The 110,149-nt window shown below is 63.0% G+C and carries 117 protein-coding genes and 1 pseudogene (2 of these 118 running past the window's edge); 74 read left to right on the forward strand and 44 right to left on the reverse strand.

The window, feature by feature from the left end:
• A protein-coding gene (locus JQ574_RS07535) for an enoyl-CoA hydratase (protein WP_212207859.1) crosses the window boundary here: on the reverse strand, positions 1-365 show its 5' end (the start). Its footprint begins 406 nt before the window's first position; 365 of the gene's 771 nt are visible here — the first part of the coding sequence; its start codon is at positions 363-365; its stop codon lies off the left edge, out of view.
• A gap of 158 nt (positions 366-523) precedes the next feature.
• Between JQ574_RS07535 and JQ574_RS07540 the strand changes: the two genes are divergently transcribed.
• The gene (locus tag JQ574_RS07540) at positions 524-1,063 is read left to right on the forward strand and encodes a PaaI family thioesterase (protein WP_212207860.1); all 540 of its coding nucleotides are present in this window, start codon (positions 524-526) and stop codon (positions 1,061-1,063) included.
• Positions 1,064-1,129: 66 nt separating this feature from the next.
• Complete coding sequence (locus JQ574_RS07545) at positions 1,130-1,744, forward strand: TetR/AcrR family transcriptional regulator (RefSeq protein WP_212207861.1); 615 nt, start codon at positions 1,130-1,132, stop codon at positions 1,742-1,744.
• A 146-nt stretch (positions 1,745-1,890) separates the two neighbouring features.
• Here the strand turns inward: JQ574_RS07545 and JQ574_RS07550 are convergent, their stop codons facing one another.
• Entirely contained in the window at positions 1,891-2,805 is a 915-nt protein-coding gene (locus JQ574_RS07550) for a LysR family transcriptional regulator (RefSeq protein WP_212207862.1), read from the reverse strand.
• A gap of 98 nt (positions 2,806-2,903) precedes the next feature.
• Here JQ574_RS07550 and JQ574_RS07555 point away from each other — a divergent pair, with 98 nt between their 5' ends.
• The 8 genes from JQ574_RS07555 to JQ574_RS07590 all read left to right on the forward strand — a co-directional run bounded on the left by JQ574_RS07555 (position 2,904) and on the right by JQ574_RS07590 (position 12,166).
• Positions 2,904-4,400 carry a CoA-acylating methylmalonate-semialdehyde dehydrogenase gene (locus JQ574_RS07555; RefSeq protein WP_212207863.1) on the forward strand — a complete coding sequence of 499 codons (1,497 nt, stop codon included), beginning with the start codon at positions 2,904-2,906 and terminating at the stop codon, positions 4,398-4,400.
• 133 nt (positions 4,401-4,533) lie between these two features.
• Entirely contained in the window at positions 4,534-5,679 is a 1,146-nt protein-coding gene (locus JQ574_RS07560) for an isobutyryl-CoA dehydrogenase (protein ID WP_212208026.1), read from the forward strand.
• Positions 5,676-6,752: an enoyl-CoA hydratase/isomerase family protein gene (locus JQ574_RS07565; protein ID WP_212207864.1), complete on the forward strand. Its 1,077-nt coding sequence runs from the start codon at positions 5,676-5,678 to the stop codon at positions 6,750-6,752. The genes JQ574_RS07560 and JQ574_RS07565 overlap by 4 nt, the downstream gene beginning before the upstream one ends.
• 33 nt (positions 6,753-6,785) lie before the next feature.
• Complete coding sequence (gene mmsB, locus JQ574_RS07570) at positions 6,786-7,673, forward strand: 3-hydroxyisobutyrate dehydrogenase (RefSeq protein WP_212207865.1); 888 nt, start codon at positions 6,786-6,788, stop codon at positions 7,671-7,673.
• Positions 7,674-7,683: 10 nt separating this feature from the next.
• Positions 7,684-9,417: an AMP-binding protein gene (locus tag JQ574_RS07575; protein ID WP_212383434.1), complete on the forward strand. Its 1,734-nt coding sequence runs from the start codon at positions 7,684-7,686 to the stop codon at positions 9,415-9,417.
• A 3-nt stretch (positions 9,418-9,420) separates the two neighbouring features.
• Positions 9,421-9,900, forward strand: coding sequence for a MaoC family dehydratase (locus JQ574_RS07580; protein WP_212207867.1), 480 nt, complete (start codon positions 9,421-9,423; stop codon positions 9,898-9,900).
• Between the two features lie 116 nt (positions 9,901-10,016).
• The gene (locus JQ574_RS07585) at positions 10,017-10,934 is read left to right on the forward strand and encodes an SDR family NAD(P)-dependent oxidoreductase (RefSeq protein WP_212207868.1); all 918 of its coding nucleotides are present in this window, start codon (positions 10,017-10,019) and stop codon (positions 10,932-10,934) included.
• Positions 10,935-10,936: 2 nt separating this feature from the next.
• Positions 10,937-12,166 carry a TIGR03862 family flavoprotein gene (locus JQ574_RS07590; RefSeq protein WP_212207869.1) on the forward strand — a complete coding sequence of 410 codons (1,230 nt, stop codon included), beginning with the start codon at positions 10,937-10,939 and terminating at the stop codon, positions 12,164-12,166.
• A gap of 72 nt (positions 12,167-12,238) precedes the next feature.
• On the opposite strand, the gene JQ574_RS07595 is transcribed toward JQ574_RS07590, so the two are convergent.
• The 3 genes from JQ574_RS07595 to JQ574_RS07605 form a co-directional block, all read right to left on the reverse strand.
• Complete coding sequence (locus tag JQ574_RS07595) at positions 12,239-13,321, reverse strand: D-TA family PLP-dependent enzyme (protein WP_212207870.1); 1,083 nt, start codon at positions 13,319-13,321, stop codon at positions 12,239-12,241.
• A gap of 95 nt (positions 13,322-13,416) precedes the next feature.
• Positions 13,417-15,228, reverse strand: coding sequence for an ABC-F family ATP-binding cassette domain-containing protein (locus JQ574_RS07600; RefSeq protein WP_212294392.1), 1,812 nt, complete (start codon positions 15,226-15,228; stop codon positions 13,417-13,419).
• 8 nt (positions 15,229-15,236) lie between these two features.
• A complete protein-coding gene (locus tag JQ574_RS07605) occupies positions 15,237-15,722 on the reverse strand; it encodes a YaiI/YqxD family protein (RefSeq protein ID WP_212207872.1) in 486 nt (161 codons plus the stop codon).
• 175 nt (positions 15,723-15,897) lie between these two features.
• On the opposite strand from JQ574_RS07605, the gene JQ574_RS07610 reads away from it, so the two are divergent.
• Entirely contained in the window at positions 15,898-16,698 is an 801-nt protein-coding gene (locus tag JQ574_RS07610) for a hypothetical protein (RefSeq protein WP_212207873.1), read from the forward strand.
• A gap of 2 nt (positions 16,699-16,700) precedes the next feature.
• Entirely contained in the window at positions 16,701-17,309 is a 609-nt protein-coding gene (locus JQ574_RS07615; protein ID WP_212207874.1) for a 2-hydroxychromene-2-carboxylate isomerase, read from the forward strand.
• Positions 17,310-17,319: 10 nt separating this feature from the next.
• Here the strand turns inward: JQ574_RS07615 and JQ574_RS07620 are convergent, their stop codons facing one another.
• Both JQ574_RS07620 and JQ574_RS07625 read right to left on the reverse strand, forming a co-directional pair.
• Positions 17,320-18,708, reverse strand: a complete 1,389-nt coding sequence (locus tag JQ574_RS07620; RefSeq protein WP_212207875.1) for an FAD-binding oxidoreductase — start codon at positions 18,706-18,708, stop codon at positions 17,320-17,322.
• Between the two features lies 1 nt (position 18,709).
• Complete coding sequence (locus tag JQ574_RS07625) at positions 18,710-21,085, reverse strand: xanthine dehydrogenase family protein molybdopterin-binding subunit (protein ID WP_212207876.1); 2,376 nt, start codon at positions 21,083-21,085, stop codon at positions 18,710-18,712.
• Positions 21,086-21,281: 196 nt separating this feature from the next.
• Between JQ574_RS07625 and JQ574_RS07630 the strand changes: the two genes are divergently transcribed.
• Positions 21,282-22,322, forward strand: a complete 1,041-nt coding sequence (locus tag JQ574_RS07630) for a Ppx/GppA phosphatase family protein (protein ID WP_212207877.1) — start codon at positions 21,282-21,284, stop codon at positions 22,320-22,322.
• A gap of 114 nt (positions 22,323-22,436) precedes the next feature.
• Positions 22,437-23,123, forward strand: a complete 687-nt coding sequence (locus JQ574_RS07635; RefSeq protein ID WP_212207878.1) for an RlmE family RNA methyltransferase — start codon at positions 22,437-22,439, stop codon at positions 23,121-23,123.
• 180 nt (positions 23,124-23,303) lie between these two features.
• Here the strand turns inward: JQ574_RS07635 and JQ574_RS07640 are convergent, their stop codons facing one another.
• Together JQ574_RS07640 and JQ574_RS07645 are read right to left on the reverse strand one after the other, a co-directional pair.
• The gene (locus JQ574_RS07640) at positions 23,304-23,465 is read right to left on the reverse strand and encodes a hypothetical protein (protein WP_212207879.1); all 162 of its coding nucleotides are present in this window, start codon (positions 23,463-23,465) and stop codon (positions 23,304-23,306) included.
• Between the two features lie 30 nt (positions 23,466-23,495).
• The gene (locus JQ574_RS07645) at positions 23,496-23,675 is read right to left on the reverse strand and encodes a hypothetical protein (protein WP_212207880.1); all 180 of its coding nucleotides are present in this window, start codon (positions 23,673-23,675) and stop codon (positions 23,496-23,498) included.
• A gap of 281 nt (positions 23,676-23,956) precedes the next feature.
• Between JQ574_RS07645 and JQ574_RS07650 the strand changes: the two genes are divergently transcribed.
• Positions 23,957-24,256, forward strand: a complete 300-nt coding sequence (locus tag JQ574_RS07650) for a hypothetical protein (RefSeq protein ID WP_212294397.1) — start codon at positions 23,957-23,959, stop codon at positions 24,254-24,256.
• A gap of 5 nt (positions 24,257-24,261) precedes the next feature.
• On the opposite strand, the gene JQ574_RS07655 is transcribed toward JQ574_RS07650, so the two are convergent.
• Positions 24,262-25,737, reverse strand: coding sequence for a DHA2 family efflux MFS transporter permease subunit (locus JQ574_RS07655; protein ID WP_212207882.1), 1,476 nt, complete (start codon positions 25,735-25,737; stop codon positions 24,262-24,264).
• Between the two features lie 138 nt (positions 25,738-25,875).
• Between JQ574_RS07655 and JQ574_RS07660 the strand changes: the two genes are divergently transcribed.
• The 4 genes from JQ574_RS07660 to JQ574_RS07675 all read left to right on the forward strand — a co-directional run bounded on the left by JQ574_RS07660 (position 25,876) and on the right by JQ574_RS07675 (position 29,751).
• Positions 25,876-26,124: a hypothetical protein gene (locus tag JQ574_RS07660; protein ID WP_212207883.1), complete on the forward strand. Its 249-nt coding sequence runs from the start codon at positions 25,876-25,878 to the stop codon at positions 26,122-26,124.
• A gap of 196 nt (positions 26,125-26,320) precedes the next feature.
• Entirely contained in the window at positions 26,321-27,811 is a 1,491-nt protein-coding gene (guaB, locus tag JQ574_RS07665; RefSeq protein ID WP_212207884.1) for an IMP dehydrogenase, read from the forward strand.
• A 121-nt stretch (positions 27,812-27,932) separates the two neighbouring features.
• On the forward strand, positions 27,933-28,556 hold the full coding sequence (locus tag JQ574_RS07670; RefSeq protein WP_212207885.1) for a hypothetical protein: 624 nt from the start codon (positions 27,933-27,935) through the stop codon (positions 28,554-28,556).
• A gap of 169 nt (positions 28,557-28,725) precedes the next feature.
• Entirely contained in the window at positions 28,726-29,751 is a 1,026-nt protein-coding gene (locus tag JQ574_RS07675) for an NADP-dependent oxidoreductase (protein ID WP_212207886.1), read from the forward strand.
• Here JQ574_RS07675 and JQ574_RS07680 read toward each other — a convergent pair.
• Both JQ574_RS07680 and JQ574_RS07685 read right to left on the reverse strand, forming a co-directional pair.
• Complete coding sequence (locus JQ574_RS07680) at positions 29,748-30,596, reverse strand: metallophosphoesterase (RefSeq protein WP_212207887.1); 849 nt, start codon at positions 30,594-30,596, stop codon at positions 29,748-29,750. The two genes, JQ574_RS07675 and JQ574_RS07680, sit on opposite strands and share 4 nt — an antisense overlap.
• A 301-nt stretch (positions 30,597-30,897) precedes the next feature.
• Positions 30,898-31,605 (reverse strand): acriflavin resistance protein, encoded by a 708-nt coding sequence (locus JQ574_RS07685; protein ID WP_312014703.1) that lies wholly within the window; start codon positions 31,603-31,605, stop codon positions 30,898-30,900.
• A 177-nt stretch (positions 31,606-31,782) separates the two neighbouring features.
• Here JQ574_RS07685 and JQ574_RS07690 point away from each other — a divergent pair, with 177 nt between their 5' ends.
• Positions 31,783-32,205, forward strand: a complete 423-nt coding sequence (locus JQ574_RS07690; protein ID WP_212208028.1) for an MAPEG family protein — start codon at positions 31,783-31,785, stop codon at positions 32,203-32,205.
• 32 nt (positions 32,206-32,237) lie between these two features.
• Entirely contained in the window at positions 32,238-33,539 is a 1,302-nt protein-coding gene (locus tag JQ574_RS07695; RefSeq protein WP_212207888.1) for an RsmB/NOP family class I SAM-dependent RNA methyltransferase, read from the forward strand.
• A 75-nt stretch (positions 33,540-33,614) separates the two neighbouring features.
• Here the strand turns inward: JQ574_RS07695 and JQ574_RS07700 are convergent, their stop codons facing one another.
• Complete coding sequence (locus tag JQ574_RS07700; RefSeq protein WP_212207889.1) at positions 33,615-33,947, reverse strand: DHCW motif cupin fold protein; 333 nt, start codon at positions 33,945-33,947, stop codon at positions 33,615-33,617.
• Positions 33,948-34,286: 339 nt separating this feature from the next.
• On the opposite strand from JQ574_RS07700, the gene guaA reads away from it, so the two are divergent.
• Complete coding sequence (gene guaA / locus JQ574_RS07705) at positions 34,287-35,882, forward strand: glutamine-hydrolyzing GMP synthase (RefSeq protein ID WP_212383436.1); 1,596 nt, start codon at positions 34,287-34,289, stop codon at positions 35,880-35,882.
• A 13-nt stretch (positions 35,883-35,895) separates the two neighbouring features.
• Here guaA and JQ574_RS07710 read toward each other — a convergent pair whose 3' ends face one another.
• Entirely contained in the window at positions 35,896-36,945 is a 1,050-nt protein-coding gene (locus JQ574_RS07710; protein ID WP_212207891.1) for a hypothetical protein, read from the reverse strand.
• A gap of 2 nt (positions 36,946-36,947) precedes the next feature.
• A complete protein-coding gene (locus JQ574_RS07715) occupies positions 36,948-39,263 on the reverse strand; it encodes an AAA family ATPase (RefSeq protein ID WP_212207892.1) in 2,316 nt (771 codons plus the stop codon).
• 464 nt (positions 39,264-39,727) lie between these two features.
• On the opposite strand from JQ574_RS07715, the gene JQ574_RS07720 reads away from it, so the two are divergent.
• The 6 genes from JQ574_RS07720 to JQ574_RS07745 all read left to right on the forward strand — a co-directional run bounded on the left by JQ574_RS07720 (position 39,728) and on the right by JQ574_RS07745 (position 44,137).
• Entirely contained in the window at positions 39,728-39,970 is a 243-nt protein-coding gene (locus tag JQ574_RS07720; protein WP_212207893.1) for a type II toxin-antitoxin system Phd/YefM family antitoxin, read from the forward strand.
• 7 nt (positions 39,971-39,977) lie between these two features.
• Positions 39,978-40,415 carry a type II toxin-antitoxin system VapC family toxin gene (locus JQ574_RS07725; protein ID WP_212207894.1) on the forward strand — a complete coding sequence of 146 codons (438 nt, stop codon included), beginning with the start codon at positions 39,978-39,980 and terminating at the stop codon, positions 40,413-40,415.
• A gap of 721 nt (positions 40,416-41,136) precedes the next feature.
• Complete coding sequence (locus JQ574_RS07730) at positions 41,137-41,580, forward strand: SRPBCC family protein (RefSeq protein WP_212207895.1); 444 nt, start codon at positions 41,137-41,139, stop codon at positions 41,578-41,580.
• Between the two features lie 183 nt (positions 41,581-41,763).
• Positions 41,764-42,177, forward strand: coding sequence for a YciI family protein (locus tag JQ574_RS07735; RefSeq protein WP_212207896.1), 414 nt, complete (start codon positions 41,764-41,766; stop codon positions 42,175-42,177).
• 15 nt (positions 42,178-42,192) lie between these two features.
• The gene (locus tag JQ574_RS07740) at positions 42,193-42,723 is read left to right on the forward strand and encodes a dihydrofolate reductase family protein (protein ID WP_212207897.1); all 531 of its coding nucleotides are present in this window, start codon (positions 42,193-42,195) and stop codon (positions 42,721-42,723) included.
• A 154-nt stretch (positions 42,724-42,877) separates the two neighbouring features.
• Complete coding sequence (locus tag JQ574_RS07745) at positions 42,878-44,137, forward strand: serine hydrolase (RefSeq protein WP_212383437.1); 1,260 nt, start codon at positions 42,878-42,880, stop codon at positions 44,135-44,137.
• A gap of 89 nt (positions 44,138-44,226) precedes the next feature.
• On the opposite strand, the gene JQ574_RS07750 is transcribed toward JQ574_RS07745, so the two are convergent.
• From JQ574_RS07750 to JQ574_RS07765, 4 genes are all read right to left on the reverse strand, one after another.
• Positions 44,227-44,388, reverse strand: a complete 162-nt coding sequence (locus JQ574_RS07750; RefSeq protein WP_212207899.1) for a bacteriocin — start codon at positions 44,386-44,388, stop codon at positions 44,227-44,229.
• A 144-nt stretch (positions 44,389-44,532) separates the two neighbouring features.
• A complete protein-coding gene (locus tag JQ574_RS07755; RefSeq protein ID WP_212207900.1) occupies positions 44,533-45,180 on the reverse strand; it encodes a glutathione S-transferase family protein in 648 nt (215 codons plus the stop codon).
• Positions 45,177-45,617, reverse strand: coding sequence for an SRPBCC domain-containing protein (locus JQ574_RS07760; RefSeq protein WP_212207901.1), 441 nt, complete (start codon positions 45,615-45,617; stop codon positions 45,177-45,179). Before JQ574_RS07760 ends, JQ574_RS07755 begins: the two co-directional genes overlap by 4 nt.
• Positions 45,614-45,928 carry an ArsR/SmtB family transcription factor gene (locus tag JQ574_RS07765; RefSeq protein ID WP_249119179.1) on the reverse strand — a complete coding sequence of 105 codons (315 nt, stop codon included), beginning with the start codon at positions 45,926-45,928 and terminating at the stop codon, positions 45,614-45,616. The genes JQ574_RS07760 and JQ574_RS07765 overlap by 4 nt, the downstream gene beginning before the upstream one ends.
• 118 nt (positions 45,929-46,046) lie before the next feature.
• On the opposite strand from JQ574_RS07765, the gene JQ574_RS07770 reads away from it, so the two are divergent.
• A complete protein-coding gene (locus tag JQ574_RS07770) occupies positions 46,047-46,526 on the forward strand; it encodes a GNAT family N-acetyltransferase (protein WP_212207902.1) in 480 nt (159 codons plus the stop codon).
• A 22-nt stretch (positions 46,527-46,548) separates the two neighbouring features.
• Here JQ574_RS07770 and JQ574_RS07775 read toward each other — a convergent pair whose 3' ends face one another.
• The gene (locus JQ574_RS07775) at positions 46,549-47,145 is read right to left on the reverse strand and encodes a TetR/AcrR family transcriptional regulator (RefSeq protein WP_312014580.1); all 597 of its coding nucleotides are present in this window, start codon (positions 47,143-47,145) and stop codon (positions 46,549-46,551) included.
• Between the two features lie 148 nt (positions 47,146-47,293).
• Between JQ574_RS07775 and JQ574_RS07780 the strand changes: the two genes are divergently transcribed.
• Positions 47,294-47,686 (forward strand): RidA family protein, encoded by a 393-nt coding sequence (locus JQ574_RS07780; protein ID WP_212207903.1) that lies wholly within the window; start codon positions 47,294-47,296, stop codon positions 47,684-47,686.
• A gap of 33 nt (positions 47,687-47,719) precedes the next feature.
• Here JQ574_RS07780 and JQ574_RS07785 read toward each other — a convergent pair.
• From JQ574_RS07785 to JQ574_RS07795, 3 genes and pseudogenes are all read right to left on the reverse strand, one after another.
• Positions 47,720-48,216 (reverse strand): annotated as a pseudogene (locus JQ574_RS07785) (peptide deformylase).
• 15 nt (positions 48,217-48,231) lie between these two features.
• Positions 48,232-48,927: a class I SAM-dependent methyltransferase gene (locus tag JQ574_RS07790; RefSeq protein ID WP_212207904.1), complete on the reverse strand. Its 696-nt coding sequence runs from the start codon at positions 48,925-48,927 to the stop codon at positions 48,232-48,234.
• Positions 48,917-49,381, reverse strand: coding sequence for an Rrf2 family transcriptional regulator (locus JQ574_RS07795; RefSeq protein WP_212207905.1), 465 nt, complete (start codon positions 49,379-49,381; stop codon positions 48,917-48,919). Before JQ574_RS07795 ends, JQ574_RS07790 begins: the two co-directional genes overlap by 11 nt.
• A 170-nt stretch (positions 49,382-49,551) precedes the next feature.
• Here JQ574_RS07795 and JQ574_RS07800 point away from each other — a divergent pair, with 170 nt between their 5' ends.
• Entirely contained in the window at positions 49,552-50,103 is a 552-nt protein-coding gene (locus tag JQ574_RS07800; RefSeq protein WP_212207906.1) for a carboxymuconolactone decarboxylase family protein, read from the forward strand.
• Positions 50,104-50,111: 8 nt separating this feature from the next.
• On the forward strand, positions 50,112-51,503 hold the full coding sequence (locus tag JQ574_RS07805; protein ID WP_212383438.1) for an amidase: 1,392 nt from the start codon (positions 50,112-50,114) through the stop codon (positions 51,501-51,503).
• Positions 51,504-51,530: 27 nt separating this feature from the next.
• Here the strand turns inward: JQ574_RS07805 and JQ574_RS07810 are convergent, their stop codons facing one another.
• From JQ574_RS07810 to JQ574_RS07825, 4 genes are all read right to left on the reverse strand, one after another.
• Complete coding sequence (locus tag JQ574_RS07810; RefSeq protein ID WP_212207908.1) at positions 51,531-52,511, reverse strand: thioredoxin family protein; 981 nt, start codon at positions 52,509-52,511, stop codon at positions 51,531-51,533.
• Between the two features lie 2 nt (positions 52,512-52,513).
• Complete coding sequence (locus JQ574_RS07815) at positions 52,514-53,215, reverse strand: cytochrome c biogenesis CcdA family protein (protein ID WP_212207909.1); 702 nt, start codon at positions 53,213-53,215, stop codon at positions 52,514-52,516.
• A gap of 30 nt (positions 53,216-53,245) precedes the next feature.
• Entirely contained in the window at positions 53,246-53,662 is a 417-nt protein-coding gene (locus tag JQ574_RS07820) for a cupin domain-containing protein (protein WP_212207910.1), read from the reverse strand.
• A 93-nt stretch (positions 53,663-53,755) separates the two neighbouring features.
• The gene (locus JQ574_RS07825) at positions 53,756-54,415 is read right to left on the reverse strand and encodes a VOC family protein (protein ID WP_212207911.1); all 660 of its coding nucleotides are present in this window, start codon (positions 54,413-54,415) and stop codon (positions 53,756-53,758) included.
• 395 nt (positions 54,416-54,810) lie between these two features.
• Between JQ574_RS07825 and JQ574_RS07830 the strand changes: the two genes are divergently transcribed.
• A complete protein-coding gene (locus tag JQ574_RS07830; protein ID WP_212207912.1) occupies positions 54,811-55,407 on the forward strand; it encodes a YdeI family protein in 597 nt (198 codons plus the stop codon).
• A 58-nt stretch (positions 55,408-55,465) separates the two neighbouring features.
• Here the strand turns inward: JQ574_RS07830 and gcvA are convergent, their stop codons facing one another.
• The gene (gcvA, locus tag JQ574_RS07835; RefSeq protein ID WP_249119180.1) at positions 55,466-56,389 is read right to left on the reverse strand and encodes a transcriptional regulator GcvA; all 924 of its coding nucleotides are present in this window, start codon (positions 56,387-56,389) and stop codon (positions 55,466-55,468) included.
• Between the two features lie 132 nt (positions 56,390-56,521).
• Between gcvA and JQ574_RS07840 the strand changes: the two genes are divergently transcribed.
• Positions 56,522-56,917 (forward strand): RidA family protein, encoded by a 396-nt coding sequence (locus JQ574_RS07840; RefSeq protein WP_212208032.1) that lies wholly within the window; start codon positions 56,522-56,524, stop codon positions 56,915-56,917.
• Between the two features lies 1 nt (position 56,918).
• A complete protein-coding gene (locus JQ574_RS07845) occupies positions 56,919-58,109 on the forward strand; it encodes an NADH:flavin oxidoreductase (RefSeq protein WP_212207913.1) in 1,191 nt (396 codons plus the stop codon).
• A gap of 75 nt (positions 58,110-58,184) precedes the next feature.
• Here JQ574_RS07845 and JQ574_RS07850 read toward each other — a convergent pair whose 3' ends face one another.
• Genes JQ574_RS07850 through JQ574_RS07860 form a run of 3 tightly spaced genes read right to left on the reverse strand, consistent with a single transcriptional unit; the run spans position 58,185 to position 61,159 of the window.
• A complete protein-coding gene (locus JQ574_RS07850; protein WP_212207914.1) occupies positions 58,185-59,684 on the reverse strand; it encodes a tripartite tricarboxylate transporter permease in 1,500 nt (499 codons plus the stop codon).
• A 1-nt stretch (position 59,685) separates the two neighbouring features.
• Entirely contained in the window at positions 59,686-60,144 is a 459-nt protein-coding gene (locus tag JQ574_RS07855) for a tripartite tricarboxylate transporter TctB family protein (RefSeq protein WP_212207915.1), read from the reverse strand.
• Positions 60,145-60,175: 31 nt separating this feature from the next.
• Complete coding sequence (locus tag JQ574_RS07860; protein WP_211994527.1) at positions 60,176-61,159, reverse strand: tripartite tricarboxylate transporter substrate binding protein; 984 nt, start codon at positions 61,157-61,159, stop codon at positions 60,176-60,178.
• A gap of 206 nt (positions 61,160-61,365) precedes the next feature.
• On the opposite strand from JQ574_RS07860, the gene JQ574_RS07865 reads away from it, so the two are divergent.
• From JQ574_RS07865 to JQ574_RS07885, 5 genes are all read left to right on the forward strand, one after another.
• Positions 61,366-62,289 carry a LysR substrate-binding domain-containing protein gene (locus tag JQ574_RS07865; protein ID WP_212207916.1) on the forward strand — a complete coding sequence of 308 codons (924 nt, stop codon included), beginning with the start codon at positions 61,366-61,368 and terminating at the stop codon, positions 62,287-62,289.
• A 166-nt stretch (positions 62,290-62,455) separates the two neighbouring features.
• The gene (kdgD, locus tag JQ574_RS07870) at positions 62,456-63,418 is read left to right on the forward strand and encodes a 5-dehydro-4-deoxyglucarate dehydratase (protein ID WP_212207917.1); all 963 of its coding nucleotides are present in this window, start codon (positions 62,456-62,458) and stop codon (positions 63,416-63,418) included.
• A 159-nt stretch (positions 63,419-63,577) separates the two neighbouring features.
• Positions 63,578-64,924, forward strand: coding sequence for a hypothetical protein (locus JQ574_RS07875; protein WP_212383439.1), 1,347 nt, complete (start codon positions 63,578-63,580; stop codon positions 64,922-64,924).
• Positions 64,921-65,739 carry a hypothetical protein gene (locus JQ574_RS07880; protein WP_212207919.1) on the forward strand — a complete coding sequence of 273 codons (819 nt, stop codon included), beginning with the start codon at positions 64,921-64,923 and terminating at the stop codon, positions 65,737-65,739. The genes JQ574_RS07875 and JQ574_RS07880 overlap by 4 nt, the downstream gene beginning before the upstream one ends.
• A gap of 150 nt (positions 65,740-65,889) precedes the next feature.
• Entirely contained in the window at positions 65,890-67,047 is a 1,158-nt protein-coding gene (locus tag JQ574_RS07885; protein ID WP_212207920.1) for a substrate-binding protein, read from the forward strand.
• Between the two features lie 102 nt (positions 67,048-67,149).
• Here the strand turns inward: JQ574_RS07885 and JQ574_RS07890 are convergent, their stop codons facing one another.
• A complete protein-coding gene (locus JQ574_RS07890; protein WP_212207921.1) occupies positions 67,150-68,001 on the reverse strand; it encodes a TRAP transporter large permease in 852 nt (283 codons plus the stop codon).
• A 16-nt stretch (positions 68,002-68,017) separates the two neighbouring features.
• On the opposite strand from JQ574_RS07890, the gene JQ574_RS07895 reads away from it, so the two are divergent.
• Positions 68,018-68,677, forward strand: a complete 660-nt coding sequence (locus JQ574_RS07895) for a hypothetical protein (protein WP_212383440.1) — start codon at positions 68,018-68,020, stop codon at positions 68,675-68,677.
• A gap of 110 nt (positions 68,678-68,787) precedes the next feature.
• On the opposite strand, the gene JQ574_RS07900 is transcribed toward JQ574_RS07895, so the two are convergent.
• Positions 68,788-69,246, reverse strand: a complete 459-nt coding sequence (locus JQ574_RS07900) for an SRPBCC family protein (RefSeq protein ID WP_212207923.1) — start codon at positions 69,244-69,246, stop codon at positions 68,788-68,790.
• Positions 69,247-69,364: 118 nt separating this feature from the next.
• Here JQ574_RS07900 and JQ574_RS07905 point away from each other — a divergent pair, with 118 nt between their 5' ends.
• The 7 genes from JQ574_RS07905 (at position 69,365) to JQ574_RS07935 (ending at position 74,419) form a co-directional block, all read left to right on the forward strand.
• Positions 69,365-70,459, forward strand: coding sequence for an adenylate/guanylate cyclase domain-containing protein (locus JQ574_RS07905; protein ID WP_212207924.1), 1,095 nt, complete (start codon positions 69,365-69,367; stop codon positions 70,457-70,459).
• A 63-nt stretch (positions 70,460-70,522) separates the two neighbouring features.
• Positions 70,523-70,888, forward strand: a complete 366-nt coding sequence (locus tag JQ574_RS07910) for an ArsR/SmtB family transcription factor (protein WP_249119181.1) — start codon at positions 70,523-70,525, stop codon at positions 70,886-70,888.
• Between the two features lie 12 nt (positions 70,889-70,900).
• On the forward strand, positions 70,901-71,431 hold the full coding sequence (locus JQ574_RS07915) for an SRPBCC family protein (protein WP_212207925.1): 531 nt from the start codon (positions 70,901-70,903) through the stop codon (positions 71,429-71,431).
• A 54-nt stretch (positions 71,432-71,485) separates the two neighbouring features.
• Positions 71,486-72,232, forward strand: coding sequence for a DUF899 domain-containing protein (locus JQ574_RS07920; protein ID WP_212207926.1), 747 nt, complete (start codon positions 71,486-71,488; stop codon positions 72,230-72,232).
• Between the two features lie 77 nt (positions 72,233-72,309).
• Positions 72,310-72,576: a hypothetical protein gene (locus JQ574_RS07925; protein WP_212207927.1), complete on the forward strand. Its 267-nt coding sequence runs from the start codon at positions 72,310-72,312 to the stop codon at positions 72,574-72,576.
• A gap of 74 nt (positions 72,577-72,650) precedes the next feature.
• Positions 72,651-73,076, forward strand: coding sequence for a GFA family protein (locus JQ574_RS07930; RefSeq protein WP_212207928.1), 426 nt, complete (start codon positions 72,651-72,653; stop codon positions 73,074-73,076).
• A 110-nt stretch (positions 73,077-73,186) separates the two neighbouring features.
• Positions 73,187-74,419: an MFS transporter gene (locus JQ574_RS07935; RefSeq protein ID WP_212207929.1), complete on the forward strand. Its 1,233-nt coding sequence runs from the start codon at positions 73,187-73,189 to the stop codon at positions 74,417-74,419.
• A gap of 69 nt (positions 74,420-74,488) precedes the next feature.
• On the opposite strand, the gene JQ574_RS07940 is transcribed toward JQ574_RS07935, so the two are convergent.
• Entirely contained in the window at positions 74,489-74,926 is a 438-nt protein-coding gene (locus tag JQ574_RS07940; RefSeq protein WP_212383441.1) for a VOC family protein, read from the reverse strand.
• Between the two features lie 252 nt (positions 74,927-75,178).
• On the opposite strand from JQ574_RS07940, the gene JQ574_RS07945 reads away from it, so the two are divergent.
• The 5 genes from JQ574_RS07945 (at position 75,179) to JQ574_RS07965 (ending at position 80,681) form a co-directional block, all read left to right on the forward strand.
• Entirely contained in the window at positions 75,179-76,363 is a 1,185-nt protein-coding gene (locus JQ574_RS07945; protein ID WP_212208034.1) for an aminotransferase class V-fold PLP-dependent enzyme, read from the forward strand.
• A 138-nt stretch (positions 76,364-76,501) separates the two neighbouring features.
• Positions 76,502-76,852: a Lin0512 family protein gene (locus JQ574_RS07950; RefSeq protein ID WP_212207931.1), complete on the forward strand. Its 351-nt coding sequence runs from the start codon at positions 76,502-76,504 to the stop codon at positions 76,850-76,852.
• 69 nt (positions 76,853-76,921) lie between these two features.
• Entirely contained in the window at positions 76,922-78,256 is a 1,335-nt protein-coding gene (locus tag JQ574_RS07955; RefSeq protein ID WP_212207932.1) for an amidohydrolase, read from the forward strand.
• 6 nt (positions 78,257-78,262) lie between these two features.
• Positions 78,263-79,978 carry a dihydroxy-acid dehydratase gene (locus tag JQ574_RS07960; RefSeq protein ID WP_212207933.1) on the forward strand — a complete coding sequence of 572 codons (1,716 nt, stop codon included), beginning with the start codon at positions 78,263-78,265 and terminating at the stop codon, positions 79,976-79,978.
• Positions 79,979-80,000: 22 nt separating this feature from the next.
• Positions 80,001-80,681 carry a GNAT family N-acetyltransferase gene (locus tag JQ574_RS07965; protein ID WP_212207934.1) on the forward strand — a complete coding sequence of 227 codons (681 nt, stop codon included), beginning with the start codon at positions 80,001-80,003 and terminating at the stop codon, positions 80,679-80,681.
• A gap of 8 nt (positions 80,682-80,689) precedes the next feature.
• Here JQ574_RS07965 and JQ574_RS07970 read toward each other — a convergent pair whose 3' ends face one another.
• On the reverse strand, positions 80,690-81,322 hold the full coding sequence (locus JQ574_RS07970) for an HAD hydrolase-like protein (RefSeq protein ID WP_212207935.1): 633 nt from the start codon (positions 81,320-81,322) through the stop codon (positions 80,690-80,692).
• A gap of 21 nt (positions 81,323-81,343) precedes the next feature.
• Positions 81,344-82,177 (reverse strand): SDR family oxidoreductase, encoded by an 834-nt coding sequence (locus JQ574_RS07975; protein ID WP_249119182.1) that lies wholly within the window; start codon positions 82,175-82,177, stop codon positions 81,344-81,346.
• A 113-nt stretch (positions 82,178-82,290) separates the two neighbouring features.
• Here JQ574_RS07975 and JQ574_RS07980 point away from each other — a divergent pair, with 113 nt between their 5' ends.
• On the forward strand, positions 82,291-82,995 hold the full coding sequence (locus JQ574_RS07980) for a glutathione S-transferase N-terminal domain-containing protein (RefSeq protein ID WP_212207937.1): 705 nt from the start codon (positions 82,291-82,293) through the stop codon (positions 82,993-82,995).
• A gap of 77 nt (positions 82,996-83,072) precedes the next feature.
• On the opposite strand, the gene JQ574_RS07985 is transcribed toward JQ574_RS07980, so the two are convergent.
• Positions 83,073-83,690: a TetR/AcrR family transcriptional regulator gene (locus JQ574_RS07985; RefSeq protein ID WP_212207938.1), complete on the reverse strand. Its 618-nt coding sequence runs from the start codon at positions 83,688-83,690 to the stop codon at positions 83,073-83,075.
• Positions 83,691-83,754: 64 nt separating this feature from the next.
• On the opposite strand from JQ574_RS07985, the gene JQ574_RS07990 reads away from it, so the two are divergent.
• Positions 83,755-84,168: a VOC family protein gene (locus JQ574_RS07990; RefSeq protein ID WP_212207939.1), complete on the forward strand. Its 414-nt coding sequence runs from the start codon at positions 83,755-83,757 to the stop codon at positions 84,166-84,168.
• Between the two features lie 39 nt (positions 84,169-84,207).
• Here the strand turns inward: JQ574_RS07990 and JQ574_RS07995 are convergent, their stop codons facing one another.
• Entirely contained in the window at positions 84,208-84,765 is a 558-nt protein-coding gene (locus tag JQ574_RS07995; RefSeq protein ID WP_212207940.1) for a disulfide bond formation protein B, read from the reverse strand.
• Between the two features lie 8 nt (positions 84,766-84,773).
• Positions 84,774-84,932 carry a DUF5993 family protein gene (locus tag JQ574_RS08000; protein WP_212207941.1) on the reverse strand — a complete coding sequence of 53 codons (159 nt, stop codon included), beginning with the start codon at positions 84,930-84,932 and terminating at the stop codon, positions 84,774-84,776.
• A gap of 118 nt (positions 84,933-85,050) precedes the next feature.
• Between JQ574_RS08000 and JQ574_RS08005 the strand changes: the two genes are divergently transcribed.
• Entirely contained in the window at positions 85,051-85,419 is a 369-nt protein-coding gene (locus tag JQ574_RS08005; RefSeq protein WP_212207942.1) for an ArsC family reductase, read from the forward strand.
• A 13-nt stretch (positions 85,420-85,432) separates the two neighbouring features.
• Here JQ574_RS08005 and JQ574_RS08010 read toward each other — a convergent pair whose 3' ends face one another.
• Together JQ574_RS08010 and JQ574_RS08015 are read right to left on the reverse strand one after the other, a co-directional pair.
• Positions 85,433-86,056 (reverse strand): PAS domain-containing protein, encoded by a 624-nt coding sequence (locus JQ574_RS08010; protein WP_212207943.1) that lies wholly within the window; start codon positions 86,054-86,056, stop codon positions 85,433-85,435.
• Positions 86,057-86,060: 4 nt separating this feature from the next.
• Entirely contained in the window at positions 86,061-86,663 is a 603-nt protein-coding gene (locus JQ574_RS08015; protein WP_212207944.1) for a hypothetical protein, read from the reverse strand.
• A gap of 371 nt (positions 86,664-87,034) precedes the next feature.
• On the opposite strand from JQ574_RS08015, the gene JQ574_RS08020 reads away from it, so the two are divergent.
• The 7 genes from JQ574_RS08020 to JQ574_RS08050 all read left to right on the forward strand — a co-directional run bounded on the left by JQ574_RS08020 (position 87,035) and on the right by JQ574_RS08050 (position 93,539).
• On the forward strand, positions 87,035-87,790 hold the full coding sequence (locus JQ574_RS08020; RefSeq protein WP_212207945.1) for an ABC transporter ATP-binding protein: 756 nt from the start codon (positions 87,035-87,037) through the stop codon (positions 87,788-87,790).
• Entirely contained in the window at positions 87,783-88,526 is a 744-nt protein-coding gene (locus JQ574_RS08025) for an ABC transporter ATP-binding protein (protein WP_212207946.1), read from the forward strand. Before JQ574_RS08020 ends, JQ574_RS08025 begins: the two co-directional genes overlap by 8 nt.
• 37 nt (positions 88,527-88,563) lie before the next feature.
• Positions 88,564-89,781 carry an ABC transporter substrate-binding protein gene (locus tag JQ574_RS08030; RefSeq protein ID WP_212207947.1) on the forward strand — a complete coding sequence of 406 codons (1,218 nt, stop codon included), beginning with the start codon at positions 88,564-88,566 and terminating at the stop codon, positions 89,779-89,781.
• 109 nt (positions 89,782-89,890) lie between these two features.
• Positions 89,891-90,754, forward strand: coding sequence for a branched-chain amino acid ABC transporter permease (locus JQ574_RS08035; protein WP_192739604.1), 864 nt, complete (start codon positions 89,891-89,893; stop codon positions 90,752-90,754).
• A gap of 1 nt (position 90,755) precedes the next feature.
• Positions 90,756-91,724 carry a branched-chain amino acid ABC transporter permease gene (locus JQ574_RS08040; protein WP_192739603.1) on the forward strand — a complete coding sequence of 323 codons (969 nt, stop codon included), beginning with the start codon at positions 90,756-90,758 and terminating at the stop codon, positions 91,722-91,724.
• Between the two features lie 151 nt (positions 91,725-91,875).
• On the forward strand, positions 91,876-92,520 hold the full coding sequence (locus JQ574_RS08045) for a DUF47 domain-containing protein (protein ID WP_212207948.1): 645 nt from the start codon (positions 91,876-91,878) through the stop codon (positions 92,518-92,520).
• A gap of 14 nt (positions 92,521-92,534) precedes the next feature.
• Positions 92,535-93,539 carry an inorganic phosphate transporter gene (locus JQ574_RS08050; RefSeq protein ID WP_212207949.1) on the forward strand — a complete coding sequence of 335 codons (1,005 nt, stop codon included), beginning with the start codon at positions 92,535-92,537 and terminating at the stop codon, positions 93,537-93,539.
• Between the two features lie 22 nt (positions 93,540-93,561).
• Here JQ574_RS08050 and sugE read toward each other — a convergent pair whose 3' ends face one another.
• On the reverse strand, positions 93,562-93,876 hold the full coding sequence (gene sugE / locus JQ574_RS08055; protein ID WP_212207950.1) for a quaternary ammonium compound efflux SMR transporter SugE: 315 nt from the start codon (positions 93,874-93,876) through the stop codon (positions 93,562-93,564).
• A 151-nt stretch (positions 93,877-94,027) separates the two neighbouring features.
• Between sugE and JQ574_RS08060 the strand changes: the two genes are divergently transcribed.
• From JQ574_RS08060 to JQ574_RS34920, 6 genes are all read left to right on the forward strand, one after another.
• Positions 94,028-95,647 carry a peptide chain release factor 3 gene (locus tag JQ574_RS08060; RefSeq protein ID WP_212207951.1) on the forward strand — a complete coding sequence of 540 codons (1,620 nt, stop codon included), beginning with the start codon at positions 94,028-94,030 and terminating at the stop codon, positions 95,645-95,647.
• Between the two features lie 295 nt (positions 95,648-95,942).
• The gene (locus tag JQ574_RS08065) at positions 95,943-96,545 is read left to right on the forward strand and encodes a hypothetical protein (protein ID WP_212207952.1); all 603 of its coding nucleotides are present in this window, start codon (positions 95,943-95,945) and stop codon (positions 96,543-96,545) included.
• A gap of 85 nt (positions 96,546-96,630) precedes the next feature.
• Positions 96,631-97,215 carry an NnrU family protein gene (locus JQ574_RS08070; RefSeq protein WP_212207953.1) on the forward strand — a complete coding sequence of 195 codons (585 nt, stop codon included), beginning with the start codon at positions 96,631-96,633 and terminating at the stop codon, positions 97,213-97,215.
• Position 97,216: 1 nt separating this feature from the next.
• The gene (panB, locus tag JQ574_RS08075) at positions 97,217-98,041 is read left to right on the forward strand and encodes a 3-methyl-2-oxobutanoate hydroxymethyltransferase (RefSeq protein ID WP_212207954.1); all 825 of its coding nucleotides are present in this window, start codon (positions 97,217-97,219) and stop codon (positions 98,039-98,041) included.
• A gap of 10 nt (positions 98,042-98,051) precedes the next feature.
• Entirely contained in the window at positions 98,052-99,647 is a 1,596-nt protein-coding gene (locus tag JQ574_RS08080; protein WP_212207955.1) for a class I adenylate-forming enzyme family protein, read from the forward strand.
• Between the two features lie 183 nt (positions 99,648-99,830).
• Complete coding sequence (locus tag JQ574_RS34920) at positions 99,831-102,464, forward strand: hypothetical protein (protein WP_249119183.1); 2,634 nt, start codon at positions 99,831-99,833, stop codon at positions 102,462-102,464.
• 40 nt (positions 102,465-102,504) lie between these two features.
• On the opposite strand, the gene JQ574_RS08090 is transcribed toward JQ574_RS34920, so the two are convergent.
• Positions 102,505-103,368: a hypothetical protein gene (locus JQ574_RS08090; RefSeq protein WP_212207956.1), complete on the reverse strand. Its 864-nt coding sequence runs from the start codon at positions 103,366-103,368 to the stop codon at positions 102,505-102,507.
• A 259-nt stretch (positions 103,369-103,627) separates the two neighbouring features.
• Between JQ574_RS08090 and JQ574_RS08095 the strand changes: the two genes are divergently transcribed.
• From JQ574_RS08095 to poxB, 5 genes are all read left to right on the forward strand, one after another.
• Positions 103,628-104,281, forward strand: a complete 654-nt coding sequence (locus JQ574_RS08095) for a tetratricopeptide repeat protein (protein ID WP_212207957.1) — start codon at positions 103,628-103,630, stop codon at positions 104,279-104,281.
• A 30-nt stretch (positions 104,282-104,311) separates the two neighbouring features.
• A complete protein-coding gene (locus JQ574_RS08100) occupies positions 104,312-104,860 on the forward strand; it encodes a hypothetical protein (protein ID WP_212207958.1) in 549 nt (182 codons plus the stop codon).
• 145 nt (positions 104,861-105,005) lie between these two features.
• Complete coding sequence (gene der, locus JQ574_RS08105) at positions 105,006-106,391, forward strand: ribosome biogenesis GTPase Der (RefSeq protein ID WP_212207959.1); 1,386 nt, start codon at positions 105,006-105,008, stop codon at positions 106,389-106,391.
• A 29-nt stretch (positions 106,392-106,420) separates the two neighbouring features.
• Positions 106,421-107,638, forward strand: a complete 1,218-nt coding sequence (locus JQ574_RS08110) for a TCR/Tet family MFS transporter (RefSeq protein ID WP_212208036.1) — start codon at positions 106,421-106,423, stop codon at positions 107,636-107,638.
• A gap of 109 nt (positions 107,639-107,747) precedes the next feature.
• Positions 107,748-109,484, forward strand: coding sequence for a ubiquinone-dependent pyruvate dehydrogenase (gene poxB / locus JQ574_RS08115; RefSeq protein ID WP_212207960.1), 1,737 nt, complete (start codon positions 107,748-107,750; stop codon positions 109,482-109,484).
• A gap of 168 nt (positions 109,485-109,652) precedes the next feature.
• On the opposite strand, the gene JQ574_RS08120 is transcribed toward poxB, so the two are convergent.
• A protein-coding gene (locus JQ574_RS08120; protein ID WP_212207961.1) for an ABC transporter substrate-binding protein crosses the window boundary here: on the reverse strand, positions 109,653-110,149 show its 3' portion. It continues 730 nt past the right edge of the window; 497 of the gene's 1,227 nt are visible here — the last part of the coding sequence; the start codon falls outside the window, past its right edge; the stop codon is at positions 109,653-109,655.

Below are 110,149 nucleotides of genomic sequence, written 5' to 3' on the forward strand. Positions count from 1 at the left end.
CAGGCGGCCGCGACCTCCAGCCCGCCGCCAAGGCACCAGCCGGGTAGCCGCGCGATCACGGGCGCCGGAAATTGGCGCACGGCTTCGCAGAGATCGCGGAGCCGCGTGATGAAGGCTTCGGCGGATTTCTGGTCGAGCTTTGCCATCTCCTTGATGTCGGCGCCGCCGATCATGCTTTTCTCGCTCTGACCGGCCAGGATCACCGCGCGAATGGTCCGATCGGAGGCGAGTTTCTCAAAGCCTTCGCGCACGCCTGATGTGACGGCGGAACTCAGGATGTTCAGCGAGCCTGCATTGCAGATCGACAGCCGCACCACGCCGCGGGAATCGCGGTCGATGCCGCAATGGGGATTGAGCATTTCCATCTGATTTTCTCTGTTGGTCTTGGTTTTTTGGGTTCAGTGGCACGGTTTGCGCCACTTCCCGGACAATGCGCTGTATTGTCAAGGGCTGGCAGGCGAGGGGCGTTGCGCGGCGAAGCCTGTCGGTGTAATATGACGATCGTAATCTAAAAGGAGCCGCCATGAGCGCGATAGAATCCGCCGACCTGTTTTCTTCAGCCATGCGCCGGGAGCGCGTGGTCGATTGGCAGGCGCCGGGGCCGGCCGCGAAGGCTGCCGCCGGGATGACGGGCATGGAGGCGATGTGCGCGATCCGCGACGGTATCCTGCCGGAACCGCCGATGGCCCGCCTGATCGATTTCCGACTTCGCACTGCCGAACCGGGGCGGATCGTGATGGAACTCGAACCGCATGAAAGCCTGGAAAATACCATCGGTCTGTTGCACGGCGCGACCGCGGCAGCTCTGCTCGATACCGCCATGGGCTGCGCGATCTCGACCATGCTGCCGGCCGGGCAGGGTGCGGTGACGCTCGATCTCAAGCTGACCTATCTGCGGCCGCTCTCGGTCAAGTCGGGCAAGATCTCGGCCGAAGGCAAAATCATAAAACTCGGCCGCCAGACCAGCTATACCGAAGGCTTTGTCCGCGACGGCGCCGGCAATCTTGCAGTGCACGCGACCGCCACCTTCTCGATGATCGGCGAGGGTCCTAAGACGAAATAGATGCAGCTTTTTTCGCGTGCAACTGCTATTATATGACTGCAAACATCTAATGGTTCAGGAATTGCGATGCGCTATTCGAAGGAGCACAAGCAGGAAACCCACGCGCGGATCGTGAAGAAGGCCTCAGTACGGCTTCGCGAAAAGGGCGCGCATGGCATCGGCGTCGCCGACCTGATGAAGGAGGCTGGCCTGACCCATGGCGGCTTCTACGCCCATTTCGATTCCCGCGAGGCGCTTGTCATCGAAGCCTTTGCCTATGCGATGGACCGTTCGACCGAGCGCTGGCGCAAGGTCGCCGACGAGACCCCGCCGGACAAGCGTCTCGCAACCATCGTCGAGAGTTATCTGACGCCTGTTCATCGCGACGATCCCGGCCATGGCTGCGCGATTCCGACGCTCGGCGCCGAGATCGCGCGTGAGAGCGCGAAGACGCGAAAAGCCTTTGCCGCCAAGCTGGAAGCGATGATCGACATGATGGCCGATCAGATTCTCGACGTCCCGCGCAAAGTCGCGCGCAAGCAGGCGGTGGCGGCGCTCGCGACCATGATGGGCACGCTGGTGCTCTCGCGGATCGCCGGCAATGGCGAGTTTTCCGACGAGATCCTCGCCGCCGGGCGCGAGGCCGTGGTGAGCCGCGCTGCGGCGGCGAAACCGGCCGCGAAGAAGGCCGCGGCGAATTAGCAGCGTCACCCACCGCCGTCGTCCCGGCCTTGAGCCGGGACCCATACGCCGCGGCGGTTGTAATTGCAGGCAGCGTCTGCCGGCTTTTTTCTGTCGATAGATCACGCGGTATGGGTCCCGGCTCAAGGCCGGGACGACAGTTTCATTCACCGCCCACCAAACAACGCCCGCTCGCCTTCCACCGTCTCATAAATGTAATCCGCCACCGCGCGGATCCGTGCCAGATCCTTACTGTCGGCATGCATCAGCAGCCAGAACGTCCGCGAGATCGTAATCTCGTCCGGCAGCACCGGTCGCAGCTCGGGATGAGCCGTCGCCATGAAATGCGGCAGCACGGCGATGCCGAAGCCGGCGATGGTGGCGTTGAGCTGGGCGATCAGATTGGCGCTGCGGAATTTCGCGGAGATCTTTGGGCTAACCTGCGGCAGATAATCCAGCTCCGGCGTGAACAGAAGTTCCTCGATGTAGCCGACGAAGCGGTGCGCGGCGAGGTCGCTGCGCCCGGTAATCCCGGGCGCGCGGTCGAGATAGGCGGGGGCGGCATAAAGCCCGAGGCTGTAGTCGAGCAGCTTGCGCCCAACGATCCGGCCTTCCTTCGGCATCGTCAGGCTGATCGCAATATCGGCCTCGCGCTTCGACAGGCTGAACAGCCGGGCGGTGGCGACCAGCTGCAGGTCGAGATCCGGATAGCGCTCGACGAATTTGACGAGGCGCGAGGCCAGGAAGTGGCTGCCAAAGCCGTCGGGGGCCCCGATCCGCACGGTGCCGGTCAGATGCGCGCGGGAGCCGCCGACCGCCTCCTGGTTGGCGACGATGGTCGATTCCATCGCCTCCGCGCTGTCGGCGACGCGCTGGCCGGCCTCGGTCAGCAAATAGCCGGTCTTGCGCCGATCAAACAGTTTTGCGGACAGATGCCGCTCCAGCCGGTCGACACGCCGGATCACTGTGGCATGATCGACGCCCAGCTGTTTTGCGGCAGCGGATACCGTTCCGCCGCGCGCAATTGCCAGCAGAAAACGGAAGTCATCCCAATCGATCGTACCGCCGCCTTGATCCAGCATTTCCGCACATCTATGGTGCAATTTATCAGACTTGTATCCTAAGAAATGCGGGTCAAAAAGGGCGGTAAAATTACCCGAGACTCCCAAGGAGAAGATTCATGCGTTCAATCGGACATTTCATCGGCGGCAAAGAGGTCAAGGGCAATTCGGGCCGGACGGCCGACGTTTTCGAGCCGATGACCGGCGACGTCCAGGCCAAGGTGGCGCTGGCCTCCAAGGCCGAGGTCCGCGCCGCCGTCGAGAACGCCAAGGCCGCCCAGGTCGAGTGGGCCAACACCAACCCGCAGCGCCGCGCGCGCGTGATGATGAAGTTCCTCGAACTCGCCAACCGCGATTACGACAAGCTCGCCGATCTCCTCGCGCGTGAGCACGGCAAGACCGTTCCTGACGCCAAGGGCGATATCCAGCGCGGCCTCGAAGTGGTCGAATTCGCCTGCGGCATTCCGCATCTGATGAAGGGCGAATACACTGAAGGCGCCGGCCCCGGCATCGATATCTACTCGATGCGGCAACCGCTCGGCGTCGTCGCCGGCATCACGCCGTTCAATTTCCCGGCGATGATCCCTATGTGGAAATTCGCGCCGGCGATCGCCTGCGGCAACGCGTTTATCTTAAAGCCCTCGGAGCGCGATCCCGGCGTGCCGATGCTGCTCGCCGCCCTGATGATCGAGGCGGGTCTTCCGCCCGGCGTGCTCAACGTCGTCAACGGCGACAAGGAAGCCGTCGACGCCATTCTCGACGATCCCGATATCAAGGCGATCGGTTTTGTCGGCTCGACGCTGATTGCGCAGTACATCTACGAGCGCGCCGCGCAGACCGGCAAGCGCTGCCAGTGTTTCGGCGGCGCCAAGAACCACGCCATCGTGATGCCGGACGCCGACATGGACCAGACCGTCGATGCCCTGATCGGCGCCGGCTACGGCTCGGCGGGCGAGCGCTGCATGGCGATTTCGGTCGCGGTGCCGGTCGGCAAGACCGCTGCCGACCGCCTGATGGAAAAGCTGATCCCGCGCGTGGAGTCGCTCAAGATCGGCACCTCGATCGATCCCTCGGCCGATTACGGCCCGCTGGTGACGCGCGAAGCGGTCGAGAAGGTGAAGAGCTACATCGACACCGGCGTCAAGGAAGGCGCGACGCTCGCGGTCGACGGCCGTGGCTTCAAGATGCAGGGCTACGAGAAGGGCTTCTATCTCGGCGGTTCACTGTTCGACAACGTCACCAAGGACATGCGGATCTACAAGGAAGAGATCTTCGGCCCCGTGCTGTCGGTGGTGCGCGCGCACGACTACAAGGAAGCGCTGGCGCTGCCGTCGGACCATGACTATGGCAATGGCGTTGCGATCTTCACCCGCGACGGCGACGCCGCGCGCGATTTCGCCGCCAAGGTCGAAGTCGGCATGGTCGGCATCAACGTGCCGATCCCGGTGCCGATCGCCTATTACACGTTTGGCGGCTGGAAGAAGTCCGGCTTCGGCGATCTCAACCAGCACGGCCCGGATTCGATCCGCTTCTACACCAAGACCAAAACCATCACCTCGCGCTGGCCGTCGGGTGTGAAGGAAGGCGCGGAGTTTTCGATTCCGACGATGAACTGATCGCGTCGTAATCTCCTTAACTCGTCATGCCCGGGCTTGACCCGGGCATCCACGACTTGAAGGTTGCAGCAGGAAAGACGTGGATGGCCGGGACAAGCTCGGCCATGACGGTAAGAGAAACGCGGGCACCGAGATGCATTTCGCTCTCAATGAGGACCAGATTGCGGTTCGCGACATGGCGCGGGAATTTGCCGCGGAGAAAATTGCGCCGCATGCGATCCGCTGGGACGAGGAAAAGCATTTCCCCGTCGACGTGATGCGCGAGGCGGCAACGCTCGGCATCGGCGGGGTCTATATTCGCGACGATGTCGGCGGCTCGGCGCTGACGCGCTTCGACGCCGCGCTGATCTTCGAGGCGCTGGCGCAGGGCTGCCCGACGGTGTCGGCGTTCATCTCGATCCACAACATGGCGTCCTGGATGATCGATGCCTATGGCAACGACACCCAGCGCCAGAAATGGCTGCCGAAACTCTGCACCATGGAGCTGCTGGCGAGCTACTGCCTGACCGAGCCCGGCTCCGGCTCGGACGCGGCGGCGCTGCGCACCCGCGCGGTGCGCGACGGCGATCATTATGTGCTGAACGGCCAGAAGCAGTTCATTTCAGGCGCCGGCAAGGGCGATCTCTATGTGGTGATGGTGCGCACCGGCGCCGACGGCCCGGGCGGCATCTCGACGCTGGTGATCGAGGGCGATACGCCCGGCCTGTCGTTCGGCGCCAATGAGCGCAAGATGGGCTGGAACGCGCAGCCGACCCGTGCGGTGATTTTCGAGAATGCGCGTGTGCCCGTTGAAAATCGCCTCGGCGACGAGGGCATCGGCTTCAAGATTGCGATGGCCGGGCTCGACGGCGGCCGCATCAACATCGCGGCGTGCTCGCTCGGCGGCGCGCAGAACGCGCTCGATAAGTCGCTTGGCTACATGAAACAGCGAAAAGCCTTCGGCAAGCGCCTCGACGAATTCCAGGCGCTGCAGTTCCGCCTCGCCGACATGGCGACCGAACTGGAGGCGGCGCGGACCTTCGTGTGGCGCGCGGCCGCCGCACTCGACCGCAAGGATGCCGACGCGACCATGCTGTGCGCGATGGCCAAGCGTTTTGGCACCGATGTCGGCTTCGAGGTCGCCAACCAGGCGCTGCAACTGCATGGCGGCTATGGCTATCTCAGCGAATACGGCATCGAAAAGATCGTGCGAGACCTGCGCGTGCACCAGATCCTGGAAGGGACCAACGAGATCATGCGGCTGATCGTGTCGCGAAAACTGATCGAGGGCGCGCGATGACATCGGCTACCGAGGCGCCGGAGGGCGACCTGATCGCGCGGCGCGAGGGTTCTTGCGGCGTGATCCGGCTGAACCGGCCGAAGGCGATCAATGCCGTGACGCTGGAGATGTTTCGCGACGTCGACAAGGCGCTCGATCAATTCGAGGCCGATCCGGCCGTCGCGGTGATCCTGCTGGAAGGGGCAGGCGAACGCGGTCTCTGCGCCGGCGGCGATATCCGCGCGCTGTGGGAGAGTTCAAAAGTTGCCGGCGATCTCGGCAAGATCCTGTGGCGCGAGGAATACATCCTCAACGCCCGCATCAAGAAATTCCCAAAGCCCTATGTCGCCTTCATGGACGGCATCGTGATGGGCGGTGGCGTCGGGCTATCCGCCCATAGCAGCCATCGCGTGGTGACCGAGCGGACAAAGCTCGCCATGCCCGAAGTCGGCCTCGGCTTTTTCCCGGATGTCGGCGGCACCTGGCTCCTCTCGCATTCGCCGGGTGAAATCGGCACGTATTTTGGCCTGACCGGCCAGACCATGAATGGCCCCGATGCGATCAATGCGCGTTTTGCCGATGCGGTCGTGCCATCGGCTAAATTGCCCGCGCTGCGCGAGGCGCTGACCAAGGTTCGGCCCGGAGCAACATCAGCCGAAATCAAGACCCTTATCGATGGCTTTGCGACCGGCGAGACTGCCGGCCCCGTGGGCGCGATGCAGACAAAAATCGACAGCTGGTTCGCCCATGACCGGATGGAAGACATCGTCGCCGCCCTGCAGCAGGACCGCTCGGAACTGGCGCTTTCAACCCTGAAGACGCTCGGTGAAAAATCGCCGCGCGGCATGGTGGTCACGCTGAAACTGCTGCGGCTGGCGCGGACGTCGACCTCGCTGGAGGAATGCCTGGTGCGGGAATATCGCGCCGCGCTGGAAGTCTTTGCCAGCGACGACTTTCGCGAAGGCGTGCGCGCCGCCGTGATCGACAAGGACCGAAGTCCAAAATGGTCGCCGCCGCGGATCGAGGACGTGACGCCTGCGATGCAGGCGCCTTACTTCGCCGAGATCGGCGCCGACGAACTCAGGTTCAACTGAAATAACAAGAACAGCTCACGCGGAGGATTCGAGATGGCAAATATCGCATTCATTGGCCTCGGCAATATGGGCGGGCCGATGGCGGCCAACCTGGTCAAGGCCGGCCACAAGGTCATTGCCTTCGATCTGGTCGAAGCGTCGAAGAACCAGGCCAGGACCGATGGCGCCACCATCGCGGACAGCGCCGCGGCCGCGGTGAAGGGTGCGGATACCGTCATCACCATGCTGCCCGCGGGCAAGCACGTGGTCTCGGTCTGGACCGACGTGGTTCCGGCGATGGCCAAGGGTGCGCTGATCATCGATTGCTCGACCATCGACGTCGAAAGCGCAAAGCAGGCGCATGCGCTGGCGGCGAAGCACGGCATGGCTTCGGTCGATGCGCCGGTGTCCGGCGGAACCGGCGGTGCCAAGGGCGCGACGCTGACCTTCATGTGCGGTGGCGAGGAGAAGGCGTTCGGGGCCGCCAAGCCGGTGCTGGAGAACATGGGCAAGAAGATCGTGCATTGCGGCGGCGCCGGCGCCGGGCAGGCGGCCAAGATCTGCAACAACATGATCCTGGGTATTTCCATGATCGCGGTAGGCGAGGCCTTCGCGCTCGCCGAAAAGCTCGGCCTGTCGCATCAGGCGCTGTTCGACGTCGCCTCGACCTCATCGGGGCAATGCTGGTCGCTGACGACCTATTGCCCGGTGCCGGGCCCGGTTCCGACCTCGCCGGCCAACAACGGCTACAAGCCGGGTTTTGCGTCCAACCTGATGGTGAAGGATTTGACGCTGGCGCAGGACGCCGCCAACGCCGCGGGGGCCGCAACGCCTCTGGGCAAACATGCGCAGGAGATCTACAAGGCATTCGACGCCGCCGGCCATGGCGGGGTGGATTTTTCCGGGATTATCCAGCACGTTCGGAGTCTCGCCGGGAAATAACGGAGAGCCGATGACGAGTTTCCAGGAAGCGCGCGCCTTTCTGCTCAAGCACCGCACCGACTACGACACCGCGGTAAAGGGGTTCCGCTGGCCGGACCCTGTTCCGTTCAACTGGGCGCTGGACTGGTTCGACGCCGAACTGGCCCGTAACGCCGACACCAAGGACCGCGCGGCGCTGTGGATCGTCGATTCCGGCATCGATAAGGAGATGAAGCTTTCCTTTGCCGCGCTGTCGCGCCGTTCCAACCAGGTCGCTAATTTCCTGCGCGCGCAGGGCCTGAAGCGCGGCGATCATCTGCTGCTGCTGCTCGGCAATGTCGTGCCGCTGTGGGAGACCATGCTGGCGGCGATGAAGCTTGGCGTCGTCGTGATCCCCGCAACCACGCTGCTGACGCCCGACGAACTGCGCGACCGGCTCGACCGCGGCCGCGCCAAGGTCGTGGTGGCCTCGCAGGATCAGGTCGCGAAATTCGCGAGCCTTGGTGCCGAGGGCCTGGTGCGCATCGTGGTCGGTGCGACCGCGAAGCACGACGGCTGGTTGCCGTTCGAAGAGTCCGCCAGCGCGTCCGAGACGTTTGCAACCGACGGCCCGACCAACGCCGACGATCCGCTGCTGCTCTATTTCACCTCGGGTACCACGGCAAAACCAAAGCTGGTGCGGCACAGCCAGCGCAGCTATCCCGTCGGCGCGTTGTCGACGATGTTCTGGCTCGGGCTGCAGCCGGGCGATGTGCACCTCAACATTTCCTCGCCGGGCTGGGCCAAGCACGCCTGGAGCTGTCTGTTCGCGCCATGGAACGCCGGCGCCACCGTGTTCGTGGTCAACCAGCCGCGCTTCGATGCCAAGTCATTGCTCGCCACCATCGGCCGCTGCGGCGTGACGACCCTCTGCGCGCCGCCGACGGTGTGGCGGCTGTTCATCCAGGAGAAGCTCGCGGACTTCAAGGTGAGCTTGCGCGAGGTCTGCGGCGCCGGCGAGCCGCTCAATCCCGAAGTCATCGATCAGGTGCAGAACGCCTGGGGCCTCACCATCCGCGACGGCTACGGCCAGACCGAAACCACGGCGCTCGCCGGCAATTCGCCGGGCCAGAAGGTCAAAGTCGGATCGATGGGCCGCCCGTTGCCCGGCTACCGCGTGCAGATCACGGACAATGACGGCCACGTCACCAAGGAGGGCGAGGTGACGCTGGTGCTCGGCGCGGACCGTCCGGCCGGCCTGATGCAGGGCTATCAAGGCGAGGACGGCAAACTGAGCGGCGCCGATGGCGACCTCTATCGCAGCGGCGATGTGGTGTTCGCCGATGACGAGGGGTATCTGACCTTCGTCGGCCGCTCCGACGACGTGTTCAAATCGTCCGACTACCGCATCAGCCCGTTCGAACTGGAAAGTGTGCTGCTGGAGCATGAATCGGTGGCGGAAGCCGCCGTCGTGCCCAGTCCCGATCCGATCCGGCTGGCAATCCCGAAGGCCTATGTGCTGCTGGTGGCCGGCGTGGAACGCTCGCCGGAGACCGCGCTGTCGATCTTCAACCACCTGCACACGCGCCTTGCGCCGTTCAAGCGCATCCGGCGCATTGAACTGGTAACCGAATTGCCGAAGACGATTTCGGGAAAAATCCGCCGCGTGCAATTGCGGCGGCTGGAGCACGACGACAACCGCAGCGATGCGCTGCGCGGGACGGAATTCCGCGAAGAACAGTTTCCGGAGCTGCAGAAGGTGCGGACCGCCGGATTGGAGACCTAAGTAATGAATGAAGTCTGGAAGAAGCCGCCGGTGTCGTTCGAAGCCTATCAGGCCATGGTGGGCAAGGAAATCGGCGTCTCGTCCTGGCATCTGGTCGATCAGGCCAGGATCGACGTCTATGCCGACGTGATCGAGGACCACCAGTTCATCCATGTCGATCCCGAGCGCGCCAAGAAGGAAACCGCTTACGGCACAACCGTGGCGCACGGCTTTCTGACGATGTCGCTGCTGTCGATCATGTCCTATGAGGTGATGCCGGTCATCGAAGGCACCACGATGGGTGTGAATTACGGGTTCGACCGGCTGCGCTTCATGTCGCCGGTGCGCGCGGGCTCCCGCGTCCGCGGCCGTTTCACGCTGCTGGAGGCCACGCTGCGCAAGCCGAAGGAACTGCAGTCGCGCACCAATGTCACCGTCGAGATCGAGGGTGAAGCAAAGCCCGCTTTGGTCGCCAACTGGCTCGGTCTGATCTATTTCGCCTGAGATTTTCTCTGTCATTGCCGGGCTTGACCCGGCAATCCATCACTGCTCAAAAACACTCGATTTTGGATGGATGCCCGGCACAAGGCCGGGCATGACGAGAACCAGGAATCTTACGCATGACAATCAGGTTTGACGGACGCGTCGCAATCGTCACCGGCGCGGGCAATGGTCTGGGACGGGCGCATGCGCTGGGGCTGGCCAGCCGCGGCGCCAAGGTCGTGGTCAATGATTTCGGCGGCGCGCGCGACGGGACCGGCGGCTCGCTGACGCCCGCCGAGACCGTGGTCGAGGAAATCCGCAAAGCCGGCGGCACGGCGATGGCCGACGGCGCCGACGTCTCGAAGTTCGGACAGGTCACCGCGATGGTCGAGCGGGCCACGAAGGAGTGGGGCAGCGTCGATCTGTTGTGCGCCAACGCCGGCATCCTGCGAGACAAGTCGTTCGCAAAAATGGACATCGCCGACTTTGCCAAGGTGCTCGATGTCCATCTCGTCGGTACATTTTACTGCTGCAAGGCAGTGTGGGATGGCATGCGCGAGCGCAACTATGGGCGCATCGTGCTGACGACCTCTTCATCCGGCCTGTTCGGCAATTTCGGCCAGGCCAATTACGGCGCGGCCAAAGCCGGCATGGTAGGCCTGATGAACGTGCTGGCCGAGGAAGGCCGCAAGAACAACATCCGCGTCAACACGATCTCGCCGACCGCGGCGACGCGCATGACCGAAGAACTGCTGCCGCCACAGGCGCTGGCGCTGATGCGCCCCGAGGCGATTACGCCCGCGGTGGAATTTTTGCTGAGCGAGGACGCGCCGACCCGCACCATCATGGGCGCGGGTGCCGGCTCGTTTGCGGTGATCAAGGTCGTGGAAACCGAAGGCATCAACCTGCCGCAAGCCGAGTGGACGCCGGACGCCATCGCGGCGAACTTTGCCGCGATCGGCGATATGTCCACGGCGAAGGCGCTGCAGGGCGCGTTCGAGCAGACGCAGAAATATGTCGGGCAGGCGGCCGCGAAGGCGGGGATCAAGCTCTGACGATGGCTATCGCCGTCATCGGCGCCGGACCTGCCGGGCTGATGGCGGCCGAAGTGCTGGCGCAGGGCGGCGCTGCGGTCACCGTCTACGACACGATGCCCTCGGCCGGGCGCAAGTTCCTGATGGCCGGCCGGGGTGGGCTCAATCTGACGCACAGCGAGCCGCTGGCCGCCTTCGTTGCGCGCTACGGCAGCGCGCAGCCGCATCTCGCATCGGTCATCGAAGCGTTTCCGCCACAAGCGCTGCGCGACTGGAGCGAGGCGCAGGGGCAGCCAACTTTCGTCGGCTCCAGCGGCCGGGTTTTCCCGCAAGCATTCAAGGCGTCACCGTTGCTGCGGGCATGGCTGCGGAGGCTGGATTCGCAGGGCGTGCAGTTCGCGCTGCGCCATCGCTGGACCGGTTGGAGCGAAGACGGCCGCCTCCAGTTCCAGACACCGGACGGACCACGCGACATCGAAGCGAGCGCGACCGTACTGGCACTTGGCGGCGCAAGCTGGCCGCGGCTTGGCTCCGACGGCGTATGGGCGGAAACGCTCGCTGCCAAGGGCGTCAACATATCCCCGCTGCGTCCGGCAAATTCCGGCTTCACCGTCGCATGGTCCGATATTTTCCGCGATCGGTTCGAAGGCCAGCCGCTCAAGGGCGTAGCGCTGACGTTTGGAACGCACAGCGTTCGCGGCGAAGCCATCGTCACCCGCACGGGTATCGAAGGTGGCGCGATCTATGCGCTGTCGGCGGAATTGCGCGAGGCGATCCTTGGCGCAGGGCAGGCGACGCTGCACGTCGCGCTGCGCCCCGATCTGGCGATCGAGGAATTGACCGCGCGGCTCTCTGCGCCAAAAGGTAAACAATCCCAGTCGAACTTCCTGCGCAAGGCCGCGCATCTTTCGCCGGTCGCGATCGGATTGCTGCAGGAGGCGGCGAAGACGTCCGGCGTCTCGTTGGCTTCGCTATCGCCACTCGATCTCGCGCGACTGATCAATGCTGTGCCCGTAGAACTCAACGGCGTCGCACCGATCGCGCGCGCGATCTCGACCGCGGGCGGCATCGCCTTCGACGAACTCGATGCCGACTTCATGATCCGCCGTTTGCCGGGCGTATTCGCGGCCGGCGAAATGCTGGATTGGGAAGCGCCGACCGGCGGCTATCTGCTGCAGGCGTCGTTTGCGACGGGTGCTGCCGCGGGCAGGGGTGTGTTGAAGTGGCTCAATCGTAGGATGGGTAGAGCGTAGCGAAACCCATCACATCATGTCACGGGGATAGATGATGGGTTTCGCTCCGCTCTACCCATCCTACGGACTGGATCACCGCAGCTTCCCCCGCGCCGCCACCGGCAGCGTCCCAAGAATCTCCTCGCCGCGGACCATCACCACTTCGTCCATCATGTTGACGACGACGCAGACGTGGTTTGGCACGATGCGCACGACGTCGCCGACGTTCGGGCGTGTATTGCTGCGGGTGAGGTCGAGAAAGCCATGCTCCTCGGCGAAGCGCGCGATCTTGGCTTCGGGATGTTCGAGGATCAGGCCGTGGCCTTCCAGCCCGCCGCCGGTGTCCGACGTCAGCGTCTTGGAGCCGGCATCGAGGATGCCGCGATCCGGGCCGGCGCGGCTGACGACCGTCGAATAGATGCTGAGGGCGCAATCGTCCCAACTGGCGACGCCGGCCGCGACCTGCATGCGGTCGTTGTAGATATAGGTGCCGGGCCGATGCTCGGTGGCGCCCTTGAGCTTGCCGACGTTCTTCATGTTCGGCGAGCCACCGGTCGAGACCATCGTGGCATCGAGGCCGTGGGCGCGGACGCCGGCCAGCGCCTCGTCAAAGAATTTTTGTGCCTCGGCCCAGCCGGTTTCGGTCGGGTACAGCATGAAGCCGGCGAATTTCAGTCCCTTGGAGCCCGCGATCTCGCGTGCCAGCGCAATGGCTTCGGCAGGCGTCTCGACGCCGGCGCGCTTGCGTCCGGTGTCGCATTCGACCACCACCGACAGCGGACGGCCTGAGGCCGCGGCGGCCTGCGGCAGGCCCGCCACCACGACGGAATTGTCGCAGGCAACCGTCATGTTGGCCTTGCCCTGCAGCGCGCCGAGCCTCGCCATCTTCTCTTCGCCGATCAGATTGTAGCTGATCAGGATGTCGTCGATCCCGGCGTCTGCCATCACTTCGGCCTCGCCCAGCTTCTGGCAGGTCACGCCCTTGGCGCCGGCCTTGATCTGCATCGTCGCCAGCAAGGGGCTCTTGTGGGTCTTGATATGCGGCCGGTTGGCGACGCCAGCGGCATCGCAAGCCGCCTGGATGCGCGCGATGTTGCGCTCGACCCGGTCCATGTCGATCACGGCGGCGGGTGTGCCGTATTCACGGGCGATCTTGGCGGCGAGGGGTGTGGTCATGGTTTCCTCAATTGTAGGATGGGTAGAGCGCAGCGCCCATCAAACATTATCCACGGGGCATGATGGGTATCGCTTCGCTCCACCCATCCTACGATTCATGCCTGTTCAATCTCTTCCCGAAGCACTTCAAGCTCCAGCCACTTGTCCTCGGCTTCCTGTAAGTCCTTCTGCGCCTTTGTAAGCGCATCGGAGGCGGAATCAAACTTCTTGCGGTTCTTCTTGTAGAGATCGGTATCGTCGAGAATGCGCTGTTGCTTGGCGATCTCGGCTTGCAGCTTCGCCATGGTCTTGGGCAGCGTTTCCAGCGCGTGCTTCTCGTTGAAATTCAGGCGCCGTTTCGGTCCGGTCGAAGGCGATCCAGCGGCAACCCTCGCTTCCCGCTTCTCTTCGGCGACCTTGACCGCTTCGCGCTTCAGATCCGCGCCGCGCTGCGCCAGCATGTCGGTGTAGCCGCCGGCATATTCGATCCAGCGCCCATCGCCTTCGGGCGCGATCACGGAGGTCACGACGCGGTCGAGAAAGTCGCGGTCATGGCTGATCAGGATCACGGTGCCTTCGTAGTCGCCGAGCATTTCCTCGAGCACGTCGAGGGTTTCGAGGTCGAGATCGTTGGTTGGTTCGTCCAGCACCAGCAGGTTGGAAGCTTTTGCCAGTGAACGCGCCAGCATCAGCCGGCCGCGTTCGCCGCCGGACAATACTTCCAGCGGCGTGCGCATCTGCTCCTGCGCGAACAGAAAGTCCTTCATGTAGCTGACGACATGCTTCGGCTTGCCGCCGATCATGACATGGTCGCTGCCGCCGCCGGTCAGGGCATCGGCCAGCGTCGACTTGGGGTCGAGGCTTTCGCGGTGCTGGTCCAGCGTCGCCATTTCGATGTTGGCACCGAGCCGGATCGTGCCGCTGTCGGGCGGGCTGCCGCCGGTCAGCATATCAATGAGCGTGGTCTTGCCGGCGCCGTTCGGCCCGACGATGCCGATGCGGTCGCCGCGCTGCACCCGGATCGAGAACCCTTCGACGATTTTGCGGTCGCCAAACGATTTGCCGATGTTCTTGGCCTCGATCACCAGCTTGCCCGATTTGTCCGCTTCGGCGGCGGCGAGGCTGGCGTTGCCGGTCGCGCCGCGATAGGTCCGCCGCTGATCACGCAGGGCATGCAGATTACCGAGCCGCTTGACGTTGCGCTTGCGGCGGCCGGAGACGCCGTAGCGCAGCCAATGCTCTTCATTGACGATCTTGCGGTCAAGCTTGTGCTGGTCGCGTTCTTCCTCGGCCAGCACTTCGTCGCGCCAGGCCTCGAATGCGGAAAAGCCGCGGTCGATCTGCCTGATCTGGCCGCGGTCGAGCCAGGCGGTGGAGCGCGACAGGTTCGAGAGGAAGCGGCGGTCGTGGCTGATGATGACCAGCGCACAGCGCCGGCTCTCCAATTCGCCTTCCAGCCATTCGATGGTGGTGAGATCGAGATGGTTGGTCGGCTCGTCCAGCAGCAGAATGTCGGGGGCGGGCGCCAGCACCCGCGCCAGCGCCGCGCGGCGGGCTTCACCGCCCGAGACATGGGCGGGATCTTCATCGCCGCTCAAGCCCAGCTGCTCGATGAGATAGCGCGCCTGATAATGGTCGTCGCCCGGATTGAGTCCGGCCTCGACATAGGCCAGCGTCGTCTTGTGCGCGCCGAAATCAGGCTCCTGCGGTAGATAGCGGATCGTGGCGCCGGGCTGCACGAAGCGGCTGCCGCTGTCGGGCTCGACTAACCCGGCGGCGATCTTCAGCAGCGTCGATTTGCCGGAGCCGTTGCGGCCGATCAGGCACACGCGCTCGGCCGTCGACACGGACAATTCCACGCCCGACAACAGCGGCGTGCCGCCAAAGGTCAGCGCGATATCTTTCAACTGGATCAGCGGCGGCGGCATCGTTCAGCTCAATTCTGGTTCGGCGCAGGCTGCGAGGCCCGCTGACGCTGGATGCGCCGGATGGTCTGGTCGAGCGCGGAGAGGAACGCCGAGCGGTCGCGCGGGGCGAACGATTTCGGTCCGCCCGTCACTTCACCCGACGAACGCAGATCGGTCATCAGATTGCGTACCGCGAGCGTCATGCCGATCGATTGTTCGGTGAACGGCTTGCCGTTCGGTGCCAGCACCTCGGCGCCGGCCTTCACGCAACGGCTCGCCAGCGGAATATCGGAGGTGATGACGATATCGCCCCTGCCGGCGCGTTCCGCAATCCAGTCGTCAGCGGCGTCCATCCCGGCGCCGGCGGCGATCCGCTCGATCAGCGGATCCTGCGGCACGCGGATGAAATTGCCCGCGACCACGCTGACGGGCAGGCCGTGCCGGCTCGCGACCTTATAGATCTCGTCCTTGACCGGGCAGGCGTCGGCGTCGACATAGATGCGGGTAGGATTCAAGTCGGGCACTTCAGTCGGTTTATCGGGGTTGGATTCGGTCTCGTCGTCTCGTCCGCGCGTGGTACTCCATGGGGCGGAAAAAGGCGAGGAAAACAGGCCGGGGAACACGCTTGCCACGACACTTTCTTTGCGTACGATAACGCCCGGAAACAACAAGAAAATAGAGGAAACGGGCATGACAAGCCGCATTGGGCCGTATCGCGTCTCGGCCTACAACACTTCCAAGCATTCCGAGAACAAGATGCACGATGACACGGTGGCGAAGCGCTATGGTTTTAGCGGCGGTCTGGTGCCCGGTGTCGATGTCATGGCTTACATGATGCACCTGCCGGTCGCAAAATGGGGCCGTGCCTTTCTCGAGCGTGGCCTGATCGAGGCGCGCTTCGTCAAGCCGGTCTATGACGGCGAGCAGGCGGATGTCATGGGCGAAGAAAGCAACGGCGTGCTCGAGCTCCAGGTCGAGAGCCGGGGAGATCTTTGTGCCACCGGCACCGCGTCGTTGCCGGCGGCGGCGCCAGCATTCTCCCTTACCGACTTTGTCGAGGTCGCAGCCGCAGGCGAGCGCAAGCCGGTCGATGCGTCGTCCTATGCACTTGATAAATGGCTCGGCGCGGCGCCGCGCACCTGGGCGACGGACGCGGCAAAACAATATCTGGCGGATATTCGCGAAACCGAAGCGATCTACGCGCAGGAAGGACTCGGCCACCCCGGCCTGTTGCCGCGGGTGATGAACATGGTGCTCGTCGACAACGCCATCATGGGCCCATGGATTCATGTCGGCACAAGGATGCAGCTCCTGTCCGCGGCCCGCAACGGCGATGAATTGACCGCGCGTGCCAAAGTGATCGGCAATTACGACAAGAAGGGGCACCGTTTCGTCGAACTCGACGCGCTGGTGGTTGCCAACGGCAAGACGCCACTGGCGCATTGCCACCACACCGCGATCTACCAGCCGCGCGAACAGGTGGCGGCATAACCATGGCCATCACCATCGACTACTACCTCTCACTCAACTCGCCCTGGACCTACATGGGCAGCGGCCCGTTCGCCGAGATCGCGCGCCGCTATGGCGCCGAGGTCAACGTCAAGCCCGCCAAGTTCGGTCCGATTTTCGAGCAGACCGGCGGGCTGCCGCTGCCAAAGCGTTCCCCGCAGCGGCAGGCTTACCGGCTGATGGAACTCAGGCGCTGGCGCGAGGTGCGGGGACTTCCTCTCAATGTCGAGCCTAAATTCTTCCCCAGCGATGACGCGGCGGCGACGCGCCTCGTGATCGCAGCCAAGCTGCAGGGCAAGGACGCTCATAAATTGTCGCTGGAGCTGGCGCGCGCCATCTGGGAGCGCGAGGAATCGTTTGCGGATACCGCGGTGATGGCATCATCGGCGCAACGCGCCGGTCTCGATGCCGCCGCGCTGCGGGCCGGCGGCCCATCGGACGCCGAACTCGATGCGCTGTATGAGAAATATACGCAGGATGCCCTGAAGGCGGGCGTGTTCGGCGCGCCCAGTTACGTCTTGCCCTCGGGCGAGATCTTCTGGGGCCAGGACCGGCTGGAGCTCCTAGAGCGCGCGCTGAAGCTCGCCGCCTAACCGGCGCGCTTCACATCTCGAAGACGCGACCGGGATTGAGGATGTGATGCGGATCAAGCGCGCGCTTCAGCGTGCGCATGGTCTCGATCTCCTCCGCGGTGCGGCTGAGCTTGAGATAGGGCCGCCTGGAGATGCCGATGCCGTGCTCGGCCGAGATCGAACCGCCAAAGTCGCTGGTGAGGCCGAAGACCAGCTTCTTCATCTCCTCATGCCTGTCGGCGGGAGGCGAGTATTTTGTGTTGACGTGCAGGTTGCCGTCGCCGACATGCCCGAGCACGATGGTGTAGGCGTCCTTGTCGACCGCCTTGATCGCCTTTGCGACGGCTTCCGTGAACGGTTCCATCTGGTCGATGGCGAGGCTGATGTCGAAGCCGACCGTGGGCGCAGTCGCCCGGCTGAGCTCGACGCTGGAATCGCGAACCCGCCAGATCGCGGCGGTAGAAGCACCGGAATTGGCAATGATCGCATCGAGGATGATGCCTTCACCGAGCGCCTCTTCGAGCAGACTTTCAACGTCGGAGCGTAGGCGCTCGGCATTGCTGCCCGAGGATTCCATCAGCAAATAGAAGGGATGGGTGGCCGGCAGCGGCGCGGCGACGCCTCGCACCAGCTTGGTCACAAGGCGGTAATAGCTGTTCCACATCACCTCGAAGGCGGTCAGTTCGCCGCCAAGCCGCTTGCGTGCCAAATCGAGCATCGCCCGCACCTTGTCGAAACTCGGCAGCGCGCACAGCACCACCTGCTGTTCGGCCGGCGCCGGGAAAATCCGCAATGCCGCGCGCGTCACCACGCCGAGCGTGCCTTCGGTGCCGATGAACAATTGCTTGAGGTCGGTGCCGGTGTTGTTCTTGATGTATTTGCGCACGCCCTTGAGCACGGTGCCGTCAGCGAGCACGGCTTCGAGCCCGAGCACGAGATCGCGCGTCATGCCGTAGCGGATCACCCGGTTGCCGCCGGCATTGGTCGAGATGTTGCCGCCGATCGTGCAGCTGCCGCGGGCGCCGAGATCGAGCGGGTACATGAAGCCGTCCTGCGCGACGCGCTCGTGGACGCGCTGCAGCGGCACGGCGGCCTGCGCGATCACGACCCCGCCGCCGGTGTCGACCTCTTCGATCGCGTTCATGCGTTCCATCGACAGCACGATTTCGCCGGCCATCGGCATGGTGGCGCCCACCAGCCCGGTCATGCCGCCCTGGGTCGTGACCGCAACGCGCGCCCGGTGGCAGATCGCCAGGAATCGCGAGACGTCCTCGGTGGAGCGCGGCCGCATCACCGCGAGCGGCGGAGGAACGGGGATGCCGGCTATATCGGTGTAATAGCGCGCATCGATATCGGCGCCGGTCAGGACCGTTGTCGCGTCGAACGCAGCGCGGAGTTCACCGATGATGGCTGGTTGCATCCTATGCCGCCTTCCTCGCCTTGGCCTCCTGGATCGCACGCCAGACGCGTTCCGATGTCAATGGCATATCGATCTGCGAAATGCCGTACTCCGACAGCGCATCGATGACAGCATTGACGATGCAGGCGAGGCTGCCGGCGCAGCCGGCTTCGCCGCAGCCCTTGGTGCCGAGCGGATTGGTTTTGGCCGGCGAGGGGTGATCGGCGGTTGCCATCAGCGGGATGTCGCCGGCGCGCGGCATCGCGTAATCCATGAACGAGCCGGTGATCGGCTGGCCGCTGGAATCGTAGCTGACTTCCTCCATCAGCGCCTGGCCAATGCCTTGCGCGACACCGCCATGCAGCTGGCCGTCGACGATCATCGGATTGACGATGGTGCCGAAGTCGCTGATGCCGGTGTAGCGCACGATTTGGGTCACGCCGGTGTCGGGATCGATCTCGACCTCGGCGACGTGGCAACCATTGGGGAAGGTCGACGGGGTGTCCTTGGTGGCGTGGTCGACGTCGAGCGTATCGGGCACGCCCTCCGGCACCTTGCCGTCGCGCAGCCGCTGCGCCAGCTCCATGATGCCGATCGAGCGGTCGGTGCCGGCGATGGTGAAGCGGCCATTGCCGAATTCGATGTCGCCCTCGCTGGCTTCCAGCAGATGCGCCGCAGCCTGCTTGCCCTTGGCAACCACGAGCGCCGCGGCTTCGACGATCGCCTGGCCGGTCGCGGTGATCGAGCGCGAGCCGCCGGTGCCGTTACCGAAACGCACGAGATCGCTGTCGCCCTGTTCGAGCGTGATCTTCTCGAAGGGGACGCCGAGCTCGGCGGAAAGCACCTGCGCAAACGGCGTGGCGTGGCCCTGGCCGTAATCGAGCGTCCCCGTCGTGAGCTTCACCGAACCGTCAGGTTCGAAATTGATCTTGCCGAGTTCGCCGCTCGGCGGCGCCGTGACTTCGAGGTAGGAGCCGACCGCAATGCCGCGCAGTTTTCCCTGCTTCTTGCTTTCCTTCTTGCGCTTGGCAAAATTGGCGTGGTCGGACAGCTCCAGCGCTTTGGCGAACACGCCCTGGAAATCGCCGCTGTCATAGGTGACACCGGAGGCGGCGGGGAACGGCAGTTGCGCCGGCTTGATGAAATTGCGCTTGCGCAGGGTGAGCCGGTTGATGCCCATCTCGTCGGCGGCGCGGTCGATCAGCCGCTCCATGTAGTAGTTGGCCTCGGGCCGGCCAGCGCCGCGATAGGCGCCCATCAGGGTGGTGTTGGTCAGTACCGTCTTGATGTCGACGCCGAGCAGCGGCGTACGATAGACGCTCGCAAGGTTCTTGGCGGTGTTGAGCGATAGCGGGCCCGGCGCCACGCCGGTGATGTAGGCGCCGAGATTGCCGTAGCCTTTGAGGCGCACGGCGAGGAATTTACCCTCGGCATCGAGCGCCAGTTCGCAATGCATGGTCTGCGCGCGGCCGTGGCTGTCGGACAGGAAGCTGGTCGAGCGCTCGTCGGTCCACTTCACCGGGCGGCCCAGTACCTTCGAGGCATGCGCGATGCAGGTGTATTCCGGATAGTTCATGTTCTTCATGCCGAACGAGCCGCCGACATTGGCGGTCAGGATACGAACCTTGTCGTTCGGCACGTTCAGGATTTTTGCAAACGTGACCTTGTTGCCGGAAACGCCCTGGGTCGGCACCTGGATCGTGAAGCGCTCGCTGGTCTTGTCGTAGGAAGCCAGCGCCACGCGCGGCTCCATCGACACCACGGCGACGCGGGTGTTGACGACGTCAAGCTTGGTCACATGCGCGGCGCCGGCGAACGCCGCATCGATCTTGGCGGCATCGCCATAGTGATAGTCGAGCGCCGTGTTGTTGGGGATGTGATCGTAGAGCTGCGGCGCGCCGGGTTGGGCGGCTTCCTCGGCATTGGTCACCGCAGGCAGCGGCTCGATATCGAGCTCGACGGCTTCCGCCGCATCGCGCGCCTGCGCCAGCGTTTCGGCGACGACATAGGCCACGGGATCGCCGACGAAGCGCACCTTGTCGGTCGCCAATGCCATGCGGTTGGTCTGCAGCAGCGGCGAGCCGTCGCGGCTCTTCAGCGGCAGGCCGCAGGTGAAGGGGTTGTAGCCGGCTGCCACGAGGTCCTGGCCGGTCCAGACGCCGAGCACGCCCGGCATGGTCCGCGCCGCCTTGATATCGATGCCGCGGATGATTCCGTGGGCGTGGCTGGAGCGCACGATCCAGGCATAGGCTTGGCCTGGCAGGCTGAAATCATCGGTGTATTTGCCCTTGCCGCGAACCAGCGTGTCGTCTTCCTTGCGGCGCACAGGCTGTCCGACCCCGTATTTTTGCACTGCGATAGCGTTTTCCAGCGACGACGGAGACGTATGATCTTGCATCGAAAAATACCTGAAATGCTTGGATTTCCGCGACTTTCGCGGGCTCGGAACCAAATAACGCACCGATCCCCCAGCGACAACGCCTGTTTGGGCATGGTCCTATGTGATGGGATGTTGCGTAGGCCCTTGGCGCTGCTAAAGTTTCCGTGAACGCTCATTCTTCGGCGGCAGCAAATGCCGCGGAAAGACAGTTTTGATGAACGAGGATACGCGGCTTGCCGATGGCCTTGCGGCCCGCGCAAGCCCGTCAGGGTCTGCTGTGGCAGGGGCGGAAAGCGGCGTCTACGCCGCGCTCGACCTTGGCACCAACAACTGCCGGCTCCTGATCGCCTGTCCGTCTGGCGACGGCTTCCGCGTGGTCGATTCGTTCTCGCGGATCATCCGGCTCGGCGAGGGTATCTCCTCGACCGGTTCCATCAGCGACGCGGCGATCGATCGTGCGATTGCGGCCTTGAGTATCTGCAGCGACAAGATCCGCTACCGCAAGGCCCGGCGCCTGCGGCTGATCGCAACCGAAGCCTGCCGCGCCGCCGCCAATGCCGAGAGTTTTCGCGAGAGGGTGGCAAAAGACACCGGCATCCGGCTCGAGGTGATCGACCGCGAGACCGAGGCGACGCTCGCGGTGATCGGCTGCTCGCCGCTGCTCGATCCCAAGGGACGGGGTGCCATCCTGTTCGATATCGGCGGCGGATCGACCGAACTGGTCCGGATCGAGCGCGATCCAGGGGAAGAAAACGCCGTCCCGCGGATCAAGGCCTGGATGTCGATCCCACTCGGCGTCGTCACCATCGCCGAGCATTTCGGTGGCAAGGACGTCACGGCCGAATCCTATGCACGGATGGTCGCCGAGGTCGCGCAATATGTGGCGCCCTTCGCCGCCGAGCACGGCGGTGATCTGCGGGACATGCATCTGCTCGGCACGTCGGGCACCGTGACGACGCTGGCCGGCGTGTTTCTCAATCTGCAGCGCTACGACCGGCGCCGCATCGACGGCATCTGGATGAACAATTCCGACGTCACCTCGGTGATCCAGCGGCTGCTCGGCATGAGCTATCAGGAGCGCGCCAATAATAATTGCATCAGCGTCGAGCGCGCCGATCTGGTGCTGGCCGGTTGCGCCATTCTCGACGCGATCCGCGACGCGTTCCCGCTGCCGCGGCTGCGCGTCGCCGACCGCGGCCTGCGCGAGGGCATGCTGGTCGAAATGATGCGGGAGGACGGCGCGCTGCGAGCATGATCCGGAAAAGTGGGCACCGGTTTTCCGAAAAGATCATGCTCAAGAAACCGAGGTCGTGCTAAGGCGCGGCAGCGTGTGCTAGATCACATCCGGCTCCTCGAGGCGAATACCGATATGGCGAAAGACACCACCGGCCGGTTGCACGTCACGGTCAAGTCGGGTGGCAAGCGCAAGCTGTCATCGAAGCTCTGGCTGGAACGGCAGCTCAACGATCCCTATGTGGCGCAGGCCAAAAAGGACGGATGGCGCTCGCGCGCGGCCTACAAGCTGATCGAGATCGATGACAAGCACCGCTTCCTCAAGCAAGGCATCTCGGTGGTCGATCTCGGCGCGGCCCCCGGCGGCTGGAGCCAGGTCGCGGCCAAACGCATCGGGGCGGCCAACGGCAAAGGCAAGGTGGTCGCGATCGATCTGCTGGAAATGCCGGAAGTGCCGGGCGTCACCTTTGCGCAGCTCGATTTTCTTAGCCACGATGCGCCGGAAAAACTGCTGGCGATGATGGGCGGCCGCGCCGACGTGGTGCTGTCCGACATGGCCGCCAACACCACGGGCCATCGCAAGACCGATCAGCTCCGCATCATCGGGCTGGTCGAAACCGCGGCGGCGTTCGCCACCGAGGTGCTCAATCCCGGCGGCACCTTCGTCGCAAAGGTGTTTCAGAGCGGCGCCGAAGGCGAACTGCTGGCGCAGCTGAAGCGCGATTTTGCCACCGTCAAACACGTCAAGCCGGCCTCGAGCCGCCAGGACTCGTCCGAGCGCTACGTGCTGGCGATGGGCTTTCGCGGTGGAGCGAAGTCGTAGCCGATACGTTCCGCCGTCATTGCGAGCGAAGCGAAGCAATCCATCGCGCGGCATAACAGACAGGTGGATTGCTTCGTCGCAAGTGCTCCCGTGCGCAAACGCTTTGCGTTTGTCGCAGGCAATGACGAAAAAAGAGGCCGCCCGACTGGGCGGCCTCCTGCCGGTCTGACGCCGCGTTGATCAGAAACGGAACGGACCAAGCGGAATAAACGGAATCGGGAACGGAAACGGGTCGGTCGGAAAGGTCGGGCCGGTCCCGGTCGGAAGCCGCGGGCCGGTCTGCTTGATTGCGCCGCCGGCAACCTTGTTCAGTTCATCGAGGCTCAGTTCGTTCTTGTTCATGTCAGTCTCCTGTTGGTTTGGGATTGATCGTTAGCCGATGGTCCAGCGCGCGAAGACGTCCTTGAACGTCCAGCCGCCGTCCGGATTGATCGGGGGCTTGGGCAGCGGGCGCCCCGGAATGCAGCCATCCTTGACCCCGCCTGCCACCGCTTCCAGTGCGGCGTCGTCGAGCAGACGAACCGACTGATCTGAATTCCTAGAGTTCACCATTGTCGTCTCCCGTGTGTCCTTGAGCGAGACTATTCCCGCCATCCGTGATCACAGGGATACGGCATGGGCCGGCTCCTTGCCGTGACCGACGTCACACAGCAAACCGGGCCATCGCGATTTCAAAATGAGAGCGCCAACGCACCCCCGGGCAAAAAGAAAGCCGCCATGAGGCGGCTTTCCGTATTCCGTCGTTGCGGTGCCGTAACTACCGTCCGCCCTTAGGAAGCGCCGGCGATCCGCTGGGGGAGGTATTGATAGCGGGATTTCCTGATGGATTCCGCGTGCTGTTCGCGCCGGCGGCGGCGCTGCCGGCATCGTTGCTCAAGCCGGTGGTGGAACTGCCTGTCGTCGTGCTGTTGACCGAGGGTCCCGTAGTGGTGCCGCTTGTGGTCGATCCGCCGGTCGCCGTGCTGCCACCGCTGGAGCCGGTTCCGGTCTGTGCGATAGCCAGTGTGCTCGCAAATGTCAGTGCTGCGGCCAATCCGATAGTTCCGAGTTTCATGATGTCTTTCCTTTCCAGGTACGAAAGGAAAACGGTTGCGCCCGGATATGTTTCCGGTGCCGGGATCAACTGGGTGTGACGGATCTACCCCAGCCGCTGATCCCGCGCGTCCTCGGTGCCTTCGCTGGCGGCTTTGGTCGCGGCCTTTTCCGCGCCCTTGCGGCTGGAAATCTCGACCGCCTTGCGGCCCGAGATTTCGTGGCCGGCGTCATCGGGCATCTGCCAGAAGAACCAGCCCGACACCGCCGAGATGATCGCGACCACGATGAAGGCCGGGCCGAACATGGTTGCATCCAGTTCGGCGGCGTGGTGCCACAGCATGGTCGATTCCACCGAGAACGCGCCGACCGCGACGCCGGCCGAGGTCGCCAGCTGCTGGTTGACGCTCACAAGCGTGGTGGCGCGGCTCATCTGCGCCGGTTCGACTTCTGCATAAGCGACGGTGTTTATCGCGGTGAATTGCAGCGAGCGGAAGAAGCCGCCGACCACGAGGATGAGGAAGATCAGCGTCAGCGGCGTCGACACCGTGAACAGGGCGCAGGCGGCGAGAAACACCGAGCTGATGATGGCGTTGACCGCCATCATGTTGCGGAAGCCGAAGGTGCGGATGATGCGCGCGGCCAGCGTCTTCATGCCCATGGCGCCGACCGCGGAGGAGAACGTCACGAGGCCGGACTGGAACGGCGTCAGCCCGAAACCTTCCTGCATCAGCAGCGGCAGCAGGAACGGCAGCGCGCCGATCCCGAGCCGGAACAGGAAGCCGCCATAGATGCTGGCGCGCAGGGTCTGCAGGCGCAGCATGGAAAAATCCAGCACCGGCGATTTCGTCTTCCGCGCATGCACCACGTAAAGAGTCATCGAGATCGATCCGACGGCAATGAGGCCGCCGACGACCGTCCAGGGCAGCAGGTTGAGGCCGGCAACGGACAGACCGAAAGCGATGCCGGCAAGGCCAATGCCCGCCAGCACCAGCCCGTAGAGATCGAAGCGCTCCGGATCTTCGCTGCGGATCGGATCGATATATTTCATCGCGAGGAAGATCCCGAGCAACCCGATCGGGATGTTGATCAGGAAGATCCAGTGCCAGGAGAAATAGGTGGTGATGAAGCCGCCGAGCGGCGGCCCGATCACCGGGCCGATCAGCGCCGGCACCGTCACCCAGGTCATCGCCTGCACCAGCCCGCTCTTGTCGATCGAGCGCAGCAGCACCAGTCGCCCGACCGGCGTCATCATCGCCCCGCCAAGGCCTTGCAGGATGCGCGCGATCACGAAATGGGTCACGTTCTGCGACAATGCGCAGCCGATCGATCCCAGCATGAACACCCCGATCGCGATCGCGAACACCATCCGCGCGCCGAAGCGGTCGGCGGTCCAGCCGCTGGCGGGAATGAACACCGCGAGCGAGAGCAGGTAGGACGTGATCGCCAGTTTCAGCGTCAGCGGGCTGGTGCCGATGTCGGCCGCGATCGCCGGCAGCGACGTCGCAATGACGGTCGCGTCCATGTTCTCCATGAACAGGGCGGTGGCCACGATGAGCGGGATGATGCGCTGTTTGTTCATCGGGAATCAGGGTGCGGGGAAAGCAGGTGGGGGCGCTTTGGGCTGTATCACCCGGCTGTCGGACAAGCCATTGCGGAACCGCGCATACCACCTAAATCCTGCGTGACGCCGCCAACTGGCGCCACCGGAGACCTGACGATGATCTACCTGCTTGCCGCGCTGTTGCCGCCGCTTGGGCTGCTCCTGAACGGACAGCCGTTTTCGGCGATCTTCAACCTCGTTCTGCTGGTGTTTTGCCTGGTTTTCGGCCTGTTTTTCCACGTCCTGCTGCTGGTGCCGTCGGCGCATGCGCTTGTCATGGTTCACATGAAGCGGAAGGACCGCCGGCACCGGGAGGTGGTGGAGGCGATCCGCCAGCATGGCCCGCCGCCCGGATATCAACGTTAAAGTCCTTAACGACGGGGCTTTTCGGGAAAAGCCTGTGCAAAGCGGCCAAACGCTTTGATTCGGCCGTCCGCCATGCTATCGACCACCGTCAACCCCACCGATGGGCTTCGATTCGACGGCAGCGCCGCTCGCGCAGCCGAAGGCGACGTTCATCCCAAATAATATCGCGGCGGAGGCCGCCGAAAGGAGTTGGCAAATGGCGCAGGGACTTCAGGCTATCCGCGAAGCCTACACGTTCGACGACGTGCTGCTCAAACCCGGTCTTTCCGACATCCTGCCCTCGGAGGCGGATATCCGCTCCCGCGTGACCCGCGCGATCCCGCTCAACATCCCGATCATTGCGTCCGCGATGGATACGGTCACCGAAGCGCGGATGGCGATCGCGATGGCGCAGGCCGGCGGCGTCGGCGTCATTCACCGCAATTTCGATCCCGAAGGCCAGGCCGCCCAGGTGCGGCAGGTCAAGAAGTACGAATCCGGTATGGTGGTCAATCCGCTGACCATCGGCCCCGACGCCATGCTGTCGGACGCGCTGACGTTGATGAACGATCACGGCTTCTCCGGCATTCCCGTGGTCACCGGTGCTTCCAAGGGCGTTCCGGGCAAGCTGGTCGGCATCCTCACCAACCGCGACGTGCGTTTTGCCACCGACCCGAAGCAAAAAATCTCCGAGCTGATGACGCATGAAGGCCTCGTCACGGTGCGCGAAGGCGTCAGCCAGGACGAGGCGAAGCGGATGCTGCACAAGCATCGCATCGAAAAGCTGTTGGTGGTCGACGAGCAATATCGCTGCGTCGGCCTGATTACCGTCAAAGACATGGAAAAGGCGGTCGCGCATCCGCTCGCCTGCAAGGACGCGCAGGGGCGGCTTCGCGTCGCGGCGGCGACCACGGTCGGCGAGGGCGGCTTTGAGCGCACCGAGCTATTGATCGACGCCGGTGTCGACCTCATCGTGGTGGACACCGCGCACGGCCACTCCTCGCGGGTGCTGGAAGCCGTCAATCGCATCAAGCGGCTTTCCAACGCCGTACAGGTCATCGCCGGCAATATCGCCACCCAGGAAGGCGCGCAGGCGCTGATCGATGCCGGTGCCGACGCGATCAAGGTCGGCATCGGGCCGGGCTCGATCTGCACCACGCGAATCGTCGCCGGTGTCGGCGTGCCGCAACTGACCGCGATCATGGATGCCGTCGAAGCCGCCAAGAAATCCGACATCCCCGTGATCGCCGATGGCGGCATTAAATATTCCGGCGATCTGGCCAAGGCGCTCGCCGCCGGCGCCGACATCGCCATGGTCGGCTCGCTGCTGGCCGGCACCGACGAGACCCCGGGCGAAGTGTTCTTGTGGCAGGGCCGTTCCTACAAGGCTTATCGCGGCATGGGCTCGGTCGGCGCGATGGCGCGCGGCTCGGCCGACCGCTACTTCCAGCAGGACATCAAGGACACGCTCAAGCTGGTGCCCGAGGGCATCGAGGGCCAGGTGCCGTATAAGGGCCCGGTCGGCAACGTCATGCACCAGCTTGCCGGCGGTCTTCGCGCGGCAATGGGCTATGTCGGCGCGCGCAACCTCGCCGAATTCCACGAGAAGGCGCAGTTCGTGCGCATCACCGGCGCGGGACTGCGCGAGAGCCACGTCCACGACGTCACCATCACCCGCGAAAGCCCGAACTATCCGGGCGGAGTGTAATTTAGGCCGTCATTCCGGGATGGTCCGAAGGACCAGACCGCAGATGTGCAATTGCACATCGTAGTTCGCGTCTTCGACGCGCCGCGGAATGACGCTGCCTTGCCATTGAAAGAAGTTGATTATGGTCGATTGGTCGGACGACAGGATTGCCGCGCTTTCTAATCAGGATTTGAAGAATCTGCTCGTCAACGCCGAGCGGAAAGCCGCCGCTGACATCATCGCGCGGTGCAACGCCGAGCTGCAAAAGCGCAATGCCGCCAGGCCAGGCAAGGCATCAAAGCCGCGCACCGAGGCAAAAGAGTTCGAGCACGCGATGTCGGAGCAGCTCGCCCAAATCGGCAAGGCGATGGCCGCCAAATTCGATCTGTCGGAAGAGACCGCGAAAGCGAAGTCGGTTGGCGTCAAGGGCTTCAAGGCCCACAAGCTGCTCGACTCCAAGGGTTTTGCAAAACTCGGCGGCATGCAGCGCGACGGTTCGGTGGCGGTCGACCGCTACATTTCCTATCGGCGTGGTACCGACATCGTCTCGCTCAGCGTCTTTCTGCTGAAGGATGCGCCGGTCGAAACCCATGAATTTCACGTGATCGCGCCGCTGGCGCTGCTCGATGGCGGCAAGCCGATCGCGGAGGTGCGTCCCACCGCGACGGAAGCCCAGAAGCAGACCGCTGACAGCGGTCTGGCGTTCCCCGATTTGCCAAGCGCTGCTGCGGCGTTTGAGGCCGCGCTGGCAAAAATCGCGACCTGACTGACCGTCATCGCGAGCCAACGGGTCGCGCGCATGCGCGCCCGATGACAGGCTCCGCGAAGCATTTGTCTTTGGCAAGAATGGATTGCTTCCGACTTCGCTCGTTGAGCTTCGGCGGACAAGTCGCTACGCTCGCGATGACGACAAATAACAATCGGAGGAACCAACCATGTCCCAATCCGCAAAGCGCATCGTTCTCGCGTCCCGTCCCGTGGGCGAACCGAAGCCATCCGACTTCCGCCTCGAGGAATATACCGCGCCGACGCCCGGCGAGGGCCAGGTCCTGCTGCGCACCATCTGGCTGTCGCTCGATCCCTACATGCGCGGGCGGATGAGCGACGGCCCGTCATATGCGGCGCCGGTGCCGATCGACGGCGTGATGGAAGGCGGCACGGTCAGCGAGGTGATCGCATCGAACAATTCCGGTTTTGCGAAAGGCGACATCGTGCTGTCGCGCGCCGGCTGGCAGACGCATGCGATCTCCGACGGCAAGGGTCTCGCCAAGATCGATCCGAAGCTCGCACCGATCTCGACCGCGGTCGGTGTGCTCGGCATGCCCGGCATGACCGCCTATACCGGCCTGCTCGATATCGGCAAGCCGCAGGCGGGCGAGACCGTGGTGGTGGCGGCGGCCTCCGGCGCCGTTGGTTCCGCCGTCGGCCAGATCGCCAGGATCAAGGGCGCGCGGGCGATCGGCATCGCCGGCGGCAAGGACAAATGCGACTACGTCAAAAAGGAACTCGGCTTCGACGATTGCCTCGATCACCGCGATCCGGATCTCGCGGCGAAATTGAAGGACGCCTGCCCGAAGGGCATCGACGTCTATTTTGAAAACGTCGGTGGCGCGGTGTTCGATGCGGTGTTTCCGCAGCTCAATGCGTTCGCGCGCATGCCGGTCTGCGGCTTGATCGCGGAATACAATAATTTCGGCGAGACATCGCCGAAATGGGGCGGCAAGTTGATGCGCGCGGTGCTGACCAAGCGCCTCACCATCCGCGGCTTCATCGTCAGCGATTTTGCGTCGCGCCACGGCGACTTCCTGCGAGACATGTCGGGGTGGTTCCGCGAAGGCAAGATCAAGCACAAGGAATTCGTCACCGAAGGCCTCGACAGCGCCCCCGCGGCGTTCATGGGCCTGCTGAAGGGCGCCAATTTCGGCAAACAGCTGGTGCGCGTCGGGCCGGACAAGGCTTAAGCGCTCTCCGTTTTCCGATCCGGATAAAGCAGCTCGTCCAGGTCGACATCGACCTGGCCGGGCGCACGCACGTGGCGGACTTCAAAACTGTCGGGCGTAAAGCGGTATTCCACCAGCCCGGTTTCCTTCAGCGCGATCCGCTCCTGCCGCGCATCGGAAATGATGAAGCCCACCGATGGCGACCAGACATGGCGGACACGGCCATAGGTGAAATCGCGGCGCTGGTGGACATGGCCGGAGGCCACTAGACGCAGATCGACCGCGCCGAACATCTCGATCAGCCGCTGTCGCGCCGGCTGCGGCACGTAGCGGATCGCGGAAGACTCAAGTTCGGGATCGTCGGGCGCGTCGAGATAGAGCGGCTTGTGCAGGAACAGCGCGACCGGCTTGCCGCCCGTGCGTGACAGTTCCGACGCAAGCCAGTCGAACTGCTCGGCCTCGCTGGCAATTCCGGTGTTCATGATCAGCGAGTTCAACCCGACAAAACACCAGCCGGCTTCGTTGAAGCGCCAGCGGTCCTCGCCAATCACGGCGCGAAAGTTTTGCAGGTGCTGTTCGCTCGCGGGATGCGATGGCACCGGTCCAACCGCGGTCGGATTGTCGCCGATGTCGTGATTGCCGGGCAGGTAGCGGCAGGCCACCGGAAGTTCGGCGTGCAGGCTTTTGGCGAATTCGAGATCGGCGCGGCTGGTCGGCCCGTCGAAGGCGACGTCGCCGCTGTTGACGACGAGATCGGGCCGGGTCGCGTCGATATGTTCCGCTACGCGATGAAAATTGTCGGTGAGCTTTGCGAGGCGGCGGGCGAGGTGGGTGTCGGAAATCTGGGTCAGGCGGAATGAGCTCATGTGGAAATCCTTTCGTCCCTGATTATAGATTTGTCGGCGACGGAATGATGAAATTTGAGTCGTGATCGCCCGCACAATAAACCGCGCGCGCAAGGTTGTTTGAAGGATTGCTTGAAAAGATGTTTGAATCGAGAAGACCGGATCTTCCTTCCCTCTCCCCTTGTGGGAGAGGGAGGCTTCGCGAAGCGAAGACGGGTGAGGGGTTCTATCCTCACTGCACGAGTTGCGATGAGGATAGAGACCCCTCATCCGGCGCTTCGCGCCACCTTCTCCCACAAGGGGAGAAGGAAGGAGTATCGGCTCACAGCACGCGGTAGCGGATCGCGAAAGCGTTATGCGTCTCGGGTGTCACGGTGTCGCCCTTCGCAAGCGTGATGCCGTCGGCCAGATGCCACGGCCCGAACTTGTCGGAATGCGTCGGGCTGGCCGGCAGCCGCAGCTTGAACTGGGTCTGCGCTCGCCCGGGCAGATTGAGCACCACCATGCGATCGGTGGTGCGGTAGTCGAGGGTCACGGTTCCCTTGAGCACGCTGCGGCCGTCCGGTGTCGAGGCCAGCGCATCCTGCACCTTGGCCAGCTTCTGGTTCCGGTCGGTCAGCAGTTCCACCTGGGTATCGGCAATTGCGGTCAGCGCCGCCTTTGGCAGCCGGATTTCGAATTCCACGGCGGGTTTTGCCGGATTGATGCCGAGATAGGCCAGCGCGGCATGCCTGACGTCGTAGACCACGAAGGCGACGAGGGCGATCACGACAACCGCGGCGAGGCCGTGCTTGAGAAGGTCGCGCGGGCTGCGGGTGCCGCTGCGGAAATAGACCGACAGCACGATCGCCACCGCCAGCGCGGCGGCGACACCCGCCAGCGTCGACATCACAATGCCAAGCCCGCCATCGACGCTGTCGTCGAACCAGCCGGTTCCGGCGCCGACCATTTTGAGCAGGGAGGTCACGGAATCGCCGGGCGCTTCGGCCACGCGGGCCGCGCCGGTTAGAAGCGGTGAGGTGATGTTCATGGCGCCATCTCGAAGAGGCGGAGCCATCAGGACCGGAATGACCTGAGCGCTCCAGCAATTGGTCACGCGGGGGCCGATTGCGGTTCAGCCCAAACGGCCGATTTGTCAGGCGGCGGCACCCCCGCTATTGGTGCAGCGGAGGCAAATGCCTCCGGGGAGATTCCCATGGGCGTCCTGATGTCGATTCAACTGGTTTTGCTGCCTGTCTTTGCCCAGGTCGGGCTCACCTTTGCGCTGCTGCTGTGGATGGCCACGGCGCGGACCAGTGCCCTGAAAGCGAGGGAAACCACCCTGAAGGACATCGCGCTGCGGCAGCCGAACTGGCCCGAAAAGGCCACCCAGATCGGCAATTGTTACAGCAACCAGTTCGAAATCCCGGTCCTGTTCTACATCCTGATCGCGCTGGCGCTGCCGCTGCGCAAGGCCGATTTCTTCATCCTGCTGATGTCCTGGGTGTTTGTCGTGACCCGCTTTGCCCATGCCGGGATTTTTGTCACGTCGAACGACGTCCGGACCCGCTCGCTGGCCTGGTTCGCCGGCGTCCTTGTGCTGCTGGCGATGTGGATCTACTTCGCGCTGAAGATGCTGCTCCTGATTTGAGCCCAGCGCCTGTCTCGAACCGAAAGCTTTGAATGACCCCCGCCGCCCGGCTGTCCGCAGCCATCGAACTGATCGACACCATCGACGCCCAGCGTGTTCCCGCCGCCAAGGCGCTGAAGGAGTGGGGCACCGCGCACCGTTATGCCGGTTCCGGCGACCGCGCGGCGATCTCCGGCCTGATCTGGGACGTGCTGCGCCGCCGCGCCTCGAGCGCCTGGCTGATGGAGGCCGACACGTCGCGTGCCCGCATGCTCGGCATGTTGAAGCTGGAACGCAAGCTCGATGCGGACGCCATTTCGGCCCTCTGCGACGGTGGCCGCTTCGCCCCGGAACCGCTCAGCGACGGCGAACGAACAGCGCTGACCTCACGCTCCCTCGACGGTGCGCCGCCGCACATCGCCGGCGATTACCCGGAATGGCTGGATGCGCATCTGGCTGATGTGTTCGGCGACGACCGCGTCGCGGAGGCCACCGCGATGGCGAGCCGGGCGCCGCTCGACCTTCGCATTAACACCCTAAAAGCGAGCCGCGAGAAGATGTTGCCGCGGCTTTCTCATCTCGGCGCGCAGCCGACGCCATGGTCCGCAATCGGCCTGCGCATCGAACTCGGCGCCGACGCCCGCAACCCCGGCATCCATGCCGAGGAGGACTTTATCAAGGGCGCCGTTGAAGTGCAGGATGAAGGCTCGCAGCTGGCGGCCTTGCTGTCGGCGGCAAAACCCGGCGAGCAGGTGATCGACCTCTGCGCCGGCGCCGGCGGCAAGACGCTTGCGTTAGCGGCAATGATGCAGGGCAAGGGCCGGCTGATTGCCACCGACCACGACAAGCGCCAGCTCGCGCCGATCCACGAGCGGCTGTCGCGCGCCGGCATCCATAACGCCGACGTCCGCACGCCGAAGGGCGACGCCGACCCGCTGGCCGACATCCATGCCTCAGCCGATCTGGTGGTGATCGACGCGCCGTGTACCGGCACCGGCACCTGGCGCCGCAACCCCGACGCCAAATGGCGCATGCGCCCCGGCGCGCTCGACGTGCGCTTGAAGGACCAGGCCGAAGTGCTTGATCGCGCATCCGCTCTGGTAAAGCCGGGCGGCCGGATCGCCTACATCACCTGTTCCGTGTTGCCGCCGGAGAACGGCGCGCAAGTTCGCAGTTTTGTCGCGCGCCATCCGGAGTTTGCGGTGGTACCGCCGGAGCAGACGGCGAGCGTGCTGTGGGACAAGGCGGAGGATTTTGCCAACGCCGCGCTGCAGTCGCCGGAGGGCTGGCTGATGACGCCGCGGCGGACGGGAACGGACGGGTTTTTTGTGTCGGTTCTGCGTAGGGTGGGTTAGCGCAGCGTAACCCACCATCTTCGTTCTTCGTGTCGGCGGTGGGTTACGGCTTCGCCTAACCCACCCTACGAAGCCTCAATCCACAATAAACAGCTTCACCCCCGTCGTCGTCGACGACCTATGCGCCGCATCGCCGAAATCCGACACCTGGTAACTCATCCCCGCCGTCAGCTTGAACTTCCGCCCATCCCGCAGCTCGCTGTCGAGCTCGCCCTCCAGCACGTAAAGCACATGCCCGCGGTCGCACCAGTGGTCGGCGAGGTAGCCCGGCGTGTACTCGACCATCCGCACCCGCAAGTCGCCGATATCAAGCGTCCGCCACGTCGCCTGACCGGTCTCGCCCTTGTGCGTCGTCGGCTCGACCTTGCTCCAGTCGGTTACGGTGAAGGGCAGGGTGGGGATTTTCATGTGGGGTCTCGCGCTGTGAACCAGTGACTTTAAATCGGTGTCGGCGTTCAGCTTACCTCGCCCCGCTTGCGGTCCGCTTGCGGGGAGAGGTCGGATTGCGAAGCAATCCGGGTGAGGGGGTACCGGTCCATCGATAGGTCGAGCTGGAGGAGAGAGCCCCTCACCCCAACCCTCTCCCCCGCAAAGAGCGGGGCGAGGGAGACGTCCTGCGCACGATCATCCACGCAAACCAGGTCAGCAATACCTACCTAAATACCTCCCTGTCCACCGCGCACATAAGAATGTGAGTCCCCCGTTTGTGCGGTTGCGAGTGCGGCCCCCGTCGCGTAATTCCTGTCCATGACAGCAGCACAGCCCGCAGCAGAGTCGACGCCCTCGGTGGCCTCGGCGCACGACAAGATTCTGATCGTCGATTTCGGCAGTCAGGTAACGCAACTGATCGCCCGCCGCGTGCGCGAGGAGGGCGTCTATTCCGAGATCGTGCCGTTCCAGAAGGCGGAGCAAGCCTTCCAGGAGATGAAGCCGAAAGCGGTGATCCTCTCCGGCGGTCCGGAATCAGTGCATGAGGCCGGCTCGCCCCGCGCGCCGCAGCTCATTTTCGACTCGGGCGTTCCCGTGCTCGGCATCTGCTACGGCCAGATGACCATGGCCGCCCAGCTCGGCGGCGAGGTCGAGGGCGGCCACCACCGCGAATTCGGCCGCGCCGATGTCGAGGTCAAGGCGGCGAGCCAGCTGTTCGAATCCATTTGGGGCATGGGCGAGAAGCACCAGGTCTGGATGAGCCATGGCGACCGCATCACCAAAATGCCGCCGGGCTTTTCGGTCGCCGGCGTCAGCGCCAACGCGCCGTTCGCAATGATCCAGGACGAGAAGCGCAAATATTACGGCCTGATGTTCCATCCCGAAGTGGTGCACACGCCCGACGGGGCAAAACTGATCCGCAATTTCGTCCGAAAGGTTTCCGGCCTCACCGGCGACTGGACCATGCGCGCCTTCCGCGAGGAGGCGATCGAAAAGATCCGCGCCCAGGTCGGCAAGGGCAGGGTGATCTGCGGCCTCTCCGGCGGCGTCGACTCGGCGGTCGCCGCGGTGCTGATCCACGAGGCGGTCGGCGACCAGCTCACCTGCGTGTTCGTCGATCACGGCATGCTGCGGCTCGATGAAGCCAAGACCGTCGTCGACCTGTTCCGGCACCACTACAACATTCCCCTGGTGCACGTGGACGCGTCAAAACAGTTCCTCGGCGAACTCGCTGGCGTCACCGATCCCGAAGTAAAACGCAAAACCATCGGCCGTCTGTTCATCGACGTCTTCGACGCCGAGGCGAAGAAGATCGGCGGCGCGGACTTTTTGGCGCAGGGCACGCTCTACCCCGACGTGATCGAGAGCGTCTCCTTCACCGGCGGCCCGTCGGTGACGATCAAGAGCCACCACAATGTCGGCGGCCTTCCTGATCGCATGAACATGAAGCTGGTCGAACCCTTGCGCGAATTGTTCAAGGACGAGGTCCGCGTGCTCGGGCGCGAACTCGGCCTGCCCGAAATCTTCGTCGGCCGCCATCCGTTCCCCGGTCCCGGCCTCGCCATCCGCTGCCCCGGCGACATCACAAAAGAAAAGCTCGACATCCTCCGCAACGCCGACGCCGTCTATATCGACCAGATCCGCAAACACGGCCTCTACGACGCCATCTGGCAGGCTTTTGCGGTGCTGCTGCCGGTCAAAACCGTCGGCGTGATGGGCGACGGCCGCACCTACGAATACGTCGTCGGCCTCCGCGCCGTCACTTCCACCGACGGCATGACCGCGGATTTCTATCCGTTTGAGATGAAGTTTCTGGGCGAGACCGCGACGCGGATCATCAACGAGGTGAAAGGGGTGAACCGGGTGGTGTATGACGTGACGAGCAAGCCGCCGGGGACGATTGAGTGGGAGTGAGGGGGCTAACGGATCACTCTTCATTTTCGGATGATTCTGGGTTTGATGAGACAGAAAACGCCAGCCGTCGACGGGGATCCATCGTCACGGTGAAGTGATGGTAGCGAAGATCTGTAGTGCTGCCCTTCGCACCATCCCGGAATTCGCGAAGCCATTGGCGGGCCAATGCTGAATAGGACTCGGTTGGTTCGGCCATCGCGCGCATCTCGGCGAATGTCAACTCAGCGAGGGATTCAAGACGCCTTGATATAGCGTTAGCACGGTTTGGCGGTAACGCAGCGGTCACCATCGGGTCTGCCATCTCTTTCGCCATTGCTATAAGCTCAATCGCCAAATACCCCAGAAATTCGAGCCGGCGGAGCAGGCGAGTACGCTCTTGAACGAGATGGAGGCGGTTAAGACCGTAGGCGTGGATCGAGGTCGCGCCGCGAGCGCTGAGCGTGCCGTTGCCGGTTGGCAGCACTAATCCGAAGGGATTCTCATGATTGATGTGGAACGCCAGATGGGTTTCGGGATCATCACGACAGGGATCGAGCAGCAAAGCCTGTTCGGCGGCATAATCAGATCCTTCGGGTAGAATTCGCGTTCCGGCGATCGGAAAACTGTCCTGTTTCCCCGACAGGGCGCGCTGCGGTCCGCCCGACGTCAGACTCGTCGTCCAAAGCTCTGCTAGGCTCGGGGACCCCTGATTGACGATGATCTGTTCGCGCCGCCGGTTGCAGTCGATACAGCTCGGCAGCAGGTTTTCCCAGTCCATCGCCAGCCACCAGTAGCCGGGATGTGTGTCGTCTTCGCCCACCCGGCCTTTTGGCCGGTAGTGCTCAACATCGACGGGCGCCGAGACAGCGTAATAGGTTTCACAATAGGCGCACTTGCCGTGGAAAAGAGCCTCCAGGCGACGCTTAACCTCGTCGTTCTTATAAGCTTTGAATTCAAAGGTTTTTTTCCCGGGATCGGTCTTGGCGGCGTGAGCACGAACGCGAGCGAGCTCGGTTTTGCCGTTCTTGTCTGCTTTTGAAAGGGCTGCAGGCGCTGCCTGCTTGCTGCGATCGACCTTGCGCAATTTCAAATTCCCCGCAACGCGTCGACGATCTTGCTTCTGGCATCTTCTCTCAACCTTCGCATTCGGTCCTCCGACGCCGTGCGACGCTCACGTAGGTACACCACGACGGCTTCTTGAACGAGACGATGCACTTCGGACGATCCAACGGGCAATGCCGAGGCAATGTCGGTATCGAAACGGGTGATGATGTCTTTTTCCGACGTGGTGAGCGGTTCCCCGGCTCGCTGGCGCGCGAGCAGGTCCCCGATCGTTGCCAGCGTTGCATCGGTCTCTGGCGTGTCTGTTGAGAAGAGCTGGAACAGATCGGAGGTCAACAATTGCTCTAGCGTAAGGTTGGAGACCGGTGGCAACTCATGCAGCTGCTCGACAAACACCGGCAGATCGGTGTCCATAACCTCGCTGCCGGGGACCTTCTGCATGACCCGCACTTCTCCGTCGTCCATGCCTCGCAAACATAGCGGATCATGTGTCGTCGCAATGAAGGTAACGTTGGGAAGCGCCATGCGTAGGCCTCGCATGATTTGCATTTTCCATCGGGGGTGAAGATGGGCCTCGACCTCGTCGATCAGCACAACGGCGCGTGCTGCGGCTAACGTCTCAAACCCCTCGTATATGCGAGGATCCATTAAGCCTTCGAAAATATCACAAACCATCGCCAACACGGAACGAAAGCCAGAGCTTGCGATCTCTAGCGGAGTCGTTACGTCTACAAAGTCGCCGTTTGGCCTAGACATGCGCGTTACGATAACGCAGCGTTTCGCTTCAGGGTCGCGCTGCACCACGTCGAACTCTTCTTCGATCGAAAAGATGTCGCGCAGTGCGCGAACGACCATATCAAAATGTATCTGATCGAGGCTGAGTAACCACCGCTCAGGATTGGAAAGGAGTTGATCGGGGCGGAAGAGGCTCTGGACATATTTTGCGGGGGCGTGCTTGCGGCGGCGGTCGATATAATGCCGGAACGCCCCGTACGCGAATACAGGTGGCATCGCCGCGTTCGGTTCGGTCCGGTCAATATAGCCGTTCACGGAAATCGTCAGCCTGTGTGACCAGCTTCCGTCCAATGTGAGGGTGACCTCGGCATCTCGTCGAGGATGGTCGGGGCCAGCGCCCATGTAGCGTGGGTCAAGTGGTAACCGGTCAATAGGGAGGCTGAGTGCGGCTCGAGTAGCGGGGTCGGCAAGGGCGAGAGTGATCGCTTCGAGGAGCGAACTCTTTCCTGCGGCGTTCTCGCCCAAGATAAGTACCGAGGGCACAGCCATCTTCGCATTGGCAGTCGTCTCGGGAACATATTGGGGCAGGGTGAGCTCAAGCGACTCGATTGATCGGAAGTTTTGAACCTGCACGCTGGTAAGTCGGGCGCGGCTGCGGCGCGGCATTGGTGCCATTGTGTGCACAACCGACTGGCCTGTTCTGTCTTCTTGATCTATCGTCGCCATGGCCGCGCTTAACCGCTCATCGATGTCACGTCGACCGTAGAGTTGTAGGAAGCCAGCGGCGATTCCATTGCGCGAGACGCCTATAGGCGGCATGCCTTGAGCCTGCAGCGTTTTCGCGAGTCGACGCAACAAGATGAACCAGCTGCCGCCAAACTCCATGTCAACGAAGGCAAATAAATCGCTTCTCGGACGATCGGTCTCCGGATAGGTAAGTGCAGCGATCAATTCACGAATGCGTTCAGTATATCTTTTATATCTGGCTTGAACGAGGCCGGGATAGTTGAGTCGGAAATGCTCAATTGTTGCTTCCGCGGCGTCCGTGCGTGGCTTTAGTGCGCCGCTTAAATGGACTTGGAAATGCCCGTAGAGTTCGCTGCGACCGCAAGGATCGAGCAGCAGCGCTCGCTCCCGCGGAGGGTGATCGCGCCAAAGACCGATCGCTTCCTCGACATACCGATCGATCTGTAGGTCGGTTGGCAGTGAGGTCCGGCTGCCCTTTACGGGGAAATAGTCTACCTCAGAAGGTAGGCACCTATCGCAAATCGAATAGATGTTCTCCCAAGCGTCGGCGAGCCAAACATAATAGAGGTGGCCGATGTCCGATGCCACAAAGGGGCGCGCTTCGGCTGGCGGTCGAAATCGATACGGCTTGGTTGATACGCGCTCCTCACAGAACGCGCATTTGCCGTGGAAAAGTCTGCCCAATGCCTCAGCCACCGAACTGTCCTTCAGAAGCTGCATTCCCTGACGAGCCGTTGTTTGCGCGCGCTTGCGAGTATCAACGCGCAGGTAGTCCCGTAGCAGGAGGCGGTTGCGCTGTGCCTCACCACTTCTGAATATTTCGGGCGGTGGCACTCGGTTACGGTCAAACCGTTGCATTCACTTGATCCTTACGCTGTCAAGCTAGGGTAGCCGTATCGTATAGTTGCACGCAAGGAGTTACCGCGACTTGGCTGCTCCCGTGCTATTGCCCAGGGTGTGCAACAGTGACCACCTCACCTAAAACGGAGGCTGCGTGCTTTCGTAGTTTCATGCTACATGCCATACCGCTTTCTGTATTCCCTCATATGCGGGGCCCGTCGCCGGCGGTCATTGCAACCTTCTGCCACTGAAACCGATTCTCCAAAACCTCGACTGAATGCACCTAGTCGTGTGGAATAGTTCGTACGGTGGATTCGCCGAAGGCGTAATCCACCGCATTGTTTCACCGAGAAGTGGTGGGTTACGCTTCGCTAACGCGCCCTACGGCTGCGGGCTGACGGCGGCCTGTCACGTCGCTGTCACTTGCAATAAAGGGCGCTTGAGCATATATGACTACAGTAGTCATATACATGGATCTTATCATGCGCGAGATTCAACTTCGTGACGCAAAGGCTAGCCTGTCTGCAGTCGTGGATGAAGCGATGCGGGGAGAGCCGGCTGTCATCACCCGTCACGGCAAGCGGCAGGCGGTGGTTGTGAGCTACGCGGAGTGGGAGCGGCTATCGACCGTTCCGAGCTTCGGCCGGCTGCTGTTGGCGGCGCCGTTGACGGCAGCGGATTTGCCCCGCCGCAACAAGTCGCCTTTGCGGAAATCAGGTCTCTGATCTCGCGGTGTACCTCGTCGATACCAATGTGATCTCCGCCGCCTCGCCATCCCGGCCGGTGCCGCTCACACTTGTCGAATGGATGGATGCGCATTCAGCGGCACTGTTCATATCGGTCGTCACCGTGGCAGAGATCGAAGATGGAATAGCCAAGTTGCGCCGTGAGAAGGCGATACGCAAAAGCGCCGATCTGGCGGCGTGGCTCGAAACGGTTTTGCATCTCTACGATGACCGCATTCTCACCTTCGACGCGGCAACGGCGCGGATCGCCGGTGCGCTGTCGGATCGCGCGCGCGGTCTTGGACACGCGCCGGGACTTGCCGATGTCATCATTGCCGCAACAGCGCAGCGTCGCGGTCTGACAATCCTGTCGCGTAACCTCCGGCATCTCGAGCCATTGGGCGTCGCGGTGATCGATCCATTCGTGAAACTGCCGCCGAGCTGAACTGCGGGCGAAGCGAAGCAACCCATATTTGCCCGATCCGTGCCATGGATTGCTTCGCGGAGCCTGTCATCGGGCGCGCATTCGCGCGACCCGTTGGCTCGCAATGACGACGTGGAGACAGGAGTGCGACAAATTAACCCGACGGGCAAAATTCCACTTTCCTCGTCGGGCAAATCATCTCTACGAATTTGCCCATCCCGTCCTGCCATGAGGGGCGTCGGCCATCGTCACGAACGTTGGGCGGGTCGCGATGGACGCCGATGTTGCGCTTGACGCGCGCGGCAGAGGCGTACGGCAAAAGCGTGTGGTCCTGGCGCCCGTAACGGCGTCAAGCTTTTGGGAGGCTAACGCTGACCAGAGGCGACGGTGGCAATAGAGGCCGTCTCACCGGGGAGAGCGCGTCATAAGCCGTAAAGCCATTGCGCAGGGAAGGCTGGGTGTTCCCCGCTGCCCTGTATGCTCGTGTGCACCATCTTGTTGCACAATCGCACACGAGACCGCGGGTGCAGCGCGCACCCGGCCTTCCCTGCGCCCTCTGTCATCAGAGGGCGAAACCAAAGCAATAGCTCGGGCATGTCGTGCCGCGAGAATACGGACCCATGCCACCGTAGGCCGAACAGGCATGAGGTCCTTTACAAAAAAATCCCGGACCCTATGTCGGCTCGATCAAGCCTCGTTCGTCCTGAGTGCACCAACCTGCAATCCAAGAAGGTCCATCAGCATGCCCAGCACCATCCGCTTGCACCGTGTCCTGACAACCAGCCCACAGAAAGTCTATCGCGCGTTCCTTGAAGCGGATGCGCTTGCGAAATGGCTTCCGCCGAACGGCTTTGCCTGCACCGTGCACCATCTGGAACCGAAGGTCGGCGGTACGTTCAGGATGTCCTTCCGGAATTTCACGACGGACAAAAGCCACGCGTTCGGTGGCAAATATGTCGAGCTCGTGCCTGGCGAACGCCTGCGCTACACCGATACGTTCGATGATCCGAACCTGCCCGGCGAGATGCAGGTGACCGTGACGCTGAAGAAGGTGTCGGTCGGCACGGAGGTGAATATCGAGCAGGCCGGCGTGCCTGATGTCATTCCAGCCGAGGCTTGCTATCTCGGTTGGCAGGAGTCGCTGCGAAACCTGGCGAAGCTGGTCGAGCCCGAGATCAACGAGTAGCTTGCCGGCTGGATTCCGGGTTCTCGCTTCGTGAGCCTCAGATGCGCGATTGCGCATTGGGGAATGACGGAGAGAGAGGCGCCTCAACTGTCGAAAAATAATCGCCGGACAATGTCGGTTTCCCAAGACGCCGTTCGTCCTCGCGATGAGGTGCCAAAGGCGGTTCAAGCGAGGAGACAGACGATGCGGGTGATGGTGTTCGGAAAAGCCACTGACTGCGGCGGAAAAAGCGCGCCCCCAACGAAAGAGGCGTTCGCGGCGATGGACCGGTTCACCGAGGAACTGGTCGAGGCCGGCATCATGGTGGCCGGCGCCGGCCTCCAGAACAGCGCCGAGGCCAAGCGCGTCACGTCAGATGGTTCGCGCGCCGAGGTCATCGACGGGCCGTTCGCGGACACCGGCGAGCTGGTCGCCGGCTTCATGATCTGGCAGGTCAGGGATATGGACGAGGCCGTGGCCTGGGCGAAGCGCAATCCCATGCTGGGCGCGAGCGGGGTCGAGATCCGCCCATTCTACGAGGCGGCGGATCTGGCCGAGTTTCTGACATCAGAGGAACAGCCCCGTGACGGCGAGCGCGGCAAGCTCGGCGTCGCCTGATACAGGGAAATCACCATGGCGAAGATCGTATTTGGAATGAACCAGTCGCTGGACGGCTACGTCGACCACGACAAATTCGGGCCAAGCCCGGCGCTCTTCGATCATTTCGTCGAGCAAGTGCGCGGCCTCGCGGGCAGCGTCTATGGTCGGCGGATATACGAGGTGATGCGCTATTGGGACGAAGACCATCCCGAGTGGAACACCGCGGAACACGCTTTCGCAGCGGCCTGGCGGAACCAGCCGAAGTGGGTGGTGTCGCGCTCCCTCAAGTCGGTCGGCCCCAACGCCACGCTGGTCGGGGATGACCTCGAGGCGGTGATACGAAAGCTGAAGGCTGAGCGCGTCGGCGAGATTGACGTCGCCGGACCGGACCTGGCGCGAAGCCTGACCGATCTCGGTCTTGTCGATGAATATCGGCTCTATCTCCATCCCGTCGTGTTGGGTCGCGGCAAGCCATTCTTCGCCGGCCCCCGGCCGCCGCTCCGTCTCGTGGCCAGCGATCGAATGGACGAGCAGGTGATCAGGTTGACATATGTGCCGGCATGACGACGGGACTGGCCGACGGGGAAAATCAAGCTGCATCGGGCAATGACGGGGAGGGCGGCGAGCATGCGAATGCATAACCATCAGCGCAAACGCGGGCTGCCTCCCGTGCGGCTCCATGTTACGAATCCTCTATCGCCCTCCGGAGCCCGTCCTCATGTCCGTCGCCACCGCAGCCGCCCAGCCAACTCCAACCGCCGCCGAAACCGATCCGCAATCCCTCGGCTGGATGCAGGGCTTCCCGCCGCCTCCGGACAAGACCATCACGTTCCACGACGGCTCATTCCGCAGCTTTCCCGAACTGCGCTGGGCATGGAGCAACATCCGCCAACTGGTGCCGACCGTAAACGTCTGGCGCGGGGCAGGGCCGGCGTCGGTGCTGCCGCGGGCGGACCACGATATCGGCGCGTCGGCGTCGGTCACGATGGATGGCCGGCCGATGACGTTTGAGCGCATGCTCGAGGAGACCTGTGCCGATGGCATCGCGGTGCTGCACCGGGGCAAGCTGATCTACGAGCGCTATTTCGGCGCGCTGAAGCCGCACAAGCCGCATATCGCGATGTCGGTGACAAAATCGTTCACCGGCACACTCGCCGGCATTCTGGTTGCGGAGGGCAAGATCGATCCGCAGGCGCCGGTCACGGACTATGTGCCGGAGTTGAAGGCCAGCGCGTTCGGGGACGCGCGGGTGCGCGAGGTCATGGATATGACCACGGGGCTCGAATACACCGAAGTTTACACCGACAGGAATTCCGGCGTGTTCGCCCTGCGGCGCGCCAACGGCATGGCACCGATCGAACCGGGTTATGAAGGCGCGACCAATATTTTCGATTTCCTGTGCACGCAGCGCAAGCAGGGCGAGCACGGCAAGGCGTTCGCCTACAAGACCGTCAATACCGATGTGCTCGCCTGGATTATCAGGCGCGCGAGCGGGATGACGCTGTCTGATCTGCTCTCCGAGCGCATCTGGGCGCCGATGGGCGCGGAAGAGGACGCGCATTATCACGTCGACCGCATCGGCACCGAAAGCGGCGGCGGTGGTCTTTCGACCACGCTGCGCGATCTCGCCCGCTTCGGCGAAACCATCCGCAATCACGGCCGCTTCAACGGCCGCCAGATCGTGCCGTCAACGGTGGTGGAAGACATCGCGCGCGGCGGCGATCCCGAAAAGTTCAAGCCGGCCGGCTACACCACCTTGCCCGGCGCGTCCTACCGGAACCAGTGGTGGGTGACGCACAATGCCCACGGCGCCTACATGGCGCGCGGCGTTCACGGCCAGGGCATCTACATCGATCCGAAAGCCGAAATGGTGATCGCGCGCTACGCCTCACACCCGGCCGCCGGCAACGCCGCCAACGACCCCGTCACGCTGCCGGCCTACATGGCGCTGGCGAAGGATTTGATGGCGGGTGGGTGAGGAGGCGGGGCGCTGCGTGCGACAGATCGCACACGAGACCCCCGCGAACGCCGCTTGCGCCGCGGGGGGGGGCAGTCTGGAAAATGAGTTCAGTTCGGGCGGTCGGTCGCGCGGCGAAGATCGCCGTCTCCTTTCAAACGGCGAACGATCCAGCGACCAATGTCGCCGAAGATGTTGCCGCCGCTGATCGACTCGAGCTCTGCATCGGTCAGCTCGCGGATTTCCGAGGTCTTCTGTTCCATGTTCTGCATTGTCGTCCACTCCTTGTCAGGTCGGGCGGACCATTCCGCCGTCGATGGGTAGATCAATGCCGCAGGACGCCTCCCGACGCTGTGACCGACGTCACACGGCGCCGCTTGGGTGCCGACGAGGTTCGAAAACGCCGTGAAGAAATCTCAAGCCGCATCAGCCGCGGCAAAATGCGCCATCTGGTCAGCGTGCGCCTTCACGAAGGATGGTCGGGCCGTGGCGCGCGCGACATAGTCGCGACAGGCGGGATATGTCGCCAGGCTGTCGAACCGGGCGACGAGGCGCAGCACATCCGCCATGAGTATGTCGGCGACGGAGAATGTCCCGGCGAGCCATTCGCGTCCTGCCAGCACGGCCTCCATGTGTTTGAGCCGGTGCTGGTGGAGGAACCCGTCAAAGAGTTTCCAGGCCGGCGTGTCGCCGGTGTTGCCGGAAAACATGAGCAAGGACCAGGGCAGGCTGGCCATCTCGACGGAGTTGAGCGCCGCGAACAGCCATTGTTTCGTTTCGCTGCGAGCGCGCGGATCACTGGGCATCAGCGCGTCGCTGCGCTCGCCGAGATGAAGCAGCATCGCGCCGCTCTCGAAGATCGAGATGTCGCCATCGGTCAACCACGGCACCTGGCCAAACGGCTGATGAGTGAAATGTTCGGCACTCCGATTCCGAAACGGCACGCCCTCGACGCGATAGGGCAGTCCTGCCTCTTCCAGCGCCCAGCGCACCCGGATATCGCGCACAAAGCCGCGCGGCGGTTCGGGAACCCAGTCGAAGGTGGTGAGGATCAGGTCGTTCATTGGGCAACTCCAAGGAAAATAGGCAGCTTGTCGAGCAGGCCGCTCCAGCCGTGCTCGTGACTCTTGCGCATCTCTTCGTCGGGAAGATGCTCGTGCAGCAGTGTCAGCCTGGTGCCGCCGTCTTCAGGCTCAAGCAGAAACGTGACCAGCGACTCGCGTTCCTTCGTTCCCGGCAAGTCCCAGGTGAACACCAGCTTCTTCTCGGGAATCACTTCCTGATAAATACCGGTGGGATTGTGCTCCTCGCCGTTCAGCAACCGGAAGACGACGCTGAAGCGGCCTCCGGGTCGCACGTCCGCCTCGGCGCGCAGCGTCGGCCCGGCATCGGGACCCCACCACTGCATCATCAGTTTGGGCTCTGTGATTGCTGCCCAAACCCTGGCGGGCGAGGCCTTTATTCTGCGCACGATGGTCACGCCCGGCAGGCTGCTGGTCATCGCTCGCCATCCTCTTCCACGAGCGCAACCAGGCGATCGAGGCTGACTGTCCAGAGCCGCTCATACCGTTTGAGCCACTCCATGGCCTCCCGCATCGGCCGGACCGAAAGATGGACCGACACGGTGCGACCGGTTTTGGTGCGCTTGATCAATCCCGCATCGGACAGCACGTCCAGATGCTTCATCATTCCCGGAAGCTTCAGCGAAAACGGCCGGGCGAGCTCGCTCACCGAAAGCCCGGGTTTTTCCTTCAGCCGCAGCAGCACGGCCCGCCGGGTAGGGTCGGCGAGCGCGGAGAACGTGCGGTCCATCCGGGATGCTTGATACTTCACCATGTAGCGAAGTATTGCTTCTGTCACCGGCGGAGTCAACTTCGCCGTCGGACTGATGAGGTTTCCATTCGATCTGACTGAGGATAATGTGGACGCGATGAAGCCAAGACCCGCCGCCCCCTCCGAAACCAGCGTGCTGACGCGCCTGTGGTATGACGGCTGGCAGGATGCCCATGCGGCGATCCTGCCGCCGGCGCTGGCGCGTGCGCGCACGTTTGAAGATTTTGCCGAACGGATGTCTGCCGCGCTTGCCGATGTGCGGGTGATTGGCCCGCTGGGCGCGCCATTGGGCTTTGCGATGCTGAAGGGCGATGAGCTCAATCAGTTCTACGTCACATCGGCAGCGCGCGGCACGGGTGTCGCGGCCACGCTGATCGCGGACGCGGAGGTGCAGATGTCGCAGCGCGGCGTCGAGACGGCCTGGCTCGCCTGCGCGATCGGCAATTCGCGCGCCGCAAAATTTTACGAGAAGAGCGGATGGCATCTCGCCCGGACGATGGTCAATCGCCTCGATACCGTTGACGGCCCGTTCGATCTCGAAATCTGGCGTTATGAGAAATTGCTCGCGCGGCGCTGAAGTTGCCGTGACTATCGCGACGTCATTCCTCGATCTGCAGCAACCCGACCGCAAGATGCCGGAACGCCGCGACTGCCTTGGCAAGGACGGCGCGGGGATCGTCGGCAGCGGCGATCCACAGCGCGGCGCTGAGCGCTGCGCCATTGAGCAGCCGCGCGGCAGCTTCCGCATCCACCGGCCTGACCGTTTTCGCATCGATCAGCGCCTGGATGGTTTGGGTCGTAGTGCGCAGGCACTCGTTCTGGTTCGGCCATTGCGAGGGATCGCCGAGCACGGCCGGCCCGTCCAGCAGCATGATGCGCTGGATCTCCGGCTCCAGCGCCATCTCGATAAAGGCGATGTTGGCGTCGAGAAATCCGAGCCACGCGGTCTTGGCCCGGTCCTGGACGGCGCGCATCCGCGCCACCATTTCGGCGTCGATCTGGTCGATCACCGCTTGCAGCAGGCCCTTCTTGTCGCCGAAATTGTGATAGAGCGCGCCGCGCGTGAGGCCGGCTTTCGCGGTCAAATCGTCCATCGACGCCGCCGCATAGCCCTCCGCCGCAAACGCCTTGCGGGCGGCCCTGATGAGCTTGGCCCGGGTCTTCTCCACCATCTGCGCCCGCCGCTTTGCGACCACTGCCAAACTCCTAAAAAACATACGCCGCGTATGCCATTGACATACGGCGCGTATGAACCGATATAGCGGCATACGGGGCGTATATCAATGCTCCCGCCGGCCGCGACCGTTGCAGCCGGGCCTTGCCTTGTTCGAATGGAGTGAAACCATGACAAAGCGCGACGCGATCTTCCCTGCCGGCCGGCAGGCGCTGTACGAAATCAACCGCTATTCGGCGGCGATCCGCTCCGGCGACCTGCTGTTCGTCTCCGGCCAGGTCGGCAGCCGCGACGACGGCTCGCCCGAGCCTGACTTCGCAAAGCAGGTCCAGCTTGCCTTCGACAATCTCGCTTCCGTGCTGAAGGCCGCCGGCTGCAGCTTCGACGACGTCGTCGACGTCACCACCTTCCACACCGACCCGGCCAGGCAGTGGGAGACGATCGGCCCTATCAGGCTGAAGGCGATCGGCGAGGCGCCTTATCCGAACTGGACCGCAGTGGGCGTGAACTGGCTGGCGGGCTTTGATTTCGAGATCAAGGTCATTGCGCGCATTCCGCAGTGATCGACTGGCGGGAGCGTCGCTCCCGCCTTCACCTCAACCCCGCGACAGCTTCTCGAACCGCTTGATCAGCCGCTCGCGCTTTAGCCGGGACAGCCGCCTGATCCAGAAAATCCCGTTGAGTTGATCGATCTCATGCTGGTGGCAGACCGCGCGCGGGCCTTGCGATTCCTCGGTTCGGGCATGGCCGTCGATGTCGTGATAGCTGATCCGCAACCGGGCATGGCGCTCGATGTCGTCGTTGACGCCGGGCATCGAGACGCTGCCTTCCTGGTGCATGATCATCTCGGGCGAGGCCCAGATGATCTCCGGATTGACATAGGTCCGCGCGCCATCAACCGGGTCGAGATCGAGCACGACGACGCGAAGCGAGACGCCGATATGCGGCGCGGTGATGCCGATGCCGGGGGCGGCGTGCATGGTTTCCAGCAGGTCTGACGCAAGCTCGTGCAGCGCATCATCGAACACGGTCACAGGCTGCGCAGAAGCGCCAGCCGGGGATCGGGGTAACCGACGATAGGGCGGACGGTCATGAATGTTCCACCGCTTCAGGCGTACGCAATCCAGCCGCGCCAGGTGAAGGCGGCGTAGAACAGTTCGACTCCCTTGAAGCCGGCTTCGCGCAGGATCTGCGCGTCCTGTTCCGGGCTGAACAGGTTCAGATTCTTATCGACCGCCGCGCGGGCGCCGTTGGCCTTGTCGGGATCGGCGCCGGAAGCGATGCCAAAAGCAGCGTACCGCGATAGCCATTGCGCGCGCGCCCCTTGCGGAAAGCTGGAGTGCGCGGCCACAAAGGGCGCGCCGGGCTTGAGGCGGCGATGGATTTCGCCGGCCGTCCGCCGCCGTTCATCTGCATCGAGAAAATGCAGCGTAAGCAGGCACGTCGCCGCATCGAACGGGCCATCGGGGGCATCGTCGATATAGCCTTGCTGGAGCTGCACGCGCGCGCTGAGCGGACCCAGTATCCGCTCCGCCAGCTTCAGCATCTCCGCCGCCGGATCGACTCCGACGAAGGTCCAGCCGGCTGCGGTCTCCGCCATCGAGTTCAACTCCAGGCCGCCGCCGGCGCCGAGCACCAGGACGCGCGCGTCTTGCGGCGCATGTTCCGCCAGCAGGATTGATGTCATGCGGTGAAGGTCGGCAAAGCCCGGCACGAAGCGCCGCGGTCCTTCCGCATAATGCTTCACTGTGTCGGGATCGAAGAAATGATCCAGCATTGCCTGAACGGCGGCATCATTTCGCATGCGCGACCTCCAGGCGATGGCCTTTGCCGCGGCCAATGAGACGCTTGTGAAAATCGGCGCTCAGCTGCGCAAGCGTCACGTCGGCCAGGCGCGACAACAGCAGCGCTTCCGCATCGTCGAATGCGCGGGTGAGGGCAGCATTGACGGCCTGCTCGACAAGGCAGCCGGGTTTTTCAGTCCTGTTGCCGATCGCCAGCAATGAAGGCTCGCCGAGCGCCTCATAAATGTCGCGCAAGGAGACATCAGCCAGATCACGCGCCAGCGTCCATCCGCCGCCATGGCCTTTTTCCGATCGCACATAGCCCTGATCGCGCAAGCCCGCCATGACGCGGCGGATCACCACCGGGTTGGTATCCATGGCTTTTGCCAGTGCCTCTGAGGTCACCGGCTCATCACGCTCGGCCATGTGCAGGAGCACGTGCAACACGCCGGACAATCGGCTGTCTCGTTTCATGTAACTATTGATATTACATGAATGATCGACAAGTCAAGCCCGCGCGTGACCGCGCCCACGCCTGACAATACTCAGCGCGGACAGGGCTGCTATTCTCGGCAAGCTGCGCCAAACCTGCTCGGATGTGGCAGGATGGCGGCAATCAGCGGACCATCATTCAGGGAAAGCTCATGTCACGCGTGTCAATCAAGACCAAGAACGATCTCCCGCCGGAGTTGCAGCCGCTGTGGGACAAGATGACGACCTATGGCGCGTTCGAGAATCAGGCGGGCGTGATGGCGCACCGGCCGCCGATCTTTGAGCATACCTGGTCGCTGCTGGTCGATCTCGCCGAGAGCGGCACGTTGTCGAAGCGCCATCTGGAGATCGCGCTGGTCGCGGTGTCCCTGTTGAACAAGTGCGACTATTGCGTTTCGCACCACGCGCCGAAACTGGCGATCCAGGGCGTATCGGAGGAGGGCGCCGAACGGCTGCTCGACTACCAGGACCATCCGGAACTCGACGTCATTGACAAACTCGTGGTCGAATATTCCGTTGCGGTGAACAATAACTGGAGCAAGACCCGCGACGAAATCTTCACCCGCCTTCGCGAACATTTTTCCGAAGCCCAGATCGTCGAACTGACGTGGCGCATCTCGCTGTGTGGCGCGTTCAACCGCTTCACCGATATCCTGCAATGCGATATCGAGCCGAGCGTCCCCGCGCGTGAAGCGGCTGAGTAGGCCGCGCGATGTCCGACGATTTGAACTGGCTTTCCGCCCGCGAGATGACCCGGCGCTTCGCCAAGGGCGACCTGTCGCCGGTCGATGTATTGGAAGCGACGCTGGCGCGACTGCATGCGGTCAATCCGGCTCTCAATGCGACCTGCCTGCTGGATGAGCCGCAGGGGAGGCGACTAGCTGCGGACTCGGCGGAACGCTGGCGTCGCGGTGAGCCCATGGGACCGCTCGACGGGGTGCCGGTCGCGATCAAGGACACCGGACATGTCGCGGGCTGGCCGATGCGCATCGGCTCGCACTCGACCGCAACGGCGCCAAGCACGGAGGATACGCCCGGCGTCGCCCGCCTGCGTGAGGCCGGCGCGGTGTTCTTCTGCAAGACGACGACGCCGGAATTCGGCTGGAAGGGGATTACGCACGGCCCGCTCACCGGCATCACGCGCAACCCCTGGGATGTTTCCCGCACGCCCGGCGGCTCCAGCGGCGGCTCGGCCGCCCTGGTTGCGGCGGGCGTCGTGCCGTTGGCCACCGGCGGCGATGGCGGCGGCTCGATCCGCATCCCCGCGGCGTTCAGCGGCGTGTTCGGGTTGAAGGCGAGCTACGGCGTGGTGCCGAATTTGCCGGGGCCGATGGGGACGCTCGCGGTCTATGGCGGCCTGTCGCGCGACGTCGCCGACAGCGCGCTGCTGCTGAACGTGCTGACGCGGCCGGACGCGCGGGACTCCTTCGCCATTCCCTATCGCGGCATCGACTATCTCGATGGCCTCGACCAGGGGGTGGCGGGAATGAAAATCGCATGGTCGCCAGATCTCGGCTTCCCGGTCACCGAGCCTGCAATCGTCGCCGGCATGCAGCCCGCCATTGATGCGCTGGTGAAGGCCGGCGCCGATGTGAAGAGCGTCGATCTGGATCTGTCCGCCGCGCAGCCCGCACTGGAGGTGATCTGGGGCGCATCGCATGCTGCGGTGGTGCGGGGCTTCGACGGTGAGCAATTGGCGGCGCTCGATCCGGGCCTGCTGCGGCTGGTGATATCAGCCCAGGATATTTCGGCGAGCGAATTGCAGGCGGCCCATGCCGACATGCGCACGCTCAGCCAGCAGATGCATCACTTCCATCAGCACTACGATCTCTCGCTGACGCCGACCATCCCCATCACAGCCTTCGCCGCCGGCATCGACACACCGGATCCGGCGCGCTTTCCGCAATGGTTCGATTGGACGCCATTGACGTGGCCGTTCAATCTTACCCGGCAGCCCGCGGCCTCGGTGCCGTGCGGCTTCGTTGATGGTTTGCCGATCGGCCTGCAGATCGTGGGGCCGATGTTCAGCGAGGAGAAAATCCTCCGCGCCAGCCGCTGCGTCGAACAGGCCTGCGCCAGCGGCGCGCGGCCGAGCCTTGTCTAGGAAGCCTTGCCCATCAAGCCTTGCCGATCAACCGAACGTAAAGCTGTAAGCGCTCAGGCCGGCCTTGGGCACCTTCAGGCGCAACACATGCTCGCCACTGCTGCCGCTGTAGATGGGATAAAGCCGGCTTCCATCGATGGTGACCGGCGGTTGCGGCGTGCCGTCGACGGTGACGGAGACCGCTTGCGGCAACGCGCTGCCCGCGACCAGATTGACCTTGGGCGCGTTGAAGCGGAGCACGATCTCGCTACCGTCTGCCGAAGCGGTGGCGCTGTCGCCGACGAGCTTCCAGCCGCCACCGAGCGCGAAGCGGCCTTGCGGCACGCTGTCCGGCAGCGCGTAGGATCGCTCTCCAGCCGCGGAATCCTGCGACGCCACGATGGCGCCGTCATTCTTCTCCGACCCGAGATAGAGTTCGGATGTTTCGATGCCGGCGAGATCGGGATCACTGGCCTGAGCGGACGGCGTGGCTTCGCCGACGAGGCGGGCGATCGTGTTCTCCATCTTCTGGTAGCCGCCTTCGCCGAACTGCGTCGCGACGATGGTGCCGGATTTATCGATCAGATATCCGGCCGGCCAATACTGGTTACCGAAGGCGCGCCAGGTGCGGTACTGGTTGTCCTGCGCAACCGGGTATTTGATGCCGAAGCGCTTGATGGCGGTCTCGACATTCGCCGTCTCCCGCTCGAAGGCGAATTCGGGCGTGTGCACGCCGACCACCACAAAACCCTTGTCCTTGTAGGTGTCGTACCACTTCGTCACATAGGGCAGGGTGCGCACGCAGTTGATGCAGGAATAGGTCCAGAACTGCACCAGCACGACCTTGCCGCGCAGGCTTTCCAGCGTCAGCGGTGGAGAATTCAGCCAGGCCGAAATCCCGGCAAATTCCGGCGCGGTGCGGCGCTCGCTCGAAGTGGTTTGCTCGCCGCGGGTCAGCGACGGGCTGAACTGCATGGCGACGAGGAAGCCGACAATCAGAAGCACAACGAGGGTGAGAAGCTTGCGCATGGTCATAGTCCTGTTTGGTGGTTCGGGTAGAATTCCGAGAGCCACACCGTGATGATGGTGTCGTATTGCGTGTAGAATGCGAACGCGACGAGCAGTACTGCTGCGCCGAAGCCGCGCTGCAGGGCAGGCGTGTAGGGCACCAGCCTGCGCATCTGGGTGGTGGCGTATTGCCCGCCATAAGCGATCAGCAATATCGGGATCGCCGCGCCGATCGCGTAGGTGACGAGCAGCACGCCGGCGCGTGCGAGGTCTTCGGACGTCGCGATCAGCGTGAGTATGGAGCCGAGCACCGGTCCGGCGCAGGGCGTCCACAACACGCCGAGCGAGAGGCCGAGAACGAGGCCGCCGAAATTACCCGGTCCGGCAGCCCGCACGGCGCCATCCGCGTGCGAGAGCAGGCCGCTCAACCGCGCCACCAGCCATTCATAGGGTTGCGGCCAGAGCATCAGCACGCCGAAGCCGCCGAGCAGCACGATGGAAATCTTGCGCAAGCTGTCATGCGTCAGTCCCAACACCGTTGGGAACGCGCTGAACAGCAGGGCGAAGCCGGAGAAGGCGATGACGAAACCGCCCACGATGAACAGTGGCCGCAACCGGCCTTGCTGGCCGATCGACGTGCCGAGCAGGATCGGAAGCAGCGGCAGGATGCACGGCGCTGCCGCCGTCAGCACTCCTGCCGCGAGGGCGAGGGCTATGTCGATCATCGCAGTATTCCTCGTGGGAAGCGCTCGCCGTCACTTCTTCAACGTCAGAAGCGGCTTGCCCTTTTCGACGATGTAGGTGGCGAGCTCGCTGCCGGTGACGCTGCCGACATTTTTGGCCGCGTGAACGGTGCCGGCCGGAATGAACAGAACATCGCCCGCCTTGAGGGTGACCGGTGGCTTGCCCTCGACTTCGTATTCGAGCGTGCCCTCCAGCACATTGACGATCTCTTCGCCGGGATGGCTATGCCTGCCGAACGCCGCACCCGGCGCGAAATCGACCCGCACCTGGACGACCTCGCGTCCGGGGATGCTGAGATCATGCCGCTGCAGGTCGGTTCGCGTGATGCCGGACGGCTGTGCCTGCGCTGCCGGCAGCGCCAAAACGCTTGCCGCGATCAACGCCGCGCTCGCTACAACTCGCATCGTCTTCAACAGATGGTTGCTCATATCGATTTTCCTTCGTGTTTGGGAATTTCACAGCACCGCCCGTACCGGGCCGAAGCCCGGTCGGTACGCGAGGCAGACTTGAGGTTGTTTGACTTAGAGCGGCAGCGGCTCGCCGGCCTGTTCCTTGGCGATGTACTCGGCGTACCAGTCCGGCCAGTTCACATCGTGCTGGCCGCCGTTGCGCTTCTCGTGCTCGCCATGGGCTGCCGCGGCGCGGCGAAGCGCGCTGGCGATTTCGGCCGACGACGAGAAATTCGTGTCGCCTTCGACGCGTCCGGGGGCGCGCGCGGTGACTTCCTGGAACAGCCAGCCATTGCCATCAGGGTCGCTAAAGGAAGCATAGGATTGGTAGGTGCGACGCTCCGGATCCGGGCCGCTGGCGCGATCGCGTCCGAGCAGGAAGGGTTCATGTTTGCCGGAGTACTCGCCGTCGGCGGCGTGGAACACTTCGCTGACCTCGACGCCGCGACCCTGCAATTCCTTGCGCGCGGCTTCGATGTCGGAGACGACCAGATAAAGTCCCTGTGCGGAGCCGGGGGCCGCGGCGGTAACGTTCTTGCCGAAGATGACAGAAGCGTCGGAGCCAGGCGGGGTGAACTGGATAACGCGATAGTCCTTGCCGTCGGTGAAGTCGGCATCGAGCCGCCAGCCGAGGCTGCCGTAGAACGCCTTGGCGCGATCGACGTCGGAAACCGGGATAACGACGACCTCGAGCTTCATGGCGGTCGTCGGGGTCTTGCTTGCATTGGTCATGGTCCTTCTCCCTTTGTGAGTTAGATCGGATGCGATCTATTTGCGTACGCGCTATAAAGGCTCGATTGCGTCGGAAGTCAACGTGTCCGATTAAATCGTATACGATATATTATTCACGTCTTCGTGTCCGGCAGGCGGGTGCCGGCTACGGTGAAAGACGGCCTCCAGGGCCGATTCCCCAGACAATTCAAACGAGAAGCGGCGCGGCATGCCGGAAATGCCGGGCGATGTGTAAGTTGGCGGCGGCTGGTGCCAGTGCTGGCTGGGGCAATTTGGACGACAGCGACGAAGGAAGCAGGGCAGGCTGCGGACATCCCCCGTTCCTGAGGCCCGGTGGTTGTGCACGATGATAGAAGCGTTCAACTACGCATGATTCTTCGATCAAAGGTCCGCTGGTGGCACCCGTTAAAATCAATCCCGACAAGATCCGCGAATTCAAGGACGCCGAGAGCTTCTACAAATGGCTCGGCAAGCACCACGACAAGGAAGCCGAGATCTGGATCAAGATCCACAAGGTGGATTCAGGATTCAAATCGATTACGCCGAAGCAAGCCATCGATGTCGTGCTGTGCTGGGGCTGGATCGATGGTCAGCGCAAGGGTTTTGACGACAAGAGCTATATGCAGCGCTATACGCCGCGCACGAAGAAAAGCATCTGGAGCCGGATCAACGTCGACAACGTCGCGCGCCTGATCGAGGAAGGCCGGATGACCGATCACGGCTTAAAGGAAGTCGACGCGGCCAAGTCCGACGGGCGCTGGGCGCGCGCCTATAACAGCAAGGACATGAAGATCCCCGACGATCTGCAGGCCGCGATCGATGCCGAGCCCAGGGCAAAGGCCATGCTGGCGAAACTCAGCGCGCAGAACCGCTTCGCGCTGGCGTTTCGGACGCACAATATGAAAACCGAAGCCGGACGGAAGAAGAAGGTCGAAACGTTCGTCGCGATGCTCAAGCGCGGCGAGACGATCTATCCGCAAGGCAAGAAATGAGCCCTGGTAGAAGTGGGCGGTGGGACTGAGCGCATGATCACCGCGCGACGAAGAATGATCACTCTGTCGACCGGACGCCATCAATCTCGGCTCGAAGCCAATCTGCGGCGGCCGTTATGACGTGACTCATCGGCCGGTCTGCTACCGTCAACATGTGGTAGGTCAGGCCCTCGACGACGGGTCCAAAGGGTTGGATGAGCCGGCCGGCCATTAGCTCATCCTCCACGAGGCTCAAGCTGAGCAACGCCACTCCCTGGCCGGCCACTGCGGCCTGGATGGCATGGCTTTCGTCTGAAAATCTCAGCTGGGACCTGGGATCGTTCGCAATCACGCCTGCTGCTCTAAACCAACCCGCCCAGGTCGGATTGACCGGATCGGAGCGGTGCCACTCGAAGTGGATGAGCGGCACGCGGTTCAGATCGTCGGGGGTGCGGACGCCCAGATGGGGATTTACAACGGGCGCGAACCGATCGGTAAACATCGCTTCGGCACGAAATCCGGGATAAGGGCCTCGACCGTAGCGGATCGCGAGGTCGATGGCATTGCTCTCAAGATCAACGGCCGCGTCCGAGGCATGTAGGTGCAGGTCAATGTCCGGATGAAGCGCCTGAAATCTCGTAACCTTGGGCACGAGCCACTTCGCCGTGAAGGCTGTGGTTGCGGTGATTGTCACGGTCGGTCGGCGTTTTGTTTTGCGCAGGCGGTCCAGCGCTGCAGCGAATGAGTCAAAGCCTTCGCGCAGCACGGGATAAAGCAGTTGCCCGGCCTCGGTCAGGATGACCTGGCGAGTTCGGCGCTCAAACAGGACGAGCCCGGTATGATCCTCAAGCGACCGGATTTGGTGGCTTATCGCCGTTGGCGTGACAGCCAGGTCGATGGCGGCCTGCTTGAAACTCCCAAAACGTGCGGCTGCCTCGAAGGCGCGAAGGGCGGAAAGTGGCGGTAGCTGACGCATTGGCTCATACAGATGATATTTATTCATCTAATGCCTGATGATTTCGAATTTGTCGAGCGCCAAAGGATTTCTCATATTGCTGCGAACCGGTCGCGTGTATGCCGTTTGAGATGAATTTTTCTCAGCTGCGTGTCCGCGATTCAACAAATGGAGAAGTTCATGTTGCAGCGTGTGATCACCCAACCCGACCCCTATGAGCCCTATCTTCTGTCGCAAGGAATTAGGGTTGGCGAACTGCTCTTTATCTCCGGCCAGGCCGGTTACGACGACGATGGCAAGATCGTCCAAGGCGGGTTCCGCGCTCAGGGCGAGCAGGCTTTCGCCAATTTGCGCCGTGCGCTCGAGGCGGGCGGATCAAGCCTGCAGAACGTCATCAAGGTGACGATCTTCCTCACCGCGATGACTCACTTCAAGGAGGTCGTCGACCTACGCCGCACGTTCTTCAGCGCTCCTTATCCCGCCGACTCCATCGTCGAAGTCAAAGCGCTCTACACGCCGGAAGCCATGATCGAGATCGAAGCGATCGCTGCGGTCGCGACGGCGGGGAGGTCGTGACATGGCGTCTGATGAAGTAGGGAGCCGAGGACTCGAGCAGTCCGCAATCGAGCGCCTTTTCGTCCCTCTGCAGGTTGGCAGCCTCACACTGGCAAATCGGCTTGCCGTCGCGCCGATGACCCGCGTCAGCGCCGATCAGCGTGGGCGCGCAACGCGGAGCATGGCGGACTACTATCGCTGGTTCGCCGAGGGCGGTTTCGGCATGATCGTGACCGAGGGTATCTACACCGACAAGGCGTTCTCGCAAGGCTATCTGTATCAGCCCGGTCTGACCGACGCCGCTCAAGTCGACGCCTGGCGTACCGTCGTGGACGGCGTACATCAGGCGGGCGGCCGGATCATTGCGCAACTCATGCACGCGGGCGCGCTCTCGCAGGGCAACCCATATCGTTCGCAGACCGCCGGACCCTCGGCCATTCGGCCGAAGGGAGAGCAACTGGCGTTCTACCGCGGCTGTGGCGCGTACCCCATGCCGGTTGCGATGACCGAGGCAGAGATCGCGGAGGCCGTCGAAGGCTTTGCGCGGGCAGCCCTGTTCGCGAAGGATGCAGGGTTCGACGGCGTCGAGGTGCATGGCGCGAATGGCTACTTGCTCGACCAGTTCCTGACCGAACACGTTAATCTGCGCGCGGATAAATATGGAGGCGATATCGCCCGTCGAATTCAGCTAACCGTCGAGGTGGTTCGCGCAGTCCGGTCTGCGGTCGGCGGCAAGTTCGTCGTCAGCGTCCGCATCTCGCAGGGGAAGGTCAATAACGTCCTCCATAAATGGTCAGGGCATGAGGACGATGCCGCGATCATATTCACGACGCTTGGCCGCCTGCCGCTCGACTATCTCCACACAACGGAGTTCGAGGCGTGGCGTCCTGCCTTCGGTGAAACCGGCGCAAGCCTTTCAGCGCTTGCGAAACGACATGCGCGGCTTCCGGTTCTGGCCAATGGATCGCTTCACGACCCGAAGCGTGCGGCCGCGCTCCTGGCGAACGGTGAGGCAGACTTCGTCTCGCTTGGGCGGGGCGCTCTGGCACATGCGGACTGGCCGGTACGGGCGCGGGCGGCAAACCCCATGGCGGAGTTCGATCGTGCGCTGCTATCGCCCATCGCTGATCTGGCTAACGCGGAACGGTGGCGAACGGCCAGACAGGAGCAGGACGTCCCGAACGGCGACCTCGCATCGGGAGAGGCCGCATAATAGCAGGTCCGTCATCACTATGATCGGGACCTTCTCGACCTCGCTAGGCTCGCCGCCTCTTTCCGAACGCCGCGATCACTCCGCCAGCGCCTCCCGGCGGCTGCGCCGGATCGCCGGGAATATCATCAGCAGGAACAGCACCGCGACGAGGGCGAGCAGCGTGGCGCTGATCGGGCGGCGCAGGAACACCGAAAAATCGCCGTCCGCCAGCAGCATCGCGCGCCGGAAATTTTCCTCAAGCTGCGGGCCGAGCACGAGGCCGAGCAACAGCGGCGCGGGCTCGACGCCGACCTTGATGAAGAAGTAGCCGATGACAGCGCAGCCGAGCATCAGCCAGACGTTGAACAGATTGTTGGCGATGCCGAAGGTGCCGATGCAGCAGAACAGCACGATTGCCGGGAACAGCAGACGATAGGGAATCTTCAGCATCGAGACCCACACGCCGATCAGGGGCAGGTTGATCACCAGCAGCATCAAATTGCCGACCCACATGCTGGCGATGACGCCCCAGACCAGTTGGGGTTGCTCGCGCATGATCTGTGGGCCGGGCTGGATGCCTTGCATCATCAGTGCGCCGATCATCAGCGCCATCAGGGCATTGGCGGGGATGCCGAGCGTCAATAGCGGGATGAAGCTGGTCTGCGCGCCGGCATTGTTGGCAGCCTCGGGCCCCGCGACGCCCTCGATCGCGCCCTTGCCGAAGCGGGAAGGATCGCGGGCGAGCTTCTTCTCCAGCGCATAGGAAGAGAACGGCGGCAGCGCCGCTCCGCCGCCCGGCAACACGCCGAGGACCGAGCCGAGCATGGTGCCGCGGAGCATCGCCGGGAAGGCGGCGCGAAGGTCGGCGCGACTGGGGATCAGGCTGCGGATCGACTGGCTGACGACGCGCATCGTCGCCGGGCGCTCGAGGTTGGCGATGATCTCGCCGAGACCGAACAACCCCATCGCGACCGGCACGAAGTCGAGTCCGTCGGAGATTTCAGGAACACCAAAAGTCATCCGCGGCGCCCCCGAATTGACGTCGATGCCGACAAGGCCGAGCAGGATACCGAGCAGCACCATCGCGAGCGACTTGGCGACGGAGCCGTGCGCGAGCACGACGGCGGCGATCAATCCGAGCACGAGCAGGCTGAAATACTCGACCGCGGTGAATTTCAGCGCCAGCGCCGCCAGCGGCAGGCTGAGCACGGCGATGACGACAGTCGCGACGGTGCCGGCAAAGAACGACGAGATCGCGGCGATGGCGAGGGCGGTCCCGGCCTTGCCCTGTTTGGCCATCTCGTGGCCGTCGAGGCAGGTGACGACCGAAGACGTTTCGCCGGGCACGTTGACGAGGATGGCCGTGGTCGAGCCGCCATATTGCGCGCCGTAGAAGATGCCGGCCAGCATGATCATGGCGGAGGGCGGCGACAGGCCGAAGGTGAACGGCAGCAGCAGCGCGACCGCCGGGATCGGCCCGATGCCGGGCAGCACGCCGATCGCGGTGCCGATGACGACGCCGATCAGGCAGAACAGCAGATTTTTCAGCTGCAGGGCGGTCGAGAGCCCCATCAGCAGATTGTCGAACAGCTCCATGTCAGAACCATGCTCCAGGCCAGATCGGCACCGGCAAGGCCAGCGCCTTGACGAAGAGCAGCACCGCGGCCGCCGAGAGCCCCAGCGCGAACAGCAGGGTCTCGATCGGCCGCGCTTCCCGCGTCGCCAGGCTGGCGATCAGGATTGCGGCAAAGGACGACAGCGCAAGGCCGAAGCGCGTGGCTGTCAGTGCGAACACGGCTACCGACGCCGTGATCGCGAGCAGGGGTTGCAGCCGGACTGGCGCGATCCCGACAAAGGGGCGGCGAAGGCCGCGGACGGCGAACCAGAGCCCGAAGCCCAGCAGCATGATGGCGATGGCGCGCGGCATGTAGCCAGGCCCCATGTCGGCGGCGGTGCCGCCCGACAAGGTGCGCGTCGCCGCCAGCGCGATGCCAGCGACAGCGATCAGGAACAGCCCGAAGAGCAGGTCCTGCCAATCCGTTCGGCGGGCGTTCATCGCAAGCCTCGCTTCGCCGGTATCGATCGCGTCATTCGCCCTTGATGCCGGCTTCGCGAATGATGTCGCCCCAGCGCTTTGTTGAATCCTTCAGCCAGGTTGCCATCGCATCCGTGCTGCCGGCGCGGACCTCGCCGCCCTGTTCGGCGATCTTTGCCTTGATCTCGGGTGTCTCCAGAATCTTGCCGATCTCGGCATTGAGCCGGGCAATCACTGCCGGCGGCGTACCGCTGGCCACGACGATGCCTTGCCAGGTGCCGAACTCGCCGCCGGGCAGCTTGGCTTCCTTGAACGTCGGCACGTCAGGCGCGGAGGGGACGCGGTTCTCGCCGGTGACCGCCAGACCGATCAACTGCTTGTTGTTTACGAAGGGAAGGGTGGCTGAGGCACCATTGATGAGGGCGCCGCTTTCGCCGGCGACGACGGCGCGGGTGGCGGCAGCACCGCCCTTGTAGGGCACGTGCTTGAACTGGATGCCGAGTTCCTTCTGCATCACCACGGCGGTGATGTGATTGGCACCGCCGACGCCGGAATTGGCCACGGCGAGTTTGCCGGGATTGGCCTTGGCATAGGCGATCAGTTCCGCCGCCGTCTTGACCGGGATCGATTCATGCACGGCCAGTACATAGGGGCCGAACATCACCATCGTGACCGGGGCGAGGTCCTTTTCGAGACTATAGGTCAGGTTGGAAAACAGGCTGGGCGCCGTCGTGAGCGAACCGAGATCGGTCAGCAGCAGGGTCGTGCCGTCAGGCGTCGCCTTGGCGACGGTGTCGGCGCCGAGGTTGCCGGACGCGCCGGGCTTGTTCTCGATCACCACGCTCTGGCCGATCGCCGCCGACAGTTTTGGGCTGATCAGCCGCGCCAGGATGTCCGAGGTTCCGCCGGGCGCGAACGGCACGATAATGCGCACTGGCCGGTCGAAATTTTGGGCGGAAGCTGTGCCCGGCAGTTGGCTGAACAGGATGGCTGCGGCGGCGGCGAGGGCGGCACGGCGCCCGAAACGTGGAAGCATGGTTTCTCCTCCGGTCGAATTCGCGCAAGCGCTCTGCGGCGTCGCGCATCGCGGTCTTTGGCCGCGCTGATGGCACGATAGGCGATGACCGATCCAATAGCGAACCAGAATGAGGATGGTCCGATACCAATTTTGGATCAAATCGCGGACTTGCGCTAGGCTGGCGAGCTGGGAGCCGGTATGCGGCAAAGAATAAAGGGAGTGGAATGTTCGAACTGAGTCAGGTGCGCTGCTTCGTGGCCGTGGCAGAGGAACTGCATTTCGGCCGCGCCGCTGCCCGGCTGAACATGACGCAGCCGCCGCTCAGCCGGCAGATCCAGATTCTCGAACGGATCCTGGGTGTAAAACTGCTTCAGCGCGGCAATCGCCTGGTCCGGCCGACGCCGGCCGGACAAAGTTTCCTGACCGAGGCGCGGCTGATCCTGAAGCTGACGGAGAGCGCGGCGCTGCTGGCGCGGCGCGTAGCGGATGGCAAGGCCGGCTCGGTCAATATCGGCTTCACCGCCGCATCTTCCTATAGTTATGTCCCGGAGCTGGTCGCGGCCTGCCGCCAGCAATTGCCTGACGTCGAGCTGATCCTCAAGGAAATGGTCAGCGGCGACCAACTCAAGCGTCTCGGTGCCGGCGAAATCGATATCGGCCTGTTGCGGCCGCCGATCCCGCGCAGCGGCCTGCAGTTTTTTCGGGTCAAGGCCGAACGGATGATCGCGGCCGTGCCGGCCGGGCACAAGCTCGCCGCGGCGGCGACGATCGATCTGGCTGATCTCGCGGCCGAACCGTTCATCACCTACGCCCCGTATGAGGCCCGTTACTTCCACGACCTGCTGGTGGAGTTGTTTTCACGCGCCGCATTGGCGCCGGTCTATGTCCAGCACCTCGCGCAGATCCATTCGATCCTGGCCATCGTGCAAGCCGGCGTCGGCGTCGCCCTGGTGCCGGAAGCGGCCGAGAAATTGCAGTTCAAGGGCGTCGCGCTGCGGCCGCTGGCGGACGACCAGCAACGGGCGGCCGAACTCTACTTCGTCTGGCGGGACGATAATGACAATCCGCTGTTGCCGGTGATCGCGGCGATCGCCCGCGACCTGGCCGGCAGAGCGTTTTCCAGCGAAGTGGACACCGGTTCGCGTTAAGAAAACGCGTCAAATCAAGAAGCCAGAGCCCTGTTCCGATGCATCGGAACGGAAAAGGCTCTGGAGCCTGAGCCATCCAATCAATGGATCATTCGATCCAGCAATTGGTCTGCGGCGGCATCAGTCCCGGTCTACTTCTGAGGTCTTCACAGCAAGGACCGCAGCGATGAGCAGAATGACCCCGAAGGAAATGGCACTGACGATCGGCAACGGGCTGCTGTCGTTCCCGGTCACGCCGTTCGACGTAGCCAACAGATTCGACGCGGCGCGCTATCGCTCCAATCTCGACTGGCTGTGCAGCTATGAGGTGGCCGGTCTGTTCGCGGCCGGCGGCACCGGCGAATTCTTCTCGCTGACGCCGGCGGAAGTCGTCGACGTCGTTACAACTGCGGTGCAGCAGACCGCCGGTCGCGTGCCGGTCCTCGCCGGCGTCGGTTACGGCACAGCGACGGCGACGGAACTGGCCGGCGCCGTCGAACGCGCCGGTGCGGACGGCATCCTGCTGCTTCCGCCTTACCTGGTGTTCAGCGAACAAGCGGGACTGGCCGCGCATGTCGAGGCGGTCTGCAAGTCGACCAGCCTCGGCGTCATCGTCTATAACCGCGACAACGCCATCCTCACCGAGGACACGATCGCAAGACTCTGCGAGCGCTGCCCGAACCTCGTCGGGTTCAAGGACGGCGTCGGCGACATCGAACAGATGACGCGGATCTATCTGCGCATGGGGGACCGGCTGACCTATGTCGGCGGATTGCCCACCGCCGAAACCTTCGCGCTGCCTTATCTCGAAATGGGCGTCACGACCTATTCCTCCGCCGTGTTTAATTTCGTGCCTGAGTTCTCGACCAAATTCTACGCGGCCGTGCGGCGGCGCGACCGTGAAACCGTCCAGGCCGGTTTGCGCGATTTCATCATGCCGCTGCTTGCGATCCGCAACCGCAAGCGCGGGTATGCGGTCTCGATGATCAAGGCGGGGATGAAAGTGATCGGCCGTGATTCCGGCCCGGTGCGCTCGCCGCTGACCGATCTGACAGCATCAGAGGTCGAGGAACTTTCGGCGCTGGTCAGCCGCCTCAAAGCGAGCGAGTTTACGAGGCGGGTGACCGCGTATTCAAATCTGACCGGATGAAGAACACCAACCAGGACGGGCTCACTAATACGCATGCATGAGGATGTGAATGAGAGTTTGACACGCAGATCATCCCGTCGGACCGGCAGGAATCTGCGCCAGAATCCATTTATATGATCGACCAAATGTGCTACCCCTACGTGTGTTAGGGGCCGCGCGATGTGGAATAAATTTTTCGGCAAGGGTAAGCAAAGCGGCGCTGCCGAGCCTCGCCAGAATCTCAATCCGGAAGAGATGATTTTGATCGATGCCCGAGCCAATCTCGCGGCAACGGGTAGTCTTACCGCAATTCTTGTTCATCTGTTTGAGGCCAAGGCCAATTTCGAAGCCAAAGCCAAAGAGGCAAGCCCGGAAAATGCGCCGTGCTACGAGGCAATCGCAGCGTGGAGCGATGAGTGCATGCGTGCGATCTACAATACAGCGACCGAGATCATCAAGCGGTGCCGCCCCGTTGTCGACGGTGGGGGGAGCTATGATCCATACGCCGGGATGGCCGTGACCGACTGTCTTGTTGTTCTGGAGAAGCTCAAGGAAATCCTGGATGGACAGATTGCGCTCCCAATCAGCCAATGGGACCGAGAGTTGGCGATCGACGCTCTCGAACGTCAGCACTTCCCGGCACTTTGGCAGCTGTGCGTTTGGCTGAGCGCCGCGTGGCATCAACTCGAAGATGTCATGGAACTTCGACAAGCCATGATGCGGTTCGTGAGCATGGGAGAAATCTTTGAGAACCGGCGTTGGGCCGGCGAGCAACTCAATCGATTGGGCATTATCAACGCCCTGCATGTCTACCGCGATGCACGCCTGCGTGGATTGACGGAGCCGGATCAGGGAATAATCGCGGAGGCTTGTGCCGAAGGACTGCGGGACTTCGGACATGAGACCGAAGATCGCGCCAGGCGCGCCGTCAACGCCGGCGATCTTACGCCTGATGCGCGATACCTCGATGCCAAGGATGTTATGCACCTCGGCCTGCATTCGCAGATGCGGCGGGTTGGAGGCGTTTTCCTTAGCCATCGTGGTCCGGACTGCAAACGGGCATTGATGGATCTGTACGGCAAGCCCCGGCCGACGATATTCCTCGACATTTGGGCGCGTCCTCGGGGCGATACCAACCGCCGTTTCTTGTGGCGCAATCTCGGCGCCTCAGAGGAGATGCACGCGTTCGTCACCACCAATTACGCAGCATCGAACTATTGCCTGAAGGAGGTGGAGGCTTGGGGATTGCTAAGTGCTGCACGCGGTCATTCGCCGGAAGCCACGCCGGCGGCGCCGATTCACCATTGTGCGCCTGGGCACTGCGTCGTCGACGTAACGAATCGACCATCGAGTCGGCACTGCGCTTCAGTCGTGAGGCGGTCGACATGGCTAAAGCTCCACTGGGTGTACGCCTCGGCGAAAGCGAGGCCGAGGCGTCGGCTTCAGATGAATGGAATCGGGGGATATTCGCAAGCGCAATTCTGTCGCCACGCCCCGGAGAAACCACTGCCGATATTCCTGCCATGATGCTGGCGCACGAACCGATCGCTGCGCTTTTGACTCTCATGAATCGTGCAATCGAACTTCTGAAGACCGACGCGAGTGCGACGGACGAACTTCGGCAAGTCCTGGTTCAAATCGAACAGATAATTCCCGAACGGTCGCCGGACCACACTTCGCAGTTTCGAGCGCTGCTGCGGTCGGTTATCGAACATCTCGCGACAGCAATCGAACTGAAGCGCAGGACGAGAACCGAGCCATTCTATTATTGCCTTCTTCATGTGTTGCAGGCGGTCGTGATCATGACGGATCACATTTCAACGGGCCTGGAAGACTCTGATCCCGGTGTATTCTCCCGTAGCCTTGTTTATCTTGCAAAATTTGGAGCGAGTCTTGACTCGGTAGTGTCACAAATCGGAACGCTGAGTCTCACCTTGACGAGGGCCGGCTTCTACCTCGTCGATCAGGATGCGCTGAGCGCCGGCCTCTTGCTAGGCCTCCTTCCGGTCAATCATGAGTCGGACAGGCTGGAACTACGTATCGATTCGACATTTGAGCCGACAATGTCGGCGTCCATGGTCAACACGATAGTTCAAGCAGGACTGGATTGCCGCACGGTGCAGGTTGTGTGCGAGGTCGAACCTTATTTTTGGCAGTGTGTGGTTGTGATTGCTGCGGTCGCTGCGTTTCCCAGCCGCAACTACCTTTTCATCGATGCAGAGGGTGGGCGGTCGCTTGAAACCCAAATCGGAAGGGTGAAAATGGAAGACTTCGCCCATGTCATCGTTGCTTGCATCGAAGACCTGCCTCAGCCGCTGATAAACCGACCTGACATCGGGTGAGTCGAGGAACTCTCGGCGCTGGTCGGTCGCCTCAAAGCGAACCAGTTTACGACCCAGTGGCTCGCGGCGGCGTAAGTCGGCGCGGCTGCACGCCTAACGAATCCCTTGTAGGCTCGTCCCAACCGATTCTTGGTTGCGGAGGGGACGCGTATGGCGTTGCGGTCGATCAAACGAATGGCGCTCGCGCTGCTGGTCTGTGGCGCAGGCCTCAGCAGCGTCGATGCCGCCGAGCCGATCCGTGTCGGCGCGGTGCTGCCGTTTTCCGGCGGCGTCGAGCTTTACGGCCAGCAGGCCAAGCTCGGGCTCGACCTCGCGGCCAAGGAAATCAACGCGGCGGGCGGCATTCTCGGCAGACCCGTTGAGGTGATGTACGCCGACGACAAAACACGGCCGGCCTCCGCCGAGGCCGCGATGCGCAAACTGATCGAGAGCGATGGCGTTGTCGCGGTGGTCGGCCCGATCACCTCGGCGAATCTGAATGCGATCGTGCCAATCGCCGAGAGTTCGAAAACTCCGCTGCTCTACGCCACCAATTATGAGGGCGGCAAATGCAGCCGTTATGTCTTCTCGTTCTCGACCGTACCCAACCAGGACATGGGCCAATTGCTGCCCTATATGAACCAGACCTTCGGCAATACTTATTTCCTGCTGGGCGCAGACCGGGTCTGGCCGCATCAGATGTTCGACATCGCAAAGCCGCTCATTGAAAATCTCGGCGGCAAAATCGTCGGCACGCAATATACGCTGGGCACCGAGACGGATTTCACCCCGCTGATCGCGCAGGTCGCGGCGGCCAAGCCGAAGGTGCTGCTGTTTGCGCTCAAAGGCGACGGCATCGATTTCATCCGGCAGGCCGACGACAAGGGATTGTTCAAGGAGACGACGGTCGCGTTCCTCGGCTTGTCCGAAATCGACCTCGGCATCTTTCGCGGCAAGGGCCAGAACATGCACACGGCGGTGCCGTCGGTCGCGACCAGCGATGACCCCGCCCTCAAAGCGTTTGTCGCCAAGGTTCGCGCCGAGGGCGGCGCCGATGTGCTGGTGTCGAACTACGTCATGACCCACTACAACACGCTGATCGCGCTCAGGGGCGCGATCAAGAAGGCCGGCAAGGTCGACAAGGAGGCCATCATCGACGCGATGGCGGGGCTGGTCTTTCCATCGCCGACCGGGCCGGTGACGATCGACCAGAACCACTACGCGACGATGAACATGTTTATCGCCAAGACGCAGGGGAGCGAACTCGTCACGGTCCGTGCGCTGGGCCAGATCGCGCCGCAGCCGGGATGCAAACTGGCGGATCGCTGATGCGGAGGCGCTCCATCGGGCACCTCCGTTGCCTCTACTGGCCGTAGCCCACAAGCAGTCTCGGTAGCCACAATACCGTCGCGGGAAACAGCGAGATGATGATCAGCACGCGACCCCGGCGCCCAGGAAGGGGCCGAGTTCACGGCTCTCCTCTTCCAGTTTCACGCCGGCGAAGTTGGCGCAGATGTAGAGCAGGATGCCGACCGGTGGCGTGATCAGCCCGAGGCAGAGGTTGAACACCATCACCAGCCCGAAATGAACGAGGTCGATGCCGACGGCCTGGACCACCGGGACCAGCACCGGGATCAGGATGAACATCGCCGGCAGCGGCTCCATGAAGATGCCGATGATGAGCAGGAAGACGTTGATCATCATCAGGATGATCGTCGGATCCGAGGAGAGGGAGCCGATCCAGCTCGCGAGCGCGCGCGGCGTGCCCGACACCGCGAGCAGCCAGCCGAAGCCCGATGACAGCGCGATGATGAACATCACGAGCGCGGTGTCGAGGGCGGTCTGGATCAGAATCGGCCAGATCGTCCTGAGGCTGAGCTCCCGGTAGACGAAGAAGCCGATGAACGCGGCGTAGACCACGGCGATGGTGGCGCTTTCGGTGACCGTGACGATGCCGCCGGTGACGCCGATCAGGATGATCACCGGCATCATGAGCGCCCAGCTTGCCGGCAGGAACAGCCGCGGAATCTGCCGGATCGGCACGGCTTCCGAGACCGGGTAGTTGCGCTTCACCGAAATCCAGTAGGCCGCGGCCATCAGCGACAGCGCAAGCAGGATGCCCGGCACGATGCCGCCGAGGAACAGCGCGATGATGGAGACGCCTTTCCCCGCAGACAACCCGTAGATGACCAGCGGGATCGAGGGCGGGATGATCGGTCCGTTGACGCAGGCCGATGCCATCAGCGCCGCGGCGAAGCCGCCGCCATAGCCCTGTTTCTTCATCGCCGGGATCAGCACCTTGCCGAGTGCGTCCCAGTGGGACTATCTGCAAGTCGCCGAATTCTGCCGCTTGCACGGGCGAGAGGAAGAGGCCGTTCGCCGTGCTGAGGAGGGACTCTGGGTGTTCGAGGATGAGCGGCCGGACGAGCGGCTCGTACTCTTCGCAGCGGACGCCTTTTCGAAGGCAGGTCGAAGCAATGCCGAGGCGCACCTGTGGCGTGCTTTCGAAAAGACGCCGTCGCTCCATCTCTACTCGCGGCTGCGCAAATTCGGCGGCGAGGAAACCCGCGCTCGCGCTGTCAGCTTCCTGGAGGCCAAGCAGGCCTCAGGCGCGCGATTCCATTGGTTTCAGCCGTCCGATCTTCTCATCCGAATATGGATGCAGGAGAAGATGTTCGATGCAGCCTGGGCGGTGGCGCGGCAACACGGCTCGTCGCCGGCCTTGAAGGACGAACTTGCCAGGGCGAGCGAGGCGACGCATCCGCGTGAGGCACTTGAAGTTCATGCCGAACGCGTTGTTTTGCTTGTCAATACTGGTGGCAATGCAGCTTACGCGGAGGCAGCAAAATTGATCGCGCGCATGGCGACCATGCGCAGCAAAAAAGAGCAGGCGGATTATGTCCTGGGGCTCAAAGCGCGTTTCGATCGCAAGCGCAACTTCATGAAGTTATTGGATTGACTTGGCGCCGGCACGCGACGCGGCGCTCTACCGGCGGCTGTCAGCCGCCTGCGCTCGGCGCTTGATCTTCCCAAGCCAGTCGCTTGACGAGGATGACGCGGGGTGAGCCGTCACGCCGGCTTGCGCGTGCCGTTCGGTCCCCAATCAGGACCGGGATCGCGGCCGGCGGCGACTGATGTCAGCCGGCCGAGGTAATGCGCCCAACCCTTGTCATGGCTGGCGCAGGTGGCTTCATTGGGAAGACCGCTATGGGTCATGCGCAGCAGCGTGCCGCCATCCTGTTCGATCAGATCGATTTCGATCAGGCTTGATCCCGGCGGTACCTCGTCGTTGGTTTCCCAGCCGAAACTGTAGGCGAGGCGGTGCACCGGCACGACTTCGCGAAATGCGCCGCGCGCCGTAGCGCTGCCGACGCCTTTCAGGAGATAGAGCCCGCCCGGATGCATCTCAGTCGTCGCCTCGGTGCCCATCCATTGCACGATCTTGTCGGGATCGGTGAGGAAGGCGAACACGCTGGCGCGGGGCGCCGCAATGTGGGTCTCGCGCTGGACGACGAACGCTTCAGTCATCGAAAACCTCGTTGCTCGTTGGCATGAAGAAGGTGCGACCGATGCGAACATATGCCCGCGCGCGGATTTACCAAGGGCGGTTGATGACAATGACGCGCCGCTGCCACATGATCGGCCCATGCAACTCAATTCGACGCTGACATGGCTGGTGGATGCGGCGGGCGCTGCACCGGGTGCGGACCGGTTCCTTGCCGAACTCGGTGCGCATTTGATCGCTGATGAATTGCCGCTCGCCGGCGGCGCCCTGACGCTCGCGGTCCCGCATCCGATCATTGCCCGTCGTACCTGGCTATGGCGGGCCGACAACGGCGAGGTGATCGAGGCTGTGGGTTTCGCGCCGGCGGGATTCGCAAATGCAGGACAGAAGGATTCCGCTGGTGATGCCGGCCGCCGCTGGCTGGCCGGGCTCGCGGGCGGAATGGTGCATGAAGACGTCGTGGGCCCGGGACCTGATGGACCTGTGCTCTCATGGATCGGGCCGCGTCAGTTCACGGAAGCGGAAATCGCCCGGTGGCGTGAGGTGGCCCGTTTTGCCGCCGCACCACTTGCAGCACTTTCAGCGCGCGCGACGCTGACCGCAACGCTCGAGGCCTATCTCGGCCGGCGCAGCGCGGCGCGCGTCCTGGCAGGACCATTGCGGCGTGATGTCGGCGAAACCATCCGTGCCGCGTTGCTCTATGCGGATCTACGCAGTTTCACCGCGCTGTCCGAGACTTCGCCGCCGGCTTCCGTCATCACCGCGCTCGATGCCTGGTTCGATTGCATGGCCGGTGCCGTTCACGCCTTCGGCGGCGAAGTGCTGAAATTCATCGGCGACGGCATGCTGGCGATCTTTCCGGTTATCGGCGACAATCCGGGCGATGCCTGCACCGCCGCGCTGCGCGCGGTCACATCAGCCCAGGCCGGAATGGCACATCTCGATGAGACGCGGCGAGAGCAGGGGCTGCCATCTCTCAGCTTCGGCGCCGCGCTGCATCTCGGTGAAATTCTGTGGGGCAATATCGGCGCGGCGGACCGGCTGGATTTCACCGCAATCGGTCCCGCCGTCAATCTGGTCAGCCGGCTCGAGGGGCTGTGCCGGCCGCTCGGCCGGACGGTTTTGATTTCCGGCGCGGTCGCTCGCGAGCTCTCCGCAAAACTAATCCCGCTCGGAACGCATCCGCTGCGCGGCATCGCCGCTCCCTGCGACGTCTACACCGTGCCGGACGGCTAGACCCTTCGGAACTCGATCACAAAGAAGTTAAACCGATCGGTTGACAATCCGGACTGCACGACTATGTTAAACCACATGGTTGAACAAGAGACCCATCTCGATGCCGTCTTTCATGCCCTCGCGGATCCCACCCGGCGGGCCATGCTTGGCCAGCTCGCGGAACGCGAACTCACGATTGGGGAACTGGCGACCCCGTTCAGCATGAGCTTTGCGGGTGCGTCGAAACACGTGCGGGTGCTGGAGGACGCAGGGCTGGTGAAGCGCACGATCCAGGGCCGCACCCATCTGTGCCGCCTGCAAGCGGCGCGGCTAGCAGAAGCCAATGAGTGGCTGCGGCGTTATGAGCGCTTCTGGACTGAAAAACTCGACGCGCTGGAATCCCTGCTGCGCGCCGAAGACGAAGCGGCAGCCAAGAAAAGCAAGACGTGAAGGAGTAGAACGATGGATGCGAAGACACCCGATGCCTACGGCACGCTGATCGAACCCACCACGCTGAAGATCCAGCGGCTGTTGCCCGGTCCGATCGAGCGCATCTGGGCCTATCTCACCGACAGCGAAATGCGCCGCAAATGGCTGGCGGCAGGCGTGATGGAGATGAAGGTTGGCGCGCCCGTCGAATTCGTTTGGCGCAACGGCGAGCTCAACGATCCGCCAAGTCCGCGGCCGGCCGATTTTCCCGAAGAACACCGCATGCAAAGCCGGATCACCGAACTCGATCCGATGCGCAAGCTTTCCATCGCCTGGAACAACAGCGGCGACGTGACGTTTGAACTGGAGCCAAAAGGGCAGGGCGTGCTGCTCACGGTGATCCATCGCCGTCTGCCCGATCGTTCGACCATGCTCAAGGTCAGCGCTGGCTGGCATATGCATCTCGACGTCCTTGTCGCACGCGCATCCGGCAATGAGCCGGCGCCGTTCTGGGAAGGCTGGAGCAAACTGCAAAAGGAATACGACCGGCGGCTGCCGGCCTGACGCCGCAGCACGACGCCGACCGCAACAAGCATCGCACCAAACAGGAGGCTAGCCATGATTCAGGCAATGAAGACGCATGTCGTTTCGGCAAAGGAGTGGGAAGCTGCGCGCCAGCAGATGCTCGTGAAGGAAAAAGCCAATACCCGTGCCCGTGACGCGCTGGCGGCCGAGCGCAGGCGGATGCCGTGGATGGCCGTGGAGAAGACGTACGCGTTTGAAGGACCGGGTGGCAGAGCGAGCCTGGTCGACCTGTTCGACGGCCGCCGCCAGTTGATCGTCTACCGCGCGTTCTACGAGCCTGGCGTGCATGGTTGGCCCGAGCATGCGTGCCGCGGCTGCTCCATGGTGGCCGATCAGGTCGCCCACCTCGCTCATTTGAACGCGCGCGATACCACGCTCGTTTTCGTTTCGCGCGCGCCGCAGGTGGACATCGCGCGGCTGAAAAAGCGGATGGAATGGGATATGCCCTGGTACACCGTCACCGACAGCTTCGACAAAGACTTCGGCGTCGACGAATGGCACGGCACCAACGTGTTCATCCGCGACGGCAACAAGGTTTTCCGGACCTACTTCATCAACAACCGCGGCGACGAGCAGATGGGGGGCACCTGGAACTACCTCGACATCACGCCGCTTGGCCGTCAGGAGGTCTGGGAGGATTCTCCGGAAGGCACGCCGCAGACGCCAACCTACAAATGGTGGAACTGGCACGACAGCTACGTCCCGAACACCGCGCCCGATAAAAAGTGGGTCGAGGTGTCGGACGCCGGCGAGGCCGCCATGCGCAAGCAAAGCGGCTAATCCGGCGACGTCAGCCACCGCTCGCGCAGTGCTGCGCGAGCGGGAGCAGCCAGATAGCAGTAACGCAGGAGAAGGACATGAGTGAGACGCATGCCGTCGCACGCAGCACCGGTGCGATTCCTCGCAACAACGGCAATGCGGCCGCGACCGGCGCCGCCGAATTTCTATACCTCGCGGCCGCCCCGACCTTCGCGATCATGGCGTTGCTCACGTCCGTTCTTGGCGGCGGAGCGGTGGAGGCCTTGTGTTCGCCGGCGTCACCGCTGAGCGGAATGGTTCCGATGTATTTGCTGATGAGCGCCTTTCATCTGGCGCCATGGCTGAAGCTGATTTCTCATCGGTGAAATGGTGTTGACCGGTGCTGATCCTGCTTTCGAAATCCAGATTACCTCGCATCACCTCCTCGAAAAGGAACAACATGAGCAAAGTTTTTACCGGTGGCTGCGCCTGCGCCGCGATCCGTTATGAAATTTCCAGCGAACCTGTCTTCATGAACCACTGCCAGTGCCTGGACTGCCAGCACAGGAGCGGCACCGGGCACGGCTCCTATCTGACCTTCATGGACAGGAAGAACGTAAAACTCGAAGGCAAGGCGGCGCGTTGCGACGTCGTTGCCGATAGCGGCAATGTGAAGACGCACAGCTTCTGCCCGGCCTGCGGGTCACCGGTCTATCTGACCTACACGGCGATGCCGGATGTCATTACCGTGCACGCGGCGAGCCTCGACGATCCCGCCCGGTTCAAGCCGCAGGCCGTGACCTACGGGATACGCAGCCATGCCTGGGATGATCTCGATCCGGCCTTGCCGAAATTCGACAAGATGCCACCTGCTGCCAGTTCCTGAACTGGCCACGGGTCTTTAAAAGGCGTGCCCTTAAAAAATTATCCTGATCATGTCGCCTTTGGCGCTTCTCGTACGTCTTGAACAAAGAAGCGCCAAAACGGAGATTTGCAATGGACCATTCCCGCTATCGATGGGTGATTGTCGCGGCCGGCGGCACGCTGGGCTGTGTCGCGATCGGAGCGATGTTTTCACTGCCGGTGCTGTTGCAATCGATCACGCGGGATACCGGCTGGTCGGTCGCCGGCGTATCGAGCGCGATGACGGTCGGTTTCCTGGCGATGGCGTGCTGCAGCATGCTCTGGGGCAACCTGTCGGACCGGTTCGGGCCGTTGCCGGTGGTGCTGACCGGATCATTGGTGCTGGCGGCAAGCTTGTTGCTCGCAAGCCTAGCGACTTCGCTTCTGGTGTTCCAGTTCGCATTCGGCGTTCTGGTCGGCGGCGCGATTGCTGCGATCTTCGCGCCGATGATGGCCTGCGTCACCGGCTGGTTCGATACCCATCGCAGCCTCGCGGTGTCCTTGGTGTCGGCCGGCATGGGGATCGCGCCCATGACCATGGCGCCGCTGGTGGCCTGGCTGGTCTCGTTCCATGACTGGCGAACGACACTGCAGATCGTGGCTGCGATTGTTGCCGTCATCATGATTCCAGTGTCGCTCCTGGTGCGACGCCCGCCGGCGCTCGCGGCGGCCAGCGCCAGTGTCCCGGCAAACGGCGAGCAGCAAACCGAGATGTCGGTGAGCGAAGCGGTGCGGTCGCCCCAGTTCGCGATCCTGCTGCTGACGAATTTCTTCTGCTGCGCCACCCATTCCGGACCGATCATCCATACGGTCAGCTATGCCGTCAGCTGCGGTATCCCGCTGATCGCGGCGGTTTCGATCTACAGCCTCGAAGGGCTCACGGGGCTCGGCGGCCGCATCGCGTTCGGCATCCTCGGCGACAAACTGGGCGCCAAGCGCGTTCTTGTGGCGGGATTGCTGGTGCAGGCCTTCGGCGCGCTGGCCTATGTGTTCGTCCGCGACCTTGCCGGCTTCTATGCGGTGGCGGCGGTATTCGGCTTCATCTATGCCGGCACAATGCCCCTATACGCCGCGATCGCGCGCGAGAATTTCCCGTTGAAGATGATGGGCACCGTGATCGGCGGCACGGCGATGGCCGGCAGCCTCGGCATGGCCACGGGGCCGGTGGCCGGCGGCCTGATCTACGATACCCTTGGCAGTTACACGTGGCTTTACGTCGGCTCCTGGGCCATGGGACTGGGCGCGTTCCTGATCGCGATGACCTTCAAGCCGTTCCCCAAGACGAATGCGAACGCTCAAGCGGCGACGGTGCCGGCCTCGGCATAACCAGACAAAACCCGGGCGCGTGTTGGCACGCCCGGGTTCGTTGTTAGATTGATCACCTTGCTGAGGGGATCAGCCGGCAAATGCCTTGTCGAGGTCGGCAATAACGATCTTTCGCATCTTCATCATGGCCTGCATGGCGCGATCGGCCTTCGTGCGATCGGGATCGCCGAGGTAACGGCCCAGCGCCGTGGGCACAACCTGCCAGGACAGGCCGAATTTGTCCTTCAGCCATCCGCATTGCGATTCCTTGCCGCCGTCGGCGGTCAGTCTGCTCCAGAAATAGTCCACCTCTTCCTGGGTCTCGACGCTGATGAAGAAGGAGACCGCCTCGTTGAATCTGTACTTGGGGCCGCCATTGAGGGCGTTGAACTTCTGCCCCTCGAGTTCGAAACTCGCCATGAAGTCATTGACGATTTCGACCTTGGCATTGGGAAACACCGATTTGTAGAAGGCGACGGCCGCGGGGACGTTGTTGTCGAACCAGAGGAACGGCGTGATGGAAGTCATGACGGATGTCCTTGTCGGTTGAGGTGAATCGGCAGGCTCGGTGGCTTTGGAGGGAGAGGATGGTCCGGGCAGGGTCGACAGGCAGATCAGCGAGGATTATTGGGCCGTCGTCGGCGTGGGCTCATGGGGTGGACGAACGAGGGGACAGGATTCCGACACGGTCTGTTTCTTTTTTCGCACGGCCCAATCCACCCCTCCGGGGGCAGGGCTGGTCTGGTAGGCTTCCTCGGTTCGTCTGAAACCGGATTGCCCATGTCCATTGATCTTGAACGCCTTCGCGCTGAGACGCCCGGTGTCATCAGCCGTGTCCACCTCAACAATGCCGGCGCCGGCCTGATGCCCTTGCCGGTGCTGCAGGCGATGACAGACTATCTTAGGCGGGAGGCCGAGATCGGGGGCTACGAGGCCGCCGCCGAGGCTGCAGCACGCCTTGACGGCGTTTACGACAGTGTTGCCGGTCTGATCGGCGCCGCCAGGGATGAGATCGCGCTGACCGAAAATGCCACTGTGGCGTGGCAAATGGCGTTTTACGCCCTGCCGTTGCGCGACGGCGATCGCATCCTGACAGCGCGGGCCGAATACGCGGCGAACTATGTTGCGTTTCTGCAGGTCGCCAAGCGCACCGGGGCGGTGATCGAGATCATCCCTGATGACGCAAATGGCGTGCTGGATGCGGAAGCGCTGGAGCGGATGCTCGACGATCGCGTACGTCTGATCGCGATCACCTGGGTGCCAACGAATGGCGGCCTGGTGAACCCCGCGGCCGCCGTCGGCCGCATCGCACGGGCGCACGGAATTCCCTATCTGCTCGACGCGTGTCAGGCCGTCGGACAGATACCGGTCGACGTCGCGGCGCTCGGCTGCGACATGCTTTCGGCGACGGGACGCAAGTTCTTGCGCGGTCCGCGCGGGACGGGATTCCTGTATGTGCGCCGCGAACTGCTGGGCAAGCTCGAGCCACCGATGATCGACCATTTCGGCGCGCCGTGGATGGCGCCCGATCGCTACCAGCTTAGGGCCGACGCCCGTCGCTTCGAGACCTGGGAGAACAACTACGCCGCAAGATTGGGGCTCGGCGTCGCGGTGGACTACGCGCAGGCGATTGGAATCGAGCCGATTGCCGCGCGTTGCCGGACGTTGGCTGGCCTGCTGCGCAATGGGCTTGGCCAGATTCCTGATGTGACGATCCATGACCTTGGACCACACCCGGCGGCGATCGTCACATTCTCCGTCCCGGGCTTTGAGGCCGATGCCGTGAAGACGCATCTGGCCGGGGCGGGAATCAATGTTAGCACGTCGGATCCTGCAAGCACGCTTCTCGACGCGAAGCGGCGTGCATTGCCTTCGATCGTGCGCGCCTCGCCTCACTATTATAATACGGAGGACGAAATCGATCGTCTGACGACGACTGTTCGGAAGCTCAGGGATCGCCAGTGATCGGTTTGCGCATCTCGCCGCTTCAAGAAGGAGCGGTTTGCTTCGTCGCTTTCAGTCGCCCACTTGCCTTCGGACCGCCATGGCGCGAAACTCTGCGCTGAGACTGATCCCCCGCACTCCAACGAAAGCAAAAACCTGATGGCACGCGTGCGCTGTATTACCGAAATGGGCATGGGCGTTGATGTTCATGGCCGCGACGCCACCAAGGCCGCCAAGCGCGCGGTCTCGGACGCAATCCGCCACTCCAGCCTCGGCTTCTTCCGGATGCTGGGCAAGACCGCCAACGATATGTTTGTCGATGTCACCATCGCCGTGCCGAACCCCGAGGCGGTGGATACCGCGGCGGTCGCCAAGGAATTGCCATATGGCACCAAGACCGTGACGGCGATTGCGGGCGGGCTCGAGATCCCGTCCGATCTGGGCAATGATCCTATCCTGATCGCCAACGCTGCCGTGATCGTGAGCTTTGACGACGGCAAAACCGGGTAGACACTCAACGAGCCGTCGTCCAGGCTGCCGATAAGAGCAACACCGGGGAAACAAGGGAGCGCCGCCGCCATGAAGCACTTGGTCAAATCCTTGCTTTTGTCATCGGCGCTCTGTGCATTCACGCTCTGGCCCGCGCATGCCGAGTTGGACGTTCCCGCGCTCAAGGCCGCGATCGAAAAATCGTTCGAGGCGGACTATCCAAAGCTCGATGCGCTCTACAAGGATCTCCATGCTCATCCTGAACTCGCGTTTCAGGAGGTAAAGACTGCGGCAAGACTCGCCGCCGAGATGCGCGCGCTTGGTTTTGAGGTCACCGAGAAGGTCGGAAGGACCGGGCTGGTCGCGATCTACAAGAATGGTGACGGCCCCACCATTCTGGTGCGCACCGAGCTCGATGCGCTGCCGATGGAGGAGAAGACCGGCCTCGACTATGCGAGCCGTGAAAAGACCACCTGGAACGGCCGCGAGACGTTCATCGCGCATAGCTGCGGCCATGACATTCACATGGCGAACTGGGTCGGCACGGCGAAGACACTGGTAGGCCTGAAGGACCAGTGGAAGGGCACCTTGATGTTCATCGCGCAGCCCGCCGAGGAAATCGTGCAGGGCGCGAAGGCCATGCTGGACGACGGCCTGTTCACGCGATTTCAGAAGCCCGATTTCGCCTTTGCCTTGCATGCCGGCGGCTTTCCCTACGGCAATCTCAGCTATCGCGTCGGCGTCGGCTCATCCAACGTCGATGGCCTCTTTATCAAGTTCCGCGGCCGCGGCGGCCACGGTGCGATGCCGCAGCTGACCATCGATCCCGTGATGATGGCCGCGCGTTTCATCGTCGATGTGCAGAGCGTGATCAGCCGTGAAAAGGATCCGACCGAATTCGCAATTGTAACCATTGGGTCGATCCATAGCGGCACGGTCGGCAATATCATCCCGGACGAGGCAACGCTGCTGGGGACGATTCGCACGTTCAAACCTGCGGTGCGCAACAAGTTGGTGGCGGGTATCGAACGGGTGGCGAAGGCCGCCGCGGCGATGTCGGATGCGCCGGAACCGGAGATCAGGATCGCGGAAGGCACCAAGGCCGTGTTCAACGATCCCGCCGTGGTAGCGACCGCCGAGAAGGTGCTGAAGGCGGCGTTCGGCGAAAAGCTGAGGCAGACGCCGGCGAACACGACCAGCGAGGATTTTTCCGAATTCGCGGGAGCCGGCGTGCCGTCGATGATGTTCAATATCGGCGTCTACGAGCCGGAACGGTGGATGGCGGCAAACAAGGCCGGGACGCCACTGCCCGGCAATCATTCACCGCTGTTCGCGCCGGTACCGAAGCCGACTATTCAAACCGGCATCACGGCGCTGACGCTCGCGGTGCTCAGCGCGTTCGATCAGCATGCAAGAGGCAAATAAACAATAATGGTTGAAGACAGCAGCGCCTACTGGAAGAAAGCCCGCGTCGAATTGCGTGCCGCCGGCTTCGAACCGGACCGCGCCGCGAAGACCAGCGCGGTCGTGACGATTGCGAGCGCCTATACCAATGCGCATCGCTGCAACAATCGTGTGCGCGCCATCACCGATCTGCTCGTCGAAATTCTCGCCGAACGCGGCGGGCAGGGCCTGATCGTGGGGGCGCCGGCGGTGTCGGACGCGCTGACGCAGGGCACGCCGACGGCGGGCTACAGCCTGGCGTCGCGCGACGTCGTCGCTGATTGCTTCGAGATCGGGCACTATGCGCACCATGGCGACGCCATGATCGTGATCTCCGGATGCGACAAGACCGGCGCTGCCGCCTTGATGCCGCTGGCGCGGACCAATGCCTTCGGGCTCGTGCTCTATCCCGGCACCAGTTCGCCGGGCCGGGTGTCGTTCGGTGCCTGGGCAGCCAAGGGCAACAATCTTACGATCATGGATTACGCTGAAGCGCGCGCAGCCAATGATTCCGGCCGTATCTCGGCAGATGAGCTGCTCGAAATCGAACGCAATGTGATGCCCGGCAGCGGCACCTGCGGCGCGATGTTCACCGCCAACACCATGAGCACGATTGCCGAAGCCATCGGCATGATGCTGCCGCGCGGCGCCTCGCATCCCGCCGACTACCACGCCGGCAGCGACATCCATGCCGACGTCCGTGCACAGGCCCGTGCCTCGGTCGACGCGCTGTACCGGCTGATCGAGGCCGGCATCCGGCCGCGCGACATCATGACCGAGCGCGCGTTCGAGAACGCGATCACCACCGTCTATGCGATGGGCGGTTCGACCAACATGTATCTGCACTTGCTCGCGGTCGCGCGCGAGGCGCAGGTGCCGGTCGGCATCGAGCGCATCCAGGCGGTCGGCGAACGCGTGCCGCTGCTGGCCGACCTGCAGCCGCATGGACCCTTTGCGATGGGAAGCCTGCATGCGATCGGCGGCGTGCCCGTCGTGATGAAGGAGTTGCTGCGCAACGGCCTGCTGCACGGCGACGTGATGACGGTCACCGGCAAGACGCTGGCCGAAAACCTCGCTGATGTGCCGACGCTGGATCAGATCGGCCCGCAGAAGATCGTTTCGCCGGTGGCCAGTCCCGTCGCGCCGCCGAACAACCACATCAGCGTGCTGAAGGGCAATCTCGCGCCGGAAAGCTGCCTGCTCAAACTCTCCGGCAAGACGCTCGACAACGGGCAATTCCGCGGCACGGCGCGGGTGTTTGAATCTGAGGCCGCCACGATGGCTGCGATCCGCGCCGGGGAGATCGTGGCCGGCAATGTGATCGTGGTGCGCAATGTCGGTCCGGTCGGCGGGCCTGGCATGCCCGAAATGGTGATGCTGACGATCCAGTTGCAGGGGCAGGGCCTCGGTGAGGATGTCGCGCTCATCACCGACGGGCGCTTCTCCGGCGTCTCGCACGGCATCCTGATCGGCCATGTCTCGCCGGAAGCGGCGCGTGGCGGTCCGATCGCGGCGGTCCGCGACGGCGATATCATCGTGATCGATCCCGGTGCGCGCACCGTCACCCTCGACGTGTCGCCCGAGGAGATCGCCCGGCGCATGGCAGACTGGCGCGCGCCTGACGCGGCGCGGGTGCGGCGCGGCTCGGTGCACGACAAATATATCCGGCTGGTGTCGTCGGCGCATTACGGCTGCGTGCTTTGAGCGGACGTGCGTCGGCAAAACCATGACTCATCCGCTCGATCAGCCCATCTGGAGCGCTCTGACGACCCGGCAGCAGGCGCTGGCGGAGGGCGGCGCCGTGGCGCGGCGCTTTCCGCTTGCGATCGCGCCGTTCGCGGACATGGTCGACATGTCGCCCGAAAGCTTTGCCGCCCTTGGCGCGCTGATGTCCGGATCCGAGATCGCCGTGCTGTTTACATCAGGCGCAGTCACCGCGCCGGATCAATTCAAAACGCTGCTCGCTGAGACCGGGGAGCAGATGACAGGAACGCCCAAGGACAGTTCGGCGCCCGGCGTGGAGATCGTCACGCTCGGCGTGGCCGATGTGCCCGAGATGATCGCACTGGTCGAACTGACAAAACCCGGTCCTTTCAGCACGCGCACCCATGAACTCGGAACGTTTCTCGGCATCAGGATCGATGGCCGGCTCGTCGCGATGACCGGCGAGCGCATGAAGCCCGGCAATTACACCGAGATGACGGCGGTCTGCGTGCACCCGGATCATCGCGGCCGCGGCTACGCGCAGGCACTGCTCGGCGCGGTCGCCCGCGGAATCGTTGATCGAGGCGAGATTCCGTTCCTGCATGTGTTTAGCAGCAACACCTCAGCGATCGCGCTTTATCAAAGGCAGGGAATGGAGATCCGTCGTCGCCTGCATGTGACGGTGCTGCAGAAAAAGGCGTGACGGTTCAATCAGGCGATCGCGAACTCTTGTTTGATCTCCTCGAACGTATGGAAGAAGTGCATCGGCCCGGCTGCCTGCAGCGCGGCGGGCAGGGCGTAGCCCCAGGCGACCGCGCCGGAATCCATCCCTGCGGCCTTTGCGGCGTCGATGTCGCGGAGTTCGTCGCCGATGCAGAGGACTTCGGAAGGACTTGTTCCGAGCTGCCGCGCGACGCGCTTGAACTTGTGGTGCTTGCCGAAGAGCGAGGCGCCGCAGTCGAAGCGCGCGATCAGCGCCGCGGAAGGACCGAGGACCTGGCGTACCGATGCTTCGCTGTCGGAGCTGACGATTGCGGCGTGGATGCCGATGTTCCGCAGGTCGGCCAGCAATTGCGGGACGCCGTCGAACAGCGAGATCTGGTTTGCGGCCGCAAGCTTGCGCCTCCGCATGTCGCGCGAGATGGCCGGCAGCTTCCACATCGGCAAGTTGAGGCGGGCGATGATTTCGCGGCCCGACCGTCCGCGCAATCCCTCCAGTTCCTCGGCGCTGACGGGCGCGAGGTCGAACTTCTCGATCAGATCCTGAAAAACCGTTCGAAACCAGGGAAGCGAGTCGGCGAGCGTGCCGTCGAAATCGAAAATGGCGAGGCGATAGCGAGGCATGTCGGATCTGCTATCGCGTCGTCACTTGTCGCCGAAATAATCCGGCTTGCCCGTGGTCCAGGTCTCACCCCAGAGCTGACCGCCGCCGTCGACCGTCAGCGTTTCCCCGGTGACGAATTTGCCGGATGGGGCGGCGAGGTAGACGCTGGCTTCCGCGATGTCCCATGGCGATCCCGCGCGCATCATCGGGTTCGAACGCGGATAGGCGGCGCGGGCTTCCGGCGTGTAGACGTTCCAGCCCTCGGTTTCGATCGCGCCGGGCGCCACGCAATTGACGCGGATGTTCAGCGGCGCCCACTCGACCGCAACCGCGCGCGACAGCCCGATCACACCAGCTCGCGCTGCGACGGAATGCGCGATGCCGTAGAGCCCATGCGTGGTGACGACCACGATGTTGACGATGCTGCCGGGATGCTTGCGGTCTCGCCAGCGCTGGGCGGCGGCCTGCATCATGTACCAGGTGCCGTTCAGATTGGTGTTGATGACTGTGTTCCAGCCCTTCACCGAAAAATCGATCGCGGCTTGCGGAAATTGACCGCCGGCGCTGTTGACGAGAATATCGAGCCGGCCGTGGGCGGACCATACCGCGTCGAACATGGCGTTGACCGCGTCGGGCTCCCTGATGTCGGCGGTGTGGGCCGATGCTTTCAGGCCGCGTCCGGCCATTTCGGCGACCAGCACATCGAGCTTGCCCTGATCGCGCCCGACCACGGCGACATGCGCGCCGAGCCGCGCAAACAGCCAGGCAATCGCCCGCCCGATGCCGCCGGCGCCGCCGGACACCAGCACGACCTGGTTTTTCAGCGCATCGGCCGCGAACACGGTCGGGTGAACCGCGAGCTCCGCGTCGGTCATGCCGAGTTTCTCAGGTGTTGCATGATCCGTCATTGGCGATGCCGCCCCTTGTTATGCGTGGCAACGTTCGTACATTACCGCCGCAACAACAACCACGAAAAGAACGAGTTTCAATGTCCGATCTTTCCGCCTTCCCAATTACAAAACGTTGGCCAGCAAAACATCCCGACCGCCTTCAGCTCTATTCGCTCCCGACACCGAACGGCGTCAAAATCTCGATCATGCTAGAAGAGATCGGGCTGCCTTACGAAGTGCATCTCGTCGACTTTGGCAAGGACGACCAGAAGACGCCGGAATTCCTGTCGCTGAATCCGAATGGCAAGATACCCGCGATCCTCGATCCCGATGGACCCGGCGGCAAGCCGCTCGGCCTGTTCGAGTCCGGCGCGATCCTGCAATACCTCGCCGGGAAGACCGGCAAGCTGCTGCCGGTGGATGCCGCGCGACGCTGGCAGACCATTCAATGGGTGCATTTCCAGATGGGCGGGATCGGGCCGATGTTCGGCCAGGTCGGCTTCTTCCACAAATTCGCCGGCAAGGAGTTTCCCGACAAGCGGCCGCTCGAGCGTTATGTCGCGGAGTCCAAGCGCCTGCTCGACGTGCTCGAGACCCATCTGGGCGGCCGGCAGTGGGTGATGGACGATGAATATACCATTGCCGATATTTCGATGCTCGGCTGGGTGCGCAACCTGATCGGTTTCTATGGTGCGCGTGAACTCGTCGCGTTCGATAGTTTTAAACACGTGCCGGCATGGCTGGAGCGCGGCCTCGCGCGGCCTGCCGTGGAGCGCGGCCTGAATATTCCGAAGCGGCCGTAAGCAACTGGATGTTTCGCAACGCGCTTTCCAAAAGCGGGCGGTTAACATCGCTCAACAGCCTTCGAGTGAAATGCCTTTCACGCGGGCCGATGGCCGGTCAAAGTCAATCTCTCGGCGACAAGGCCATCCATCAGTTGCTTCAGCGCCATGTCGTAGTCGGAAAAGTTACCGCCTGCAGCGATGGCGATAGCCGCCCGGTCGAAGGCCGCAGATAGGATATTGGCCACGGCGACGAGCGAGATTTCAGGCGAGGGGCGCATCGCCGCTTCCAGACCATTCAACAAAGTTCGGCGGCCATGTTTGGCATCGATGGCATCCACGGTTTCGAAACCCAGAACGGCGGGCGCCTCGATTAGGATCAGACGAGTTCGTCCTTCCTTCTGCATCGCGCGCAAGTACGCTGAAGCGCCTGTATGGAGCATGTGTATCGGAGCGTCTGCAGGCGAAGCAGCGTCCTCGATCTCGGCGGCAACAGCGGCGGACTCAGCCTCGACCAGGGCGAGATAGAGTGCCCTTTTGTCCTCGAAATGATGGTAGAGCGCCCCCCGGGTCACTCCCGCTTGCGTGGCAATCTCGGGCGTTCCGGTGGACGCATATCCCTTTGCGATAAAAAGTGTTTTGGCCGCTTCAAGCACTCTCCCACGAGTGGTCGCGCTGCGGTCGACGTTGCTCCTGCGTCCTTTTATCACTTGCATACATGCAGCCTGTATGTTTCCGTTTGCATACAGATTGTATGTTTTTTAGCAGCGGAGAACAAGGATGCAGATCACGAGCTATTATCCGGTACTGATGGTCGACAATGTCGCCGCGACCTCGGCATTTTATCGAACCCACTTTGATTTCGAGCCGGCGTTCGAGGCGGACTGGTACGTCCATCTGCAATCGAAAGTGCAAGAGAACGTTGCCCTCGCGATCCTGGCAGGCGATCACGACACGATCCCCGCGAAAGCGCGCGGCTCTGCGCGCGGTGTTCTGATCAATTTTGAAGTTCAAGACGTCGACGAGGTCTATGGCAGGCTTCGTGCAGCTGGGCTGCCTATCCTGCTTCCGCTCCGCGATGAGCCCTTCGGTCAGCGGCACTTCATCACTGAAGATCCCAACGGCGTATTGATCGATGTGATCACGCCGATTCCACCATCAGCTGAGTACCTGGAGTCTTACGCCAAGAACTGATCCTGATGGCGGCGATTCTGCTTCAAGGTCGGCAAACCGCTACACTCCCCGTTTGAGCAATTCATATACAACCGGGTTATCGGCGCATGCCCCAAAGCCGCATTCCAAGAGCGTCGTCACCACGTTCGCCGCCGTCAGCGCGATCACGAGCCATACGGCGGCCTGCGCGAACAGGCCGCCGGTCGGCGGCAATGCACCGCCATCATCTTCGAACTGCCGGTCGAACAGCAGCACCGCCGCGAGCAGGACGATGGCGGCGATGAAGCCGATCAGGGCCCACGTGTAATAGTGATAGCCGAGCAAGGCCGAACCGTAGCCCGGGTCTCCCGGCATGATGTGCAGCAGCACCTGCCGCGTCGAGGCGACCGCGCCGGCAACCGCTGCCAATAGCGACAGCGCATAGTGGCTTGGGCGGGGCCCGAAGCGGATGTTCAGGATCGGGCCGATCGCCAGCATCGCGAACAGGATGCGTTGCAGCAGGCAGAGCGGGCAGGGCAGTTCGTGAAGCAGAAGCTGCGCCGCAAATGCCGCCGCCAGCACCAGCGCGACGGAGTAGAGGCTGAGCGCATTCAGGGTGATGGCGCGGGTCTGGGTCATGGGCGGCTTCAGAACGACAGTTTCAGCGTATCGGTCGCATGGTGCAGATAGGTCGCGACGCAGGCGATCATGGCGGCCGCGTACAGGCCGAGCGCAAGGGCGCGTGAACCGCGCCAGGCAACCAGCATGACGATGCTTGCTGCCAGAAACAAAAGGGTGAATTCCATGCGGGGCCTCACCTGCGGGTGACACGTCAGTCTATGATGGATTCGCTGATCTGCATTGTATAGAAACCTGCGGACGCCTCGCCAGCAGCGAATGGCGCCAAATCTGGAATGTGTTGAAATGCCCATCACCATCTACGGCATCAAGAACTGCGACACCATGAAGAAGGCCCGCACCTGGCTCGACGGCCACGGCGTCGCTTACGATTTTCACGACTACAAGATCGCTGGCATCGCCAAGGACAAGCTCAAGCAATGGTCCGATGAACTCGGTTGGGAAACCCTGCTCAACCGCGCCGGCACGACCTTCCGCAAGCTGCCGGATAGTGACAAAGAAGGGTTGAACGAGCGCAAGGCGCTGGCGCTGATGCTGGCGCAGCCGTCGATGATCAAGCGGCCCGTGCTCGATCTCGGCGGCAAATTGCTGGTCGGGTTCAAGCCGGATATTTACGCCAAGGAAGTGGCGTCGAAGGACAAGCGCAAGGCCTAGTCGAGTTAGAAGCCTAGCCCAGTTCGATGACGTCGTCGGACAGCTGCCGGCTTGCGGTGCTCGGCACGAAATCGCGATCGATGATCGCCCGGACCAGGATCACGGGCACGGCCTTCGGCTTGAGACCCATCAGATTCTTGATCTTGAAGCCGCCCTCGATACTGATGCTCTTGTAGGAGCCGACGATGTGTTCGACCCCATCGCCACGACCGAACGGCAGCAGCAGCCGCTCATAGGACACGTCCTTGTTGTCGGCGTCCTGGACCGTTGAAATCGAATAGGCCGGCCGCTTGTGCTTCAGGCAGGCGCGATAAAGGGCAACCACGCGGGCATATCGTTCCGGCCCGATCGCGTTGTCCAGATAGCGATTGGCCGGCTTAGCCGGCTCGAAGCGATCGCTGCCGTAGGTGGCGCTTAGTGTGGTGCCCGCCTGGGTGATCAGGAAGCGAGCGTCGTCGCCGTGGCCGACCACGTCAAGGGTCATCATGTCGGCCAGTTCGTTGCCGACGCGGTTGGGTTGGAAATCATCGATAAGGGGAAGCGGCCGGTGCCTGGTTGCGGCGCGCAGCCACGCGTTCAGGAGCTCGCGCTGCTTGATCGACCTCACGACCGATGGATCGGCACTTTCGAATTCCATTGCCCTAGCCGAATTCGAGCACGTCGCCGGACGGAATGCGGCCGGGCGCGCGATGGAAAAGGTCGCGGTCGATGATGGTACGAAGCTTGGGCACCGGCAGCTTGTCGCTTCCGCGCATCAGATTCCTGATCTCGAAACCGCCATCCTCGCTGATGGTCTTGAGCGATGCGATGATGTGGGTGACGTTGCCGCCGTCGGAGAACGGCAGCAGCAGCCGCTCATAGGCGACGATACGTCCGTAGACGTCATCGATATTGGCGATGGTGTAGGCGGGCAGGCGGCGGGCGATGCATTCGTAATAGACCGGCATCACGATCGGTGCGAGCCTTGCGCCAAGATACTCGTCCAGATAGCGGCCCTTGCCGGTATGGCCATAGGCGCTCGACATCCGCGTGCCGTCGCTCTGGATCGTGAGGCGGGGCAGCGGCGTACTGGTATCGACGTCCAAGAAGACGAGGTCGGGAAGTTCATCCTCCAGCCGTTCCGGCCGATACTGATCCACAGGCGGCAGCGAATGCTCGCGGGCAAAAAGCCGCAGCCAGGTGTTCAGCAAATCGCGCTGCTTGATCGATTTGACGATTGATGGGTCGGCGCTTGCGAAATCCACGGCCGCGATCCCTGCCTGACTAAATCGCGAGATGATCTGCTCCGGGCGGTAATATTCTATGAAAAGGCCCGATTGCAGCAAAACACCGTTAACGGCGGCTTTCCGGTGCGCGGGTATGGCGGGAAGACGCTCCGGCACCCTGCCATTCGCGCAGGCTATGCAATTCGACTAAGGGCGGATTTGGAACCGGCACTAATGCTTTGGCCTAGCCAAGCTTTCCGCCTTGCCTAATCCGTGCCGTTGACGGCATATTCCGCCCGGAGGCGGCAGGTCCGGGACGGTTTCCAAGGCGTCCGGGAGAGCCTGCCCGACAAGGGAAAAATTGGCCGCGCGCGAGGGGATTTCGCAGCGGGCTGATGGGGGAAGTTTGTTTGGCCGATGAGTTCATTCTCGAAACCCACGGATTGACCAAGGAATTCGCGGGTTTCTTCGCCGTTCGCGACGTTGCTCTCAAGGTGCGTCGCGGCAGTATTCATGCGTTGATCGGGCCGAACGGCGCCGGCAAGACGACGTGCTTCAACCTCTTGACCAAGTTTCTGAAGCCCTCGGCGGGCCAGATTCTGTACAAGGGGAAGGACATCACTGCGATGGCGCCGGCCGACGTGGCCCGCCTCGGGCTGGTGCGTTCGTTCCAGATTTCGGCGGTGTTTCCGCACCTCACGGCGCTGGAGAATGTTCGGGTCGCGTTGCAGCGCCAGCACGGCTCTTCATTCGATTTCTGGCGCTCCAAGAGCGTGCTCGATCGCTTCAACAATCGTGCCCATGAGCTGTTGAACGACGTCGGCCTGAGCGAATTCGCCACGACACCGGCGGTCGAGATGCCCTATGGGCGCAAGCGCGCGCTCGAAATCGCAACGACGCTGGCGCTCGATCCGGAGATGATGTTGCTCGACGAACCGATGGCCGGCATGGGCCACGAGGACATCGACAAGATCGCGGCGCTGATCAAGAGCATCTCGGCGAAACACACGATCCTAATGGTCGAACACAATCTCTCCGTGGTGGCGAACCTTTCCGATATCATCACGGTATTGACGCGCGGTCAGGTGCTGGCGGAAGGCAATTATGCCGATCTGTCCAAGGACGAGCGCGTCAAGGAAGCCTATCTGGGGGCCGGTCATGGCTGAGGTAAAGATGGCGGAAGCCCCTGCAAAGACGACCGGCGCTCCGGTTCTCTCGGTCCAGAACCTGGAGGCCTGGTATGGCGAATCACACATCCTTCACGGCATCAATTTCAATGTGAACGCCGGCGAGGTGGTGACGCTGCTCGGACGCAACGGCGCCGGCAAAACCACCACGTTGAAATCGGTGATGGGGATCATCGGCAAGCGCACCGGTTCGATCCGCTTCAACAATGAAGACATCACGCGCACCTCGTCCGACAAGATCGCGCGGATGGGCGTCGCCTTCTGCCCGGAGGAGCGCGGCATTTTCGCAAGCCTCGACGTGCGCGAAAACCTGCTGCTGCCGCCGATCGTGCGCCCGGGCGGCCTTTCGCTCGATCAGATCTTCGAGCTGTTTCCGAATCTGAAGGAACGGCTCAACAGCCAGGGCACCAAGCTTTCGGGCGGCGAGCAGCAGATGCTCGCGATCGCCAGAATCCTGCGTACCGGTGCGCGGTTCTTGATGCTGGACGAGCCGACCGAAGGTCTGGCACCGGTCATCATCCAGCAGATCGGGCACACCATCGCGCGGCTGAAGTCGGAAGGTTTTACCATCCTGCTGGTCGAGCAGAATTTCCGCTTCGCCGCGACGGTCGCGGATCGCTATTACATCGTCGAGCACGGCAAGGTCATCGACGGGTTCGCGAATTCGGAACTGCAGGCCAATATGGACAAGCTCCACACTTATCTTGGCGTCTGATCGGTATAGTTCGGCAAACAAAATTCAGGGAGAAAATATGAAACAGAAAATTTCGGCACTGCTTTTCGGCACCGCGCTGACACTCGCCGCGAGCGGCGCGTTGGCGCAGGACAAGAACATCAAGATCGGTGTCCTCACCGACAATTCCGGTCTTTATTCCGACCTCGGCGGCGCCGGCTCCACGCTCGCCGCCCAGATGGCGATCGAGGATTCCGGGCTTGCCGCCAAGGGCTGGAAGATCGATGTGATTTCGGCCGACCACCAGAACAAGCCCGACATCGCCACGACCATCGCGCGCCAATGGATCGACGTCGAGAAGGTCGACATCTTCATGGACGTGCTGAACTCCGGCGTTGCGCTGGCGGTCAACAATCTGGTGAAGGAAAAGAACGCCGTTATGATCAATACCGGGGCGGCGACGTCGGATCTCACCAACGCCCAGTGCTCGCCGAACACGATTCACTGGGTTTACGACACCTACATGCTGGCGAACAGCACCGGGCAGGCGCTGGTGAAGGCCGGTGGCGACACCTGGTACTTCCTGACCGCGGATTACGCGTTCGGCCACGCGCTGGAACGCGACACCGCTGCGGTCGTGACTAAATCGGGCGGCAAGGTTATCGGCACCGTCAGACATCCGCTGAATTCGTCGGACTTCTCCTCGTTCCTGCTGCAGGCGCAGGCTTCCAAAGCCAAGATCGTCGGCATGGCCAATGCCGGCGGCGACACCACCAACACCATCAAGCAGGCGTCGGAATTCGGCATCGTCTCTGGCGGCCAGAAGCTGGCTGGTCTCCTGCTGTTCATCACCGACGTTCACTCGCTCGGCCTGAAGGTGGCGCAGGGCCTGAGCTTCACGGAAACCTTCTATTGGGATCTGAACGACGACACCCGCGCGTTTTCCAAGCGCTTCTCCGAGCGCATGAAGAACAAGGCGATGCCGTCCATGGTGCAGGCCGGCGTCTATTCCGGTCTGATCCACTACTTCAAGACGCTCGACGCGATGGGCGGCAATCCGCATGACGGCATCAAGGTCGTTGAGAAAATGAAGGCGGCGCCGACCGAGGACCCGCTGTTCGGCAAGGGGACGATCCGCGCCGACGGTCGCAAGCTTCATCCGGCCTATCTGTTCGAGGTCAAGAAGCCGTCCGAATCCAAGGGACCGTGGGACTATTACAAGCTGATCGGGACCACCCCTGGCGACCAGGCCTTCCGGCCGCTTTCGGAAAGCGCCTGTCCGCTGGTAAAGAAGTAACGAAGATCGCCCGCCGGCACCGTGCCGGCGGGCTTCCGTTCGCGTCACCACGCGACACCTTCGCGTCACGACGCGAAATAACGTCACCACGAAATCGAGTGCGAAACCGATGCAAGCTCTCTACGCGCAGCTTTTGGTGGGACTGATCAACGGCTCGTTCTACGCGCTGCTCAGTCTCGGGCTGGCCGTCATCTTCGGCATGCTCAACATCATCAATTTCGCCCATGGCGCGCTCTATATGATGGGAGCGTTCTGCGCCTATTTCCTGCTCAACCTGGCGGGCATCGGATACTGGCCGGCGCTGATCATCGCGCCGATCGTGGTCGGCATCTTCGGCATGATCCTGGAACGGACGATGCTGCAGTGGCTTTCAGGCCTCGACCATCTCTACGGACTGTTGCTGACGTTCGGCATCGCGCTGATCGTGCAGGGCGTGTTCCAGAATTATTTCGGCTCCTCGGGCCTTCCCTATGCGATCCCCGATGAACTGAAGGGCGGGATGAACCTCGGCTTCATGTTCCTGCCGATCTACCGCGGCTGGGTAGTCGTGTTCTCGCTCATCGTTTGCCTTGCTACCTGGTACCTGATCGAAAAGACGCGGCTTGGCGCCAATCTGCGCGCCGCGACCGAAAATCCGACGCTGGTGCGCGCGTTCGGCATCAACGTGCCCAGGATGATCACGCTGACCTACGGGCTCGGCGTCGGTCTTGCGGCGCTGGCCGGCGTCCTGTCCGCCCCGATCAACCAGGTCCGGCCGCTGATGGGCGCCGACCTGATCATCGTCGTGTTCGCGGTGGTGGTGATCGGCGGCATGGGCTCCATCATGGGATCGATCATCACCGGCTTTTCGCTCGGCGTGATCGAAGGACTGACCAAATATTTCTATCCCGAAGCTTCAAACACCGTGGTTTTCGTCCTGATGGTGCTGGTGTTGCTGGTGAAGCCAACGGGTCTGACCGGACGGGCGGCCTGATATGAGCGCATTGACTGACGATACACTGCCGGTGTCACCGCGTGCCGTGCGCGACGAGATGATCGTATTCGTGCTGATGGCAGCGCTGCTGGCGATCGTGCCGCTGACCGGGATCTATCCGTTCTTCGTGATGCAGGCGCTGTGCTTTGCGCTGCTGGCCTGCGCGTTCAACCTCCTGATCGGCTATGGCGGGCTTTTGTCGTTCGGCCACGCGATGTTTCTGGGCACGGCCGGTTACTTCACCGCGCATGCGCTGAAGGTCTGGGGGCTGTCGCCGGAGCTTGGAATTCTGGTCGGCACCCTCGGTGCCGCCGGGCTCGGCGTCATTACCGGCGTCGTCGCTATTCGCCGTCAGGGCATCTACTTCTCGATGATCACGCTGGCGCTGTCGCAGCTGCTGTATTTCATCTACCTGCAGACGCCGTTCACCCATGGTGAGGACGGCATCCAGGGCATCCCGCAGGGCTATCTGTTCGGCATCTTCAATCTCGCCAAGCCGACGGTGCTGTATTACGTCATCCTCGTCGGGTTCCTTGGCGGTTTCCTCTTGATCTATCGCACCATCAACTCGCCGTTCGGCGAGGTTTTGAAGGCGATCCGCGAAAACGAACCGCGCGCGATCTCGCTGGGCTACAAGACCGATCACTACAAACTGCTGGCCTTCATCCTGTCCGGAACGATCGCCGGTTTCGCTGGCTCCCTAAAGGTGTTCGTGGCGCAGAACGCCTCGCTCACCGACGTGCACTGGACGATGTCGGGCGAAATCGTGCTGATGACGCTGGTCGGCGGTCTCGGAACCGTGTTCGGTCCCGTGGTCGGCGCATTCGTGATCATTGCCATGCAGCAATATCTGGCCGGTTTCGGCCAGTGGGTGACGGTGATCCAAGGCGTCATCTTCGTCGCCTGCGTGCTGACTTTCCGCCGCGGCGTGATCGGCGAGATCGCGCATTTCTTCCGTCGGTCGCTGTAAATTACCCGTTTGGGCGCATTTTAACGGCCTACAAAGCGGTGGATGACCACTATTCCGGGGTCCGTCGTCGCGCGCTTTGCCTGTGAATGGTCTATGACAGTTTTGTGACAGGCCGCCCCGGGCAGCCGTTCCAGAACGATGGATAAGACCGATGTTGCGCTGGTTTCGCTATTTCCTGCCCAAGGAAGAGCGGTTTTTCGACCTCTTTGCCCGTCACTCCCAGACCGTCGTGCAGGGGGCGCTGGCGCTGCAGGACATGCTGCGCGGCGGCGACGAGACGCCGGTGTTTTGCCAGCGCGTCAGTCAGTTCGAAAACGACGCCGACAACATCACCCGCGAGGTCCTGACCGCGGTCCGGCGCACCTTCATCACCCCGTTCGACCGCGGCGATATCAAAAACCTGATCACCTCGATGGACGATGCCATCGATCAGATGCAGCAGACCGCCAAGGCAGTGGTGTTGTTCGAGGTCCGAACTTTCGAGCCGCCGATGCGCGAGATCGGGACGCTGATTGTCGAGTGCGCCAATCTCGTCGGGCGCGCATTGCCGCTGATGCAGTCGATCGGCGACAACGTCGCGATGCTGACCGCGATCACCGAGGAGATCGGCAAGCTGGAGGGGCGCATCGACGACCTCCACGACATCGGGTTGAAAGAACTGTTTCTCAAGCATCGCGACGCCAACACCATGGATTTCATCGTGGGCGCCGAGATCTACAAGCATCTTGAAAAAGTGTCCGATCGTTTCGATGACGTCGCCAACGAGATCAATTCAATCGTGATCGAACAGGTATAGGGCAGGGACGCGCAGTGGACGCCTCGCTTGGTCTTCCGATTCTGATCTTCCTGATCGCGGTTGCGTTGCTGTTCGACTTTCTCAATGGGCTGCATGACGCCGCCAATTCGATCGCCACGATCGTGTCGACCCGAGTGCTGCGCCCGCAATATGCGGTGCTCTGGGCGGCTTTCTTCAATTTCATCGCCTTCCTCTTCTTCGGGCTGCACGTCGCCAATACGATCGGCAAGGGAATTATCGAACCTGATATCGTCGATGCCACCGTGATCTTCGCGGCGCTGGTCGGCGCCATCGCCTGGAACCTGATCACGTGGGGGCTCGGCATTCCATCGTCCAGCTCGCACGCGCTGATCGGCGGGCTGGTCGGCGCCGGCATGGCAAAGGCCGGGATTTCGGCCGCGGTCTGGAGCGGCCTGTCCAAGACGCTGCTGGCGATCGTGCTTTCGCCGCTGGTTGGCTTCCTGCTGGCGCTGGTGCTGGTTGCCATCGTGTCCTGGCTCTCGGTGCGCTCGACACCGTTCGCGGTCGATCGCGCATTCCGTATTCTGCAATTCGTATCGGCGTCGCTTTATTCGCTGGGCCACGGCGGCAACGATGCACAGAAGACCATGGGCATCATCGCGGTGCTGCTCTATTCGCAGGGCCACCTTGGCTCCGACTTTGCAATCCCGTTCTGGGTGGTGATCTCCTGCCAGGCGGCCATGGGGCTCGGCACCTTGATGGGGGGCTGGCGGATCGTCCGCACCATGGGCCTGCGGATCACCAAATTGACTCCGATGCAGGGCTTTTGCGCCGAAACCGGCGGGGCCGCGACTCTGTTCATGGCGACCTATCTCGGGGTTCCCGTCTCCACCACCCACACCATCACTGGCTCGATCGTCGGCGTCGGCGCAGCGCGCCGGGTCTCGGCGGTGCGCTGGAACGTGGCGAGTTCGATCCTCTACGCCTGGGTCATCACCATCCCGGCCTCGGGAATCGTGGCGGCACTGACCTATTGGGCGGTCGTGCTGCTGCGCTAGAGCGCATCGGAACGGGCTCTCGTCAGGTGACCAGCTTCAGGCCGACAATACCGGCAACGATCAACCCGATGCTGGCCAGGCGGGCTGCGGTCGCAGGTTCACCGAACAGGGCGATGCCAAGGATGGCCGTGCCCACGGCGCCGATTCCGGTCCAGACCGCATAGGCGGTTCCGATCGGCAGCGTCTTCAACGCCAGTCCAAGCAGCAGGATACTCGCGGCCATGGCCGCCAGCGTCAGGACCGACGGCACCAGCCGCGTAAAGCCTTCGGTGTATTTGAGGCCGATTGCCCAGCCGATTTCGAGGAGACCCGCGGTGAACAACACAGCCCAAGCCATGACAAACCCTCCAGATAGAGCAGGGTCGTCCCCGCGGATGGTGGTGATGGGAAGGTCGTCCTTCCCAGAGTGATATGGGGGTTGTATCCACCGTCGGCAATTGCCAAATCGCCCTTGATTGCGCCCGTTTTCCCTGCCAAACGCTCGATTCATGTCCGACATTGCCGTTTCAGCCGAATCGCCGTCCCGCTCGCCGCTTGCAGATGAAGTGGCGCGGCGGCGGACCTTTGCCATCATTTCCCACCCGGACGCCGGCAAGACCACGCTGACCGAGAAGCTGCTGCTGTTCGGCGGCGCCATCAACCTTGCCGGTCAGGTCAAGGCCAAGGGCGAACGCCGCAACACCCGATCCGACTGGATGAAGATCGAGCGCGAGCGCGGCATTTCGGTCGTGACCTCGGTGATGACCTTCGAGTTCGATGGCCTCGTCTTCAACCTCCTGGATACGCCGGGCCATGAGGACTTTTCGGAAGATACCTACCGCACGCTGACGGCGGTCGATTCCGCGGTCATGGTGATCGACGCCGCCAAGGGTATCGAGGCGCGCACCCGAAAGCTGTTCGAGGTGTGCCGGTTGCGCGACATCCCGATCATCACCTTCATCAACAAGATGGACCGCGAGAGCCGCGACACGTTCGAACTGCTCGATGAAATCGAGAAGACGCTGGCGCTCGACACCACGCCGATGACCTGGCCGGTCGGCCGCGGCCGTGACTTCCTCGGCACCTACGACATCGCCACCGGCGGCGTGCGCCTGCTCGAAGGCGGCGGCGCCAAGACCGGCGCCGCGCAGCAGATCGACATCGCCGATCTCGCCGGCCGCAGCGCCAATCTCGACGTCGCCGAGGTCAAGGACGAACTCGCGCTGGTCTCGGAAGCCTGCAAGCCGTTCGAACTCGAGGCGTTCCGCGAGGGCCACCTGACGCCGGTCTATTTCGGCAGCGCGCTGCGCAATTTCGGCGTCGGCGATTTGCTGGAAGGCCTCGGGCGCTTCGCACCGGCGCCGCGCGCGCAGGAAAGCAATCTGCGCAAGGTCGAGGCAGCCGAGCCGCGCATGAGCGCCTTCGTGTTCAAGATCCAGGCCAACATGGATCCGAACCACCGCGACCGCATCGCGTTCGCGCGGCTGTGCTCCGGCAAGCTCAGCCGCGGCATGAAGGCCAAGCTGGTGCGCACTGGCAAAAACATGTCGCTGTCCTCGCCGCAATTCTTCTTTGCGCAGGACCGCTCGGTGGCGGATGAAGCCTTTGCCGGCGACGTCGTCGGCATTCCCAACCACGGCACGTTGCGGATCGGCGATACGCTGACCGAAGGCGAAGATCTCACGTTCGTCGGCGTGCCGAGCTTTGCACCGGAAATCGTCCGCCGCGTGCGCCTGACCGATGCAATGAAGGCCAAGAAGCTGAAGGAAGCGCTGCAGCAGATGTCGGAGGAGGGCGTCGTGCAGGTGTTCCGCCCGCGCGACGGCGCGCCGGCGCTGGTCGGCGTGGTCGGTCCGCTGCAGCTCGACGTGCTCAAAGCGCGGCTTGACGCGGAATATTCGCTGCCGGTCGAATTCGAAGTCTCGGAATTCCAGCTGGCGCGCTGGATCTCGTCCGACGACCGCAAGAAGCTCGACGCGTTCATCTCGGCCAATGGATCGGGTGTTGCCGATGACGTCGACGGTGACCCGGTGTTCCTCGCCAAGAACGAGTTCTATTTGGGCTACACCAAGGAACGCGCCGAGGGCATCGTGTTTTCCCACATCAAGGATGTGAAGAAGAAGGGGTAGGGACGGGCCCGCGCGGCGTCCCCACCTTGTCGTCCTCCGCGAAAGCGGGGGACCCAGCACGCCGCGGCCCCTCGATTATTCAACAACCGTCTCTGGGATACTGCGTCACCCGCCTCCGCGGGTGACGACACCTCGCGCGTCGTTACAGCAGCGCACGCCGGCGAACAGGCGCCGATCGCGGAACTGTCGGGCATGAATGCGGGGCAGTGAACGCGCAGGGATGTGAACGCTATCAGGCTTGATCCCGACCAAAGTGGGCACCAAGTTCACCAGAACTGCGATCGAGGCTTCTTCCATGCTCCGGCTTATCGCGATCTGCCTGATCGGCATCACCATCGGCATCAACGCCGCTGACGCCCAGTCGCGGCGTCAGATCGACGCCACACCGTTTTCGCACGCGCCGTGCAGCGTGCTCGACGGCCAGCCCTGCATGCCGTCGTTCTGCAGCGTGTTCAACGATGGCCCCTGCATTCCCGAGATCGATTATCCCTACGGCCAGAACCTGCAACTGACGATCGAAAGCGTTCCGCCAAAGGACCAGGCGGCGAAATACCGGAAGCCGGACCACGACCTCGACAGCATCGGCGACCTGTTTGCGGCGCTGCGGTCCTGCTGGACCCCGCCGCCGGCCGATAGCGCGCGCGAGGGCATGCAGATGTCGGTGCGCTTCAGTTTCAAGCGCTCGGGCGAAATCATTGCCGCCCCCCGGCTGACCTTCGCCACCGCCGGCGTTCCGGCCGATACCCGCGCCATTTATCTGAAGGCGATCAACGCCTCGCTCGATGCCTGCAAGCCGCTGAAATTCACCGGCGAGCTCGGAGGCGCGCTGGCCGGGCGACCGATCGCGATCCGCTACGTCGACAACCGCGATCTGAAGAAGCAAGCGGAGAAGCCATGAGGCTGATGGCGGCGGTGCGCATTGCGCTCCCGGCCCTTTAAATGATACGCGAGGTCATAACCAAAGCTGCCCAGGGAGGGACATCGTGGGACTGCTGGTGATGATCCTGGGCCTGATCCTGTTTCTCGGCGTCCACACGCTGACCACGCAGCGCGAATTGCGCGCACGGGTCATCGGCTCAATGGGCGAGGGCGGCTACAAGATCGGCTATGCGCTGGCCTCGGTCGCGGGTCTGGCGCTGGTCATCTGGGGCTTTGCCAATTATCGCGCTACGGGCTGGATCAACGTCTGGAACCCGCCGACGGCGTTCAAGCACATCACCGTGGCCCTGATGCTGCCCGCGATCATTCTGGTGGTCGCCTCCTACATCCGTGGCCGGATCTACACGACGCTGAAGCATCCGATGCTGACCGGAATCAAGCTATGGGCGGCCGCGCATCTGCTCGCCAATGGCGATCTCGGCTCGATCATCCTGTTCGGCTCGTTTCTGGCGTGGGCGGTGTTCGACCGCATCTCGCTGAAACGCCGTGCAGACGCAGGCGGGCCGCCGATACCGGTCGGCGGTCCCGGCAACGACCTGATCGCGATCGCGGTCGGGGTCATCGCCTATCTGGCGCTGGCATTTGCCTTCCATCCGGTCGTGATCGGCGTCCCCGTGGTTGGAGTGTAGCATGTCAGTCCAGTCGGCCATCAGGCGCAAGACCGCGCCAGACATTCGCGCGCGCAAGAACGGCGATCCGATCGTGATGCTGACGTCCTATCACGCGCATACGGCGGCATTGGTCGATCGCTATTGCGACGTCATCCTGGTCGGCGATTCCCTCGGCAACGTCATGCACGGGTTCGAGACCACGGTGCCGGTGACGCTCGATATGATGATCCTGCAGGGGCGTGCGGTGATGCGCGGTTCGCAACACGCGCTGGTCGTGGTCGACATGCCCTTCGGCTCGTATGAGGCCTCGAAAGAGCAGGCGTTCCATGCCGCGGTGCGGATATTGAAGGAGACCCGTTGCGGCGCCGTCAAGCTCGAAGGCGGCGTGCGGATGGCGGAGACGGTGGCGTTTCTCAGCGAGCGCGGCGTTCCCGTGATGGGCCATATCGGCCTGACGCCGCAGTCGATCAACACGCTCGGCTCGTTTCGCGCGCAGGGCCGCGAGGAAGGCAGTTGGGGGCCGATCGAGAACGACGCCAAGGCCATTGCCGAGGCGGGTGCCTTCTCGGTCGTGATCGAGGCGGTCGCGGAACCGCTGGCCCGCAAGATCACCGAAAGCATCGCCATTCCGACCATCGGCATCGGCGCCAGTGCAGCCTGCGACGGCCAGGTGCTGGTGCTGGAGGACATGCTCGGCCTGTCGCCACGGACGCCGAAATTCGTGCGCCGCTATGGTAATCTCGGGCCCGCGATCGAGGCCGCCATTGAAGGCTACGCTACGGACGTCCGTTCCCGCGCGTTTCCCGGCCCGGAACACGTCTACGACATGAAGGCAAAGAACTGACGAGGCCAAAATGGACTGGTCGCAACATCCTATTCCGGCGATGCGCCACGAGACACGCTTCGGCGATCGCGTGGTGCCGGCGTTTGGTGAACGGCCGGGCTCCGTCTGGGCGATGATCGCCGAGGCTGCGGAGCGAAATCCGGATGGCGAGGCGTTGATCTGCGGTGATCGCCGGATGAGTTGGCGCGACGTGGCCTCTCAATCGGCACGGATTGCGGCCGGGCTTCAGCGGCTCGGATTGAGCCGCGGCGATCGTATCGGTGTGCTGCTCGGCAATCGCGTCGAGTTCGTGCTTACGATGTTCGCCGCTGCCCATGCCGGCCTTGTGACCGTGCTGCTCTCGACCCGCCAGCAAAAGCCGGAGATCGCCTATGTGCTGACCGATTCCGGCGCAAAACTTCTGATCCACGAAGCGACCCTGGCCGAGCGCGTGCCGGATGCAGGCGAGGTACCCGATCTCCTGCATCGCGTTGCCGTCGGTGACGGCATCACCTCGCAATTCTCCGATCTGCTGGATCACGCGGCATCAGTGTCGCCTGCCGAGGTCGGCGAAGAAGACACCGCGATGATCCTCTACACGTCGGGCACCACGGGCAAGCCAAAGGGCGCAATGCTCGCGCATTGCAACGTCATCCATTCGTCGATGGTCTTCGTGTCCTGCCTGCAGCTGACCGCGGCGGACCGCTCGATCGCTGCGGTACCGCTCGGGCACGTCACCGGCGTGGTCGCCAATATCACGACCATGGCTCGCTGCGCGGGCGCACTGATCGTGATGCCGGAGTTCAAGGCCGCGGAATATCTGAAGCTGGCGGCACGGGAGCGCGTCACCTACACCGTGATGGTGCCGGCGATGTATAATCTCTGCCTGCTGCAGCCGGATTTCGACAGCTACGAACTGTCGAGCTGGCGGATCGGCGGCTTTGGCGGCGCGCCGATGCCGATTGCGACGATCGAACGGCTGGCCGCCAGGATTCCGGGCTTGAAGCTGGCAAATTGCTACGGCGCCACCGAGACGACGTCGCCATCGACGATGATGCCCGGCGAATTGACCGCGAGGTACATCGACAGCGTCGGCTTGCCCTGTCCCGGCGCGCAGATCATCGTCGTCGGTCCCGACGGCCACGAACTGCCGCGCGGCGAGATCGGTGAAATCTGGATCCACGGCGGCTCGGTCATCAAGGGCTACTGGAACAATCCAAAAGCAACGGCTGAAAGTTTTACCGCCGGCTTCTGGCATTCCGGCGATCTCGGCTCGATCGATGAGGCAAACTTCGTGCGCGTGTTCGACCGCCAGAAGGATATGATCAACCGCGGCGGCCTGAAGATCTATTCCGCCGAGGTCGAGTCTGTCCTGTCAGGCCACCCTGACGTGCTCGAAAGCGCGATCATCGCCAAACCATGCCCCGTGCTCGGCGAGCGCGTCCACGCCGTTGTCGTGGTCAGGGGCGAGGCCAGCGTTGAGACCTTGCGTGCGTGGTGTGCCGAGCGGCTTTCGGATTACAAGGTGCCGGAAACCATCGACCTGACCGCCGATCCGCTGCCGCGCAACGCCAACGGCAAGGTATTGAAACGGCAGTTGCGCGAGACCTGGGCGGCTTCGCAGTAAGGTTGCCGCAAGCTCGAGCCTGATATGAAGGACTTTTCGCAATTAACTGTAAACGCTGCAATAAGTCCGCGCGTCGGCCTGCAGGGGTTCCCAATTTTTCGGATGTTGATAGTTTGTTAAGTGCGTTTATTGCCATCCCGTTATGCATAATCATTTCTGAATTGCGTGGGGCCCTTAGTTCCGATGATTGGTTCTGCGCTTCCAGCCCTGTCGCTCGCCTCAAACGTCGTCGCAAGGCGCGGTCAGATTTCGATCGCGGCTTCTGATCTGTTCGGTTTGGTCGACGCCGACGGCAATCCGATCACCCGATATACGCTGTTCGATACCAATGGCTACGGACATTGGGTGATCAACGGGGTAGCCCAGGCCAGCAGCACGGCGATAGACATTACCGCGGCGCAGCTGTCGAAGACGAGTTATGTGTTCGGTTCTGCAGCCGAAACCCTCTATGTGCGCATCAACAACGGCGCGGCTTGGGGTGGCTGGCAGGCGTTTACGGCCAGCCCATACGTTAACCATGCACCGGTCGTGACCACGCAGCCCATCGTGGCAATGTTCGATACGTCGCTAAACGTTTCCTACTTGTTTTCCGCCGCTGACCCGGATGGCGATGCCATCACGAAGTACCAGTTGTGGGATTCGACACCGGGATCGAAGAGCGGTCATTGGGTCGTGAACGGCGTTGCGCAAGGGACGGGCACGGCGATCGACGTGACGGCCGACCAGCTCGCCCATACGTCGTTTCACACCGCCATCACCGGCTCTGAACTGCTCTGGGCCCGCGCATTTGACGGAGTAGCGTGGAGCGACTGGAAATCTTTTACAATCACCGTGCCGGCCGACGGCGACTATCCGGGACCCACACCCAACCATACGCCCGTGGTTACCGCGCAAAATACCTCTGCGCTTCATGGTCAAAGCCTGGCTGCTTCGGCCTTGTTCTCCGCGCAGGATATCGATGGCGACGCGATCACCTGGTATGAGGTATGGGACTCGACGGACGGCGCCTCGAGTGGAAGCTGGGTTCTGGACGGCGTCCGTACGCAGAGCAAGGTCGCCATCGAAGTCGCCGCCGATCAGCTGGCAAATCTCGATTTTCTAAGCGGCTCCGGCGACGATCATCTTTGGGCCCGGGCCTTCGATGGCCGGGAGTGGAGCGACTGGATCGCGTTTCACGTCACCGCGCCGCTCAACCAGAGGCCCGTAGTAACTGCTTCCAACGTCACCGCAGCGCATGGTCAGAATTCCGTCCTGGCCACCGACCTGTTTGGCGCCACGGACGCGGATGGCGACAGCATTACGCGTTATTCGTTCTGGGACACCGAGGGCAACGGCCACTGGCTGCTCAATGGCGTCGTGATGTCCACCAACGCCGAGATCGACATTGCGGCCGGACAACTCGCGCAGATGAGCTACGTGTTCGGCTCGGCCACAGACACGCTTTATGTGCGGGCGAATGACGGTGCCGAGTGGGGGGCGTGGCAACGGTTTACCGCGAGTCCGAACGTCAACCAGGCGCCGGTGGTGACGGTCGCGAACCGGGCGATGATCAGTGACGATGCGGCTGCTATATCCGCGTTGGTCTCTGCAGCCGATCCCGATGGCGACAGCATCACCCGCTATCAATTGTGGGATTCGACATCCGTTCAAAATAGTGGCCACTGGGTCGTGAACGGCGTCGCGCAGGCGGCGCATGTGGCTATCGATGTTTCGGCGGAACACCTCGCGCAAACTTCGTTTCACGCCGGCACCAACATTTCCGACCAGCTGTGGGTGCGTGCGTTCGATGGCACGGATTGGGGGGTATGGCAGCCCTTCACGATGGTCGTCACACAAGTCATGGCCCCATTGGCCGGCCCCGCGCCCGTTGTGAGCGGCCAGGACACCGTTGCAACGCATGGCCAATCGCTTGATGCCGCGAGCCTTTTTGCGGTCAGCGGTGGCGGCCATATGACCCGGTATGAGTTCTGGGATTCCACTTCTGGCGCCAGCAGCGGCCACTGGGTACTGAATGGCGTTGCGACGCAGAGCAATGTGGCTATCGAAGTGACGGCTGCCGAACTTGCAAGCACTTCGTTCCAGAGCGGCTCAGGAGCGGACCAGCTCTGGGTCCGCGCATACGACGGCTTCCAGTGGAGCAAATGGTCCGAATTCCACGTCACAGCGCCGGTCGACGCGGCGCCGGTTGCCGTGGCGTCCGATTTCTCGGCCACTCACAATCAGAACATCGCGGCCTCGACGCTGTTCTCGGTCATCGACGCCGAAAACGACAGCATCGCCGCCTATCAATTCTGGGATTCGACTGCAAATCCCGCCAGCGGGCACTGGAGCGTCAACGGCGTGGCCCAATCCGCGGGCGTGGCAATCGATGTCGCCGCCGCGCAACTTTCCCAGACCACTTTCCAAAGCGGATCCGGCTCCGATGATCTCTGGGTTCGCGTCAATGACGGAATGAAGTGGAGCGACTGGAAGCCGTTCCATGTCAATGCGCCGGTCGACCAGGCACCTGTTGTTACGGCATCCAATGTCATTGCCGCGCCGCATCAAACCGTGGCGGCCAGCTCGTTCTTCACGGCGAGCGACCCCGATGGCGACGCCATCATCAAATATCAGCTCTGGGATTCGTCGGCGGATGCCACAAGCGGGCACTGGACGTTGAACGGAATTGCGCAGGCTGCCAATTCGGCGATCGATGTAACCGCTGCCCAGCTGGCGGACGCCGCGTTCCATGCCGCGACGGCTCCGGCCGATCTCTGGGTGCGGGCCAGCGACGGCACCGAATGGAGCCCGTGGCAGGAATTCCATTTGCTGGTTTGAGGAGCCGTCGCGCGAGGCCCGATACGCGCGCGATCGAGAATCAGAGCTTCGGCGCGCTGCCCTTCGGCATCGTATTGCGTTCGTTCTGTTCCGCGGCAAGCGCATCGTTGTCGATCGCCGCCGCGCTGATGACGCGTTTGACATCCAGTAGCGAAAACTGCGCGATCCCGACCCGGTCTGGCGCCGTGCCCGGTATCAGCTGCACGCTCAGCACGCCGTCGCAATTGGCGCCCTTGGCTTCGCTGAGCATCGCGGCCAGCGCTTTCTCCTTTGCCTGCGCCCGTTTGACGACCGCCACGCAGCTGCCGCGGATGGTTTCGCCGTTGAGCTTGAGCGCGGCCTTGGGATCGAGCGGCTTGCCGATGGCCTCGATTGCGGTCGCTTCCTTGTACTTCGTGCCCACCGATACGATCGAGCCTTTGCGATAGATGTAATAGAGGTGCTGATCGCCGACGATGGTGGGCGCGCCGTATTTGCCCATCACCTCCTTGACCATGTCGGCTTTCGCCGGCTGCTGGTCCTTCGCAAAGGTGAGGTTGCGGGCGAGGAAATAAATGCGATTGCCGCTCGCCGGCGACGAGAAGCTGCTCGACAGCACCTCACCGTTCTGGCTGGGCCCGGGAGGAAGGCTGAAAGTCAGTGCCGAGGTGAAGCTGATCGCGGTGCTGCCGAACTTCTGCTGCTGGACGTCGGTCGTGGTGTTGGTGCGTCCCTTGAAGAACGATTCGAGCGTGGCACGCGCGGAATCAGCGGTGGAATCCGCCGAGATGCCCAAAATGTCCGGACGCTGTTTGCCGGAAAATGCCGAGTCCGGCTCCTTCGCCTTGATGTCGTAGGCTTGGGTCGCGGCGGGCAGGGCGGCGGCCCCGATGGCAAGCGTGACGACCAGGGCGCGGCAAACCATGAAGCACCTGCAAAATCAGACGAATAACCGACAAAAATCGAACGGATTACGCCAAGCTTTGAACCGCGAAGTCAATATTCCCGGACGCTCGCGGCGTGGGACAACTCGCTTCCGGGCGCTCCCTCTAGCGTTAACGCTTTGATCCGGCTCGCTTTGCCTTGCCACCGCCATATCGTTAGGGTATCGCCGCCGCCATGCGGGGATCGGGCGCAGGGCGCCGCCGCGCGTCAGCGGCTCACCGGGGATGGGATAGCCTTAAGTGTCTGAATTATTTAATGAAGTCGACGAGGAGGTCCGTCGCGATCAGCTCAAGAAGCTGTGGGACCGATATTCTCTCTTTATCATTGCAGGAGCGCTGCTGCTCATCGCCTCCGTGGGTGGCTGGCGTGGCTACCAATATCTGGAAGCCAAGAAGGCGGTTGAGGCCGGTGCGGCCTTCGACAAGGCGGCGGAGCTATCGGAAGCCAACAAGCACGCAGAGGCCGAGGCGGCGTTTGCCGAGCTGGCGGCGAAGGCGCCGGCGGGATACCGCGTGCTGGCGCGCCTGCGCACGGCCGCGGAGGTCGCAAGCCGCGACCAGCAGGCTGCTGCCAAGATGTTCGACGAGATTGCCGCCGACCGCAGCGTCGGCGTAGCGGAACAGGATCTGGCCCGGATTCGCGCCGCCCAGTTGCTGCTGGAGACCACCTCCTATCCCGACATGAAGTCTCGCCTGGAGGCGGCAGCCGGACCGGCCGCTACCTTTCGCCATACCGCGCGCGAATTGCTGGCGCTGTCGGCCTGGCGCGCCAACGACGCGACAGCGACACGGCAATGGCTGGACGTGATTGCCAATGACGGCGGCACGCCACCGAGCCTGCGCTCGCGCGCCGAAGCGCTGGAGGCGTTGCTTCCGCCTGTCGCAAAGAGCTGAGCCGGCCAACGAGTTAAACGAGAACCGAGCATGCGCCGTCCGCACCGTCTGATCGCAGCCACCATCCTCATCGCGTTTTCCAGTGCGCTGGCAGGCTGTAGCAGCATGGGCAATTTCGATCCGAGCGACATGCTCGACTTCCTCGACACCAAAAAGAAGCTGCCTGGTGAACGCAAGCCGGTTTTCCCCGACGGTGTACCCGGCCTCGAGCAGGGCGTGCCGAAGGATCTCTACAAAGGCGCGCGCCAGCAGCAGATCGAAGATCCGAATGCCCAGGCCGCGGTCGCACCGCCGCCGCAGGAGTCGCAATCCAGGGGATCCGCGAAATCCAGAGGCAGGCAGGCACCCGTTGCAGCGGCGCCCGCGACCGAGCCCGCCGCCGCAGACCCCGATGCCGCGCCGGTGGACGAGGGCGGCACCAATGCAGCCCCGCCGGCGCCGAAACCGAAGAAGATCGTGCGCAAGCGCACCACCGCGCCGCCACCCGACCAGCCGGCCCAGGCGGCGCCCGCGCAGTCCACCCAGCAATCGGCCGCTCCGTTCCCGGCGCCGATGCCGAGCGGCAGCTTCACGCGTTAATGGCGTAGCGTTTTCGCGGCTAGTGGACGCCGGTTCGCGTAAAGCAAACGCGTCAAAAAAAATCAGAGCGCGGTTCCGACGAAAACCATGCTCTATCGTTTCGTTCGATGGACACGTCCTTCAAGAAGGGCGTTTGGATTTATTTATGCCCTTTACGATTGCCATCATCGGCCGACCCAATGTCGGAAAGTCGACGCTGTTCAACCGGCTGGTCGGGCAGAAGCTCGCGCTGGTCGACGACGAACCCGGAGTCACCCGCGACCGCCGCGAGGGCAACGGGCGCCTTGGCGACCTCGAATTCACCGTGATCGATACCGCCGGGCTCGATGAAGGCGCCAGGGGCTCGCTCACCGCGCGGATGCAGGAACAGACCGAAACCGCGATTGCGCTCGCCGACGCGCTGATGTTCGTGATCGACGCCCGCGCCGGGCTGACGCCGAATGATCGCGCCTTTGCCGATTTCGCCCGCCGCGCCAACAAGCCGGTGGTGCTGGTCGCCAACAAGAGCGAGGGCAGGCACGGCGAGGTCGGCGCGATGGAAGCCTACGCGCTCGGGCTCGGCGACCCCGTGCAGATTTCCGCCGAACATGGCGAAGGCCTCAGCGATCTCTACGATTCGCTGCGCGTACTGATGCCCGATCCCACCGAGGAGGGGGAGGAGTTCGACGATGACGACATCATCGAATCCGACGAGGATCTCGCCAAGCGTCCGATTCGCGTCGCGATCGTCGGCCGTCCCAACGCCGGCAAATCGACGCTGATCAATCATCTGCTCGGCGAGGAGCGGCTGCTGACCAGCGCCGAAGCCGGCACCACCCGCGACTCCATCTCCGTCGAGGTGACCTGGCAGGGGCGCGACTTCCGGGTGTTCGATACCGCCGGCTTGCGGCGGCGGGCGCGGATCGACGAGAAACTGGAGAAGCTTTCGGTGGCGGACGCACTGCGCGCGGTGCGCTTTGCCGAAGTCGTTGTCATGATGATGGACGCGCAGAACCGGTTCGAGGAACAGGATCTGCGCATCGCGGACCTGATCGAGCGCGAGGGGCGCGCGGTCGTGCTGGCCGTCAATAAATGGGATTTGATGGAGAAGAAAGGCAGCCTCATTTCGGGGCTGCGCACCGATGCCGATCACTTGCTGCCGCAGATCAAGGGCGCGCCGGTTGTTGCGGTGTCGGGCCTGATGGGCGAGGGCATCGACCGGCTGATGACCGCGATCGAGCAAGCCTATGCGGTCTGGAACAAGCGCGTGCCGACGGCAGCCCTCAATCGCTGGTTCGAACAGGCGGTCGAGGCCAATCCACCGCCCTCGGTGTCGGGCCGCCGGCTGAAGCTGAATTACATCACGCAAGCCAAGGCGCGGCCGCCGAGTTTCATCCTGTTCTGCTCGCGCGCCGACGCGGTGCCGACGTCTTATTTGCGCTATCTCACCAACAGCATGCGTGAGGCCTTCGATCTGCCGGGCACGCCGATCCGTATTATGCTGCGCGAGAAGGCCAACCCGTTCGCCCACAAGCGCAAGCGGCCGTCGTGAACGAGGCGGCCTCGGAACGCGTGGCCGAGATGCCGCCGGTGCGCAGCGGCGCCGCCATCTTCATTTTCGTTACCATCCTGCTCGACATGTTCGCGCTCGGCCTGATCCTGCCGATCTTGCCCAAGCTGGTCGAAAGCTTCGTCGACAATGATACCGCGACCGCCGCGCGGATCTTTGGACTGTTCGGCACCGCCTGGGCGGTGATGCAATTCATCTTTTCACCGATCCTCGGCGCCTTGTCGGACCGGTTCGGTCGCCGTCCGGTGGTGCTGCTGTCCAATTTCGGCCTGGCGCTGGACTATGTGCTGATGGCGCTGGCGCCGTCGCTGCTGTGGCTGTTCATCGGCCGCGTCATCTCGGGCATCACCTCGGCCAGTATCTCGACGGCTTTTGCCTACATCGCCGACGTGACGCCGCCGGAACGGCGCGCTGCCGTGTTCGGCAAGATCGGCGCGGCGTTCGGTGCCGGATTCATCCTCGGCCCCGCCGTCGGCGGCCTGCTCGGTGACATGGATCCGCGGCTGCCGTTCTGGGTCGCGGCGGGCCTGAGTTTTGCCAACACGCTTTACGGCTGGCTTATCCTGCCGGAGTCGCTGCCGCCGGAACGGCGCGCACCGTTCCAATGGAAAAGCGCCAACCCGCTCGGCGCGCTGCATCTCTTGCGTTCCAACCGGGTTCTCGCAGGTCTGTCGCTGGCGAATTTCTTTGGCCAGGTCGCGCATGTCGTGCTGCCCTCGACCTTCGTGCTCTATGCGACCTATCGCTACGGTTGGGACACCAAGACCGTCGGCCTGACGCTGGCGCTGGTCGGTGTCTGCGCCATGGTGGTGCAGGGCGCGGGCGTCGGACCGATCGTCGCGCGCCTCGGCGAGCGCCGCGCGCTGCTACTCGGGCTCGGCTGCGGTGCGCTGGGTTTCCTGATCTATGGGGCCGCGCCGACCGGCCCGCTGTTCTGGGTCGGCATTCCCGTGATGGCGTTGTGGGGCATCGCCGGAGCCGCGGTCCAGTCGCTGACCACGCAACTGGTCGCGCCCGATCAGCAAGGCCAGTTGCAGGGCGCTACCAACAGCGTCAACAGCGTTGCCCAGATGGTCGGACCGTTTCTGTTCACGCTGATCTTTGCCTATTTCATCAGCGATTCTGCGCCGGTGAAAATGCCGGGCGCGCCGTTCCTCCTGGCTGCTGCGCTATTGGCGCTGGCGCTGTTGGTGGCGTGGCGGACCATGGCTGGCAAACCAGCCACTTGAAGCCGCGGAGTTCCACGGACTTCACGGTAGCCTGAATTGTTCAGGCCCGGCCGGCCCGCTACATCTGATGGCTGACGTTCCGAAACTCCCCCAACAGAGCGAGGCCACCATGCCGATCGACACCGTCGCTGACCTCATCGCGGAAACGCTCATCCAGGCCGGCGTGAAGCGGATATTCGGCGTGGTCGGGGACAGCCTGAACGGCTTGACCGAGGCACTGCGCAAACGCGAGGTGATCGACTGGGTTCACGTTCGACATGAGGAAGTCGCCGCCTTCGCGGCCTCGGCTGAAGCGCAAATCACCGGCGGGCTCGCGGTATGCGCGGGATCGTGCGGGCCGGGCAATCTTCACCTCATCAACGGCCTGTTCGATGCGCATCGCAGCCGCACGCCGGTACTGGCCATCGCCGCCCAGGTTCCGTCCGCGGAAATCGGCGGCGGATACTTTCAGGAGACCCATCCGCAGGACTTGTTCCGCGAATGCAGTCATTATTGCGAACTCGTTTCCGATACGGCGCAGCTTCCTTACGTGCTGGAAAATGCGATCCGCGCCGCGGTCGGCCGGCGTGGCGTGGCCGTGCTGGTGATCCCCGGCGATATCGCGCTGCGACCAGCGCCCAGCCGTGGCATTTCACCGAATGCCGGGCTGTTGCCGAAAGCCCCCGTGGTTCGGCCGGATGAGACGGAATTGGCGGCGCTGGCGGAGCTTCTGAACGGTGCCAAACGTGTGACGTTGTTCTGCGGCCGCGGCTGCGCGGGCGCCCATCCCAGCCTGATGCGGCTGGCGGACAAGCTCAAGAGCCCGATGGTGCACGCACTCGGCGGCAAGGAACACGTCGAATTCGACAATCCTTACGATGTCGGCATGACCGGCTTCATCGGTTTCTCTTCCGGCTACGCCGCCATGCACGCCTGCGATGTGTTGCTGATGCTGGGGACCGATTTCCCCTACAAGCAGTTTTTACCCACGGGAGCGAAGATCGCGCAGGTCGACATCCGCCCCGAAAATCTCGGCCGCCGCTGCAAGCTCGATCTCGGTCTTGTCGGCGATGTCGCCGTCACGATCGAGGCGCTGCTGCCGCGCCTGACGGCGAAGGATGATCGCCGTCATCTCGACGACAGTGCTGCCCACTATAAGAAAGCCCGCGCCGGCCTCGACGAACTGGCGCGCGGGACGCCCGGGCACAAGCCGATCCACCCGCAATATCTGGCGCGCCTGCTCAGCGAGGCGGCTTCCGACGACGCTGTGTTCACGGCCGATGTCGGCACGCCGACGATCTGGGCGGCGCGCTATCTCGTCATGAACGGACGCCGGCGTCTCCTGGGATCGTGGGTGCACGGCTCGATGGCCAACGCGATGGCGCATGCGATTGGCGCGCAGGCATCGCAGCCGGGGCGGCAGGTGGTGTCGATGTCCGGCGATGGCGGGTTCGCGATGCTGATGGGCGACCTGATCACGCTGCGGCAGATGAAGCTGCCGGTGAAAATCGTGATCTTCAACAACGGCGTGCTGGGATTTGTTGCGCTGGAAATGAAGGCGTCCGGCTTTATCGAAACCGGCGTCGATCTGGAAAACCCTGACTTCGCGGCGATGGCCCGGGCCATGGGCATTCACGCGCGGCGGGTCGAGGATCCCGGCGATCTGCCGCAGGCGATCCGCGAAATACTGGCCCATGACGGACCGGCGGTGCTCGACGTCGTCACCGCGCGGCAGGAATTGTCGATGCCGCCCACGATCACCGCGGAACAGGTCAAGGGCTTCAGCCTGTGGGTGCTGCGGGCCGTGATGAGCGGACGGGGCGACGAGGTTTTGGACCTCGCCAAGACCAACCTGCTGCCGCGTTGATGGTGCGGATGAAAGCGTTTTTGTCTACGTCGTCCCGGCCTTGAGCCGGGACCCATACCGCTTTGTGCTATCGGCTAAAACAAGGTGGCCGACACCTGCTACAATTACAGCCGCCGCGGCGTATGGGTCCCGGCTTTCGCCGGGACGACGATCGAGTTTGTGGTCTGACTATTTCTTCACCAGCGGACAGTCGCTTGCCTCGAGCGGCTTGGCGGCGTCTTCCGGGGCGATCGTGGCGATCTGCTTGTAATAGTCCCACGGACCCTTCGACTCTTCCGGCTTCTTCACTTCGAACAGATAGGCCGGAATGAGACGGCGGCCGTCGGCGCGCAACGGGCCCTTGCCGAACAAGGGATCGTCGGTCGGCAGTTCCTTCATCTTGGCGATCACCTTGGCGCCGTCACGCGGATTGCCGCCGAGCGCTTCCATCGCCTTGAGATAATGCAGCACCATGGCGTAATTGCCCGCCTGCGTCATCGACGGCATCGCATTCTTGCTCGCCAATGCGGCAAACCGCTTCGAGAAGGCGCGGGTCTGGTCGTTCAGGTCCCAGTAAAAGGATTCCGTGAAGGTCAGGCCTTGCGCCGTCTTCAATCCCAGCGAATGCACGTCGTTGATGAACAGCAGCAGCGCGGCGATCTTCTGGCCGCCCGCGACGATGCCGA

The organism is Bradyrhizobium sp. AUGA SZCCT0158 (assembly GCF_018130065.1).
Classification (GTDB): Bacteria; Pseudomonadota; Alphaproteobacteria; order Rhizobiales; family Xanthobacteraceae; genus Bradyrhizobium.

Excerpts from the sequence above, each read along its gene's own strand:
- JQ574_RS07545 (WP_212207861.1), top strand. The coding sequence starts at position 1,130 with ATGCGCTATTCGAAGGAGCACAAGCAGGAAACCCACGCGCGGATCGTG.
- JQ574_RS07615 (WP_212207874.1), top strand. The coding sequence starts at position 16,701 with ATGGCCATCACCATCGACTACTACCTCTCACTCAACTCGCCCTGGACC.
- JQ574_RS08060 (WP_212207951.1), top strand. The coding sequence starts at position 94,028 with ATGTCCGACATTGCCGTTTCAGCCGAATCGCCGTCCCGCTCGCCGCTT.
- JQ574_RS07840 (WP_212208032.1), top strand. The coding sequence starts at position 56,522 with ATGTTGCAGCGTGTGATCACCCAACCCGACCCCTATGAGCCCTATCTT.
- JQ574_RS07620 (WP_212207875.1), bottom strand. The coding sequence starts at position 18,708 with ATGCAACCAGCCATCATCGGTGAACTCCGCGCTGCGTTCGACGCGACA.
- JQ574_RS07970 (WP_212207935.1), bottom strand. The coding sequence starts at position 81,322 with ATGCCTCGCTATCGCCTCGCCATTTTCGATTTCGACGGCACGCTCGCC.
- guaB (WP_212207884.1), top strand. The coding sequence starts at position 26,321 with ATGGCGCAGGGACTTCAGGCTATCCGCGAAGCCTACACGTTCGACGAC.
- JQ574_RS07910 (WP_249119181.1), top strand. The coding sequence starts at position 70,523 with ATGTTAAACCACATGGTTGAACAAGAGACCCATCTCGATGCCGTCTTT.
- JQ574_RS07885 (WP_212207920.1), top strand. The coding sequence starts at position 65,890 with ATGGCGTTGCGGTCGATCAAACGAATGGCGCTCGCGCTGCTGGTCTGT.
- JQ574_RS07595 (WP_212207870.1), bottom strand. The coding sequence starts at position 13,321 with ATGACCACACCCCTCGCCGCCAAGATCGCCCGTGAATACGGCACACCC.
- JQ574_RS07585 (WP_212207868.1), top strand. The coding sequence starts at position 10,017 with ATGACAATCAGGTTTGACGGACGCGTCGCAATCGTCACCGGCGCGGGC.
- JQ574_RS07925 (WP_212207927.1), top strand. The coding sequence starts at position 72,310 with ATGAGTGAGACGCATGCCGTCGCACGCAGCACCGGTGCGATTCCTCGC.
- guaA (WP_212383436.1), top strand. The coding sequence starts at position 34,287 with ATGACAGCAGCACAGCCCGCAGCAGAGTCGACGCCCTCGGTGGCCTCG.
- JQ574_RS07945 (WP_212208034.1), top strand. The coding sequence starts at position 75,179 with ATGTCCATTGATCTTGAACGCCTTCGCGCTGAGACGCCCGGTGTCATC.
- der (WP_212207959.1), top strand. The coding sequence starts at position 105,006 with ATGCCCTTTACGATTGCCATCATCGGCCGACCCAATGTCGGAAAGTCG.
- JQ574_RS07915 (WP_212207925.1), top strand. The coding sequence starts at position 70,901 with ATGGATGCGAAGACACCCGATGCCTACGGCACGCTGATCGAACCCACC.
- JQ574_RS07940 (WP_212383441.1), bottom strand. The coding sequence starts at position 74,926 with ATGACTTCCATCACGCCGTTCCTCTGGTTCGACAACAACGTCCCCGCG.
- JQ574_RS08025 (WP_212207946.1), top strand. The coding sequence starts at position 87,783 with ATGGCTGAGGTAAAGATGGCGGAAGCCCCTGCAAAGACGACCGGCGCT.
- JQ574_RS08110 (WP_212208036.1), top strand. The coding sequence starts at position 106,421 with ATGCCGCCGGTGCGCAGCGGCGCCGCCATCTTCATTTTCGTTACCATC.
- JQ574_RS07950 (WP_212207931.1), top strand. The coding sequence starts at position 76,502 with ATGGCACGCGTGCGCTGTATTACCGAAATGGGCATGGGCGTTGATGTT.
- JQ574_RS07625 (WP_212207876.1), bottom strand. The coding sequence starts at position 21,085 with ATGCAAGATCATACGTCTCCGTCGTCGCTGGAAAACGCTATCGCAGTG.
- JQ574_RS07700 (WP_212207889.1), bottom strand. The coding sequence starts at position 33,947 with ATGAAAATCCCCACCCTGCCCTTCACCGTAACCGACTGGAGCAAGGTC.
- sugE (WP_212207950.1), bottom strand. The coding sequence starts at position 93,876 with ATGGCTTGGGCTGTGTTGTTCACCGCGGGTCTCCTCGAAATCGGCTGG.
- JQ574_RS07795 (WP_212207905.1), bottom strand. The coding sequence starts at position 49,381 with ATGAAACGAGACAGCCGATTGTCCGGCGTGTTGCACGTGCTCCTGCAC.
- JQ574_RS07675 (WP_212207886.1), top strand. The coding sequence starts at position 28,726 with ATGTCCCAATCCGCAAAGCGCATCGTTCTCGCGTCCCGTCCCGTGGGC.
- JQ574_RS07880 (WP_212207919.1), top strand. The coding sequence starts at position 64,921 with ATGATGCTGGCGCACGAACCGATCGCTGCGCTTTTGACTCTCATGAAT.
- JQ574_RS07550 (WP_212207862.1), bottom strand. The coding sequence starts at position 2,805 with ATGCTGGATCAAGGCGGCGGTACGATCGATTGGGATGACTTCCGTTTT.
- JQ574_RS07555 (WP_212207863.1), top strand. The coding sequence starts at position 2,904 with ATGCGTTCAATCGGACATTTCATCGGCGGCAAAGAGGTCAAGGGCAAT.
- mmsB (WP_212207865.1), top strand. The coding sequence starts at position 6,786 with ATGGCAAATATCGCATTCATTGGCCTCGGCAATATGGGCGGGCCGATG.
- JQ574_RS07875 (WP_212383439.1), top strand. The coding sequence starts at position 63,578 with ATGTGGAATAAATTTTTCGGCAAGGGTAAGCAAAGCGGCGCTGCCGAG.
- JQ574_RS07860 (WP_211994527.1), bottom strand. The coding sequence starts at position 61,159 with ATGCTTCCACGTTTCGGGCGCCGTGCCGCCCTCGCCGCCGCCGCAGCC.
- JQ574_RS07600 (WP_212294392.1), bottom strand. The coding sequence starts at position 15,228 with ATGCCGCCGCCGCTGATCCAGTTGAAAGATATCGCGCTGACCTTTGGC.
- JQ574_RS07575 (WP_212383434.1), top strand. The coding sequence starts at position 7,684 with ATGACGAGTTTCCAGGAAGCGCGCGCCTTTCTGCTCAAGCACCGCACC.
- JQ574_RS34920 (WP_249119183.1), top strand. The coding sequence starts at position 99,831 with ATGATTGGTTCTGCGCTTCCAGCCCTGTCGCTCGCCTCAAACGTCGTC.
- JQ574_RS07690 (WP_212208028.1), top strand. The coding sequence starts at position 31,783 with ATGTCGATTCAACTGGTTTTGCTGCCTGTCTTTGCCCAGGTCGGGCTC.
- JQ574_RS07960 (WP_212207933.1), top strand. The coding sequence starts at position 78,263 with ATGGTTGAAGACAGCAGCGCCTACTGGAAGAAAGCCCGCGTCGAATTG.
- JQ574_RS07980 (WP_212207937.1), top strand. The coding sequence starts at position 82,291 with ATGTCCGATCTTTCCGCCTTCCCAATTACAAAACGTTGGCCAGCAAAA.
- JQ574_RS08030 (WP_212207947.1), top strand. The coding sequence starts at position 88,564 with ATGAAACAGAAAATTTCGGCACTGCTTTTCGGCACCGCGCTGACACTC.
- JQ574_RS07730 (WP_212207895.1), top strand. The coding sequence starts at position 41,137 with ATGCCCAGCACCATCCGCTTGCACCGTGTCCTGACAACCAGCCCACAG.
- JQ574_RS08005 (WP_212207942.1), top strand. The coding sequence starts at position 85,051 with ATGCCCATCACCATCTACGGCATCAAGAACTGCGACACCATGAAGAAG.
- JQ574_RS08040 (WP_192739603.1), top strand. The coding sequence starts at position 90,756 with ATGAGCGCATTGACTGACGATACACTGCCGGTGTCACCGCGTGCCGTG.
- JQ574_RS07810 (WP_212207908.1), bottom strand. The coding sequence starts at position 52,511 with ATGCGCAAGCTTCTCACCCTCGTTGTGCTTCTGATTGTCGGCTTCCTC.
- JQ574_RS07975 (WP_249119182.1), bottom strand. The coding sequence starts at position 82,177 with ATGACCGACGCGGAGCTCGCGGTTCACCCGACCGTGTTCGCGGCCGAT.
- JQ574_RS07750 (WP_212207899.1), bottom strand. The coding sequence starts at position 44,388 with ATGCAGAACATGGAACAGAAGACCTCGGAAATCCGCGAGCTGACCGAT.
- JQ574_RS07985 (WP_212207938.1), bottom strand. The coding sequence starts at position 83,690 with ATGCAAGTGATAAAAGGACGCAGGAGCAACGTCGACCGCAGCGCGACC.
- JQ574_RS07695 (WP_212207888.1), top strand. The coding sequence starts at position 32,238 with ATGACCCCCGCCGCCCGGCTGTCCGCAGCCATCGAACTGATCGACACC.
- gcvA (WP_249119180.1), bottom strand. The coding sequence starts at position 56,389 with ATGAATAAATATCATCTGTATGAGCCAATGCGTCAGCTACCGCCACTT.
- JQ574_RS07850 (WP_212207914.1), bottom strand. The coding sequence starts at position 59,684 with ATGGAGCTGTTCGACAATCTGCTGATGGGGCTCTCGACCGCCCTGCAG.
- JQ574_RS07760 (WP_212207901.1), bottom strand. The coding sequence starts at position 45,617 with ATGACCAGCAGCCTGCCGGGCGTGACCATCGTGCGCAGAATAAAGGCC.
- JQ574_RS08035 (WP_192739604.1), top strand. The coding sequence starts at position 89,891 with ATGCAAGCTCTCTACGCGCAGCTTTTGGTGGGACTGATCAACGGCTCG.
- JQ574_RS07685 (WP_312014703.1), bottom strand. The coding sequence starts at position 31,605 with ATGAACATCACCTCACCGCTTCTAACCGGCGCGGCCCGCGTGGCCGAA.
- JQ574_RS07825 (WP_212207911.1), bottom strand. The coding sequence starts at position 54,415 with ATGACCAATGCAAGCAAGACCCCGACGACCGCCATGAAGCTCGAGGTC.
- kdgD (WP_212207917.1), top strand. The coding sequence starts at position 62,456 with ATGAGCAGAATGACCCCGAAGGAAATGGCACTGACGATCGGCAACGGG.
- JQ574_RS07670 (WP_212207885.1), top strand. The coding sequence starts at position 27,933 with ATGGTCGATTGGTCGGACGACAGGATTGCCGCGCTTTCTAATCAGGAT.
- JQ574_RS07815 (WP_212207909.1), bottom strand. The coding sequence starts at position 53,215 with ATGATCGACATAGCCCTCGCCCTCGCGGCAGGAGTGCTGACGGCGGCA.
- JQ574_RS07630 (WP_212207877.1), top strand. The coding sequence starts at position 21,282 with ATGAACGAGGATACGCGGCTTGCCGATGGCCTTGCGGCCCGCGCAAGC.
- JQ574_RS07715 (WP_212207892.1), bottom strand. The coding sequence starts at position 39,263 with ATGCAACGGTTTGACCGTAACCGAGTGCCACCGCCCGAAATATTCAGA.
- JQ574_RS07900 (WP_212207923.1), bottom strand. The coding sequence starts at position 69,246 with ATGACTGAAGCGTTCGTCGTCCAGCGCGAGACCCACATTGCGGCGCCC.
- JQ574_RS07780 (WP_212207903.1), top strand. The coding sequence starts at position 47,294 with ATGACAAAGCGCGACGCGATCTTCCCTGCCGGCCGGCAGGCGCTGTAC.
- JQ574_RS07905 (WP_212207924.1), top strand. The coding sequence starts at position 69,365 with ATGCAACTCAATTCGACGCTGACATGGCTGGTGGATGCGGCGGGCGCT.
- JQ574_RS07955 (WP_212207932.1), top strand. The coding sequence starts at position 76,922 with ATGAAGCACTTGGTCAAATCCTTGCTTTTGTCATCGGCGCTCTGTGCA.
- poxB (WP_212207960.1), top strand. The coding sequence starts at position 107,748 with ATGCCGATCGACACCGTCGCTGACCTCATCGCGGAAACGCTCATCCAG.
- JQ574_RS08080 (WP_212207955.1), top strand. The coding sequence starts at position 98,052 with ATGGACTGGTCGCAACATCCTATTCCGGCGATGCGCCACGAGACACGC.
- JQ574_RS07855 (WP_212207915.1), bottom strand. The coding sequence starts at position 60,144 with ATGAACGCCCGCCGAACGGATTGGCAGGACCTGCTCTTCGGGCTGTTC.
- JQ574_RS07755 (WP_212207900.1), bottom strand. The coding sequence starts at position 45,180 with ATGAACGACCTGATCCTCACCACCTTCGACTGGGTTCCCGAACCGCCG.
- JQ574_RS07560 (WP_212208026.1), top strand. The coding sequence starts at position 4,534 with ATGCATTTCGCTCTCAATGAGGACCAGATTGCGGTTCGCGACATGGCG.
- JQ574_RS07820 (WP_212207910.1), bottom strand. The coding sequence starts at position 53,662 with ATGAGCAACCATCTGTTGAAGACGATGCGAGTTGTAGCGAGCGCGGCG.
- JQ574_RS08090 (WP_212207956.1), bottom strand. The coding sequence starts at position 103,368 with ATGGTTTGCCGCGCCCTGGTCGTCACGCTTGCCATCGGGGCCGCCGCC.
- JQ574_RS07865 (WP_212207916.1), top strand. The coding sequence starts at position 61,366 with ATGTTCGAACTGAGTCAGGTGCGCTGCTTCGTGGCCGTGGCAGAGGAA.
- JQ574_RS08065 (WP_212207952.1), top strand. The coding sequence starts at position 95,943 with ATGCTCCGGCTTATCGCGATCTGCCTGATCGGCATCACCATCGGCATC.
- JQ574_RS07580 (WP_212207867.1), top strand. The coding sequence starts at position 9,421 with ATGAATGAAGTCTGGAAGAAGCCGCCGGTGTCGTTCGAAGCCTATCAG.
- JQ574_RS07790 (WP_212207904.1), bottom strand. The coding sequence starts at position 48,927 with ATGCGAAATGATGCCGCCGTTCAGGCAATGCTGGATCATTTCTTCGAT.
- JQ574_RS07890 (WP_212207921.1), bottom strand. The coding sequence starts at position 68,001 with ATGAAGAAACAGGGCTATGGCGGCGGCTTCGCCGCGGCGCTGATGGCA.
- JQ574_RS07770 (WP_212207902.1), top strand. The coding sequence starts at position 46,047 with ATGAAGCCAAGACCCGCCGCCCCCTCCGAAACCAGCGTGCTGACGCGC.
- JQ574_RS07610 (WP_212207873.1), top strand. The coding sequence starts at position 15,898 with ATGACAAGCCGCATTGGGCCGTATCGCGTCTCGGCCTACAACACTTCC.
- JQ574_RS07805 (WP_212383438.1), top strand. The coding sequence starts at position 50,112 with ATGTCCGACGATTTGAACTGGCTTTCCGCCCGCGAGATGACCCGGCGC.
- JQ574_RS07935 (WP_212207929.1), top strand. The coding sequence starts at position 73,187 with ATGGACCATTCCCGCTATCGATGGGTGATTGTCGCGGCCGGCGGCACG.
- JQ574_RS08010 (WP_212207943.1), bottom strand. The coding sequence starts at position 86,056 with ATGGAATTCGAAAGTGCCGATCCATCGGTCGTGAGGTCGATCAAGCAG.
- JQ574_RS07920 (WP_212207926.1), top strand. The coding sequence starts at position 71,486 with ATGATTCAGGCAATGAAGACGCATGTCGTTTCGGCAAAGGAGTGGGAA.
- JQ574_RS07565 (WP_212207864.1), top strand. The coding sequence starts at position 5,676 with ATGACATCGGCTACCGAGGCGCCGGAGGGCGACCTGATCGCGCGGCGC.
- JQ574_RS07740 (WP_212207897.1), top strand. The coding sequence starts at position 42,193 with ATGGCGAAGATCGTATTTGGAATGAACCAGTCGCTGGACGGCTACGTC.
- JQ574_RS07845 (WP_212207913.1), top strand. The coding sequence starts at position 56,919 with ATGGCGTCTGATGAAGTAGGGAGCCGAGGACTCGAGCAGTCCGCAATC.
- JQ574_RS07645 (WP_212207880.1), bottom strand. The coding sequence starts at position 23,675 with ATGGTGAACTCTAGGAATTCAGATCAGTCGGTTCGTCTGCTCGACGAC.
- JQ574_RS07680 (WP_212207887.1), bottom strand. The coding sequence starts at position 30,596 with ATGAGCTCATTCCGCCTGACCCAGATTTCCGACACCCACCTCGCCCGC.
- JQ574_RS08100 (WP_212207958.1), top strand. The coding sequence starts at position 104,312 with ATGCGCCGTCCGCACCGTCTGATCGCAGCCACCATCCTCATCGCGTTT.
- JQ574_RS07765 (WP_249119179.1), bottom strand. The coding sequence starts at position 45,928 with ATGGACCGCACGTTCTCCGCGCTCGCCGACCCTACCCGGCGGGCCGTG.
- JQ574_RS08000 (WP_212207941.1), bottom strand. The coding sequence starts at position 84,932 with ATGGAATTCACCCTTTTGTTTCTGGCAGCAAGCATCGTCATGCTGGTT.
- JQ574_RS07745 (WP_212383437.1), top strand. The coding sequence starts at position 42,878 with ATGTCCGTCGCCACCGCAGCCGCCCAGCCAACTCCAACCGCCGCCGAA.
- JQ574_RS08045 (WP_212207948.1), top strand. The coding sequence starts at position 91,876 with ATGTTGCGCTGGTTTCGCTATTTCCTGCCCAAGGAAGAGCGGTTTTTC.
- JQ574_RS07660 (WP_212207883.1), top strand. The coding sequence starts at position 25,876 with ATGATCTACCTGCTTGCCGCGCTGTTGCCGCCGCTTGGGCTGCTCCTG.
- JQ574_RS07735 (WP_212207896.1), top strand. The coding sequence starts at position 41,764 with ATGCGGGTGATGGTGTTCGGAAAAGCCACTGACTGCGGCGGAAAAAGC.
- JQ574_RS07995 (WP_212207940.1), bottom strand. The coding sequence starts at position 84,765 with ATGACCCAGACCCGCGCCATCACCCTGAATGCGCTCAGCCTCTACTCC.
- panB (WP_212207954.1), top strand. The coding sequence starts at position 97,217 with ATGTCAGTCCAGTCGGCCATCAGGCGCAAGACCGCGCCAGACATTCGC.
- JQ574_RS07990 (WP_212207939.1), top strand. The coding sequence starts at position 83,755 with ATGCAGATCACGAGCTATTATCCGGTACTGATGGTCGACAATGTCGCC.
- JQ574_RS07965 (WP_212207934.1), top strand. The coding sequence starts at position 80,001 with ATGACTCATCCGCTCGATCAGCCCATCTGGAGCGCTCTGACGACCCGG.
- JQ574_RS07800 (WP_212207906.1), top strand. The coding sequence starts at position 49,552 with ATGTCACGCGTGTCAATCAAGACCAAGAACGATCTCCCGCCGGAGTTG.
- JQ574_RS07590 (WP_212207869.1), top strand. The coding sequence starts at position 10,937 with ATGGCTATCGCCGTCATCGGCGCCGGACCTGCCGGGCTGATGGCGGCC.
- JQ574_RS07720 (WP_212207893.1), top strand. The coding sequence starts at position 39,728 with ATGCGCGAGATTCAACTTCGTGACGCAAAGGCTAGCCTGTCTGCAGTC.
- JQ574_RS07635 (WP_212207878.1), top strand. The coding sequence starts at position 22,437 with ATGGCGAAAGACACCACCGGCCGGTTGCACGTCACGGTCAAGTCGGGT.
- JQ574_RS07930 (WP_212207928.1), top strand. The coding sequence starts at position 72,651 with ATGAGCAAAGTTTTTACCGGTGGCTGCGCCTGCGCCGCGATCCGTTAT.
- JQ574_RS07540 (WP_212207860.1), top strand. The coding sequence starts at position 524 with ATGAGCGCGATAGAATCCGCCGACCTGTTTTCTTCAGCCATGCGCCGG.
- JQ574_RS07640 (WP_212207879.1), bottom strand. The coding sequence starts at position 23,465 with ATGAACAAGAACGAACTGAGCCTCGATGAACTGAACAAGGTTGCCGGC.
- JQ574_RS07655 (WP_212207882.1), bottom strand. The coding sequence starts at position 25,737 with ATGAACAAACAGCGCATCATCCCGCTCATCGTGGCCACCGCCCTGTTC.